The 115,343-nt window shown below is 39.2% G+C and carries 108 protein-coding genes and 2 riboswitches (1 of these 110 running past the window's edge); of the genes, 47 read left to right on the top strand and 61 right to left on the bottom strand.

Translation table 11 applies throughout. The annotated features are described in order from the left end of the window. On the bottom strand, positions 1-559 hold the 5' portion of the coding sequence (locus tag BANA01_RS05315; protein ID WP_063251980.1) for a copper homeostasis protein CutC. Its footprint begins 119 nt before the window's first position; the window shows 559 of its 678 coding nt (coding positions 1-559); its start codon is at positions 557-559; its stop codon lies beyond the left edge, outside the window. A gap of 202 nt (positions 560-761) precedes the next feature. Between BANA01_RS05315 and BANA01_RS05310 the strand changes: the two genes are divergently transcribed. Next, positions 762-1,814: a multicopper oxidase domain-containing protein gene (locus tag BANA01_RS05310; protein ID WP_063251979.1), complete on the top strand. Its 1,053-nt coding sequence runs from the start codon at positions 762-764 to the stop codon at positions 1,812-1,814. A gap of 485 nt (positions 1,815-2,299) precedes the next feature. Continuing rightward, positions 2,300-2,386, bottom strand: a riboswitch (cyclic di-GMP riboswitch). 217 nt (positions 2,387-2,603) lie between these two features. After that, entirely contained in the window at positions 2,604-3,461 is an 858-nt protein-coding gene (locus BANA01_RS05305; protein ID WP_235847068.1) for a M15 family metallopeptidase, read from the top strand. A gap of 43 nt (positions 3,462-3,504) precedes the next feature. Here the strand turns inward: BANA01_RS05305 and BANA01_RS05300 are convergent, their stop codons facing one another. Both BANA01_RS05300 and BANA01_RS05295 read right to left on the bottom strand, forming a co-directional pair. Further along, positions 3,505-4,692 carry a toxic anion resistance protein gene (locus BANA01_RS05300; RefSeq protein WP_063251978.1) on the bottom strand — a complete coding sequence of 396 codons (1,188 nt, stop codon included), beginning with the start codon at positions 4,690-4,692 and terminating at the stop codon, positions 3,505-3,507. Next, positions 4,689-5,348, bottom strand: coding sequence for a 5-bromo-4-chloroindolyl phosphate hydrolysis family protein (locus BANA01_RS05295; protein ID WP_326161102.1), 660 nt, complete (start codon positions 5,346-5,348; stop codon positions 4,689-4,691). Before BANA01_RS05295 ends, BANA01_RS05300 begins: the two co-directional genes overlap by 4 nt. Positions 5,349-5,719: 371 nt before the next feature. On the opposite strand from BANA01_RS05295, the gene BANA01_RS29440 reads away from it, so the two are divergent. The 6 genes from BANA01_RS29440 to BANA01_RS05265 all read left to right on the top strand — a co-directional run bounded on the left by BANA01_RS29440 (position 5,720) and on the right by BANA01_RS05265 (position 11,628). Beyond that, positions 5,720-6,262 (top strand): hypothetical protein, encoded by a 543-nt coding sequence (locus BANA01_RS29440; RefSeq protein WP_157411727.1) that lies wholly within the window; start codon positions 5,720-5,722, stop codon positions 6,260-6,262. A gap of 211 nt (positions 6,263-6,473) precedes the next feature. Then, entirely contained in the window at positions 6,474-7,286 is an 813-nt protein-coding gene (gene zupT / locus BANA01_RS05280) for a zinc transporter ZupT (protein ID WP_063251974.1), read from the top strand. A gap of 243 nt (positions 7,287-7,529) precedes the next feature. Then, on the top strand, positions 7,530-8,906 hold the full coding sequence (locus BANA01_RS05275) for a S1C family serine protease (RefSeq protein WP_169803649.1): 1,377 nt from the start codon (positions 7,530-7,532) through the stop codon (positions 8,904-8,906). 167 nt (positions 8,907-9,073) lie between these two features. Further along, complete coding sequence (locus BANA01_RS29820) at positions 9,074-9,292, top strand: hypothetical protein (protein ID WP_169803648.1); 219 nt, start codon at positions 9,074-9,076, stop codon at positions 9,290-9,292. A 130-nt stretch (positions 9,293-9,422) separates the two neighbouring features. Continuing rightward, positions 9,423-10,028, top strand: a complete 606-nt coding sequence (locus tag BANA01_RS05270; RefSeq protein ID WP_082799402.1) for a glycerol-3-phosphate acyltransferase — start codon at positions 9,423-9,425, stop codon at positions 10,026-10,028. Further along, positions 10,021-11,628, top strand: a complete 1,608-nt coding sequence (locus BANA01_RS05265; RefSeq protein WP_063251972.1) for an aminotransferase class V-fold PLP-dependent enzyme — start codon at positions 10,021-10,023, stop codon at positions 11,626-11,628. Before BANA01_RS05270 ends, BANA01_RS05265 begins: the two co-directional genes overlap by 8 nt. A 301-nt stretch (positions 11,629-11,929) precedes the next feature. Here the strand turns inward: BANA01_RS05265 and BANA01_RS05260 are convergent, their stop codons facing one another. Then, positions 11,930-12,160, bottom strand: coding sequence for a magnesium chelatase subunit ChlI family protein (locus BANA01_RS05260; RefSeq protein WP_063251971.1), 231 nt, complete (start codon positions 12,158-12,160; stop codon positions 11,930-11,932). Next, on the bottom strand, positions 12,145-12,756 hold the full coding sequence (locus BANA01_RS05255) for a transposase (RefSeq protein WP_063251970.1): 612 nt from the start codon (positions 12,754-12,756) through the stop codon (positions 12,145-12,147). Before BANA01_RS05255 ends, BANA01_RS05260 begins: the two co-directional genes overlap by 16 nt. Positions 12,757-13,002: 246 nt before the next feature. Here BANA01_RS05255 and BANA01_RS05250 point away from each other — a divergent pair, with 246 nt between their 5' ends. Next, entirely contained in the window at positions 13,003-13,368 is a 366-nt protein-coding gene (locus tag BANA01_RS05250; protein WP_218008381.1) for a helix-turn-helix domain-containing protein, read from the top strand. A gap of 213 nt (positions 13,369-13,581) precedes the next feature. After that, positions 13,582-14,028 carry a DUF6376 family protein gene (locus tag BANA01_RS05245; RefSeq protein WP_034674606.1) on the top strand — a complete coding sequence of 149 codons (447 nt, stop codon included), beginning with the start codon at positions 13,582-13,584 and terminating at the stop codon, positions 14,026-14,028. Between the two features lie 87 nt (positions 14,029-14,115). On the opposite strand, the gene BANA01_RS05240 is transcribed toward BANA01_RS05245, so the two are convergent. The 4 genes from BANA01_RS05240 to BANA01_RS05225 are packed head-to-tail and all read right to left on the bottom strand — an operon-like array spanning position 14,116 to position 17,669. Then, positions 14,116-14,895, bottom strand: coding sequence for an energy-coupling factor transporter transmembrane component T family protein (locus BANA01_RS05240; protein ID WP_034674605.1), 780 nt, complete (start codon positions 14,893-14,895; stop codon positions 14,116-14,118). Next, a complete protein-coding gene (locus BANA01_RS05235; protein ID WP_034674603.1) occupies positions 14,882-16,501 on the bottom strand; it encodes an ABC transporter ATP-binding protein in 1,620 nt (539 codons plus the stop codon). Before BANA01_RS05235 ends, BANA01_RS05240 begins: the two co-directional genes overlap by 14 nt. Beyond that, positions 16,488-17,069, bottom strand: a complete 582-nt coding sequence (locus BANA01_RS05230; protein ID WP_034674600.1) for an ECF transporter S component — start codon at positions 17,067-17,069, stop codon at positions 16,488-16,490. The genes BANA01_RS05235 and BANA01_RS05230 overlap by 14 nt, the downstream gene beginning before the upstream one ends. Next, positions 17,070-17,669, bottom strand: coding sequence for a YkoF family thiamine/hydroxymethylpyrimidine-binding protein (locus BANA01_RS05225; RefSeq protein WP_034674597.1), 600 nt, complete (start codon positions 17,667-17,669; stop codon positions 17,070-17,072). A gap of 86 nt (positions 17,670-17,755) precedes the next feature. Next, a riboswitch (TPP riboswitch) is annotated at positions 17,756-17,855 on the bottom strand. A gap of 573 nt (positions 17,856-18,428) precedes the next feature. Here BANA01_RS05225 and BANA01_RS05220 point away from each other — a divergent pair. Beyond that, positions 18,429-20,468, top strand: coding sequence for a molybdopterin-containing oxidoreductase family protein (locus tag BANA01_RS05220; RefSeq protein WP_034674595.1), 2,040 nt, complete (start codon positions 18,429-18,431; stop codon positions 20,466-20,468). A 108-nt stretch (positions 20,469-20,576) separates the two neighbouring features. On the opposite strand, the gene BANA01_RS05215 is transcribed toward BANA01_RS05220, so the two are convergent. The 21 genes from BANA01_RS05215 to BANA01_RS05115 all read right to left on the bottom strand — a co-directional run bounded on the left by BANA01_RS05215 (position 20,577) and on the right by BANA01_RS05115 (position 42,969). Then, entirely contained in the window at positions 20,577-21,491 is a 915-nt protein-coding gene (locus tag BANA01_RS05215; protein WP_034674619.1) for an ROK family protein, read from the bottom strand. Positions 21,492-21,523: 32 nt separating this feature from the next. Further along, on the bottom strand, positions 21,524-22,777 hold the full coding sequence (locus tag BANA01_RS05210; RefSeq protein ID WP_034674593.1) for a sugar efflux transporter: 1,254 nt from the start codon (positions 22,775-22,777) through the stop codon (positions 21,524-21,526). A 171-nt stretch (positions 22,778-22,948) separates the two neighbouring features. Beyond that, positions 22,949-24,328, bottom strand: coding sequence for a glycoside hydrolase family 1 protein (locus tag BANA01_RS05205; RefSeq protein WP_034674591.1), 1,380 nt, complete (start codon positions 24,326-24,328; stop codon positions 22,949-22,951). Positions 24,329-24,331: 3 nt separating this feature from the next. Next, entirely contained in the window at positions 24,332-25,294 is a 963-nt protein-coding gene (locus tag BANA01_RS05200) for a 2-hydroxyacid dehydrogenase (protein WP_034674589.1), read from the bottom strand. A 219-nt stretch (positions 25,295-25,513) separates the two neighbouring features. Then, positions 25,514-27,010, bottom strand: coding sequence for an aldehyde dehydrogenase family protein (locus BANA01_RS05195; RefSeq protein ID WP_052106347.1), 1,497 nt, complete (start codon positions 27,008-27,010; stop codon positions 25,514-25,516). Positions 27,011-27,027: 17 nt separating this feature from the next. After that, positions 27,028-28,227 carry an iron-containing alcohol dehydrogenase gene (locus tag BANA01_RS05190; RefSeq protein ID WP_052106346.1) on the bottom strand — a complete coding sequence of 400 codons (1,200 nt, stop codon included), beginning with the start codon at positions 28,225-28,227 and terminating at the stop codon, positions 27,028-27,030. Further along, entirely contained in the window at positions 28,227-29,327 is a 1,101-nt protein-coding gene (locus BANA01_RS05185; protein ID WP_034674586.1) for an Ldh family oxidoreductase, read from the bottom strand. Before BANA01_RS05185 ends, BANA01_RS05190 begins: the two co-directional genes overlap by 1 nt. Next, positions 29,305-30,000 (bottom strand): RraA family protein, encoded by a 696-nt coding sequence (locus BANA01_RS05180; protein WP_034674584.1) that lies wholly within the window; start codon positions 29,998-30,000, stop codon positions 29,305-29,307. The genes BANA01_RS05185 and BANA01_RS05180 overlap by 23 nt, the downstream gene beginning before the upstream one ends. Positions 30,001-30,034: 34 nt before the next feature. Continuing rightward, on the bottom strand, positions 30,035-31,093 hold the full coding sequence (locus BANA01_RS05175) for a LacI family DNA-binding transcriptional regulator (RefSeq protein WP_034674582.1): 1,059 nt from the start codon (positions 31,091-31,093) through the stop codon (positions 30,035-30,037). A 55-nt stretch (positions 31,094-31,148) separates the two neighbouring features. Then, positions 31,149-32,051: a carbohydrate ABC transporter permease gene (locus tag BANA01_RS05170; RefSeq protein ID WP_082799401.1), complete on the bottom strand. Its 903-nt coding sequence runs from the start codon at positions 32,049-32,051 to the stop codon at positions 31,149-31,151. A 10-nt stretch (positions 32,052-32,061) separates the two neighbouring features. Beyond that, positions 32,062-32,952: a carbohydrate ABC transporter permease gene (locus tag BANA01_RS05165; protein ID WP_052106345.1), complete on the bottom strand. Its 891-nt coding sequence runs from the start codon at positions 32,950-32,952 to the stop codon at positions 32,062-32,064. 77 nt (positions 32,953-33,029) lie between these two features. Further along, on the bottom strand, positions 33,030-34,331 hold the full coding sequence (locus BANA01_RS05160) for an ABC transporter substrate-binding protein (RefSeq protein ID WP_034674578.1): 1,302 nt from the start codon (positions 34,329-34,331) through the stop codon (positions 33,030-33,032). Between the two features lie 99 nt (positions 34,332-34,430). Beyond that, entirely contained in the window at positions 34,431-35,291 is an 861-nt protein-coding gene (locus BANA01_RS05155) for an NAD(P)-dependent oxidoreductase (protein ID WP_034674574.1), read from the bottom strand. A 121-nt stretch (positions 35,292-35,412) separates the two neighbouring features. After that, the gene (locus BANA01_RS05150) at positions 35,413-36,141 is read right to left on the bottom strand and encodes an RraA family protein (RefSeq protein WP_052106344.1); all 729 of its coding nucleotides are present in this window, start codon (positions 36,139-36,141) and stop codon (positions 35,413-35,415) included. A gap of 462 nt (positions 36,142-36,603) precedes the next feature. Then, complete coding sequence (locus tag BANA01_RS05145; protein WP_063251968.1) at positions 36,604-38,043, bottom strand: glycoside hydrolase family 1 protein; 1,440 nt, start codon at positions 38,041-38,043, stop codon at positions 36,604-36,606. A 207-nt stretch (positions 38,044-38,250) separates the two neighbouring features. Further along, positions 38,251-39,456, bottom strand: a complete 1,206-nt coding sequence (locus BANA01_RS05140; protein WP_063251967.1) for a hypothetical protein — start codon at positions 39,454-39,456, stop codon at positions 38,251-38,253. Next, positions 39,456-39,926 carry an RNA polymerase sigma factor gene (locus BANA01_RS05135; protein ID WP_063251966.1) on the bottom strand — a complete coding sequence of 157 codons (471 nt, stop codon included), beginning with the start codon at positions 39,924-39,926 and terminating at the stop codon, positions 39,456-39,458. The genes BANA01_RS05140 and BANA01_RS05135 overlap by 1 nt, the downstream gene beginning before the upstream one ends. A 234-nt stretch (positions 39,927-40,160) precedes the next feature. Beyond that, complete coding sequence (locus BANA01_RS05130; RefSeq protein WP_063251965.1) at positions 40,161-41,135, bottom strand: ring-cleaving dioxygenase; 975 nt, start codon at positions 41,133-41,135, stop codon at positions 40,161-40,163. A gap of 129 nt (positions 41,136-41,264) precedes the next feature. Next, the gene (locus BANA01_RS05125) at positions 41,265-41,735 is read right to left on the bottom strand and encodes a hypothetical protein (RefSeq protein ID WP_235847067.1); all 471 of its coding nucleotides are present in this window, start codon (positions 41,733-41,735) and stop codon (positions 41,265-41,267) included. Between the two features lie 148 nt (positions 41,736-41,883). Then, complete coding sequence (locus BANA01_RS05120; protein ID WP_063251964.1) at positions 41,884-42,405, bottom strand: DUF6241 domain-containing protein; 522 nt, start codon at positions 42,403-42,405, stop codon at positions 41,884-41,886. 267 nt (positions 42,406-42,672) lie between these two features. Further along, complete coding sequence (locus BANA01_RS05115) at positions 42,673-42,969, bottom strand: DUF5658 family protein (RefSeq protein WP_063251963.1); 297 nt, start codon at positions 42,967-42,969, stop codon at positions 42,673-42,675. Positions 42,970-43,213: 244 nt separating this feature from the next. Between BANA01_RS05115 and BANA01_RS05110 the strand changes: the two genes are divergently transcribed. Further along, positions 43,214-43,642 carry an ester cyclase gene (locus tag BANA01_RS05110; protein WP_063251962.1) on the top strand — a complete coding sequence of 143 codons (429 nt, stop codon included), beginning with the start codon at positions 43,214-43,216 and terminating at the stop codon, positions 43,640-43,642. A 66-nt stretch (positions 43,643-43,708) separates the two neighbouring features. Here the strand turns inward: BANA01_RS05110 and BANA01_RS05105 are convergent, their stop codons facing one another. The 3 genes from BANA01_RS05105 to BANA01_RS05095 form a co-directional block, all read right to left on the bottom strand. Continuing rightward, positions 43,709-44,002 carry a hypothetical protein gene (locus BANA01_RS05105; protein WP_063251961.1) on the bottom strand — a complete coding sequence of 98 codons (294 nt, stop codon included), beginning with the start codon at positions 44,000-44,002 and terminating at the stop codon, positions 43,709-43,711. 152 nt (positions 44,003-44,154) lie between these two features. Continuing rightward, entirely contained in the window at positions 44,155-45,051 is an 897-nt protein-coding gene (locus tag BANA01_RS05100; protein WP_063251960.1) for a GNAT family N-acetyltransferase, read from the bottom strand. A 31-nt stretch (positions 45,052-45,082) separates the two neighbouring features. Further along, positions 45,083-45,472: a VOC family protein gene (locus BANA01_RS05095; protein WP_063251959.1), complete on the bottom strand. Its 390-nt coding sequence runs from the start codon at positions 45,470-45,472 to the stop codon at positions 45,083-45,085. A gap of 198 nt (positions 45,473-45,670) precedes the next feature. Between BANA01_RS05095 and BANA01_RS05090 the strand changes: the two genes are divergently transcribed. The 8 genes from BANA01_RS05090 (at position 45,671) to BANA01_RS05055 (ending at position 52,686) form a co-directional block, all read left to right on the top strand. Further along, entirely contained in the window at positions 45,671-46,093 is a 423-nt protein-coding gene (locus BANA01_RS05090; protein WP_063251958.1) for a VanZ family protein, read from the top strand. Between the two features lie 81 nt (positions 46,094-46,174). Then, positions 46,175-46,705, top strand: coding sequence for an NUDIX hydrolase (locus tag BANA01_RS05085; protein ID WP_063251957.1), 531 nt, complete (start codon positions 46,175-46,177; stop codon positions 46,703-46,705). A 199-nt stretch (positions 46,706-46,904) separates the two neighbouring features. Then, positions 46,905-47,408, top strand: a complete 504-nt coding sequence (locus BANA01_RS05080; protein ID WP_063251956.1) for an Lrp/AsnC family transcriptional regulator — start codon at positions 46,905-46,907, stop codon at positions 47,406-47,408. Continuing rightward, the gene (locus BANA01_RS05075; protein WP_411834921.1) at positions 47,405-48,616 is read left to right on the top strand and encodes an aminotransferase; all 1,212 of its coding nucleotides are present in this window, start codon (positions 47,405-47,407) and stop codon (positions 48,614-48,616) included. Before BANA01_RS05080 ends, BANA01_RS05075 begins: the two co-directional genes overlap by 4 nt. A gap of 186 nt (positions 48,617-48,802) precedes the next feature. Then, positions 48,803-49,711, top strand: a complete 909-nt coding sequence (locus BANA01_RS05070) for a DMT family transporter (RefSeq protein WP_063251955.1) — start codon at positions 48,803-48,805, stop codon at positions 49,709-49,711. 107 nt (positions 49,712-49,818) lie between these two features. Next, positions 49,819-50,583, top strand: a complete 765-nt coding sequence (locus tag BANA01_RS05065) for an SPOR domain-containing protein (protein WP_063251954.1) — start codon at positions 49,819-49,821, stop codon at positions 50,581-50,583. A 160-nt stretch (positions 50,584-50,743) separates the two neighbouring features. Further along, positions 50,744-51,973 (top strand): ATP-binding protein, encoded by a 1,230-nt coding sequence (locus BANA01_RS05060; protein WP_063251953.1) that lies wholly within the window; start codon positions 50,744-50,746, stop codon positions 51,971-51,973. Positions 51,974-52,041: 68 nt separating this feature from the next. Then, entirely contained in the window at positions 52,042-52,686 is a 645-nt protein-coding gene (locus BANA01_RS05055; RefSeq protein ID WP_235847066.1) for an MOSC domain-containing protein, read from the top strand. 31 nt (positions 52,687-52,717) lie between these two features. Here the strand turns inward: BANA01_RS05055 and msrA are convergent, their stop codons facing one another. Beyond that, positions 52,718-53,665: a peptide-methionine (S)-S-oxide reductase MsrA gene (gene msrA / locus BANA01_RS05050; protein ID WP_063251951.1), complete on the bottom strand. Its 948-nt coding sequence runs from the start codon at positions 53,663-53,665 to the stop codon at positions 52,718-52,720. Positions 53,666-53,922: 257 nt separating this feature from the next. Between msrA and BANA01_RS05045 the strand changes: the two genes are divergently transcribed. The 6 genes from BANA01_RS05045 to BANA01_RS05020 all read left to right on the top strand — a co-directional run bounded on the left by BANA01_RS05045 (position 53,923) and on the right by BANA01_RS05020 (position 59,233). Beyond that, positions 53,923-54,219 (top strand): c-type cytochrome, encoded by a 297-nt coding sequence (locus tag BANA01_RS05045; protein ID WP_063251950.1) that lies wholly within the window; start codon positions 53,923-53,925, stop codon positions 54,217-54,219. A 327-nt stretch (positions 54,220-54,546) separates the two neighbouring features. Then, complete coding sequence (locus tag BANA01_RS05040; protein ID WP_063251949.1) at positions 54,547-56,898, top strand: putative bifunctional diguanylate cyclase/phosphodiesterase; 2,352 nt, start codon at positions 54,547-54,549, stop codon at positions 56,896-56,898. Positions 56,899-57,089: 191 nt separating this feature from the next. Beyond that, a complete protein-coding gene (locus tag BANA01_RS05035; RefSeq protein WP_034676666.1) occupies positions 57,090-57,350 on the top strand; it encodes a CGCGG family putative rSAM-modified RiPP protein in 261 nt (86 codons plus the stop codon). Beyond that, positions 57,305-57,613: a hypothetical protein gene (locus tag BANA01_RS05030; RefSeq protein WP_169803647.1), complete on the top strand. Its 309-nt coding sequence runs from the start codon at positions 57,305-57,307 to the stop codon at positions 57,611-57,613. The genes BANA01_RS05035 and BANA01_RS05030 overlap by 46 nt, the downstream gene beginning before the upstream one ends. 183 nt (positions 57,614-57,796) lie before the next feature. Further along, the gene (locus BANA01_RS05025; protein ID WP_034676670.1) at positions 57,797-58,021 is read left to right on the top strand and encodes a hypothetical protein; all 225 of its coding nucleotides are present in this window, start codon (positions 57,797-57,799) and stop codon (positions 58,019-58,021) included. Positions 58,022-58,252: 231 nt separating this feature from the next. Then, positions 58,253-59,233, top strand: a complete 981-nt coding sequence (locus BANA01_RS05020) for a glycerophosphodiester phosphodiesterase family protein (RefSeq protein WP_034676644.1) — start codon at positions 58,253-58,255, stop codon at positions 59,231-59,233. Between the two features lie 34 nt (positions 59,234-59,267). Here the strand turns inward: BANA01_RS05020 and BANA01_RS05015 are convergent, their stop codons facing one another. Continuing rightward, positions 59,268-60,320, bottom strand: a complete 1,053-nt coding sequence (locus BANA01_RS05015) for an NAD(P)/FAD-dependent oxidoreductase (RefSeq protein WP_034676646.1) — start codon at positions 60,318-60,320, stop codon at positions 59,268-59,270. 313 nt (positions 60,321-60,633) lie between these two features. Here BANA01_RS05015 and BANA01_RS05010 point away from each other — a divergent pair, with 313 nt between their 5' ends. The 4 genes from BANA01_RS05010 (at position 60,634) to BANA01_RS04995 (ending at position 64,437) form a co-directional block, all read left to right on the top strand. Beyond that, positions 60,634-61,479: an ABC transporter ATP-binding protein gene (locus tag BANA01_RS05010; RefSeq protein ID WP_034676648.1), complete on the top strand. Its 846-nt coding sequence runs from the start codon at positions 60,634-60,636 to the stop codon at positions 61,477-61,479. Next, the gene (locus BANA01_RS05005; protein ID WP_034676650.1) at positions 61,430-62,353 is read left to right on the top strand and encodes an iron-hydroxamate ABC transporter substrate-binding protein; all 924 of its coding nucleotides are present in this window, start codon (positions 61,430-61,432) and stop codon (positions 62,351-62,353) included. Before BANA01_RS05010 ends, BANA01_RS05005 begins: the two co-directional genes overlap by 50 nt. Before the next feature lie 69 nt (positions 62,354-62,422). After that, the gene (locus BANA01_RS05000) at positions 62,423-63,433 is read left to right on the top strand and encodes a FecCD family ABC transporter permease (RefSeq protein ID WP_034676652.1); all 1,011 of its coding nucleotides are present in this window, start codon (positions 62,423-62,425) and stop codon (positions 63,431-63,433) included. Further along, positions 63,430-64,437 (top strand): FecCD family ABC transporter permease, encoded by a 1,008-nt coding sequence (locus tag BANA01_RS04995; protein ID WP_034676654.1) that lies wholly within the window; start codon positions 63,430-63,432, stop codon positions 64,435-64,437. Before BANA01_RS05000 ends, BANA01_RS04995 begins: the two co-directional genes overlap by 4 nt. 385 nt (positions 64,438-64,822) lie before the next feature. On the opposite strand, the gene BANA01_RS04990 is transcribed toward BANA01_RS04995, so the two are convergent. Next, entirely contained in the window at positions 64,823-65,191 is a 369-nt protein-coding gene (locus BANA01_RS04990) for a winged helix-turn-helix transcriptional regulator (protein ID WP_034676656.1), read from the bottom strand. A 173-nt stretch (positions 65,192-65,364) separates the two neighbouring features. Between BANA01_RS04990 and BANA01_RS04985 the strand changes: the two genes are divergently transcribed. Further along, complete coding sequence (locus BANA01_RS04985; RefSeq protein WP_034676661.1) at positions 65,365-66,597, top strand: MFS transporter; 1,233 nt, start codon at positions 65,365-65,367, stop codon at positions 66,595-66,597. A 1-nt stretch (position 66,598) separates the two neighbouring features. Next, complete coding sequence (locus BANA01_RS04980; RefSeq protein WP_034676663.1) at positions 66,599-67,441, top strand: aldo/keto reductase; 843 nt, start codon at positions 66,599-66,601, stop codon at positions 67,439-67,441. 41 nt (positions 67,442-67,482) lie between these two features. On the opposite strand, the gene BANA01_RS04975 is transcribed toward BANA01_RS04980, so the two are convergent. Further along, complete coding sequence (locus tag BANA01_RS04975; protein ID WP_034676668.1) at positions 67,483-67,818, bottom strand: zinc ribbon domain-containing protein YjdM; 336 nt, start codon at positions 67,816-67,818, stop codon at positions 67,483-67,485. Positions 67,819-68,006: 188 nt separating this feature from the next. Between BANA01_RS04975 and BANA01_RS04970 the strand changes: the two genes are divergently transcribed. The 7 genes from BANA01_RS04970 to sleB all read left to right on the top strand — a co-directional run bounded on the left by BANA01_RS04970 (position 68,007) and on the right by sleB (position 75,808). Further along, positions 68,007-68,414 carry a hypothetical protein gene (locus BANA01_RS04970; protein WP_063251948.1) on the top strand — a complete coding sequence of 136 codons (408 nt, stop codon included), beginning with the start codon at positions 68,007-68,009 and terminating at the stop codon, positions 68,412-68,414. Positions 68,415-68,614: 200 nt separating this feature from the next. Further along, complete coding sequence (locus BANA01_RS04965) at positions 68,615-69,214, top strand: NADPH-dependent FMN reductase (RefSeq protein ID WP_063251947.1); 600 nt, start codon at positions 68,615-68,617, stop codon at positions 69,212-69,214. Between the two features lie 221 nt (positions 69,215-69,435). Beyond that, positions 69,436-70,764 carry a gluconate:H+ symporter gene (locus BANA01_RS04960; protein WP_063251946.1) on the top strand — a complete coding sequence of 443 codons (1,329 nt, stop codon included), beginning with the start codon at positions 69,436-69,438 and terminating at the stop codon, positions 70,762-70,764. A gap of 152 nt (positions 70,765-70,916) precedes the next feature. After that, positions 70,917-71,981, top strand: a complete 1,065-nt coding sequence (locus BANA01_RS04955) for a glycosyltransferase (RefSeq protein WP_063251945.1) — start codon at positions 70,917-70,919, stop codon at positions 71,979-71,981. Then, positions 71,978-73,447 (top strand): hypothetical protein, encoded by a 1,470-nt coding sequence (locus BANA01_RS04950; protein ID WP_174524401.1) that lies wholly within the window; start codon positions 71,978-71,980, stop codon positions 73,445-73,447. The genes BANA01_RS04955 and BANA01_RS04950 overlap by 4 nt, the downstream gene beginning before the upstream one ends. Then, complete coding sequence (locus tag BANA01_RS04945) at positions 73,444-74,436, top strand: NAD-dependent epimerase (protein ID WP_063251944.1); 993 nt, start codon at positions 73,444-73,446, stop codon at positions 74,434-74,436. Before BANA01_RS04950 ends, BANA01_RS04945 begins: the two co-directional genes overlap by 4 nt. A gap of 652 nt (positions 74,437-75,088) precedes the next feature. Next, the gene (sleB, locus tag BANA01_RS04940) at positions 75,089-75,808 is read left to right on the top strand and encodes a spore cortex-lytic enzyme (protein ID WP_063251943.1); all 720 of its coding nucleotides are present in this window, start codon (positions 75,089-75,091) and stop codon (positions 75,806-75,808) included. A 203-nt stretch (positions 75,809-76,011) separates the two neighbouring features. On the opposite strand, the gene BANA01_RS04935 is transcribed toward sleB, so the two are convergent. After that, a complete protein-coding gene (locus BANA01_RS04935) occupies positions 76,012-76,668 on the bottom strand; it encodes a response regulator transcription factor (protein ID WP_063251942.1) in 657 nt (218 codons plus the stop codon). Next, on the bottom strand, positions 76,643-77,854 hold the full coding sequence (locus BANA01_RS04930) for a sensor histidine kinase (RefSeq protein ID WP_063251941.1): 1,212 nt from the start codon (positions 77,852-77,854) through the stop codon (positions 76,643-76,645). The genes BANA01_RS04935 and BANA01_RS04930 overlap by 26 nt, the downstream gene beginning before the upstream one ends. A gap of 188 nt (positions 77,855-78,042) precedes the next feature. Between BANA01_RS04930 and BANA01_RS04925 the strand changes: the two genes are divergently transcribed. Further along, entirely contained in the window at positions 78,043-78,813 is a 771-nt protein-coding gene (locus BANA01_RS04925) for a CPBP family intramembrane glutamic endopeptidase (protein WP_157411724.1), read from the top strand. A gap of 88 nt (positions 78,814-78,901) precedes the next feature. Here BANA01_RS04925 and purU read toward each other — a convergent pair whose 3' ends face one another. Continuing rightward, the gene (gene purU / locus BANA01_RS04920; RefSeq protein WP_063251939.1) at positions 78,902-79,801 is read right to left on the bottom strand and encodes a formyltetrahydrofolate deformylase; all 900 of its coding nucleotides are present in this window, start codon (positions 79,799-79,801) and stop codon (positions 78,902-78,904) included. A 133-nt stretch (positions 79,802-79,934) separates the two neighbouring features. On the opposite strand from purU, the gene BANA01_RS04915 reads away from it, so the two are divergent. Continuing rightward, the gene (locus BANA01_RS04915; protein ID WP_063252125.1) at positions 79,935-80,654 is read left to right on the top strand and encodes a metallophosphoesterase family protein; all 720 of its coding nucleotides are present in this window, start codon (positions 79,935-79,937) and stop codon (positions 80,652-80,654) included. A 66-nt stretch (positions 80,655-80,720) separates the two neighbouring features. After that, the gene (locus BANA01_RS04910) at positions 80,721-81,194 is read left to right on the top strand and encodes a GNAT family N-acetyltransferase (protein ID WP_063251938.1); all 474 of its coding nucleotides are present in this window, start codon (positions 80,721-80,723) and stop codon (positions 81,192-81,194) included. A gap of 33 nt (positions 81,195-81,227) precedes the next feature. On the opposite strand, the gene BANA01_RS04905 is transcribed toward BANA01_RS04910, so the two are convergent. Together BANA01_RS04905 and galE are read right to left on the bottom strand one after the other, a co-directional pair. Next, entirely contained in the window at positions 81,228-83,024 is a 1,797-nt protein-coding gene (locus BANA01_RS04905) for a sensor domain-containing protein (RefSeq protein ID WP_235847071.1), read from the bottom strand. A gap of 631 nt (positions 83,025-83,655) precedes the next feature. Beyond that, a complete protein-coding gene (gene galE / locus BANA01_RS04900; protein ID WP_063251936.1) occupies positions 83,656-84,627 on the bottom strand; it encodes a UDP-glucose 4-epimerase GalE in 972 nt (323 codons plus the stop codon). A gap of 216 nt (positions 84,628-84,843) precedes the next feature. On the opposite strand from galE, the gene BANA01_RS04895 reads away from it, so the two are divergent. Then, a complete protein-coding gene (locus tag BANA01_RS04895) occupies positions 84,844-86,976 on the top strand; it encodes an ABC transporter permease subunit (RefSeq protein WP_235847065.1) in 2,133 nt (710 codons plus the stop codon). Positions 86,977-87,472: 496 nt separating this feature from the next. On the opposite strand, the gene BANA01_RS04890 is transcribed toward BANA01_RS04895, so the two are convergent. Further along, positions 87,473-88,699, bottom strand: coding sequence for a helix-turn-helix domain-containing protein (locus tag BANA01_RS04890; protein ID WP_063251935.1), 1,227 nt, complete (start codon positions 88,697-88,699; stop codon positions 87,473-87,475). A 199-nt stretch (positions 88,700-88,898) separates the two neighbouring features. Here BANA01_RS04890 and BANA01_RS04885 point away from each other — a divergent pair, with 199 nt between their 5' ends. After that, the gene (locus tag BANA01_RS04885) at positions 88,899-90,197 is read left to right on the top strand and encodes an MFS transporter (RefSeq protein ID WP_063251934.1); all 1,299 of its coding nucleotides are present in this window, start codon (positions 88,899-88,901) and stop codon (positions 90,195-90,197) included. Between the two features lie 47 nt (positions 90,198-90,244). Here BANA01_RS04885 and BANA01_RS30750 read toward each other — a convergent pair whose 3' ends face one another. Further along, positions 90,245-90,703, bottom strand: a complete 459-nt coding sequence (locus BANA01_RS30750; RefSeq protein WP_063251933.1) for a CBO0543 family protein — start codon at positions 90,701-90,703, stop codon at positions 90,245-90,247. 240 nt (positions 90,704-90,943) lie between these two features. Between BANA01_RS30750 and BANA01_RS29435 the strand changes: the two genes are divergently transcribed. After that, positions 90,944-91,138, top strand: coding sequence for a hypothetical protein (locus BANA01_RS29435; protein ID WP_157411723.1), 195 nt, complete (start codon positions 90,944-90,946; stop codon positions 91,136-91,138). A 72-nt stretch (positions 91,139-91,210) separates the two neighbouring features. Here the strand turns inward: BANA01_RS29435 and BANA01_RS04875 are convergent, their stop codons facing one another. The 17 genes from BANA01_RS04875 to BANA01_RS04795 all read right to left on the bottom strand — a co-directional run bounded on the left by BANA01_RS04875 (position 91,211) and on the right by BANA01_RS04795 (position 113,705). After that, positions 91,211-92,041, bottom strand: coding sequence for a carbohydrate ABC transporter permease (locus BANA01_RS04875; protein ID WP_063251932.1), 831 nt, complete (start codon positions 92,039-92,041; stop codon positions 91,211-91,213). Further along, the gene (locus BANA01_RS04870; RefSeq protein ID WP_082799397.1) at positions 92,038-92,958 is read right to left on the bottom strand and encodes a carbohydrate ABC transporter permease; all 921 of its coding nucleotides are present in this window, start codon (positions 92,956-92,958) and stop codon (positions 92,038-92,040) included. Before BANA01_RS04870 ends, BANA01_RS04875 begins: the two co-directional genes overlap by 4 nt. A gap of 88 nt (positions 92,959-93,046) precedes the next feature. Next, entirely contained in the window at positions 93,047-94,339 is a 1,293-nt protein-coding gene (locus BANA01_RS04865; protein WP_063251931.1) for an ABC transporter substrate-binding protein, read from the bottom strand. A 26-nt stretch (positions 94,340-94,365) separates the two neighbouring features. Next, positions 94,366-95,940, bottom strand: a complete 1,575-nt coding sequence (gene gcvPB / locus BANA01_RS04860) for an aminomethyl-transferring glycine dehydrogenase subunit GcvPB (protein ID WP_063251930.1) — start codon at positions 95,938-95,940, stop codon at positions 94,366-94,368. 28 nt (positions 95,941-95,968) lie between these two features. Continuing rightward, a complete protein-coding gene (gcvPA, locus tag BANA01_RS04855) occupies positions 95,969-97,354 on the bottom strand; it encodes an aminomethyl-transferring glycine dehydrogenase subunit GcvPA (RefSeq protein ID WP_063251929.1) in 1,386 nt (461 codons plus the stop codon). 58 nt (positions 97,355-97,412) lie between these two features. Next, a complete protein-coding gene (locus BANA01_RS04850; RefSeq protein WP_063251928.1) occupies positions 97,413-98,192 on the bottom strand; it encodes an SDR family NAD(P)-dependent oxidoreductase in 780 nt (259 codons plus the stop codon). A gap of 59 nt (positions 98,193-98,251) precedes the next feature. Next, complete coding sequence (locus BANA01_RS04845; protein WP_063251927.1) at positions 98,252-99,514, bottom strand: ABC transporter substrate-binding protein; 1,263 nt, start codon at positions 99,512-99,514, stop codon at positions 98,252-98,254. A gap of 142 nt (positions 99,515-99,656) precedes the next feature. Further along, positions 99,657-100,799, bottom strand: coding sequence for a response regulator transcription factor (locus tag BANA01_RS04840; protein WP_063251926.1), 1,143 nt, complete (start codon positions 100,797-100,799; stop codon positions 99,657-99,659). A 5-nt stretch (positions 100,800-100,804) separates the two neighbouring features. Next, positions 100,805-102,499, bottom strand: coding sequence for a sensor histidine kinase (locus tag BANA01_RS04835; protein ID WP_063251925.1), 1,695 nt, complete (start codon positions 102,497-102,499; stop codon positions 100,805-100,807). 72 nt (positions 102,500-102,571) lie between these two features. Beyond that, complete coding sequence (locus BANA01_RS04830) at positions 102,572-103,570, bottom strand: LacI family DNA-binding transcriptional regulator (RefSeq protein ID WP_063251924.1); 999 nt, start codon at positions 103,568-103,570, stop codon at positions 102,572-102,574. A gap of 24 nt (positions 103,571-103,594) precedes the next feature. Then, the gene (locus BANA01_RS04825) at positions 103,595-104,476 is read right to left on the bottom strand and encodes a DMT family transporter (protein WP_063251923.1); all 882 of its coding nucleotides are present in this window, start codon (positions 104,474-104,476) and stop codon (positions 103,595-103,597) included. After that, positions 104,477-106,159, bottom strand: coding sequence for an amylo-alpha-1,6-glucosidase (locus BANA01_RS04820; RefSeq protein WP_063251922.1), 1,683 nt, complete (start codon positions 106,157-106,159; stop codon positions 104,477-104,479). 113 nt (positions 106,160-106,272) lie between these two features. Then, entirely contained in the window at positions 106,273-109,332 is a 3,060-nt protein-coding gene (locus tag BANA01_RS04815) for a glycoside hydrolase family 2 TIM barrel-domain containing protein (protein ID WP_063251921.1), read from the bottom strand. A gap of 21 nt (positions 109,333-109,353) precedes the next feature. Then, a complete protein-coding gene (locus tag BANA01_RS04810) occupies positions 109,354-110,175 on the bottom strand; it encodes a carbohydrate ABC transporter permease (protein WP_063251920.1) in 822 nt (273 codons plus the stop codon). Further along, positions 110,172-111,110, bottom strand: a complete 939-nt coding sequence (locus BANA01_RS04805) for a carbohydrate ABC transporter permease (RefSeq protein ID WP_063251919.1) — start codon at positions 111,108-111,110, stop codon at positions 110,172-110,174. The genes BANA01_RS04810 and BANA01_RS04805 overlap by 4 nt, the downstream gene beginning before the upstream one ends. A gap of 90 nt (positions 111,111-111,200) precedes the next feature. Next, entirely contained in the window at positions 111,201-112,442 is a 1,242-nt protein-coding gene (locus tag BANA01_RS04800) for an ABC transporter substrate-binding protein (protein ID WP_063251918.1), read from the bottom strand. 396 nt (positions 112,443-112,838) lie between these two features. Further along, complete coding sequence (locus BANA01_RS04795; RefSeq protein WP_063251917.1) at positions 112,839-113,705, bottom strand: LysR family transcriptional regulator; 867 nt, start codon at positions 113,703-113,705, stop codon at positions 112,839-112,841. A gap of 123 nt (positions 113,706-113,828) precedes the next feature. On the opposite strand from BANA01_RS04795, the gene BANA01_RS04790 reads away from it, so the two are divergent. Further along, positions 113,829-114,530: a CoA transferase subunit A gene (locus tag BANA01_RS04790; RefSeq protein WP_063251916.1), complete on the top strand. Its 702-nt coding sequence runs from the start codon at positions 113,829-113,831 to the stop codon at positions 114,528-114,530. 24 nt (positions 114,531-114,554) lie between these two features. Next, positions 114,555-115,208 (top strand): CoA transferase subunit B, encoded by a 654-nt coding sequence (locus BANA01_RS04785; protein ID WP_063251915.1) that lies wholly within the window; start codon positions 114,555-114,557, stop codon positions 115,206-115,208. Positions 115,209-115,343: the final 135 nt, after the last annotated feature.

Below are 115,343 nucleotides of genomic sequence, written 5' to 3'. Positions count from 1 at the left end.
CTTGGCTGATATTTTCCTTTGTCAAGCCGCTGCCAATAAGGATGTCTGTACTTGTACAAGTTTCTTTCATTTTCTTTAGTGTTTCCAAGCGGGTTTCCCAGTCACCAAATCCCCCAGAGGTTAGAATGGTCGTTATCTCTTTGTATTGATCCAACTGTTGAGCAGCCTTAATTAAATTATTGGAACTATCTATCGCGCGGTGAAACGTAACCTCCATAGGACCAATATCCGTTAGTAACTCTTCAAGGCGTGGGAAATCAACATCCCCTTTCTTATCGAGTACTCCAAATACTACGCCATTTGCCCCTAACGATTGAATAATACGAATATCGTTTTTCATAATCGAGAAATCATCCTCAGTATAACAAAAAGATTGGCCATGCGGTCTCACCATTACATTGACAGGAATTGAAACACTATTAACCACTCTCTCGATTAATCCATAGCTTGGAGTAATGCCGCCTTCTGTTAATCCAGATACCAATTCAATTCTGTCTGCACCCGATTTTTCAATTAATTTTGCATCCTCTACCGTAACTGCAATAAATTCGATTAACATTATTTACTCTCCTTCCCTTTTCAATCTGATTTTACTATTAATTACTTATTTTACTTAATAAACTTATAAATATTATTAATTGCTCAATATTTCACAAAGTGTTCAAACAATTCTAAATAATGAGTGATTCTAATCACTAGGATATTATTTACAAAATTTACAATGAAAGTGTAATCATTTTATATAAAAGGGGTAAGAGCGAATGAAAAATTTTTCTAAGGTTGCAAGTGTTATTGTCACTTCTGTTATGTTTTTAACTGCCTGTAATTCTGCCAATTTCTCCAACGAAAAACAGACTGCCATAGTAGCAAAAGCTAATACAGCCTCACAAGTAATTGAACCTCATAAAAATCTCAATCAACAACCAATTCCAGTCAACATCGAACGTGTCGGTAAACACGAAGTTAATATTGAAATGACCGCACAAATAACCGATATCGAAATTACCAAAGGCAATTTGTACAAAGCATGGACATTTAACGGAGAGGCTCCAGGACCAGTGATTCTTGTGAATGAAGGCGACACCATTAACTTTACTTTGAAAAACATGGATCCTGCTATTCCGCACAGCATGGACATTCATGCCGTTCATGCATCCCCATCACAGGATTTTGTAGATATCATGCCAAATGAATCTGGTACCTTTACCTACCCAGCTAACAATCCAGGGGTCTTCATGTATCACTGCGGAACAAAGCCAGTTTTGACTCATATCGCAAACGGAATGCACGGAACCATTATTGTAAAACCCATAAACGGCTACCCGACTGATAGTGAAATCAACCGTGAATTTGTCATCGTTCAAAACGAATGGTATAAATACAACGACTTAGAAGATTTTACGAATGGAGTACCTAGTAACGTGGTCTTTTCTGCCAAGGCTTTAAAAGAAGGCGATCTCAATACAAACGGTACGGTTGGTGCCCTAGTCGACACCCCGTTACTTGCAAAGGTTGGCGAGAAAATCAGAATATACATTAATAATGTTGGACCCAATGAAGTCAGTAGTTTTCATGTGGTGGGTACCGTCTTTGATAATGTTTATATCGATGGTAATCCTTTTAACCTCATGAAAGGTTTGCAAACTGTTATGCTGCCAGCAAGCGGCGGGGCTGTTGTGGAGTTCACCGTTACAAAGGAAGGCAGTTATCCCATTGTGACACATCAGTTTAACCATGCTACTAAGGGAGCAGTTGGAATCTTGAAAGTAACAAAAGATGGACTTGACGATGGCAGCAAAGTCGTGTCACATTAACTTGGCGGAAAGCACCGGAATTCTCTGGTGCTTTTTCTTAGAATATACCAGTTTTTGTACACATTCTCAGGCAGAAGTTATCAAACATAAAAAGTCTAAGATAGTTATCCACTGCCAAAAGTGTTTTTATTCTCTATTTCTCACTTACCCACAAAACTTATGAACTTATCCACTAAATTAACATACTTATTCACATCTATTAATTACTTACCCACATTTCTGATTGAAATATCCACATATAAACACAAAAAGGTCTGGGAACCCCAGACCTTCTATATTCTAGCACCTAATTCTATTGCTTTACTATTATGGTACGAAGATTTCACCTTTAGTTCCCATTTAAGTTCTTCACATAAGCAATCATACTGCATCATTTCAATGTGACGGTACTGAAATAAATGATAATAGTATTTAGCTCTTAATAAGATATTTTTTAACAACACAAAAACCTCCCCAATTTATTTCATAAATCGCAGAGCATCGTGTTCGGTAACTGGCTGGCATCGTTCTAATAAACATTAGCCCCTTTAGTTTTGCGTCACCATTTTTCAATAGTTTTGCCATTTCGTACGATTTATGTGTTTAATAGAACTATATGATACAACTACATAATAATAAAGAGTCTTAGGTCCTGCTTTTCTTCCAAAACCTTTTATTACTATAGGCTGCTCCGCCTATTTATCCAATAATACGTTGTTGGATATCGAAAGATGTACCATAATGTACTATATTGACGTTTAATTTTGTTAGAATGTATTATTCTATTTTAAAAAGTAAGGGTGTTTTATTTTGAAAAATTGTTCTTCCATATTTGTAAGTTTAGTCATCATGACGTTATTAATAGCAGGCTGTTCAGAAAAAATTCTGAATGCCAAAGGTAATCTGTATCAGTCCGAGGATACCTCTGAGGAACAACTAGACACAAATAAGAATGAGGCGAATCCCACTGACGAAAAGCAGAAAGATGCGGAACACAAAGATCAGTCTGGGGAAAATAACGAAAGTTCAAAATTGCTGGAGCAAGACGTTTTAACACCGCCAGCAGATATGACTCGGGATGGTATCCAAGTTGTTTTTAATCCAGAAAGCATTCCGGTTCTCGTAAATAAACAAAATAAACTGCCAGACAATTATAATCCTACCGACCTTGTTTATACAGATATTCCTTTTGTTACTGGTGTAACAAACGAAAAGCGAAAAATGCGGCGTGTTGCGGCTGAAGCGGTTAATCAACTATTTGCTGACGCTAAAGCTGAAGGTATCTCCCTATTAGGAGTTTCAGCTTATCGATCACATGCAACACAAACAACGTTGTTTAACTACTATGTAAACCGTGATGGATATGAAAAGGCAAGAACGTATAGTGCATTGCCTGGGACTAGCGAACATGAGACCGGCCTTTCAATTGATGTAACGGGCAAAAATGGAAAGTGTGCCGCTGAAAATTGTTTTGGAGGTACTAAAGAGGCCATATGGCTGGAACAGAATGCAGCAGAATATGGGTTTATTATTAGATATCCAAAGGGAAAAGAAAGTATTACTGGATATCAATACGAACCTTGGCACCTTCGATTTGTTGGTAAGGAATTGGCACTTGAGATTACAAGCAAAGGTATCACGCTCGAGGAATTCTATAATGAAGTTTAAAAAGAAAAGCGTCAAGATCCGATATTGGAACTTGACGCTTTTCCTATTTCCCTTTGATTTCTAAGAGTTTGAGCCTTAAATCATTTTCCATATTCGCTAATTCCTGCTCAGCTAAACGGCGTTTATGGCGCCCTTCTTCCTGAATGCGCATGGTTTCTTCAAGCGTAGTAATTAAATTTTCCTGTGTCTTCTTAAGTGTATCGATATCGACGAGACCACGCTCATTTTCTTTAGCGGTCTCAATGGTATTGGTTTTTAGCATTTCAGCATTTTTTAATAGCAGCTCATTTGTGGTTTGTGATACCTTTTTCTGAGCTTCCACAGCATGTCGCTGACGAATGAGCGTCAGTGCAATTGCAACTTGATTTTTCCACAAAGGAATGGCTGTCATGATGGACGATTGTATTTTTTCAACAAGCGCTTGGTTTGTATTTTGGATGAGACGGATTTGCGGAGCACTCTGGATGGTTATCTCACGGCTCAATTTCAAATCGTATAAGCGTTTGTCCAAGCGGTCAGCAAACTGTATCATATCGTTTACTTCTTGGACCTTCATTTGATCATTCGTTGCCGCTGCAACTCTCTTCATTTCTGGAATTGTTTTTTGATGCAGCTCTTCTAGCTTAATTTCTCCTGCGGCAATATAAACATTTAACGCATGGAAATACTCTTTATTTGTTTCATAGAGCTGTTCCAGTAGTTTTATATCCGATAACAGCACGTTCTTGCTGCGGTCAAGTTTCACACTAATCCGGTCAATTTGTGCGCCTGTCTTTTGATATTTGGATAACACTTCTTGAAGTGAGTTAGAAATTTTCCCAAACATACGGCCGAAAAAGGACGGCTTCCCATCCTTCAGTTCATCCGGATTAACCTCATCCAGCCGCTTCATTAAATCACTAATGATTTCTCCGACTTCACCTATATCCTTTTTCTGCACATGTTCAAGCATGGTGTGAGAAAAACTTAACAGCTTCCCTTGTGCCTGCGTACCGTACGTAATCATCGCCTGGTGATTTCTCGGGTCAATTTGTTCAGCAAGCTGATAGGCTTTCGCCCGGTTCTCTTCAGGAATAACATCAATCAGCTTTGTAGGCTTGGCTTCCTGAAGCTGTGGTGTGGGCTGCGCTTCCGGTTGAGTTGTAAGCTCGTTGTCACCAAACGGATTGGCTAGAATATCATCTAACAAATTCCCAGTTTTTTTCAATTGAGGTGAGTTATTTTCGCTCATTTTAGCCTCCTGCTTTCGTCTATTGTTTTAGTATCATTAAGTTTCTTAATGGAATGTTTCGCTACATCAATTTCAAAATTCAATGTATCTAAATCGTCCGAGATTACATGGTAAAGATCCTCTTCCAACGCCTTTGTTAAGTCCGTAAGTGTCTGACGAGTCTCGTATAAAGAAACATCAATCTCGTGATTCTTCTTAGGCTGCTGCGATAAAAAGCGATATTTCTCTGTTAGCTCTACAACAGAATCTAAGTGAGAAAAATAAAATTTCTCAGCTTTATAAAAGCGCCTTGGTTCTGTTTGGGTCATGCTTTGAATCTTTCTAGTAATCCTCAGAACATCAAGTCGTTGCTTTATCGTAGGAAGATCGCGGATGGAAAATAATGATCTATTTAGTTTGTTAATTTTTTGTTTCGCTTCATCTAAATTCTTCTTTATATAACGATATTCTTTTCTCGTAAGCTGATGTTTTTTCAAAAAGCGGGATGTTATGACCGCGGATGTAATCTTGTAAACAATGACCCCGCCTGCTAAAGAAATGGCGGACGAAACCAAAAATGTTAGATCAAAGGCAAAATAGCTTAAAAACCAAACCGTGACCGCAGATGGAACAGTCACAACACTCTGGATTAGAAATGATAAAAATCGGTTCATCATAATCGACTCCTGACTAAAAATCCTTTATATTCATACGAATCAACAACAAAAATGTTTCACCAAACACAAAATACAAAAAAAGGAAAGTTCCTCTTACAACTTCAACAATACACCATAAAACTCCTGCTTTCCATAGACCACAAACGTAAACAAGACTAAGACCTAAGACGTATTTTTGGACGACATTTTTGGTGACATTTTTTGGTGACAGGCACCACCCGTGGACAGTGTCCATTCCAGATGGACAGTATTCCTTCTCTATCCTGTTGTTTAGTGTTTTCTAGGCTTTAGTCCAAGACGATTACCCAGTTAGACATAGGATATGAAAGTATCACTTTAAAATATTTCAAATAAATAGATAGAGGAGTGCGATGAAACGAATGTATCAATCATTTGGAATGCCCGTTGAGTATCGATTTGGACATCAAGGAGGTCAACATGGTGGCGGTCACCATGGCGGTGGCCATCATGGCGGCAGTCACCATGGCGGCGGTCATCATGGCGGCGGTCATCATGGCGGCGGTCATCATGGCGGCGGTCATCACGGCGGCGGCCATCACGGCGGCGGTCATCACGGCGGCGGTCATCACGGCGGCGGTCATCACGGCGGCGGTCATCATGGCGGCGGTCATCACGGCGGCGGTCATCACGGCGGCGGTCACTATGGCGGCGGATTTAATATAGGGAATGTTGGAGCTGGATTGCTGGGTCTAGGTTTAGGTTATTTAGGTTCTAGTCTTGGTGGCGGCTATGGTCCTGGTTACGGTTATGGTTCTGGTTATGGTGCTGGATATGGATATCCTGGTGGTTTTGCTGGAGCAGGACCTGGGTATGGGATGTACGGAACTGGTTTTGGTCCGGGAATGGGTGGATATGGACCAGGGTATGGCGGTGGATTTGGCCCAAGATATTAATCTTCTATAAGAATAAGCGTGAAGTTCTTGTGTGGAAAATCCCTGGACCTCACGCTTTTTATATTTTTCGAATTATTTTTACTGTTTTTTTGTTTCGAACGGTGTAAAATGTTTCTCAAAGGAAACATTCCTGTATTCACGCATATATAATATTATTCATAACTTTCAAACATAAAAACTAAAACATTTATAAATAAAGGGAGAAGAGACTATGACGGAGAATCTGCTATTAGCGTTTGGGCTGACATTATTTGCTGGCCTTGCAACAGGCATAGGAAGTCTGCTCGCATTTTTCACCTCACATACAAATACAAAATTTCTATCTGTCACCTTAGGATTTTCTGCTGGAGTGATGATTTATGTCTCAATGGTGGAAATTTTCGTGAAAGCTAAAGTAGCACTCGTGGATTCCTTGGGAGTGGTTCCTGGAAACTGGTTAACAGTAGGAGGATTTTTCGGAGGCATGCTTCTGATTGCCGCAATCGACAAATTTATTCCAAAGCAATCAAACCCGCATGAATTGAAAACTGTTGAGGATATGAATGAGCCAGGTATAAATGACGGGAAGAAGCCTGATCTTTTAAAAATGGGAACATTTACGGCACTTGCAATTGGTATTCATAACTTTCCGGAAGGAATTGCTACCTTCACCTCTGCTTTGCAAGACCCAGCACTTGGTATTGCCATCGCTGTCGCGATAGCAATTCATAATATTCCAGAAGGTATTGCTGTTTCTGTGCCTGTTTACTTTGCGACGGGTGATAAGAAAAAGGCTTTTAAACTATCATTCTTGTCTGGTTTATCTGAACCAATTGGTGCATTAGTTGCCTATTTATTCTTAATGCCTTTTTTAAATGATATTATGTTCGGAATTATCTTTGCCGCAGTGGCTGGGATTATGGTGTTTATCTCTCTTGATGAACTATTACCGGCGGCAAAAAGGTATGACGAAACACACCTATCAATTTACGGCCTAATTGCCGGAATGGCGGTCATGGCACTAAGCCTTTTACTATTCATCTAATCATAAAATCAAATACAAAAACTTGGAGCCAGCAAAAATGCTGGCTTTTCCCTTTTCGAGAATTTCCGGAAATCCTCTAACTGTCCGCCTGAGGGATGGAATTGTCCACCCTAGGTGGAAAGTGTCCACGAGTGGTGACAGGCACCAATGATAATTTATTTTCAGGTACAAAGTTTCATTAATTGAATAAGGGCATATATTAGATGGAATTTCCAATATTCATGGAAGCGAGTGGATTTATTGATGAAAAGGGCACTGTTTACAATTCCGCTTTGTTTGATACTTATTGGGGTTATGGTGACTTCTTTTGTTCTCATGGGTATCAAACCAAGCTCTACGAATATTTCTCAAGCTCAAAAGCTAGCGGAATACACAAAGCCAGCGGTTGTTCGGATTCTTGGCTACTCTGTAGTCGGATGGCAGTTTAACAATCCTTATGACCCAGAAGTGGAGGCAATACTGAATCAGTTAAACTACCAATCTGTTGTCGGTGGCTCTGGATCGGGGGCCATTATTAGTTCAGACGGGTATATTGTCACCAATGCCCATGTTGTAGAAGCCGCCCAGATGGAAGATGAGGATATTGCTAACGCTGCATTTGACCAACTTGTCACCATTATTGCAGATTATTTTCAGGTAGATTACGATACAGCATACGATTATATGTTGACCTATACGCAATACACTGGAATCCAAAAAGTAATTAAGGTTATTTTACCTGGCGGAGATATACTTGACGGCGAAGTTAAGAGCTATGGCGCTCCTGTCAATGAAGGTAAGGATGTAGCGGTACTCAAGATTGAAGGAAAAAACCTTCCTACATTAAAACTTGGAAACTCCGATAATATTCAAAATCAGGATAATATTTGGGTGAGCGGCTACCCAGCAGCAGCCGATTCTGATTTGTTGTCTCCTGATTCCTCTCTTGTATCTTCTATGAATGCAGGTCAAATTTCCGCTACAGATAAGAAAACGGAGCAAGGAAGCCCAGTCATTCAAATTAATGCAGCGGCGACACACGGTAACAGCGGCGGTCCTGTCATCAATGAAAAAGGTGAAATCATTGGTTTGCTCACCTTTAGAGGCGATACCGTAAATGGTCAAGAGGTTCAAGGTTTTAACTTCTCGGTTCCTGTAAATACAGTTAAGGAATTTACAAATCAGGCTGGAGCAAAGAACACTTCTAGCAACACAGATAAACTTTACAAGGAAGGCCTCGAGCTTTATTGGGGCGGTTATTACAATAATGCTCTTGAAAAATTTGAAGCGGTTCAGAGACTATATCCAAACCATTCCGAAATTAAGAAGTTTATTACTAACTCTGAGCAAAGAGCTGGGGACAGTAAAACACTATGGTCTGATTATAAAACGATTTTCTACATCGTTGACGGAGTTGCAGCATTACTGATCTTACTCCTTTTGGTATTCACCTTTGCAAGAAAGCGGAACCGGCCAGTAGCAGTACCTGCGGCAGCAGCACCTCAGGTACCACCATCGCAGCCAACCATACCAGAAAACACCATTCCGGACATAAACGGCGATGGAAAAATCGACGTTCAGGACATCCTACTCGCCCTCCAAGAACAGCAAAAGAAACAACAGAAAAAAGACGACGAATAAGTGACCCCACAGTGTATGCAAAATTAGATGTATAAATGAAGAAAAATGCATAAATGGTGACAGGCACCCCCTCAAATTAAAAAGTATAAAAAGTCATGGGAGATAATATCTATTTATAAATGTGATTTTTTGAGGGGGGATGTCTTCTGAGAGGCGTATTACGGTTGGTGGGTTTCCTCATTTTCATTTTTGGGGTTTATCTGATTTTTGCAGAACAAATATTTTTTGGAGTTCTATCCATTATATTAGCCTTTTTGATTTTCCCTAACCGAAAGAGTAGTGGCACCCATCACTCTAACTACGATTATAATAACTCTAGCAATGATCATGTTTACAGTTCAGACAGCGACTCTAGCGGCGGTGACTCTGGAGGCAGCAGTGACTAAAGAAAACATCCTCTTCTGGAGGATGTTTTTCATTTAAGGCAGTAATGTACAGCGTACTTTTTACAAGCATTTTCACAAAGTATATGTGAATAATCAAAGAATCATATTATAATGGAAATATATTCATATTATGAGTGAGTACCAAGAACACACAAAGGTTGTGTTGGACATGCTATGGTTGTATTTTATTATTTCCTATTTAATTGGAAGTATTATGTTTGGCTTTTTGATCACGAAAATCATCTATCATAAAGATATTCGGATTCAAGGAAGCGGTAATGTTGGTGCAAGAAATGCAGGCAGGCTCCATGGTAAAATGGCCTTTGTGCTCATTTTTCTCGGGGACGCACTAAAAGGTGGTCTGGTTATTTTAGCCGCACGCTACCTTCAATTCTCTGAATCTATTCAACTTCTAGGTTTAGCAATAGCCATTTTGGGTCACATCAAGCCCGTCACCTTAAAATTTAAAGGTGGAAAAGGGATTTCAACCTTCATTGGCGGAATGATTACCTTTGAACCCCTCATGATTCCTGTAATTATTCTGGGATTCGGTCTCCTATACCCTTTTTTAAAAAGCTTTACATTAGCAGGATTAGGAGCATTTCTTTTTATTCCAGTTGTCCTTTTTTTAAAAAATAATGATTGGCCAAGTTGCAGCATAGTATTAGGTATCATCGCAATGCTTTACGCAGCACATGCAGAAAATCTCAAGGAAAGGCTGAAACCTAATGAGTAAGCACGAATTCTTTTTCAAAATTGCCACCACAGCTGATGAATTTGAACAAATTCATTGCTTAAACTATCAAACCTTTTCAGAGGAAATCCCACAGCACGCAAAGAATAAGGAGCAAAAGTTAGTGGATCCCTTCCATGCTGAAAATACATATATCATTTGTGTAAAAGACAACGAAGTGATTGGGATGACAGCGATTCGTGATAACCGGCCATTTTCGCTTGATCGAAAAATTGGACCCGTTGAACAGTCACTCTCTTTTCCTGTCAGCTCTCCATGTGAAGTTAGACTATTATCTGTCAAAAAAGAATATCGAAATGGCCGGGTCTTTTTAGGGCTCGCACAGTTTTTAATAAAATATTGTTTAAAAAAAGGGTATGATATTGCCTTCATTTCTGGCACAGTCCGCCAATTAAAGCTCTATAGCCAGTTAGGCTTCCAGCCTTTTGCTCAATTAACCGGTACGGATGAAGCACTTTTTCAACCTATGTTTTTGACGAAGAAGACCTTTGATGAATCGATTGCTGGCAGAATACTACCACCAGCGATACCATTCTTGCCGGGACCAGTCCAGGTTTCTCAAAAAGTCATGAATGCCTTAAGTAAGACACCGATTTCTCACCGTTCCGATCAATATAAAGAAAAAATAGCAAAAGCAAAGGATATGCTCGCAAAATTAGTGAACAGTCAATATGTTCATATACTTTTAGGGTCTGGAACACTTGCCAATGATGTGGTGGCAGGGCAGCTTTCTTTAGAAACTGGCCGAGGACTCATTTTATCCAATGGAGAATTTGGCAGCCGTTTGATTGCACAAGCTAATCGATTTGGTCTCCAATTTGATGTACTTCAAAAAGACTGGGGGCAGGCTTTCACCCGTGATGAAATTGTTTCTAATATCTTGAATACGACAAGTTGGATCTGGGCGGTTCACAGTGAAACTTCCTCTGGCATGCTCAATGATCTTGGTTTATTGAAGGATATATCGGAACAGCATCAACTTAAGCTATGCCTGGATTGCATAAGCTCTTTGGGGGCAATCGAAACAGATTTGGATGGTGTATTTTTAGCAACAGGTGTAAGTGGAAAAGCGATTCGCGGACTAACAGGGCTTTCATTCGTTTTCCACCACCACGAGGTACAGCCTTCACTGACACTTCCGAAATATCTTGATTTGGGAACATACATGGCAAAAGGCAGCATTCCTTTTTCTCAGTCCTCTAATCTTTTAGAGGCACTTTTAGCTGCTTTAGAGGATGTTACTAGTGAGACTTTTAAGAAAGTGATGGAGACACATATTTTCTTAAAGAATCAGCTTAAACAATTTGGTTTTACCATCGTCAGTGAACAGCACAGCTCACCGATGATTCTTACAATAGAAATACCTCCTTCCATTTCTTCCGCTCTGATTGGAGAAATTCTTTACAATCACGGCTACCAGCTGCACTATGAAAGTGACTATCTGCAGCGAAGAAATTGGATTCAAATTGCCTGCATCGACGAATACGATAAAGCTGACCTCGAGAAAATGGTCCATCTCTTAAATAGAGTAATAACCTATGAGCAAACTGCCACACAACAAGCAATAGTGAACGGCAGCTAAGAAGCAAAAGTCACTCGCCACAATAGCCTGGCAGTGACTTTTTGGCATGCCAACTGTCCGCCTGAGGTGGACAGTGTCCACGAGTGGTGCCTGTCACCACATATTTGTCATCACATATTGTTGTAACCATCGTGTTGTCGACAACATTCATATTGGCCCATCGTATTGCCTTTTAACGAAATTTTACCGGTTGTACTGTGACAGATGTATCAACGACTAATTAAAGCCTCCCAAATGCTTTGGTTGGTAATGGAGGTTTTCCCGTCTAGGTTTGAGATGGTTCGAGCGAGTTTAATGATTTTTATTTGGGTACAGTTGTTCCAGTTTTTCTAGTCGCATGTTGGTGAATGATTTTCTGCTGCTCTTGAGTTAATAGGCTTGTTTTTTGTAAAACATCATAGCTAACGCTACTATTACATAGTTCCTTACCATAACGCTCATATTGCAGGTTTCTTGCTGCCTCCACCCTTCTTTGGTTCAGTCGATACCCCTCCATTCCTTTCAAACCAATACTCGTTACTTTTGCACACATGGATTTTCCTCTTTTCTTGGAATCATCACCACTTTACTATTTTCGAGTAAGTACATATCCACTTGGGGTGTTTTAATGTATTCTTCATAATGCTTGGACGCAGGGGCAGGAAAATAGGAAAGCAAATATTTGGTGTCTACGAATTCGGTTACTTCCCCATTAACATAAGCATTGTAACTGCTCCATGAATAGTCCTCTAATCGATCGACAAGACCAGCTTTCAATGGATTTCGGTGGATATACTTGCTGACATCAAATTCATAATCAAGAGAATCTAATAATTCAGCACCATAGCGTTTTTCAAATACATGGCCGGTGAACTCATATTTTTTATTAAAGTACTTGGCAAATTTGGTATTGAGGTGACTCATGATAACGGTTGGAGAAGTGTTTGAGGTTTTAATTTGGAGGTGAGTATGGTTGGTCATTAAACAGAAAGCGTGAAGCGTAAAAGGGAATCGAACCAGTGTTTCTTGTAAAACACTTAGATATTTCATGCGATCCTCATCATCATAAAAAAGAGTAGATTTGCGGTTCCCCCGACTTGTAATATGATACTTTGCACCTGGAAACCATGTACGGCGTTTTCGACCCACAGCGGTCACTCCTATTCAATTATTATATTTAGAGGTGTTAAAACAGAGGAAAACTGAAAGCAGAGATTCAAATTATAACATTCGACACCATTCCCTATACTCCTTCTATAACTTTATTGATAAATAATAAACATACTGTCCGCCTCAGGTGGAAAGTGTCCACGAGTGGTGACAGGCACCCTGCATTTAAGATATAATTATCAAAAAAAGGGAAGGAGAATTGTCATGTACTACGGGAAATACAAAATGGGAGAGGTAATTCGGAGATTGAGAATTGAAAAACAGTTAACAATTGAACAAGTTGCTGAACACTGTGGGGTAAAAAACAAATACATTATTCAACTTGAAGAAGACTTACATTCAGATATAGAATTTACTTTACTTTGGTACATTGCCTCTATATTTGATATGAAGCCTCATGAACTATTCAAGGAAATTGATAAAGGAAATGAAGATTTCTATAGAAGAATGCGGGAAGAACGAAAGAAACATCTCTTTACGATAACCGAACAACGGCGAAGACGCAAAAAGCTGGATTTGCAAAAGAAAATAACACATAACTTCAAAAATAAGCATAACACACATCAACTTAAAATAAAGAACCACTTCTAATAAACAAGAAGTGTTTTTTCATTTTCCACGAGTGTTGACAGGCACATTTAGGCTCTCTTACAAGCACCGTGGCATGGTAGCTGCTTTTATGATATCCTTAAATTACTCTAAATGCTTCTCTAAAAGACGTATTCATTTTTTATTGCCCCTTCAACCTAGCCCACATTTTTAGCCCTTAATACATTTTACCAAAACAAAGTCGGAGGTTTTAATTTGAAAAAATTATTCATTTTATTTTTTGCCAGTATGTTATTACTGCTAGGCGGTTGTTCGTTTCTCAATGACGCACAGGACACTATAACTTATGTTACTGAAGCAACAGACTATTTAGCGGTTGCAACTGATTTTGCCGGTAATGCCCCAGCTCTTGCGCAACAGGCTATTACGGATCTTCAAGCTGGTGAGGATTTTCAAAATATGCTTCAACAAATGCAGCAAACTGCGGAAGCTTTTAATGAACTTCAAGCACCAGAGATTGCAGCTGAGCTTCACCAGCAAATCATCGAACAAAACAGCGTAATTATCAGTGAAATAGAAACATTCATGAGTAATTTCCAAGACGGGCTGCTCGATCCTGCTATTCTTGAAAATACAGAGTTATTTCAGACCGTTCAAGATATTACCAGTATTATTGACCAGGTTCAACAGCTTGGTGAATAAATCCTATCCTTTACAAGGTACAGCTATAAGTATTGAAGTTATCAAAGAGAAAAAATGGGGCGTCCGTTGAGATACCCCATTTTTGTTTTAAAGTTCGCCATTATAAAATTGTAAGTAACCGAATTTCCAAGAGATACAAACACTGAGAACGACTGCACTAATCATAAGGATGAAAAAGAGCCAGTCAATATAGGAAAGCTTAATCTCGCGATAGAATATCCTATTTTTTTCTCCGGTAAAGCCTTTTGATTCCATTGCAAGTGCGGTTCGCTCTGCTTTACGAATCGCTCCTGCAAGGAGTGGAATTACGTATCGTTTCAACTGCTGCATTTTTTCTGAAATAGTTCGTGCTCGTGCTACGCCCCGTACTCGATGGGCATTTTGCAAGATTTGAAACTCTTCCTTGATTAACGGCAGGAATCGATATCCGGCCATGATTCCATAAGCAAGTTTTGGCGGCAGCTTGCATTGCTGCATTAAACTAAGGAGAAAATCCGTTGGCTTTGTCGTTAATGTAAACATAATGGATAACGTGGCAAAGCTTAACACCCTGAGACCCAGCGACACACCTCTTCGAAATCCTTCTGCTGTCATCGTCAAAAAACCCCATTGCCAAATAACGTGATCCCCCTCTTGTAGACGAGGAAACAGCAAAGTTGACCATACATAAATGACGGCAATAAATAAAAAGGGGGCTAATAATAGCAGCCATTTTTTTAAAGAAACCCTGCCAAAAACAAAGGTCAACGTTACAGTCCAGAGAATGATTAGAATCGGTGTAATTGGATCGAAAAACGCCGATAATATTAGGATAGAAATAACGATAGTAAAAGCTTTAATACTCGGATTCACCTCATGTAGCGACATGAATCTCTCTCCTTACCATTTCATTTTGCAGCTGTTTTCTAAAAGGCAGCTTCAGCCTTGCTCGTTCGATGACATCACGCTTTCCCCATAACCTTTCAGGTGTTCCGGAGAAAATTAATTCACCCTCGTTTAACACATAAACGGTATCTGCATATTGATCAACCAGCTCCATATCATGGGTAATCATGAAAACTGCCCCGTTCTTTTCGTTAAGCACACTCATAATTTCATGTGCGGTATTAGCGTCCTGACCAAATGTCGGCTCATCAAGGATAAGCAATTCCTGTTCATGAACGAGCATGGTCGCAACACTCAACCTCCGCTTCTGTCCTTGGCTCAGAGCAAACGGGTGGGCACCTGCGTGTTTTTGCAGATTCATAGTTTCAAGAACAGAGGAGACGATTGCCCTTTGACTTAAACCAAAGGCAATTTCCTCGTAAACACAATCCGTGATAAATTGATGTTCTGGATTTTGAAACACGTAGCCGAGAGACTGATACAAGTCTTTCTCCTTCCACTTTGAAAGTGGAACACCGAGAAACTGAATCTCCCCTTTCGTAAGTGGAAGAAATCCGGCTAAACATTTGGATAGAGTGGTCTTTCCAGAACCATTTTGTCCAACCAAAGCAATCTTTTCTCCTTTATGAATACGCAGCGTTATATTTTTCAAGTGCCCCCGGGCATAAAGACCATTCACTTCGAGAATCGGCTCCATTAGGGTCGTGTTTTTGCTTTCCTTTTTAAAAAAAGCGCTGGAATCCTCTAACCCTGACAGTAATTCAGCCGTACGAAGCGGAAGTCGCTCCCCTTTATAAAAGCCTTCATTCTTTGCAGAAATTCCAGCTTCTACTACTTTTGGCAGCCAAATACCTTCCTTTTTTAAAAAAGGAGCAAATTCTCCAAAGCATTGCAGAGTAATGCCATCAAAAAGAATGGCTCCGGTAGAATCTAAGACAAGACAGCGGTCAATCAGCTCTATCCAATCATCAAGCTTATGCTCAATGACAATTAGCGTAAACGGACGTGTTTTTCTTAATTTAGTGATCGTTTCTACTAGTTCTGTGCTGGATTGTGGATCAAGGTTAGCTGTCGGCTCATCTAGGATGATGACCTCCGGTTCAAGTGCCAAGACACAAGCTAATGCCAACTTCTGCTTTTGCCCTCCAGAAAGGGTGTGGATAACAGTCTTTTTTTCAGCCTGCAAGCCTACCCATTCTAGTGCTCTATCAATCTTTGCCTCCATCTCTGCCCGTGGTACATGGAAATTCTCCAAACCAAAAGCTACTTCTTCTTCCACGGTCAGCATGCAGAATTGGCTCTCTGGATCTTGAAAAACAATCCCTATTTTTTGATTGAGTTCACCTGGTTTAAAATCGTTCAGATTTTTGCCCTCAAACATGATTTTGCCCGTAATAACACCATCGACTGCCTCTGGATATAATTTGTTCAGACAATAAGCTAGTGTACTTTTTCCCGAACCACTTGGACCTAGTAGGAAAAGCGATTGATTTTTTAAAATGGAAAAAGAAAGGTCTTTGAAAATATAGCTATCTTCATAACTAAATCCCAGATCCTCTACTTTAATCTGAGGCTCAAACGGTAACATTTCGCTTGTGTTCCTTTCCTAATGGGAAACTGTTTAATGCTCCTGTTTTGGCGAGTCCTTCACTTAAATATTTCCCGAGTAACCCTGCCAGTAGTGCCCCGCTTACAAGACGAACAAAGAACATGGCCGTTACATAACTAGGCGAAAGGGCAGCAAATCCTGATACATAAAATCCCCAGGCAAAGCTAAACACCGATGAACCCATCCCTGCTGCCATCAAAACCCATGTTGAATAATTCTTCCACTTCGTGGCAGCAAAGACAGCTTCTGCACCTAATCCTTGAATCATGCCGGATATAATCAATTGCGGTCCAACGGCGTTACCAAGCATAACTTCCACTGTAGCAGCCACGGTTTCAGATAGAAAAGCGGCTCCTGGTTTACGGATAATATAAGCCGCAATAATCGAAACGATAAACCAAATTCCAAAAATGATATCATAACCAATCAACCCGAAAAGACCGAAAAGTACATTCCCGAGTTGTAGAAAAAGCAAATAGACAACAGCAAAAACAACAGCAAGTACCGATAAAACAATGACTTCACGAAGTTTCCATTTTGCCAGCATTTATTTCACCCTCTTTTTCGATGGGCTGTTGGCAGACATAACAACCGTCATGACAATATGTGTAGAATCGCTTTCGTGTGCTCCTTGGAAAGCATCCTCTAACGTCTTGAAAACCTTGTTTGCGTCACCATCAAGTCTTGAGGCATAGTGAACACCTTTTGTAAACGTTCCCTGATTTTGTGCAAGTTTACACTGATCCATAATTACATTCATATATGTAGGAGTTCCCATTGGGTATAGGGCAAATTGAACAGCCACTTCTTGTTTAATGTTCTGGGAACTTTCCTCATTTAGTCGGTCTGCATTTTCTGAAAGGTAGACATCACCTGCTGAATCCCCTGGACAGCCATTTGAAAACGTCGCCTGCAGCACAACATGATCACCGTTTTTTGACGACTCTAGAAAAATAGCTTTTACGACATCAAATACATGCTCCGATCTTCCTCTAACGCATGTGCTCACATCGTCGGTCTCCATCCAAACCTTTGAAGTATCGACTGCTTCTAATGCTGATAGAATAATATCTACAAACCTATCAGACATCGGATAAATCGAAAATCTCGCCCCAGTAATCTCACTCGTACCACAAAAATTAGACATTTCACATACCCCCATTGATATTTTGGCAACAAAAAAACTGCATCCCACGGGAATGCAGTCGAATCATATCAACGTTGAACGAACGATAATCTTCTCCTGCACTTCCCCACGCTAGTATTATCTAGATCGGGTCATAAGGGTCGGACAAACGTCCTCTCAGCCAAAAAAGCTCCCCTAGTGCAAAAACCGTATGCAATTTTTCGTTGCCCTAATAATATGATAAATTTTCCAATATGTAAAGTGATTCGTATTTTGTGCCTTTTGGTGCCGCCTTTTTGGTGCCTGTCACCGCTCGTGGACACTGTCCACCTCAGGCGGACAGTCTTTATCAAAAAAAGTGGAGAGAGTATCTCTACCCTTTGGCTCTCATTTTGAAACTACTTACCTCATACTTGGGTCAACTGTGGGGATCATTTTTGTTTCTGCCTCATGATAACTTGTGGAGAATCCATTTTTGAAATGATCTTTTGCTAGAACCATGATTATACAGACTCGAGGCATTTTAGGTGTCCAAGACACCGTGCTGTTTACTCCAAATTCCTTTACAGATTAGAAATCCGCCACCGTTGGGGTCTTACCTTGACTCCCTTGAATTTAAATAAATATCATTAGTCCTATTTACTTGAAAGAAAATTTTATGCACTTATACCACCTTCATAGCTGTCATATCATGAAAAAAAATATACAATGATGTATAAATGGTGCCTGTCACCATAGGTTGTCACCAAAGGTGGGTCACCACAGGGGAGGAGACTCTATATGGAGAAACAAGGGGTTTTTAAATCGGTTTGCCCGTTAGATTGTCCAGATCAATGCGGTTTGCTGATACATAAGGTTGATGGAAAAGTGGTGAAAGTGGATGGTGATCCGGATCATCCGGTCACGAAGGGGAATATTTGTAATAAGGTTCGGCATATGGCGGAACGGCTTTATGATGAGAACCGCTTGAAATATCCCATGAAAAGGGTTGGACCTAAAGGGGAAGGTAAATTTGAACGGATTAGCTGGGATGAGGCCATCACTACAATAACCTCCAAGTGGAATTCAATTATCGAAACAGATGGTCCAGAAAGTATTCTCCCATATAGCTTTTATGGGAACATGGGACATCTTAATGCCGAGGGGATGGACCGCCGTTTCTTTCACCGTTTAGGAGCATCACAATTGGACCGGAGTATTTGTTCCTCAGCCGGCTCTGTTGGCTATAGATACACGATGGGCGGCGGCCTCGGCATTGACCCAGAAGATACGATTCATTCCAAGCTCATTATTTTTTGGGGGATTAACGCTGCTAGTACCAATATGCACCAAGTGGCGCTTGCACAGAAAGCCCGCAAACAAAATGGGGCTAAAATCATTGTCATAGACGTCCATAAAAATCAGACCGGAAGATTAGCAGATTGGTTTATTCCGATTTTGCCAGGGACTGATACAGCACTGGCACTAGGAATCATGCATATTTTATTTGCTGAAAATAGGGTAGACGACTCCTTCTTACACCAATATACAGTTGGCTCTGAGGAACTGCGCGAGCATGTTTTGCAATATGACCCTATTACGGTATCAACAATCACGGGAGTTCCTGTTGAGGATATTTATAGGCTTGCTAGAATGTATGGCAGTACCTCGCCTTCCTTTATTCGGATTGGCAACGGTCCGCAGCATCATGACAATGGCGGAATGTTCGTCCGTACAGTTTCATGTCTTCCTGCTCTTACGGGTCAATGGCTCATTAAAGGCGGCGGTGCGATTAAAGGAAATTCAGGATATCTCGCACTGAACACAACAAAATTGCAGCTTCCGCGGTTATTGAAGAATAAACAGACAAGGGTCATTAACATGAATAAGATTGGTGAGGCTTTGCTGACCTTAGATCCTCCTGTGAAATCCTTATATGTTTATAGCAGTAACCCAGCGGTAGTAGCTCCAGATGGCAATAAGGTAAGGAAAGGGCTTGAGAGAGAGGAATTATTCGTGGTCGTTCATGATTTATTTTTAACGGAGACGGCCAAATATGCTGACATTGTATTGCCTGCAACATCGTCTTTTGAGAATACAGATGTCTATACATCCTACTGGCACCATTACATTCAAATTCAGCAGCCAGTAATAGATGTTTACGGGGAGTCAAAGTCCAATGTCGACGTGTTCCGGTTGCTTGCAAAAGGAATGGGCTTTGAAGAAGCTGCATTCGTTGACTCAGACGCTGAAATGATCAAGCAAGCCCTAGACCAACCTGCGAATCCCTATTTGGTTGGAATCAATTATGAAAGTTTAGTAGAGAGGCAGTTTCTAAAAGCGAAGGTAAAACCACTGTTTCCAGGAAAGTTGCGTACACCGAGCAGGAAAATTGAGTTGTACTCAAAAAGGATGAAAGCAAACGGATATCCTCCACTGCCAACTTACATTCCTTTAGAAAATGATGGGGATCATCCTTATCATTTTATTCCAGCACCAAATCATAATTTCTTAAACTCTACCTTTTCTAATAATCACAAGCACATCGACCTTGAAAAAGAACCTCGATTGCATATGAACAGTAAGGATGCCGAGGCTTCCGGGATTGAGGACGGGGATTTGGTTCGTGTCTGGAACCAGCGCGGGGAATGTGTATTAAAAGCGAAAGTAGGAGAAAATGTACTTCCAGGAGTGGTCGCTACCCAGGGACTCTGGTCAGATATTGAAGGCACTAAACAACTCGTCAACAACCTGACACCAGACCGAATCGCCGACATGGGCGGCGGTGCAACCTTCTTCTCCGGACGGGTCAGCGTGAACAAAATATACAGTCATGCATAAACGGTGACAGGCACCGCTTACTGCACCACTAACAACACCGTAAACCCCCAAACAGATTATCTGCTTGGGGGTTTCATATTAGGGTGATTTTCCTGTGACGGTGTTCATTTAGTTTCTTATTTTGCTTTCATTTCTCCTTTGCAGGAAGTGGTATAGCACTCCGATTAAGTTGGAGTCATTTCCAAATTGGCATTTTTCTACTTTGACATCCAGAGTGTGGGTTTTATTTTTCATTTGGCCTAGTGTTTCGTTGATTTTGTCAATGAGGTCCGCTCGTTCGCTGATGGCACCGCCAATTAATATTTTCTCTGGATCAATAGCATACTGCAGGTTAAATATTCCAACTGCCAGACGTTTGATAAATTTATTGATTTCATCTTGCACTTCTTCATCACCATCATCCGCGATTTGAAACACCTTTTTTCCATCCAGTGAGACTGGCTCCATCCCCTTCCGTTTCGCCACTCTCTTAATCAAAGCACCTGTAGCTCCTAATGCACTCCACGCCTCTCCAATAGGCTGCTCCAAATAGTCTTCCATAATCATAAAACCAAATTCCCCGCCATGCAGATTTTTACCTCGGCGAATCTTTTTATCTATCACTAATGCGCCGCCAATTCCAGTACCCACTACGATGCAGATATAATCCTTTACCATCTTTGCTGCACCGAGCCAGCCTTCTGCCAAACCTGCACAATTGGCGTCATTTTCAAGTTCCACTGGTAAATAAGTAACATCCTGAATAAGCCTTTTAATATTCGGTCCATGCAGATAAGGGATGGCACTAGCTCCTTCTATATGTCCTTTTTCAACATCGACTGCTCCTGGCACACTAAGTGCAATCCCTTTTATATCTGCCTTTTGCTCATAGCCTTTGACAATGCAATGAATGGTATCAACAAATGCCTCCAGACCCTCTTTTGGGGTTGGAATAGATGACTTTTCGATAAATAATCCTGTTTCATCCATTAGGGCATATTTAATAGCAGATCCTCCAACATCAAAAACTGCATAGTAATTCACCAATTATTACTACCCCCAGTCTCCCATATTTTTTATAACTCCTGAACTTTTGGTTTGCTCCTGGAACACTTAATTTTCTCATTTCCAAAGAAAGTAAAAATCAGAAAGCCAACTCCAGCAAAAAACGAATAAATATTGATCATATTTTCATAGCTTATAAACTCTGAAAACAGTCCGAACAACAGATAGCCAACAGTGGATCCAATTTTGGTTACATTCATATAGAGAGTGGTTGCCGTACCCGGTGCCTCAGGAATAAAATCCTGAAAATACGATATGGCTAGACCTGCAGTAATGGAAACGTGAGCTGCACTTATCAATTGAAGCGGATAAATTTGCCAAGGCTCTGTAACAAACCCAAGCAAAAGGAAATAAGTGAAAGCTAATCCATATCCAATTTTCACCAATAGGGCATTATCGGTTCGTGTTGCCCACACACCGACCGCGATCATCATTGGAACCTCAAAAATTGGTGGTACACTAAAAATTACCCCTACATCCATTTCCGACCCATTCAATACTTTCGTAACGAATTGGGGCATATTTAACATATGGATAGAGGTTGCTGCAGATAGCAATAATGCAGCGGCAAGATTTACAAAAATATGCGGCTTGACGATCCATCTAGTTACCTTAATCTTATCTTTATCAGTTAATACCTGCTTGGCAACATCCTTTAATAAAAGAACAATGGTTAACAGTGCTAGCAAATGGCTGGCTGCTACCATTAAGAACAGCCCCTTAAAGCCGATCGTTAAAAGCAGCCATGCTCCTAAGGCTGGTCCTACCGTCCAGGAAAGAGCAAAAAACATGCGGAAAACATTCATGATTAATGGAGTTTTGCTGCTTGGCATGTTATTTTCCCTCAGGATATCACGAGCATAGGCCCATAATTGGGGAACGGAAGCGGCCGTTGCCCCAAGCAGAAAAAAGGCCGTAAATGCCAGTGCAAAATAATTCCTCAAAAAAGCAAAGAATGTATATCCTAAAACTCCAGTCAGGGACGTTAGAATTAGTAGCCTTTTCCTACTAATACTCGTATCAGACCTTTTGGCGATCAAACTGCTAATCGATACGCCGCCTATGGCCAAAAGAGTCATAAAAATTCCAAAGGCTGTATTACTCATTCCGACCTCATCAATCCCAAATAACGAGGAAAAAGGTACAAAAAAGGATGTCGATAATCCAAAGATAAAATTTAATAAGAATAGGACTGGAAAAGAAGGAATTCTCCATACAAACAAAACGTTTTCTTTCAGGATGGAAAATACAGCTTTCTTCATCATTAATGATCAATCCTATCCATTTAGTTGCCCGGATTATTCATCCAAACAAGCTTTGTTTTTCTTATGAATCAACTACTACACTTCAAAATCACTCAATACTAATTGATTTAACATAGGCGGCTTCGTAATCCTCCAATTGAATTGCAACTAGACGTTATCAGCCAAAACAATTTACTTAAAATCTAATTCCGCTCCGTTTGTTGCAATTACTCGTTTATACCAATCAAAACTCTTTTTCTTATACCGCCTTAAATCTCGTAAATCTGTTTCGCCACGGTTAACATAAATGAAGCCATACCGTTTCTCAAATTGACCTCCAGAGCTAATAAGATCCGTGGAACCCCAAGTAAGATAGCCGAAAACGTCGACTCCCTCTTCTATTGCAAGCTTCATCTGCTTAATATGTTCACTTAAATACTGAATACGATAATCGTCGACTACAGTGTTAGTTTCATTTAATTCTTCGCGGACACCAATTCCATTTTCTGTTATAAAAATTGGCAGCCGATAACGAGCATGCATATCTTTTAAGGCTACTCTTAGTCCAATGGGGTCAATGGACCAGCCCCATTCATTTGCTTTTAAATGGGGATTTGGAGTAACCCCTTCAATAAGATGGCTGCCATCGATGATTTCCGCACTCACCGTTTGGCTTTGATAGTAGCTGATACTTAAATAATCAACGGTGTTTGCCTTTAATAACTCTGCATCACCATCTTCAAATACGGGCATAATTCCTTTTCTTTTCAAGTTACGTGTCACGTAAGCCGGATATTCTCCATGGCTAAAAACATCAAAATAAAAATCAATTAAAAGCTCTTTTGCTTTCATATTAGCAATGGCATCTTCAGGCTTACAGGTATTGGGATAGGTAGCCATATAGGTAACCATACCCGCCATTTGCCCTCCTGGTACAAGTTCATGAAGCGATTGAACCGCTTTGGCGTGGGCAATAAAAGCATTGTGGGTGACTTGATAGCGTAAAGCTTCTTCATTTTCTGCATCCTCTGTTTTTACACCCCAAAATTGAGGGTTTGTTAATACAAGGTTTTGCTCGTTAAAGGTTAGCCAATATTTTACCTTGTTCCTGTAGCGCGTAAACACCGTTCGTGCGTAAGTATGAAATAAATCCACCACTTTTCGTGAAGCGAAGCCGTTATATTTTTCTTCCAGCGCAAGCGGCAAATCAAAATGGTAAAGGGTCACAATCGGTTGAATTCCATTTGCAAGCAACTCATCAAACAAATCATCATAAAACTGCAGTCCCTTTTCATTTACTTCACCTTCACCGTCTGGAAAAATTCTTGACCAAGATATACTCGTCCGGTAAGCAGTAAAGCCTAATTCTTTAAACAAAGCAATATCTTCTTTATAACGATGATAGAAATCAACGGCAACCTTCCAGTCAGATTGTCCTTCCTTAATTGGACGAGCGTCGACAATGGAAGGCCCCTTTCCATCTTCATTCCAGGCACCTTCCGTCTGAAAGGAGGTCACTGCCCCTCCCCAAAAAAATCCATCTGGTATCACATTCCCATGTTTATTTTCCATATTTCACACCACCACGTGTTTAGGAGTTTGATTTTGAAGGGCTAAAAGCAGGTTATCTGCTGCTAAATCGGCCATTTTCATTCTTGTCTTTATACTGGCGCTGCCAATGTGAGGTAATGTGACTACATTCGGAAGAGAAAGCAATGGGTGATCAAGTGAAACGGGCTCTTGTTCAAAAACATCAAGTCCTGCAGCCCATATTTCTCCTTTTTTTAATGCATGAAAAAGGGCTTCCTCATTTACAATTCCACCACGTGCGGTATTAATTAAAATCGCAGTGTTTTTCATTAAGGATAATTCACGGGAACCAATAAGATTTTTTGTTTCTGGTGTGTAAGGCGTCATAATACATATAAAATCGGACTGCTTTAATAATGAGTCCATTTCTGTAAAGGTTAGGTTCAATTCTTCCTCTAAATCGTACTTGCGGCTTCGGTTATAATAAAGGATATTCATGTCAAATCCACGTGCTCTTTTAGCAAGTGATGCGCCAATTCTTCCCATCCCAATAATACCTAAAGTAGCCCCGTAAATATCCTGCCCGGTTAATTGCATAGGAGACCAAGTTTTCCAATTCCCGTTTCTTAAATAATCGGAGGACTCTACTAATCTCCTTGAAGCAGCCATCAGGAGTGCAAATGTTAAATCAGCAGTTGTCTCAGTTAAAACACCAGGTGTATTTGTGACGGTAATACCTTTTTCCTTTGCCGCTTCAATATCGACATTGTTGTAGCCAACCGCCATGCTGCTGATCACCTTCAGCTGTTCAGCTTTTTCTAGTAACTCCCTGTCAATATTCTCTGTAAGCAAGCAGAACAGTCCCTCTACATCTTTAATTTCTTCTTCTAACACCACGCGTGGTACAGGAATATCATCTTCGTCCCACATCCTGACTTGACAATAATCTTCTATCTTAGTCACAATCTCTGCAGGTACTTTTCTCGTAATATATACCTTTGGTTTCATCTCGTGGTCCTTCCTTTCCCATACTCTCTACTGGTTTTAACCCTCATTCTTATATGGCCTCACATATATCTTTTGCAGAAATAGACCCTTTAATCGGATCTGAAGCAATGACTACTTTCATCTCTATCCCTTCTTAACTTTTTCACAAAAAAAGGAACAGGAACAGTCAGCCATAAAATTCCGGATAACTGTGCCTGTATAGATGGTTACCTTAATAGATTAATATTCAAAGTAAATCACTTTTAAATCCGTAAAAAACTCCACATTCGAATTGCCGATTGAAAATGCTCCGGCACCCGATTGCTTTACTCCTCCAAATGGAGCATGAGCTGCACTAGCTGTACCATGATTAATATGAACCATCCCTGCTTCAACATCTTCAGCAAATTGATAAGCAGAGGAAACTTTATCAGTGAAAATAGAAGCCGCCAATCCATATTCCACATTATTCGCCACTTCTAGTGCTTCTGTCTTATTTTCCACCTCAATCACACAAAGAACGGGTCCAAAGATCTCTTCCTTTGCCACTCGCATTTCTGGAGTAACCAAATCTAAAAGGGCTGGTTTCATGAAGGCTCCTTCGGAGAATTCACCCTCGGTCAAAACTTCGCCTCCAAAACGAAGGCGGGCACCTTCTTCCAAACCAACTTTAATATATTCTTGAACAGAATCTAAATGTCTCTTATTAATAAGGGGACCCATCGTAGCATCTGATTCCCAGGCTGACCCTACTTTTATTTTCATAATTTCTTGAAGAAGCGCTTCTGTAAGCTCTTCCCTCTTCTCTTTGACCACAATAACACGGCTAATAGAAGTACAGCGCTGACCGCTAGCCGCAAATGCAGCGGAAACAATTTGTTTTGCAACAGCTGCAGGATCTGTATAATCTAGAACGACAGCCGGATTCTTACCGCCAAGCTCAAGCTGGGTTTTCGCTAATCGTCCTGCTGCCTTCTGGTTGATTTCTAGACCTAGGTTAGAGGAACCTGTGAAGCTAATTCCTTTTACAAGCGGATGATTCACGAGCGGGTCACCAACCTTTGAACCACTGCCGACAACTAGATTGACAACACCATTTGGTACACCTGCTTCTGCTAATAATTCCATCAGCTTTACCGATGTCCAAGGTGTTACCGAAGCTGGCTTATAGACAACGGTACAGCCATATGCCAGAGCGGGAGCAATTTTTCTAACAGGCGTGACAACCGGGAAGTTCCAAGGAGCAATGGCTGCAATAACACCTATTGGCTTGCGAATGGTAGAACTCCAAACATTGCTTCGTTCACCCGGAAGCGTACTTCCCTCAATGCGAAATGCTTCTCCTCCGCAAAACCGTGCTTCTTTTGCTGCACGGTATACCTCACCTTTAGACTCAGCCAGCGTTTTACCCTGTTCAGCAGAAAGCATGTAGGCTAATTCTTCCACATTTTTTTCAAGCAAATCTGCTAGACGGAATAAAATCGCTCCCCTGTCTGGTCCAGGAAGCTTGGACCAACTCTTAAAGGCTTCGTTCGCCGCTTCTACCGCTTGATTGACATCATTTTCTACTGAATCCTGAAACGTTCCTAACAGTTGATTATTTTTTGCTGAATTGTAAATCGGGAAGGTCTTCCCACTTGAACTCTTCACCCATTCACCATTAATAAAGTTACCGTATTCCTTTGTCTCACTCTCTCTTAACCAGTCAACCATACTCGAAGTCGCTGCTACAGTCATGGTAATCACTCCAAATTTTATAGATTATTGATCAATACTTTTTCTTTAACGTTAGGAACCATAAGTGCCCTGCAAATATTCTTCAAGTCTTCCTTAGTTGTTTTAACCGGATTAACTGGCACATTACCAGACAAAATGGCTTCATCGACAATCAAGTCAAGATGTTCTTCTGTGACACCATAATCTGATAAAGTTTGTGTAATACCAATATCTTTATTTAATTGGCGAATCGCAGATACTGATCGCTCAGCTGCTTCTCTTACTGACAACGAATCTGTGTTTTCACCAAAGATTCTCGCGATTTCTGCAAATTTATGTTGATTTCCAATAATATTAAACTTCATTACCTCAGGTAAAAGAATCGCGTTAACAACACCGTGTGGAATTTTAAAATAGGCTCCAAGCGGCATAGCAAGAGCGTGTGCCAATCCCAGCCTTGTGGTATTGAACGCCATCGCAGCAATTGTGCTTGCCAAAAGCATATCATGGCGAGCCTCAATATTTTCACCTTGAACAACTGCCAATCTAAGGCTTTTTGCGATAAGAGTCATAGCTTGAATGGACAGCGCTTCTGAGATCGGCTGGGTAGCTTTATTTACATACGATTCTAGTGCATGTGTTAAAGCATCCATTCCAGTGGAAGCGGTGAGATGAGGTGGTAATGTAATCGTCAATTCTGGATCACAAAGAGCCAGAGCCGGACAATTATACATGCTGCCAACACTTAATTTTGCTTGTGCAGTTTTATCGGATAATACAGAAAATCTTGTCATTTCACTCCCTGTCCCTGCAGTAGTCGGAATCGCAATAACAGGAGCACCAGGTCCTGGTACCAAATCAATTCCAATATAATCACGAATATTGCCAGGATTTTTTAACATTAGCCCAATGGCTTTTGCCGTATCAAGAGCACTTCCGCCGCCAACACCGACAACAAGATCACATCCGTTTTCTTTAGCAAGTTCAGTACCGCTATCCACCGACTCAATCGTTGCCTCCATGCCGACTTCTGTAAAGATGGTATATGGAATTCCAGCAGTCTCAAGCGGAGCTTCCAATCTTTGAACAATCCCCGCATGCAATACACCTGGGTCGCCGACAATTAGGACCTTTGTTCCGCCTAGCTTCAATACATGCTCATTCAATTTATTTACATAGCCCCTGCCAAATTCTATTGCTGTCGGAACCTCATAACGAAAATTAGTTAATGTCATCATTAGTTAATTACCTCCTTGTGCTCTAGAACATTTTTTTCTATAAATGCAGCTTTTGATAGATCGACCGCATATCTTTTTCCAATTTCATCAAGTTCTTTCACTACTTTATCGGGGAGTTCAATACCATTTTGCTGACGCTCTAACGTCTTTCGTAATTCAAGTTCTCCAGGGATGAGAATTTCTTCAACACCATCTGCTTTAGGTTCCGCCTTAATTTCAGATATGTAGCGATCCATACGTTCCTTGAACAATTCAATTGGGATAAAACGGTTAATATCAATAGCAATAAAAATATGGCCTACGTTTTGGGGCTCCTCCCAATTCTCATACATATTGTTCACGTACTTACCGAAGCCCGCACCTGTTAAGACACCAGCTAAAATATCTATAAACATTGAAATGGCGTAACCTTTAGGGCCACCTACTGGAAGAACAGCCCCGTCTAGCGCTGCCTCGGCATTTGTCGTTGGAATTCCGTCCTTATCCACTGCCCATCCTAGTGGAATCTCTTCGCCTTTTTGAGAAGCAACAATAATTTTTCCTCGTGCGACAACACTTGTAGCCATATCTAACAAAAATGGGGGCTCATTTCCCGCAGGTACACCAATCGCCAATGGATTTGTTCCGATGAACGGTCGTTTCCCTCCCGTTGGTGGCATGGTTTGTGAGGCATTAGACATCACCAATAAAATCATGTCTTTCTCTATGGCCTTTAATGCATAGTAAGCACCAGTCCCAAAGTGATTCGAGCCTTTTACCCCTACGATAGCAGCTCCCCGTTCTTTTGCTTTTTCCAAAGCAATCTCAACCGCCTTTTTCCCGACTACCGCTCCGATATTGTTGTTTCCATTTACTAACACTGTTGCAAAATCCTCTGACTCCACTGTAGGGACAGCAAAAGGATTCATCATGTTTTTTTCAATTCTTTCTATATATATAGCTGTTCGGACAACACCATGGGAATCGACACCGCGCAGATCTGCTTGAATTAAGGATTCAGCTACAGTTTCAGCATTTTCTTTCGAAACCCCTGCGTTTTTAAACACCTGGAAACAAAATTGCTGTAGTTTTTCCCAATCAAACCTGTTTGGCAAGGTCATTCAGCTCACAGCCTCTCTGCTTTAGTGTTTCATCTACCCAGCTTCTATCTACTGTACCGTTTTCAATAGAATCTAAGATTTCCTTTTCACGAATCTCCTGAGCTTTGACCTTGTGAAGAACCTCTTCTGCGAATTCATATGGAACCACTGCCAAGCCATCCTCGTCACCGACAATTAAATCCCCTGGATGAACAAGCATGCCATCAACTACAATCGGGACGTTAACTTCACCTGGACCATCCTTATAAGGCCCGCGATGAGTCACACCTTTAGCATATACGGGGAAATTGTCTCTTTCGAACGCACCCAAGTCTCTAATGGCGCCATCAATAACAAAGCCGGTAATCCCTTTTTTTCTAGCAATCTGCATCATAATTTCTCCAACAATGGAGTTGGTAGTATCCCCGCCTGCATCTACAACAATAACATCACCCGGCTCTGCCATATCAATCGCTTTGTGAACCAGCAGATTATCACCAGGTCTAGTTCTCACTGTCAAGGCAGTTCCTAACAATCTGCCTTCTTTATGGTAAGGGCGTAGATTACTGCCTATAGCATAGACCCTATTTAAATTATCACTAATGTGAGGAGTTACAACATTTCGATATTGCTCGACAACTGACCTTTCTACTTTCCTTTTCATAGGTAAAATTCTAAACCCGATATTAGCCATGTATTACTCCTCCTTTTTTGATCACAATCCAGTTTTAAAGATCCGTGTACTTCGCTGAATGGGCTCTACCGCTCTTTGTTGCTCCACATGAATCTCGAATAATTAGTGATGGAGCTAAGGAAACAATTTCTGATGCTATCTTCTTTCTATCTTTCTTTGATTCAATCATTTGAATCAATTTTCTAGCTGCCATTTCTCCCATTTCATAAGCAGGCTGCTTGACGGTGGTTAGGGATGGATTTAGGTACTTCGACCAAACTGTTTCATCATAACCAACCAAAGCAATATCGTCCGGAATCTTCCTGTTAATCTTATTAATTCCCTCTAGGACTTCCAGTGTCATGAGTGAATTTGTAGAAAAAATTGCATCGGGTGGGTTACTCCTGGTCAGCAGTTTTCGAACCGCTTCCTCCACTTCCCCTTTTTTCTCATTTATAACCTCGATTAATGAAGGATCAATTTCTATTCCGTTCTCTGTAAGTGCTTGCTTGTAACCTTCTAATCTTTCAATTCTTGGACTCACCCCATCAGGTGGATAGAGAAAAATCGCGATTTTCTTTCTAGCCGATGTAATTAAATGATTAACAGCTAATTTTGCACCTTCAATATTATTAACGGTGATGGTGTTTACATCCATTCCATAGATTTTCCGATTTATGGCAACAAAGGGAAATCCATTATTCGTAAACTTTTGATATAGTTCAATGTTTTGGAGTGTAGGATTCACCAGCATTCCATCCAATTGACGACTTTCAAAAGATCGAAAATGCTCTTCTTCCAATGCTGCATTATCATTTGAATTGAAGATCATTAGATGATAACCAAGGTGATGACAAGTGTCTTCAACCCCTTCAAGTACATTTGCCCAAAAAGGATTTTGCAAATTGGATAAAATTATCCCAATAATATTTGTTTTGGTAAGTTTTAAACTCCTAGCCAATGCATTGGGTTTATAATCCAGTTCTTCAATTACTTTTAACACTCTTTTTACCGTTTCTTCGGTGTTCTGTTCATAGTTACCATTAATAATCCGTGATACCGTTGATTTGGAGACTTTAGCCATTTTAGCAACATCTGCAATCGTTAGTTTCATATAATAACCCCATTAGTAGAGTAATTTGGTGGAAAAATTTACTATCACTATAATTTTACCCCTTAACTCCACCAGCTGTAATACCTTCAATCAAATATTTCTGGAAGAAGATAAATACTGCAAACAAGGGAATTAATGATACTGTAGACATTGCGAATAATGATCCCCAAGAGCTTTCCCCCATAGAGTCTACAAACATCCTTAGTCCCACTGCTACTGTGTGTAATTTGATATCGCTTAAATAAAGAAGCTGTGAGAAGAAGTCATTCCATGTCCAAATAAAGGTAAAGATCATCGTTGTAATTAATGCAGGTAAAGATAGCGGCAAAATCAGTTTCCAGTAGATTCTGATTGGTCCGCACCCATCCATTTTCGCTGCTTCTTCTAATTCAAGCGGAATAGTACGCATAAACTGGACCATTAAGAAAATAAAGAACCCTTCTGTTGCTAAAAATTTAGGTAAGGTCAGTGGCAGAAACGTATTGATCCACTCCAATTTATTAAACATAATGTATTGGGGGATAACCGTAACATGGAATGGCAGCATCAAGGTTATCAGCATGATGGCAAATAACACCTTTTTGAACGCAAAGTCTAGTCTTGAGAATGCATAGGCTGCCATGGAACAAGAAATAACATTTCCAATAATCGCCATAGTGCAGATGAAAAGGGAATTTTTAAAAAAGGTTGCAAACGTATATCCTGATATACCATTCCAGCCTTTTATATAGTTGTCAAAGATGATTTCTTTTGGAAAAAAGGACGTGCCTTTGAAAATATCTAGATTATCTTTAAAAGAACTGCTTACCATCCAAAGAAGGGGATAGAGCATGATGATTCCAACTGCGATGATGATGATATGCGTAAGGATTATCGACAGTTTCACCTTACTTTTCTTCACTTCTGTTTTTACAATATCAATATTGTTGGTTTGAATAACTGCTTTACTTGTTTCCATTTTCTCCCCCCTATTCTTGGTAAAACACCCATTTTTTCGATGTACCAAAAATGATTGCCGTAATGATGGCAATAGCGATAAGTAAAATCCAGGCCATTGCGGCTGCATAGCCCATATCGAAATGCGTAAATGCCTTTTGGTAGAGGTATAAGGTGTAGAATAAGGTTGAGTCTAATGGACCCCCTTCACCACCACTGACAATATAGGCTGGAGTAAATGCCTGAAAGGCATGAATGATTTGCATAATGAGATTAAAGAGAACAATCGGTGAGATCATTGGGAGCGTAATCTTGAAAAATTGTTTAAATTTGCCCGCTCCATCAATTCTAGCTGCTTCGTATAACTCCAATGGCACCTGTTTTAAACCTGCTAAAAAGATAACCATCGGTGCACCGAACTGCCATACAGCTAAAATGACAAGCGTATAAAGAGCGGTGTCAGGTGAGGAGATCCAATTGGTGCCTTCAATTCCAAATAAAGCAAGCCCGCGATTAATTAATCCTTCGCCGCCAAACAGCTGACGCCATAATAATGCAACCGCAACACTGCCGCCAAATAAAGAAGGAACATAATAGACTGCCCGGTAAAATTTTAGTCCTCTTAAACCACGATTTAGAAGAAGAGCAACTCCTAGGGCAAACATAAGCTGCAGCGGTACACTCAACATCACGTAGATAGTTGTTACTTTGATACTCGCTAGATACTTAGAGTCTTCGAACATTTGTGTATAATTTTCCATACCAGTCCATACCGGAGAAGTAAACATGTCATAATTAGTAAATGATAGATAGAGAGATGTTACCATTGGAATTAAACTGAGACCCAATAAGCCAATAAGCCATGGACTAAGAAACATATAAGCCACCGCATTTCTTCTCCAAGCTTTCTTAAACGTTTGCATAACCCAACTCCCCCTTCGTATGTAATTTAATGGAAAGGAGGAATTTGCATCCCTCCATCCCCAAATCCTTCTATTTCTTATTTAAGAATACTTTCAGCTTGCTTCATAAATTTATCGGCAGCTTCTTCAACAGACATTTTTCCAAAGGAAATTGCTGACGCACTATCCTTAAATGCTGCTTCTAACTCTGTAACACCTGCAGGGGAATATGGTGCAGGTGATGCATTCTTGACCGCTGATTGAATAAATTCAACCGCTTTTGTTTGTGCTGGCTCAAGCAGCGGCTTTACAAAGTCAGCCATTTTAGTAGAACCAGGTGACCCTTGTTCAACCTTAAATAATTCCAATGCCTTTTCTTCATTTACGAAAAAGTTAATGAATAGCGCTGCTTCTTTTGGATGTTTAGATTTTTGTGTGATACTTAAGTAAGCACCCTCGATATACTCACCTTGTTCGCCGCCATCTACAGTTGGCATTGTAACCATTGCCAATTCACCATCAGGGAACTGCTGCTGATAAAGGTAAAGCTGGTTTGCTGGAATTTGGTGTATCGCAGTCTTTCCTGTTACGAATAAGTTCTGCTCTAATGGAGCTGATTCATATTCAGTTCCAGTAGCCGCATCTGGAATCGCCTCCGCTTTGCGAAGCTCGTCCCACATAGTCCACCATTTAACAAGCGTTTCTTTTTTAAATCCTAGCTTTCCTTCTTTGGTGAATAAATCTTGGCCATTTGATCTTGCAAAATAACGGAAGTTTGGCTGAAGCTGTCCACCGCTAAAGTCCTGAACTCCCCAAATACCTTTTGACTTTAACTCTTTAACTTTTGCCGTAAAGTCGTCATAGGTCCAACCTTGCTTTGGATATTCTACTCCTAGTTCATCAAATAGCTTTTTGTTGTAAACCAATCCTGGCATTGTAACACCTTGAGCAATCATGTAAAGCTTGTCGTCTACCTTACCGCTGTTCACAACAGATTCAGGAAATTCACCCTGATTAATCGTATTTTCTTTTACATAGTCACTAAGCTCTAAAAGTGCATTTCTACGTGCATAATCGGCCACATAGAATTGGTGCATGCTGACTACGTCTGGAGCATTCCCACCAGCGATTTGAGTGGTTAACTTCTCCCAGTATTCTGGCCAGCCGCCAAATTCTCTTTTTACTTTAATATTTGGATATTTCTCTTCGAATCGATCGACAATGGCGTTATACAATTCGTGACGTTTTGTATCTCCCCACCAAGTAAAGCGAATTTCTACTTTTTCGTCCTTGCCGTCGCCCGAAGCCTCTTTGCTGCTATCACCACTGCTGCACCCAACTACCCCAACTAAAAGAAACACAGAAATCAATGAAAATATAAGTGCTCTCAATTTTTTCATTAATGATTCTCCTTTAAATTAAGTTTTTATAATTTTTTGTGCTCTTTTTGAATTTTTAAAATATTGGTAGTGCTTACATTATTAGTGTAAAAAATTTTATTATGATAAGAGCTTCTTCCCTATTACTGCAAAATCGAGTTCGCCATTTTCTTGTGATTCCTTTTCAAAGAGTTCAAGTACATAGGAGGCAAGAGGCAGCACTTTTTCGGCACCTTCATTTACAGCAATTTGAATGTCTTTCTTCATTAAGTTCAGCTTAAAACCCGGTGCATAATTTCGCTCTGAAAGCGTATCAAACTTATTTTGAAGCATCCAGGAAGCGCCGGAGCTTTTTCCAACTACTTGTTTAACTACCTCTTTATCAATCTCCAGTTTTTCAGCAAGAGCAACAGCCTCCGCTGCAGCCGCCATATGAATACCAGCAAGCATTTGGTTAATTGCCTTAATAGCTTTCCCGGCACCGATTGCACCGACTAAGTATATATTTTCAGCCATTGCATTAAGTAAGTGACGACAATCTTCTAAGAGTTCAGTATTCCCGCCTGCCATTACCGTTAAAGTACCATTTTCTGCTCCAATGGTTCCTCCGCTCACAGGGGCATCTAACACGCGCGCTCCCTTTTCATGGTAAGCGTTATTCACCTTTTTCATCATTTCAGGTGAACCAGAAGTCATTTCTATCAAAATATGGTCTGGTGTAATACGTCCTAGCATGTCTTCAGATAATAGAACGGCTTCCATCTCATGGTCAGCTGGCAAAATACTAATTAAAACTTGACAGTTTGAAACAATCTCATCAACTGATCCGTGTTCAATCGCGCCAAATTTCGTTAATTCCTCAACCGGTCCCCGATTTCGGTGAGCCGACACATGTAATTCAAAGCCATTCTTAATCAGGTTTTTTGCCATTGGAAGTCCCATCGCACCAAGCCCAATAAAACCTACACTTCTAATTTCCATGTAGTAGTTCCTCCTATAATATAAGGGCTAATAGAATGATAGAGAAACTTTCATTCTATTAGCCTTCTTTACTAACCAATTGTCATATTAAATCGTAGTTTTTGAGTAGGGGCATTTGCTTTTATAGAACGGTTTCGTCTAAGTCCCAGCCTAACGCTTCATAATGCTTCTTACGGCCTGCTTTGTCGCCTTTTAGCTCTTGGTGCGCATATTTGGCAACCTCATATGCTAATTTTCTTGGAACAACGACAACTCCATCACCGTCAGCGACGATAATGTCACCAGGGTAAATGGCAACGCCGCCGATTGCAACAGGGATATCTTTTGAATCATAGCGGATACGAGCTTGGTCCATTCCTTGTGAAACGAATTTTGACCAGACAGGAATTTTTTGTAAAATAACTTCATCGGTATCGCGGATACCGCCGCCATTTGTTAAGTAACCCACGCAGCCTTTCTTCTTAAAAGCTAGGGTATTATTAGATCCAAGAATACCTACATCGACACCGCTTACATCCATAACCATAAAGTCGCCTTCTAAAATCTCTTCTCCCCAAGGATCATTACATACTTCACGGTAGTACCAATTAACCCACTCCGTATACTCATCGCCTGTTAACCTTGGAGCTGGCCCTTCATATGGCATGTAGCGAGCTGTTCTAGCAATCCCAACAACTTTTGTACGGTATAAAGGTTTAATGCTGTGATGAACAGTTCCATATCCATGCATTCCAACCCAATCCATTCCGTCACGAACATCTGTTACACGTAAATCTTTGTACAGTTCAAGTATTTCTTTGCGATCATCTTTCGTAGTTACTAGAGTTGAGCTTTGTACTTTTTCAGACATTGTTCATCTTCCCCTTTATTTTAGATTTATTAAAATAATTGCTGCTTCAAAAACGATGATTTAATTGACAACCCTCCCTATTATGTAAGCGTTTGAAAAACTTTAGAAACAGAGTTCCTATAGCCAAACTATTTGTCCTGACAAGATGAAAGTGCTTTAGGAAATCGATTTTGGAAATCGGTTTTGGAAATCGGTTTCCTTGATTTAGAATTTATCATCCGAGCTAAATTTAGTCAATTTTAAATTTTCGACCAATTCTGACAAGGGTTATGGAATTTATTGTATTTAAATAATAAAATTAGGAACTTCTACCTAGGTTATTTTTTCTTAAAGAGGTTAACTGTGTATATTTTATTTTGTGAATCGTGAAACATAGAGTTATGGAAAAATAGCAAAATCATTTCAAAAAAAAATAAAAAAATCCCTCACAAAAAATGTTGAGGGTGACTGCAAAGATAAAATTTATCGTTTTTCTCCATTTGATTCTATGACTTCTTTGTACCAATAAAAGCTTTTCTTTTTGATCCGGCGAAGATCGTGGTTACCTTCTTCATGCTGATTGATATACACAAATCCATAGCGCTTTTGGAACCCGTTTAACCAACTTAATAAATCAGTGAAAGACCAGACACAATAACCTAACATCTCCACTCCATCAGTGATTGCCTCTTGGATGGCATTAATATGGGTACGGATAAAATCGATTCGATAATCGTCATTGATAACATCACCATCCTCCACTTTATCAAAAGCCCCAAGCCCATTTTCACTAATTAATATTGGCAACTGATAACGATTTGCAATTCTACGTAGTGCAATTCTTAGACCATTGGGATCAATATTCCAATCCCAATCGGTTTTTTCAAGATTAGGGTTCTCAACTGTTTTATACACTCCCGGAATTCCAGTATCCTTAGAAGTTCCTTTTTTTCCAGTAGTATTCATTTCTCCAGCACCGACGCCGCCTTCTATTGAGTTTTCTTCAAAAGTTGTCGTCTGATAATAATTTAGTCCCATAAAATCAGGTTTTCCATGTTTTAAAAGTTCAAAATCTCCCTCTTCAACAATAGGCGCAAGCCCCTTATTTTCAAGGTAAGTCCATGCAGACTTAGGATATTGACCCCTGGCATAAATGTCCATCCACCAATGGCTCCTTAATTCCTCTGCATTTTCAGCGGCGAGTATATCTTTTGGATGGGAAGTGAAAGGATACGCTGGTGAATAGGCGAAACTTGGACCGATTTTGCCATCAGGAACATACTTACGAAACTCCTTAATTACACTGGCATTAGCAAGATTTGCATGGTGATTAACCTGATAGAACAATTTGTCATCCTTTACGCCTGGCGGATGTGCCGCCATTTGGTATCCGAGCATTGTAAAAATATTTTGTTCGTTTAAGCTAACCCAATATTTCACACGATCCCCAAACCGTTTAAACAGTTCTACACTGTAGTTCGTAAAGTCTTCGACTATTTTACGAGACTCCCAGCCGCCATACTCATCCTGTAGAGTCTGTGGTAAATCCCAGTGATATAATGTCAGAACAGGTTCTATATTATTTTCCTTTAGTTCATTGATTAAATTGCTGTAGAACTCGATTCCCTTTTCATTTAAAACACCTTTACCGTTTGGAAAAATCCGTGTCCAGGCAACTGAAAAGCGATAAGCCTTCATTCCCATCTCTGCCATCAGCTGGACATCCTCTTTATAGCGATGATAGTGATCGACTGCTACATCACCTGTTGTACCTTTAAACGTTTTACCAGGAATTCGGACAAACTGGTCCCAGTTGGAAACACCCTTGCCATCAGCATCCCACGCTCCCTCTACTTGATATGCAGCGGAAGCAGCTCCCCATAAAAAAGACTTAGGAAATGGCTTTAACTCTTTATGTAACATGATCCGTCCCCCTTATTCTGATAATTCTATTTATTCTAATATTATAAATATTTTTTTTAAAATGTATAGACATTTAAGTATAAAAGGAAAATGGCAAACTCTACCTTTTGTAGATATTCAGAATGGTAACACAGATTAGTGACAGGCACCGGCCCAGTTAAAAACCCCAAGCGAAGCAAGCGCTTGGGGTTTGGTGTTACCGTGTGTTTATAATGTAAGCTCTCCCACGTTTTGAAGTGCTACTCCTGTTTCATGCTTACTTCTTTCTTCTTCTATTGTTCCTGTATTGAGTCGGATGATATTTTGAAGGACACCTTTTAGTTTTTTCTCGCGTACCAGGACTTCTCCTAAGATATCTAATGTGGATACTTTGGATCGAAGCGCATCTTCGCTAACATCATTATCAAGGATTAGCTGGCCGTTAACGATGAAATTAGCTGCCTGGTCTAAGGCTTGGAATTGATCGTTTGACCATATTTCTTTCCCTTCAATTAAAATAAATTTACTTTCGTAGGATAATACTTCTGTTTCCATCAAACTTAATAATTCATAAACAAGATCTTCGACTTCCTCGCAGCAAACGATGATTGAAGTGGAATGAATTTTTTCAATGGCTTTCGTCAGCATTTCTCTTGAAACATCGCTTTCAATAATGATCGGTTTATGGGTGTACCATTTTTTTTGTTGGAATCTGCGAATCGAACGGGCATTTAAGCGCAGAGGTTTTTCAAGCACTTCATACCCCGCAGGAAATACCTCCACCTTACAGGTTGCTAAGGAAGCTGCTTTTTTATATAAATAGGTTTCTTGGTTTTCATAGAGTGAAATTTTCCCGTTTACCTCTAACTTATTAATTTTTTCATTAAATTGATCAAGATTAAGGTCCTCTGCAAATGTGAGCAGCCCATTGACCACTAAATATAGAGACTCATCAATCGACTGTAAAAAGGAATTAGTTAATGTGAACTTACCATCCTCCAACCGAGGAGGTGCACCATCATAGGTTTCAACTTCACCAGTGCCTTTGGAAAGCATATTAACGACAAGACCTGTGAGGTGTGAAGGACAATACACTTTTCCGTTTACCATCAAATTTAACTGCCCTGCCTGAACTTGGTCTGGCTGCACATCTTGATCAATAATCACTATGCCGTTTACAAGGAGAAAAACGGGGTCTGCAATAGAAGAAAGATAGTTTTGATTGAGATGAAAAACCCCATTAAATAGGCGGAAACCAGCTGGAATCTCTAAGCTTGCTCCTATATTTCCAATATTTAACTTTGTTAATAAATGTGCATTTTCTTTTCCATAAAGTACAAGTCCTGCGTTTTCAATCCGTTCGATCTCCTTAATGCTTTCTTCCGTAGCATTCACCAAGTTTAACAATCCCACATTTCCAATTCGTTGACTCATTATTTTTCCTCCTCTAAAATGGTTCGTAGTCGTTTGATGGCGAGATGAAGCTTATAGCGTACCGTTGAGGCAGGAAGCCCTAACTGACCGCCAATTTCCTGACTCGAAAGCCCTAACCAATATCTTTTAAAAATTAAATCACTTAAATCCTGTGGCAAATGTCCAAGTAACTCCGTTATTTCTAAGTGGCTGACACCGGCCTCCCGTATCGAAAAATCAAAATCATCTTCCCAAGCAGTCAATCGCTGTTCTTTTCGACGATCATCAATCAGCCTATTTTTCATGACCCGGAAAAACCATGCACGCTGCTTATAATCCGCCAGGCTAAGGAGTTCGGGTTCATTGAGCGATTTTATCATGGCATCCTGAACTAAGTCATTCGCCTCCTGCTCATGCCTTGCAATAGAGCGGGCAAAACGGAACAGATCATCTTTTAACTTTTCATATAAATCACTCACGTCGACTTTCACATTGACCACTCACTTTTATTCATTTTTATTATTTAGTGAAAATCTTTGCCTTGTGTTGAAGAATTAGGTTGTTTTTTACCGCATTCAGTAAGATAACGGTTGAGAGGAGAAAAGTGTTGGAGATTTTTTAAAAAATTTTTAAAAAGAGGATTTTTCTATAGATTAATATAGCGAGAAGATTGTGCCAAGAAAAAAAGACAAGTTCCATATTATATGGTCCCTGTCTTGATGGATTTACTTACTTTCTAAATCTAATGGCCGCAGCCCCGTTTCAATCTCTGCCCGGCGTGGTTCCAAGAATGGCGGCAGTGCAAGCTTTTCCCCTAACGTTTCAATGGGTTCGTCCACGTCGAAACCAGGTGTATCCGTTGATAATTCAAAAAGGATATGATTTGGTTCTCGGAAATAGAGGGCCTTGAAGTAATACCGTTCCACTTTACCTGAATTCATTAGTCCTGATGCAGCAATTCTCTGAGCCCAATAGTCATATTCCTCCTCATTAGGAATGCGAAATGCTACGTGATGGACACTTCCCCGCCCGGGCCGCGCCCTTGATAAATCTGGCCTCGTTTCCATGTGCACCTCAGCCCCTGAGCCGCCTTCTCCTGTTGAAAAAACTTGAATAGCTGGGAAGTCCCCATCAAGCGATGGATAAGTGCCAGTCTGTGTAAACCCCATAACTTCGGTTAATACTTTAATTGTTTTATCGGGAACACCAACTGTTAAGGTAACAGGACCCAAACCAATGATAGCATGTTCTATCGGTACTTCACTTTTGTCCCAAGGAACACCAGCACGAACTCCTTCTTCACCGTTATCTGCGACTAAAACTAAACGAGTTCCCTCAAAATCTTGAAACGCAAGCGAGTCACGATTATTCCGCTTCTCTATTCGCCCATGCCGAATTCCGAACTGCTCAAAACGAGCTTCCCAGTAGTGGAGTGCCTTCGTGTCCTTCACTCGAAGTGATGTAGAGGAAATACTGCCAATACCAGGATATGTATGCCCCAACCCTGGAATATCAAAGAAGGTAACCTCAGTGCCAGGACTGCCCTTTGCGTCACCATAAAATAAATGATAAGATTCTGTGTTATCTTGGTTAACGGTTTTCTTGATCAATCTCAACCCTAAAATCTTTGTATAAAATTGAAAGTTCCTCTCGGCCTTACCCGTTAAGATCGAAACATGATGTAAACCTAACAGCTGCATACAATAGCCTCCTAAACGAACTTGGTGAGTATGTGATTATCTTGAATTCAAGATAATCATAACCAAAAAAACACCCCTCCGTCAACATCCGTCAATGAAACAGATCTCAACAGAGGGTGCCTGTCACCGTTATTGGTTGTAATCCCAAAGAATTGTCCACTCATCTTTTTCTTGAACAACAAAAACCTCTTGTTTCAGATCAAAGTTGCCGTATTTTCCTTTGTAGGTTTGGGTGACGAGTATTTTGTAGACGTTTTTCATGGCTGGTCCTGTTTTAGACATTTTCCAATGATCAATTTTATCAGGCTCACTCAATATAAAGTCAAATGTTTCGACGCCAAAGTGATTCATAAATACGTGAGCTCGGTCTTGTATATAATGCCCTTTACCGAACCTTTCTTTCATAGTTGAATGGAAAAGCTTCCAGGATGAAGCAAATTCCCCCTCCTGTTCATACAAATAAAACTCCTCCACTACACCCACTGCCTCTTTATCAGGTGAAAACCAAGATTTCCCTATTAGCATAAAAACAATAACGATACAGACTAGCAACACGATTCCTACCATAAAACCCTTAAGCGACGCGGACTTTCTAACCATGGACCTCTCCTTCACTACAGACTTCCATAATTAAGACTATGTCCATCCACGTCCAAATATTAATGAAGTTAACCTTTTACAACTGTCCGCCTGAGGTGGACAGTGTCCACGAGCGGTGACAGGCACCATCAACTGGTCTACTGCACCATCAGCGAAACTTGTCCTCAATGTATTCAAGTTCCTCTTGTGGAGTGAGAAGCCGGGTGGCTTTGCCGATGTTTCCATTTTGGGAGGACCAAATGCGATTATGGGCGCTTACGGCATTAGAGAAGTCTTTTTCCAGCCATGGTTCTAGGATTTCTAGGAGCATTTGTTTCGTGCTGCCATTTTTGAAATTATTATTTCTTATTACATCATATAATTTCTGAACTTTATCCGCGGTGATTTCGGAGGAGCCCCATTTTTTGTCTGCCTCCACCTTTTGATGGGTCATATTGTGTACTTCTTGAATTAGTTTCCCTTCACTCATCGTTTCATACTCTTCCATTACTTTGCTAGATACAGGGGTCTCAAAGCTTTTATCGATTTTTGTTTGCGCCTCTTTTGCAGCGACAGGATCATTTTTCATTACGTTTATTTTCATTCCGTTATCTTCAATTAAATAAAAATAGACTCCCACAATAATAGCTAGAATCCCAACCAAAGGACCCCACACCTTTAATTTTTTCATTGTGCTTTCCCCCTTAACTCTAAATCTATGTTTTTTCGGCAAAAGCCCAATTTCTATTAATTATACAAAATTATCCCAGAGACTTGAACAATATTATTAAAAGCAAGAAAATCATTACTTGAAAAATACAAGTTTTACTGGGAAGGAGTGAGGTTGACTATCATTGCAGTAGTGTGTGTTCCAGAGGGATTGCCTTTGTGTCCCTCTTAAGCAAAAGGACATCTTTCAAACTTAATAGGTGCCCGCCAAAAGTTTGGATAGGCACCTTTAAAGGAGAACAACGAGCCAATAGCAATGAAGGAAAAATAGCAAGGTATAGAAACTTGAGGCAAAGACCGTGAGTCCCTTTGTAAGGGAGGATGTTGGTACCTTCTTAAATAGAATAAACAAATATAGAAACAGTGAAAATGCCATCTTGGTAATCAAAAACAAAGCCGGATCTGCTTCATATAGTTTATTCATAAGCGGGTTCATTTCCTGTATTAGTGAGTTTTCCAAACCAAAGTAAGTAATGAAAGCATCAAATATATTCAAAAGAGATAAATAATGAAATAGCAAAACCATCGTACTCTAACCTCCTGGTTGTTCCTAATAACGAACTTCCCTTTTGATTACAGGATATCCTTCTTAAGAGGTAGATAATCGTTAGACAATTTTCCCTATAAACTCCGTAATATCAGCGTTATAAATATAGATAAGTTCTTAAAATTGACATTATTGGTCGAGATTTAAAAAGAAAACTCGACTGAAAGCGTTCTACTCCTAATCATGATAAAATGAAAAAAGACAGATAGTGGAGGGGAAAAAAATGGTTAGTACGGAAAAAAAGGTAATCGCAGAGAGATGGTTTAACGAGTACTTTACTAAGGGTAATCTGGATGTTTTAGATGAACTAACAACACAGGACTTTATATATCATTCTAGAAATGGTGACAACTCAAAAGTAAAGATGAAAGAGTTTATGAAATGGTATCGTGCTGTTTTTCATGACGATGAATGGGTTTTGGAGGATTTAATTGAGCAAGGGAATAAATTAGTTGTTCGTTATACAGGATGGATGACGTATAAGGGTGGATGGTACAATATCCCTTCCGAGAACCAGCGGGTAAAGGAAACGGGTATCATGATCTTTATTTTTCATGAGGGCAAAGTAAAAGAGCTTTGGTGTGAAAATAGTGATGCTGCCATTCTTTATGAATTGGGGGCTTTAACCAAAAATGCTCATACAGTTTTTTAAAATGAAAAGGCTCAGAGTTTTCCAACTCTGAGCCTTTTTACGAGGTTCCATGTTAGAAACTATAATTTACAGTTTCCATTCAGGAAAGTCTTTTATCTTTTGTTTTTCATACTCTGTCATTCTTGAGTACGAGTGTGACAGTTTGGAGAGGATGTATCCCTGAGGGCTGGCAGTTTCTTCGTGATCGTTAACCTCTTGAAGTTTAATATTGGTAAACATAATAGCAATTTGGGCTAAGCTCTCGATTGTGTCCATCAATTCAGGGTTGTCATTGTAATTTTTCTTGGCAATTGAATAAACAGTATCCAGTCTGCTCCTTATGTGCTTTAGTGTTTCTGCGTCAAATTGTTCTTTTTTCATTACATCTCACCCCTTATTACTATAAGCATATGGGATTTCAAGGGATGTGGAACTACAAAAATAAATAAATATTTCCGAGAATAAATCGGTTTTAATAGAAAAAGGCATTCTCTCTTTGGCAAATGAGAAAACACCTTTTTTGTACCTTTTGCTTATTTTAAAAAATATTGATAACAAACAACCGCCTCTACCTGTTTAAATCCCTCTTTAATATATAGTGCCTGTGCGCGCTCATTCTCTCCGTTTACACTTAGGATGGTTCGTTTATAGCCTTTTTCCTTTGCAAACCTTAGCGAAGCCCTAAGCAAGCTTTGACCTAATCCTCGACCTTGATAATCAGGCAAAATAGCAACAGGGCCTATGTTCATAATAGGAGCAGCATTATATTCATCATCTGCTCCTCTAATCACACCTACCGGTTTCTCTTGATCGAATAAGACCAACATGCCGCCCTCAAGATAATCATCATCGGTTAATAACTTTTTTACACCCTCAATCGTAATGGGGGTTTCACTCCCTTTCAGTGTTGAAAAAGCAGCATTTCTTACCGTTAACCAATTTTCCTCATCTTGACCTGGACGAAAAGATTTCAGTTCGTACCCCTCTGGCAAATGGATCTCAGGAACGTCCAAATCCTCTCTTACAAGCAGGAAAGCGTATCTTTCTACAGAAAACTTCAAGCCTTCGATCATCTTTATTAAATTTTTATTGGCTACTGGGATAAACAGAAAAACCTTATCCAAGTTAGTCGCATGTTTTAAAACTTCTTTAAAAAGTAACTGATAGACTTGAGGGTCTTCCGTTTCCGTATGAAATATCCGAAACCGAGCCCTTCTTCCACGATTATGATAATCATCGATGACAAGTGAAACTGCTCCGACTATCTCATCTTGTTGATTTATCGCTAGATAAGTAGGGTTTTCATCTCCTATTTCAAACTTTAATAACTCGAAATCATACAAGTAGGAGTCATCAATTTGATTTCTATGTTTCTTACAATAAGCAACAAAGTCGAGAATTCTGCCTTTTTCTAAGCCCTTCACTCTCATCTTTGATCCCCTCCCATTCAGTCATTCTATTCTATTTAGATTGAGGCTGAAATAACTCCAGAGTTTCCCCATCTGGACCTTTAAAGAAAATATACTTGCTTCCATTTGCCAAGGTAGAAATTTCTTCATTTGCGAAATATACCTTCAACTTTCTAAGACGTTCCATTTCTTCCTCGATATGGTCCACCGTAAAGGCAATATGATGAACCTTGCCTTCATCAGGAAATAGATTGTCCTTCCCATTAATAAGTTCAACAATAACCTGTCCACTTTCACGATTACCTAAAAAAGCCAACCCCGTCGTTTCATTCGCTGCAAACCTATCCAGCAAATCCAAACCCAAAACATTCTGATAAAAATCAATAGAAACCTCCATATCACTCACCATCACACCAACATGCTCTAATTTCTTCACTGCCATAAAAATTCCTCCTTATTATGGTGCCAGTCACCAAGGTGAAAACGATGTTTTTTTTCACCAAGGGGAAAATGTCGTTTTTTTCACCAAGTTGAAAACGATGTTTTCACCATTTATGCAAATTGTACCATTTATACTTTCATTTATGTATGAAACCTCTTGTAACCGTTTAAACTGTGGTTGAAAAAAGGGGGACTCAATATGCGAGGTTTGTTTATTTTTGTTTGGTGTGCAGTTATTTTGGTTTTTACTTGTGTTTCCAGCTTTCAAGATTTCATTCACTTTGGTGTGCTGAGGTTTCACTGGGACAGTCATCCAACATTTTCTCATTTCCTGTCACCACTTCCCTATAAACTTAGCAGAGGTTTCCTTTTGCAAAAATTAGGTCATATCGTTGTTTTTCAAGTTCTTACATATCTATTGTTAATGAAATATAGATCTAGATGTATGATTTTAATTGTAGCTGCAGCCTTTGCCGCTTTAACGGAAATACTACAATTATTTTTCACTCGAGGTGGACGTGCTTTCGATGTTGGATTTGATTTAATAGGTATCTTGCTTGCATTGGCACTGGCTGGATTTTTTAGGATGAATCATTCCCAACAAATCAATCTAAAAAATTAAGGAATTCACTTCCTGCTCTTGATTCCCCTCCCTTTATAGGCAAAAATAAATAGAATATTTATATAAAAGAGGTGTTGTTTAGTGGAGTGGAAAATTAACAACGTTCAAAAAGAACAAGTTGATCGATTTGAGATTGTTCAGGAAGATGTAACCCTGCCAAACCAGACAGATATGCATTTCTCCTATGTGAATTTCTCTAAGGGGGTTTGTATCTTGCCAATAACAGAAGACGGCAAGGTCATTTGTATTCAGCAATATCGTCATGCAATAAAGGAATGGCAATGGGAGTTACCTGCAGGAGCCATTGACCCTGAGGACAAAGAACCCCTATCCGCAGCCAAAAGAGAGCTTGAGGAAGAAACAGGCTTTCAGGCCAAAAACTGGATAGACCTAGGAAGTGTGTACCCCTCACCTGGGTCAACGAGCGAACAAATCTTCCTTTTTGCTGCAACCAACCTGATTAAAAAAGAACAGCAGCTAGAAGCCACCGAACAAATAGACTTACATATTATTGAGATGAACGAGTTAAACCAGCTAATACAAAACGGGGAATTCAAACATGGAGCAGGACTCGCAGCCATCCTTCGTTACCGCCTCAATATCGAACAATAAAAAACGGGGGTTTCGTACAACACGTGCCAAAACCCTTTTTTGTTTATTCAAAACAAATACACGCCTTACACTGTCCGCCTCAGGTGGACAGTGTCCACGGGTGGTGACAGGCACCGCCTCACCACAGAAAATATTTTATTTATTCTAACATTGATGTATTATAGTAATATTAAATTTGAACGTATGAGGGGGATTTAGGATGAGGTTGTCTAGTGAGGAGTTAGAGGTGCTTTCGATTCTGGAGGAGAATCATAGGATTCCTGTGGAAGATATTGCGTTGATGGTGAATTCGAGTGTGGAGGATGTTACAGCGATTATTAAGAAGCTGGAGGACGAAAAGATAATTGTTAGTTATCCTGCTTTGATTGATTGGAGCAAGGTGGTTGGCAAGGAAAACATCGTGGCGATGATTGATGTAAAGGTGACTCCAAAACGCGGGGTTGGCTTTGATGATGTAGCGGAAAGAATTTATCGTTTTCCTGAGGTTACATCTCTTTATCTCATGTCTGGTGCATATGATTTATCGATTACCATTGAGGGGAAAACAATGAGTGAAATCGCAAGATTCGTTTCGGAAAAACTGTCGACGATCGATAATGTTATTTCCACAACCACTCATTTCATGTTAAAAAAATACAAGCATGATGGCGTCATCTTTGGCGAAAACAATGATCGCGATCGTCGAATGGTGGTTTCACCATGATGAAGGAACACCAACAGTATTTATCTGAAATGGTAAAAGAACTAAAACCATCTGGGATTAGAAAGTTTTTTGATCTGGCTGCCTCTATTAAGGGAGTCATTTCCCTAGGTGTGGGGGAGCCAGACTTTATCACACCGTGGAGCATTCGGGAAGCAGCCATTTTATCTTTAGAAGAAGGCTACACTTCTTATACGGCGAATCCAGGTTTGCTTGAATTAAGACAGGAAATCACCGCCTACTTACAGAAGCGATTCGGGGTACAGTATAATCCGGTCGACCAAGTAATTGTAACGGCAGGTGCCAGCCAAGCCATTGACCTGTCCTTCCGCGCTATCCTCAACCCTGGGGACGAAGTGCTGATTATTGAGCCGGCGTTCGTTTCATATGCACCGTTAGTTACCTTGGCAGGTGGTAAGCCGATTCCTGTTTCAACCCATCATAGTAACGGGTTCAAGCTGACACCGGAACAAATCGAAAATGCGATTACGAGTAAAACGAAAGCCATTTTACTCTGTTCACCAAATAACCCGACGGGCACCTATTTAAACAAAGAGGAACTGACAAAAATTGCAGCGGTCGTAGAAAAACATGACTTACTTGTCGTCTCCGATGAAATCTATGCAGAATTAACCTATGATGATGAATATACCAGCTTTTCATCGATTGAAGGCATGTACGACCGTACCATCTTAATTAACGGCTTCTCCAAAGGTTTTGCGATGACAGGCTGGCGTCTAGGCTTCTTAGCCGCCCCTAAACCATTTACCGAGCAAATGGTGAAAATTTTGCAATATACAACCATGTGTGCACCACATATGCTTCAGCACGGTGCCATCGAGGCTTTACGTAATACGTATCACGAAGTGGAAAGCATGAGAAGAAGTTACCGTAGAAGACGGAATTACATCGTTCAATCGCTAAACTTGGTCGGGTTGGACTGTCACACACCAGGCGGGGCTTTCTATGTCTTCCCTTCTATTAAAAAAACGGGCATGACCTCAGAACAGTTTGCAGAAGAGCTGTTACTAGCTGAAAAAGTAGCCGTTGTACCCGGCAGTGCTTTTGGCGAAAGCGGCGAAGGTTATATCAGATGCTCCTATGCCACTTCTATGGAACAACTCCAAGAAGCGATGCAGCGAATCAAACGGTTCATGGAATCATTGGAATCGAAAGAAAGCCGTGTCCAAAAACTATCTGCAAAAAATTAATTGCTTCTAAAAAAACGTCAACCCTCTTATCTAGGGCTTGACGTTTTTATCTTGGGTTCATAACGCTCTGAATGGTCAACACAATCCGATTCCATTCTTTTGATATACGGCTGGTGAGTATTGCTAGTATCTGAAGAACCACATTTATGATAGAATTCATTTATATTTCATGAAAAGAGGATAGAAATGAACCATCAAGAAAACTCCAGATCGATTGTCTTACCGCTCACAATTTCTATTATTGCGATATCGTTTTCAGCGATCTTTGTAAAATGGTCTGACGCACCTGCTTCAGTTTTAAGTATGTATCGCATGTTGCTTGCAAGTCTGCTAATGATTCCAATCGTCTTTAAAAACCGTGAAGAATTTAAAAAAATCACAAAAAATGATTGGGTCTTTTTATTTTTTTCTGGCCTGTTTTTGGCCTTGCATTTTGTCCTTTGGTTCGGTTCGTTAAAATTAACCACCGTCGCAAGCTCGACCATTATACTTGCCCTGCAGCCAATTATCTCTTTAATTGGCGGTTACTTCCTATTTAAAGAACGAACAACCACATCTGCGTTGATGACAATGGGAATTGCCATTTTCGGTGCGATGATGATTGGCTGGGGTGACTTTGCTTTAAGTCCCGAGGCAATCCTTGGAGACATCCTTTCCTTTTTAAGCGTGATTGCTGTCGTTGGTTACTTGATGATTGGCCAAAGCATTGTGAAAAAAGTATCTCACTGGATTTACAGCTTTTGTGTATTTTTCATTGCTGCCATCATTCTATCAATCTATAACTTTAGTACAAGTGTTGCATTTAGCGGGTATCCAGCCAAGGAATGGGGAATTTTCCTTTTACTTGCAACCGTTCCGACGATTAGTCATATCATCAATAACTGGCTCTTAAACTATGTCAATGCGACCACCATATCAATGAGTATTTTAGGTGAACCTGTGGGTGCCACGATATTGGCAGTCATTTTATTAAATGAACATCTTGCCAACTGGCAAATTGCCGGCGGTATGCTCGTGCTTCTTGGTGTCTTTTTCTTTTTAACACAACAGCAAAAAAAGGTTCATATTAAAGCAACTATAAAGAGCAGTACTTAATAGAAACCTCCATCAGGGGGTTTTTCTACTTTTACAGGCTATTGTCCGTCGACATCCCAGTCTCTTTCTCATAAAATATAAAGAAACTTTAATTTGGAGGAGATGAAATGTACAAAGTATTTGCTGGATCTTTCAAGTCAAGGGAAAATGCACAGGAACGAGTAGCCTTCCTTCGTTCAAAAGGCATCCAATCCTTTATTGTATCCACGGTCATTTCGGGCGAAACTTGGTTCCGGGTACAAGCAGGCGCCTTTTCAACCAGAGAAAACGCGGACAAACGAGTAAATGAAATCAAGGCAAAGACGGGAATAAATGCTTTCGTTCTAAGCGAAAACGTTGGTTCCGGCACGACTTCAACTACAGTTTCAAGTTCCCGTGCAATTGACCTCAATCCATCCTCTATTTTAGGACCTACCCAGCTCTCCGCTGAACAAATGAATGCGTTTGTTAGAACGATAAACCCTGCTGCACCTTTGTTAGGGGAATATTATAAACAATTCGGAGAGTATTATGGGATTAGAGGCGATGTTGCTTTTGCACAAGCCATGCAGGAAACAGGCTATTTTCGGTTTACAGGGGATGTAAGGAGCAGTCAAAACAACTTTGCAGGAATAGGAGCAACAGGCGGTGCCGTCAGGGGTGCCAGTTTCAGCACTCCAGAAGAAGGTGTACTTGCACATCTTCAGCACTTGTATGCCTATGCAACACCAGCAGCCTTACCAAACCGGTATCCACTAGTTGACCCCCGCTTCCATCTAGTCAATAGGGGATCTGCCACAACATGGATCGCCTTAAACGGAAAATGGGCTGTACCAGGTACTACCTACGGCCAGTCAATTTTAAACATCTATCAAAAAATGGCCCAAGCGTAAATAATGACACTGATAACGTTAAAAGCTTAGCCTTTTGGCTAGGCTTTTACTTTTCACTCCCTAAACGTTAATAACCAGACTTTTATACTAATTATCTATTAAAATTTTAGCCTTTCATGATATGATAATAGCAAATCCAGATAATTTAGAGGAACCTTATATGAATCATTTTGGGCAAATTACTTTAGTGCTAATATCGGTGCTATTTTCAAGTTTCCAAACCATTATGAACCATGATCGTATTTTTACGGTAGACTTTGCTATTTTCACAGCCATCTCCTGGCTGGTAGGCTGGCAATATGACCGTACGCGTTTTTTAGGAAAAAAAGCACGGGCTAGTGAAGAAAGCTATAGAAAATTAATTGATTCCTTGCCAAGGGCTGTTATTATTCACCAAGATAATAAGGTTATCTATGTCAACAAGGAAGCCGTCACGATGATAGGCGCAAATCGTAAAGAAGACGTGATGGGAACCTCTATTTACAATTATCTCTTTCCAGATTATCGAAACAGGCTTGACGAACGTTTGAAACAAGTAAAAAAAGAACTACACCCATTAAACAACATTGAATACAAGTTTAAAAAATTAGATGGTTCTGTATTTATCTTTGAAGGCTCTTCCATGTACATTACATTTGGCGGAAAAGAAGCTGTATTGTCAATTGGAAATGATATAACAAAAAGAAAAGAACAAACGGAACAACTCCTGCAAAAATCCGAGAAATTGGCACTGCTCGGTCAAATGGCTGCAGGCATAGCCCATGAGATCCGAAATCCACTTACCTCAATAAGAGGCTTCATACAATTATTCAAAACCAATACACAAAAGGAAGAATACTATGATATTGTGTTATCCGAGCTTGATCGAATCAATGACATCGTTGGAGAATTCCTAGTTCTCGCTAAACCAACCGCTGCTGTTTTTGCGGAAAAAGATGTGAAGGAATTAATTAAAGATGTTGTCACCTTAATTAATACGCAATCTATATTAAACAATGTCCAAATCTTCGTAGAATTAGAATGCGACCTGCCAAGGATAAGCTGTGAGGAAAACCAATTAAAACAGGTCTTCTTAAACCTGCTAAAGAACGCCATAGAAGCCATGCCAAGCGGTGGGAACATTGATGTTAGAGTGAAACTAAAGGAAGAAGATAAAATCTCTATTCAAATTATCGATCAGGGGATTGGAATTCCAAAGGACCGAATTTCGACACTCGGTGAACCCTTTTATACGACCAAAGAAAAGGGAACAGGTCTCGGACTTATGACGTGTTATAAAATTATTGAAAGCCATAATGGTCAAATAATCATTGATAGTACAGTAAATGAAGGAACAACAATTGAAATTACTTTACCGACCATCACTCAGCGCGTTTTTAGCCTTACATAAGAAACTCTCAATTATATGAGAGTTTCTTTATTTTTATAGTAAAATAAATGACAAGGAGGCGAGTAGCTTTGCACGATAGAGAAATCATTTATTTAAGCAAGGGATTGCCAAAAGATATGGTTTATAAGAATGAGACGTACAAGTCTGGAATCTGGAAAGAACAATTTGAAGAGCTGTTTGTGGGCTTTGATCAAATAAATGGAGATCAGGTGGCGAACCCTGAGTATCATGGCGGTTCAGAGCGAGTAGTCTGCGTATATCCCTTCGAACATTATGCACATTGGGAAAATGTCTTTGGTAAAACATTGGAACCATCTGCATTCGGTGAAAATATAACACCGATAGGCATGAAGGAAGATCAGGTATGTATTGGAGATGTTTTTCAGATTGGAGAGGCAGTTTTACAAGTATCTCAAGGTCGTTATCCCTGCTCCACCATTAATAAACGCAATAACAACAACCTTCTGTTAAAAAGAATTGTTAAAACAGGATATACCGGATATTTTTTCAGAGTGCTGGAGGAAGGAAAAATAACAGCAGATTCTCAAATTAAAAAGCTGGTTTCACATCCTGAGCAAATCACCGTCTCTTCCATCCATCATCTCTACTTCCATGACCCATCACCTTCCATGGAAGTGATTGAAAAAATACTCGGTATAGAAGAGCTGGCAGGTCAATGGAAAGAATATCTCACTGAATTAAAAGAAAGATGACAAAACTCCCAGGCTTATCCCTGGGAGTTTATTAGGTAAACAGCTTTAAAAACTGACCATATCCTTCTTCTTCCAATTGATCTTTTGGGACAAATCGAAGTGCCGCCGAGTTAATACAATACCTAGCACGGTCAGGTCCAGGTCCATCATCAAACACATGCCCTAGATGGGAATCGGATGTTTTGCTTCGCACCTCAATCCGCCTCATTCCATGCGAAGTATCAAACCTTTCCTCCAATTCATATCGCCTTAGCGGCTTCGTAAAGCTTGGCCAACCGCAGCCGGCATCATATTGGACCAATGAACTAAAAAGCGGCTCACCTGAAACGATATCTACATAAATACCTTCCTCTTTGTTATCCCAATAATCATTTTTGAACGGCGGTTCTGTTGCATTTTTCCTAGTGACTTCATATTGAATCGGGGTCAATTCTTTTTTGAGCTCCTCATCACTTTTCCGCTTTTTCCAGTTTTCACGAATGAATTTGGCACGCCCTGAACCTTCTCGATAGTGGTTATAATGAAAAGGCATTTTCTTGTAATATTCCTGGTGTTTTTCCTCTGCCGGATAAAAGGGACCAGCGGGCAGGATCTGAGTAACAATTGGCTTTTGAAAACGTCCGCTTGCAACGAGCTCTGCCTTTGAGTCCTCCGCCATCACCCTTTGTTCTTCATTATGATAAAAAATTGCCGTCCGGTACGATAGACCTCGATCATTAAATTGCCCGCCCTCATCTGTCGGATCAATTTGCTGCCAAAATATCTCCAGCAATTTTTTATAGGGGTAAATCTCAGGGTCAAATGTAATTTGAACTGCTTCGTAATGCCCCGTCGTATCTGAGCAAACCTCCTGATATGTCGGGTTTTCCTTATGCCCACCCGTATAACCTGAAAGCACTTCTTTAATTCCAGGCTGTTCATCAAACGGCGATACCATACACCAAAAACAGCCACCTGCAAACGTTGCTAATTCAGTCATTGTGCAAACCCCCTTATATTATTTTTCCCCTCAGAGAGTAGACTTCGCTATCCGAGAGTATTTTTTCCATTTTAAAGTAGTTTGTGTTATCCGCCAAGTTTATCTCGCTATCCTCATCTAATACCGACTATCCGCCAGTATTTCCATCACTAAGATGAATACGCATTTAAGAAAATTTTAATCTTTCGTTTAGAAAATATTTAGTTTTATACAGTAATCTTGGATTAACCATTACACGACCATTAGGAGGTAACATGATGAAGCAACTATGGATTGTTCTTGCACTCTTATTACTATTATTAGCAGGATGTTCATCAAATACTGCTGACGCAAAGAGACCTACAGACGGAGAAGGTCTATATATATTCGGGTGCCTGTCCTGCCATGGTGAAAACTTAGAAGGATTAGCAGGGCCGCCAATAACCAATATGAAAGCAAAGTATTCGGAAGAGGAAATGCTCAAATTACTAAACGATGGTGCCGGTATGATGCCAGGCGGACTCCTAACCGAAGAAGAAGCTCAAACAGTTACCATGTGGCTATTAGAAAAATAAAGCGAAAGGTTAGGAGGCTCCTAACCTTTTTCTTTTTCAAGGATTTCTCTAGAAACTGGTTCCTCTTCCTTTCCTCACATTTTCACTTCACAAACCTCTGCTAATCTGGGAACAATGGGATCTGGTCACTGTTAGGTAGAATTTTGGTTTTAACCGGTATACACTCCCTAAAATTTCATATTAGCGGCAAATGATATCCAATTTTTTGTTAATTATTACAACTACTTACATTTTTCGACAACTTCCCACTCTGCTAAATGGTAAAATAGTCTTGTTTTTATTTGACGAAAATAGAAATATATCTGGTTTCTCATAGGAGTGTCACGGATGGATAGACTCGTTAGAAATAGGCTATATATTTACTATACCCTTTTTTATACTCTTGGTTATTATATCTGGCTTTACTTCTCGAAAAATAACATCACATCTAAAACAACTGGGGAAAATCTATTTTTATTAGCTGCCCCCCTTACTTCATCTATTATTCTATTTTTCATTTATCGAAGACTGAAAACGAAAGAAAATTGCATTTGGCTATTTTACTCACTAGGATGTTTTTTTAACTTTTTGGCTGTACTGGCAAACGGTTATTTTTATCAAAAAGAGGTTCTTTCCCTTGGATGGAATCATCTCTTCTATATACTTCAGATTCTATGTTTTCTTTTCGTCTTTATTTACATAATCCGTATGAAAGAAGAGAACGTTCACCTTACGAAATTCATCTTTGATACATGTATTATTATGACTGCAGCTATTACGTTTAGCTGGTATTTTATTATCCGTAATCACCAAATTCACAATATTTTTATAGGACTTCCACTAGGGGATTTAGTCCTCGTTTTTGGGGCTTTGGTATTCTATTTAGGGTCTGAAAAATTATCCCCCTTTAAAGTCTTAATCCTATCAAGCTTATTGATTCATGTGATTGCTGATTCTTCTTATTTCATTATTTCTATAATGAATATCCCTTTTTCAGAAAGGCTACTTTACCCATTATGGTCACTTTGGCCTTTATTATTGGGAATTGCAGGAACATTTGCGATACAAAACGACGATGAATCTTTCGAAAAAAATAATAAGATCCTGTCTTTGAAAGATTCTATCACTCTACGATTACTACTGCCTTATATTAGTGTAATCCTTTTATTTATGACCATGATTTTTCAACATCAAGATTCAAATAGTTTAATCATCGGCTCTGCAGCAGCCATCCTTTTGCTAATATTACGGCACATATTTGCCTCCTTAGAAAACCAAACATTGTTAGCCAAGTACCATGAACTTACAGAAGAATTAGAGCTGAAAATCGGGGAAAGGACAGAGGAACTAAGCTCGATAAACCAACAGCTTCTTTCAGCTGCCCGGAAAATGAAACATATGGCCTACCATGATGTACTAAGCGGGCTGCCTAATCGAAGGATGTTTTTAGAGCGGCTGACGACAGCCATGGATGAGGCGAAACGAAATCAATATAAACTAGCGGTTATTTTTATTGATTTAGACCGTTTTAAAAATATTAATGATACACTGGGTCATGAATTTGGTGACTTACTATTAAAGCATGTTACCAAAGAAATGGCTAAAAACGTCCGCAAAATTGATACAATTTCCCGTCAAGGTGGGGATGAATTTACAGTTTTATTTAACCGGATTCGGGCGGAAGAAGATGTGATTCCTTTAGTAGAACGAATAAGAGCGATTGTGGCAAAACCGATTAACATTCAAGGTCAAGAATTACACGTCTCCATGAGTATTGGGATTGCTTTCTATCCAAGTGATGGACAAAATACCAAAGAACTAATGAAGAACGCCGACATGGCCATGTATCGTGCCAAAGAAGAGGGCAGAAATAATTACAAGTTCTATTCAAAGGATATGAACAAAACAATTTCTAGAAAAATGGCACTTGAGAGTGGGCTCCGAAAAGCACTTAAAAACAATGAATTTGTTTTAAACTATCAACCACAGGTGAGTTTACAGACAGGGGAACTTGTCGGAGTTGAAGCATTACTTCGGTGGAATACAATGGAAGCTGGCATGGTTTATCCCAGCCAATTTATACCGGTTGCGGAAGAGTCCGGACTAATTATTCCTATAGGTGAATGGGTCCTGAATCATGCCTGTATACAGGGAAAGGCTTGGCATGATAGCGGGAAAAGCGATTTAATCATTGCTGTAAACCTCTCTCCTGTCCAATTTCTTCACGAAAATTTAGTAGAGATGGTCATCAAAGCTTTAAAAACTACTAGGTTAAATCCAAATTGTTTAGAGTTAGAAATTACAGAAGGCGTTGCTTTTACAAATGCAGAAGCAGCGATTAAAAATATGCAGAAACTGCGGGATTTGGGCGTGAGAATATCTATTGACGACTTCGGTACAGGATTTTCCTCCTTAATGTATCTTAAAAGATTTCCAATTAACACCTTAAAAATTCCTAAGCCCTTTACCCAAGATATTATGGGCAGCCAAAAAGACAAAGCACTAGTAGAAACAATTATTTACTTAGGTCACAGCCTTGGTTTAACCGTTATTGCGGAAGGAATAGAGAATAAAGAGCAGCTGCTGTTTCTAAAAGAACACCATTGTGACGTTGTCCAAGGTGACCTCTATAGCAAACCATTAACCGTTATGCAAGTAAGTGCCTTGATCGAGAATAAAAAGGCTGAAACGGTCTCTTAATATGAGTATTTATGAGAAAAGGAACCATGATTAGCTATGGTTCCTTTCGCTTTGTGATTCCTATCACCACTTTCCAATCAACCTCGTTTTAAAATAAGGATATGTTAAAGCTAATGTTAAATTAGTAGATTGAACAGAAATGAACAGGAAAATTTAAGTACAGCATAAAAGAATGTAAGAGGTGATCGAAATTGGATAAGAATTGGTCCATTTCGCTGGAACACGAAGAGTATATAAAGGATGTGAGATTGGTTATTAAGGAGTCCATAGAGGCAGTCGAGCAGACAGGGAAAGGTTACTATGTAAACATCGTTACTCCCGCTTCTTTCGGACATCCAGATGACTATTTGACAGGAGTTTTATCAGAAGGTTTCGGAAGTACCATAGAAATGAAGTTTATCGACCAATGCGGTTGTGGAGGGTATGTGCTGCGCGTATGGAAAAACAATTAAACGACTATTCAATACTAACAAACCATCAAAATCGACAGGTGATACTTAACTATTACAGTGAAGACGAAATGCTCTACCAACGAGATGGCTTCCATTTTCAAACCATCCAGATAACAAAAACGGCCCTGGTCTTTACTAAAAAAGACGGAACCAACTACAGCATTGAGAAACAACACTATCCACTTGCCTACATAAAAACAGACTTTCAAAACTACTACACCCTAAAAAATAATCAAGGATGGCTAGACGTATACTTTCCTTAATAAATTTTTGGTAATAAATTGGGTGACAATTTTGGGTGACAGGCACCGCTCGTGGACACTGTCCACCCCAGGTGGACAGTGTCTGTTAAAATAATGGAGCATGCTGCAGATAATGGTTTTGTATAAACGTCGGTTTTTAGTTAAGACTATTTTTATTGTTTGTTAAAAGGAGACTGTATTGTGATGGCGTATGAAATAACAAATATGATTATTGATGATGATTTTGATAGTGAGGAATATGTAACGGCAGAGTTTATCTATGATCAACAGAATTACAGCATTACTTTTAAAAAAGCAGATCTTGAGATTATTAATGCTTGGGTCTTTAAGGATGGTACCTCACTGCCAGCTAATTTATCGGATAGTATGGTCGAATCCATTAGAGACGATATAAAAGAGAGAATGTAACACATTGCTGGTTGGAAACTCCAATCAGCTTTTTTATTGTAGATGTCCTTTCGCTGATATAGCTCATTTATCGCCGATAAATTCAATTTAACGCTGATATTTCTATCTATGATATAAAATTGGATCTCTTAATCTTGTATTACTTATTAAAATCCGCTAACTTTGACTTGAATGATAAAAAACTGAATCATTTATCCGACGAATTACGTCTATTATCATGAACATGAACTAATGGAGGAATCGAAACTGAAGAAAATAGTAAAAAGAGCTTTCATATTTCTACTCTTTCTATCTTTATTTATTTTCCTAAACAATAGCTCTCTACTAGCAAAGGATCGTGAGGGTGACCCTTTACTTCTCGCACACCGCGGGCTAGGACAAACCTTTAGCATGGAAGGTATCCAAGGCGATACCTGTACAGCGGAGCGAATTTTCCAACCTGAACATCCCTATATAGAGAATACTATCCCTTCGATGGAAGCAGCCTTTGAAAACGGTGCAGATGTCGTCGAGCTAGACATTAAGCCTACAAAAGACGGGCAATTTGCTGTTTTTCATGACTGGACGTTGGAATGCCGGACAAATGCTGAGGGAACCACGAAGGAATACACAATGGAAGAATTAAAACAGTTAGATATCGGTTATGGCTACACGGCGGATAATGGAAAAACTTATCCTTTTCGCGGGAAAGGCGCTGGCCTCATGCCCTCTTTGAACGAAGTATTAGACCATTTTCCAGAGAGTTCCTTTTTGATCCATATTAAAAGCGATGACCCCGAAGAAGGCATACAACTGGCTGAATTGCTATCAAAGCTGCCTTTAAAACGCTTAGCCCAAATGACCGTTTACGGCGGGGATCAGCCCATTGCAACGATAAAAGATAAAATCCCTGAACTTCGTGTCATGTCAAAAGCGACCTTAAAAAGCTGTCTTCTTCCTTATATCGCAGTCGGATGGTCCGGTTATATTCCTTCAGCATGTGAGAAAACACAATTGCATATACCAGAGAAAATTGCTCCATGGTTATGGGGATGGTCGGAAAAGTTCTTAAACCGGATGGACAGTGTCGATACGCGGGTCATTGTGGTTGCCGGTGATGGCGGCTGGTCGGAGGGCTTTGATACTCCAGAGGATTTAAAAAGACTTCCTGCAAATTATAGCGGCGGAATCTGGACAAATCGGATTGATCGAATTGCCCCACATACCAAATAAAGGTGGACCGCAGTAGTCCACCTTCTTTACTATATTATATCATTTGCTTAATTAATTCCTTATTACGCTTTTTAAAAGCCTCATGATGAGAAGATACCATCGCGACTTTAGCGGCGTCCGGCTGGATAAACTTCTTCGCTTTGTTTACAGCATTGGCTGCATCTTGAAAAGCACCGGCAATTAGATTGATTTTCCCCTCGTACATGAGAATATCTCCAGCAGCATAAAGACCCTCTATGGAAGATTCGCTTGTTGCGTTTCCCGCAATATAATAATTATCTACTCTAGTAATATCCATCTCACTATTTTCCAGTAAGGTTGCGTCCTGTTCATAGCCATGACTAATAACCACTTCATCTACTGCCAAATTAGATACCTCACCTGTCTCGTGGTTCGTTAATTCCACGGTGGCGATTTCATCACGGTCGCCATTGGCGATTAATTTGGTGATCGAAGATTGAAAGAAACATTCTACAGAGCTTTCAAGTAGCTTTGTTGCCTGCGCTTCTTGTCCATGCCCTCCCAATTCTTCTTTTCTATAGGTTAAATAGACTTTTTTCGCAATAGACTCTAATTCATTTGCCCAGTCAACAGCAGAATTTCCGCCGCCTGATATGATTACGGTTTTATCCTTGAATTGTGCAAAGGATTTAACGGTGTAATGTAAATTAGATACTTCAAATCTTTCTGCGCCCTCTATGTTCAGCTTTTGCGGATTTAAAATGCCGCTGCCAATAGCAACAATCACTGTTTTTGAAAAATGCTCTTGTCCAGAAGATCCCTTTAAGACAAAGATTCCTTCTTCATTGCGCGCGATCGACTCTACTTTTTCATTCAAAACAACGGTTGGACTAAAGGTTAACGCCTGTTCAACAAGCTGTTCCATTAATTTTGCTCCCGTAATGGGTGTTAAACCGCCGACATCCCAGATCATTTTTTCTGGATAGAAATGAATCTTTCCGCCTAATTCCGGTTGGTATTCAATGACCTTAGTCTTCATTTCTCGAAGTCCGCTATAAAAAGTAGAATAAAGTCCTGCAGGTCCCCCGCCAATTACCGTCACATCAAACAATTCTTGTTGTTCCATTCCGTCCACTCCCTAACCAATTGTAATTGATTATCATTATCAATAAGATTAATGGATTTCCCCAACGATTTCAATACATATTTTTTTGAAAATTCTGCGGCGCTCATATTTGTCGATATCTTGACAGACCTTAAATTAAACACAAACCTTTATTTAACAGGAAAAAGAGACTTTATTTGGTAAACACTATTAGTTGATAAAAAAATATTCACAAAATTGTAATTGACAATCATTATCACTCACCTTTATAGTTAGGTCATAACGACACTGATAATCATTATCAATTATTTCCAGAAACAAAAGGAGGATTACAATGGTTCGCCTTTCTACTGATGATTTAAGCATTGGCTATGGTGAACGCTTAATTGTCAAAAGTCTAAGTATTGAAATTCCAGATAGACAGATAACAACCATTATCGGACCGAATGGGTGTGGAAAATCGACATTATTGAAAGCAATTACACGTATTATTTCCCACCAATCAGGGTCCATCCTTTTAGATGGTAAAGATATTTCAAAAGTAAACACAAAGATTCTGGCAAAACAAATGGCCATTCTTCCACAAACACCAGAAAGTGCAAGTGGATTAACCGTTGGTGAGCTGGTATCCTATGGGCGTTTCCCCTATCAAAAAGGCTTTGGCCGCCTAACAAAGAAGGATTATGAAGTAATTGACTGGGCCCTAGATGTAACAGGAACCATTGATTATAAATTCCGTCCAGTTGATGCCCTGTCAGGCGGACAACGTCAACGCGTATGGATTGCGATGGCACTGGCGCAGGAAACGGAAATTATTTTCCTTGATGAACCAACTACCTATTTAGATATGGCTCATCAATTAGAGGTTTTAGAGCTTCTGCAAAAATTAAATCACGAGCAACAGCGGACGATTGTCATGGTTCTACATGATTTAAACCAAGCTGCGCGCTTTGCCGATCATATTATCGCTTTAAAAGACGGTGAAATTGTCAAGGCAGGAAGTTGTGAAGAAGTAATCAGCCAAAAAGTGTTGAGGAAGGTATTCAATATTGACGCTGTTATCGGCAATGACCCCCGCACAAAAAAACCAATGTGCGTAACGTACAATTTACTAAAAGGAGAAACTAAACATGAAAAAACTACTACTGCCCTTTATCCTGCTCGCAGCGTTAATTATTAGTGCCTGCGGTACAGATACTTCTAAAGAAGAAGAAAATACAGCACCAAATGAGAAAAAATCTGAAACGATTACATACCAATCAGAAAATGGACCGATTGAAGTACCTGCTGACCCACAGCGCGTTATTCTATTATCCGGATTCACTGGTAATGTCCTTGATTTAGGTGTGAATGTTGTCGGTGTAGACACATGGTCTAAGAATAACCCGACATTCGAAAAAGAAATGAAAGATGTTGCAGAAGTATCCGATGAAGACTTAGAAAAAATTATTGAACTAGAACCAGACTTAATCATTGGTTTATCTAATATTAAAAACGTTGATAAGTTAAGTGAAATTGCCCCTACCGTTACCTATACTTGGGGAAAGGTTGATTATTTAACACAGCACATTGAAATTGGAAAACTATTAAATAAAGAAAAAGAGGCCCAAGCTTGGGTGGACAACTTCAAGAAAGAAGCTGAAAGTGCGGGAGAAGAAATCCGCGCCAAGATCGGTGAAGATGCAACCGTATCGGTTATGGAAAGCTACGGAAAAGATCTTTATGTTTTCGGAAGCAACTGGGCACGTGGAACAGAAATCCTATATCAAGCAATGAAACTAAAAATGCCTGAAAAAGTGAAAGAAGTGGCAGAGTCATCTGGATACTTTACTCTTTCGGCCGAAGTCATTCCTGAGTATGCAGGAGATTATATGATTTTAAGTAAATACTCAGACGCTGATACTTCCTTCCAAGAAACGGAAACGTACAAAAACATTCCTGCGGTTAAGAACAATCGCGTCTTTGAAATGAATGGACAAGGTGCTTCTTTCAGTGATCCAATAACACTAGAAAAGCAGTTAGAATTTATTAAGAAATCATTTTTAGGTAATTAATATTAGAAGAGGAATTCTTATAAAGGATTCCTCTTCACCCTATTCTACGAAAGAAAAGATGAGAGAGTTATGACAAGAGAAAACCAACGTTCCATTCCTTTTGGCTTAAAATTGATAATCGGACTTCTTATATTTGCCGCAATGTTTATCCTTTCCTTGATTATGGGAGCAGCAGATATTTCGCTCCAAGATGTATCACAGGCACTTTTCTCTAATGCGCAGGGTGAAAAAATTTCCATCATTCGTGAAATACGACTGCCGCGTGAAATCGCTGCTATCGTGGTTGGAGCTGCCCTTTCCGTTGCTGGAGCTATTATGCAGGGGATCACGAGGAATCCCCTCGCTGATCCAGGCTTACTTGGTTTAACAGCGGGGGCAAATGCAGCACTAGCATTCATTATCGCGTTTATCCCTTCAGCTAATTATTTCAGTATTACCATTGCCTGCTTTATTGGAGCAGCGGTGGGAACCACCATGGTATTCGGCATAGGTGCGATGAGAAAAGGCGGCTTTTCTCCTCTAAAGATTGTACTAGCTGGAGCAGCTGTTTCTGCTTTCCTTTATGCCATTGCAGAAGGAATTGGGATTTATTTTAAAATATCAAAAAATGTCTCAATGTGGACGGCAGGAGGAATGGTTGGCACTACATGGGAGCAGCTCCAGATTATTATCCCCTTCATCCTAGTTGGGTTACTAGTGTCTTTCTTTTTATCAAGGCAGCTTACAATTCTTAGTTTAAGTGAAGAAGTAGCAGTTGGACTAGGTCAAAAAACAACACAAATAAAGGTCATTCTTTTTATATCCATTATTCTATTAGCAGGGGCTTCTGTTGCCCTTGTGGGAAACATGGCTTTCATCGGCTTAATGGTCCCTCATGTCGTACGCGCAATGGTTGGGACGGATTATCGTTTTATTCTTCCTATGACGGCTATTTCTGGAGCCACCTTTATGCTTTTCGCTGATACACTTGGACGGACCATTAATGCTCCCTTTGAAACACCTGTGGCTGCGATTGTGGCCACCTTGGGATTACCTTTCTTTCTTGTGATTGTCCGTAAAGGAGGTAAGGCATTCTCATGATCCAACCTTCACTAATAAGAAAACAACGTATCATTTTCATCAGTTTACTTGCATTAATTATCCTTACGCTCGTAGTTGGAATGGGGTTAGGTCCTGCCTCTCTATCTTATGACCGGCTGATTCCTACTCTTTTTGGCCAAGGTACGTTCAAAGAGGAATTTGTATTATTTTCGGTTCGATTACCGCGAATCATCATTACCCTTTTAGCTGGTATGGCACTCGCTTTATCAGGGGCTATTTTACAGGGAATCACCCGAAATGATTTAGCTGACCCTGGGATTATTGGGATTAACTCCGGAGCGGGGGTTGCTGTCACGGTTTTCTTTTTGTTTTTCCCGATCGAGGCAGGTTCGTTTGTCTACATGCTCCCGCTAGCGGCTTTTCTCGGAGCATTGCTGACTGCCGTTCTCATCTATCTATTCGCGTACAGCAAAACGGAAGGAATGCAGCCAGTACGATTGGTGTTAATCGGGGTTGGTTTTTCGATGGCGCTTTCCGGAGCGATGATTGTCCTGATTTCTTCTGCCGAACGGGCAAAGGTCGACTTTATTGCAAAATGGTTAGCAGGAAATATTTGGGGAACCGATTGGCCATTTATTTGGGCGCTCCTCCCTTGGCTGGTTGTACTGCTTCCTTTTACCTTATATAAGGCAAATCGGTTGAATCTGCTTAGTCTAAGTGAACCAGTCGCCATCGGCGTCGGTGTATCAATTGAAAAAGAACGAATTGTTTTACTGATAACCGCTGTTGCCCTTGCTGCATCTGCTGTGTCAGTTACGGGAGGAATTACCTTTATCGGCTTAATGGCGCCGCATATGGCAAAAGCGTTAGTAGGACCGCGAAATCAGTTATTTATTCCCATCGCCATTCTAATTGGCGGCTGGCTGCTCGTTTTTGCAGATACTGTAGGACGGAATATCATGGAATCTGCAGGAATCCCTGCCGGTATTATGGTAGCACTAATTGGTGCACCCTACTTTGTTTACCTTTTATTGAAAAAATAAGGCGTTATCCTTGAAAAAGGATACGCCTGTTTTTTTGCTTAGTTAAAGGCTGATGTTGATTTCGGCCACGAAAAACCTTATGAAGGACTAAACTCATCGTGGAATCTCTCGATTTGTCTTTCATCACCCTTATGAAGGACTAAACTCACTGTGGAATCTCCTGATTTGTCTTTCATCACCCTTATGAAGGACTAATCTTACAGTGGAATCTCTCGATTTGTCCTTCATCAACCTTATGAAGGACAAATCTCACTGTGGAATCTCTTGATTTGTCTTTCATCAACCTTATGAAGGACTAATCTCATCTGAAGTTCTACTGATTTGTCCTTCATCTACCTTTTATACCGCTGCACAAAAAATCAGCAATGAAAATTTAACAGTGTTTTTATTTTAAATGTTCATTTAGTACGTTCTCTTCTAAGACATCTAAACTTCCATAAACTTTGGTAATATGTTTTTCTCCCCATGTGCAAAGTGAATTTAAAATCCCTTCTAAACTCCTGCCATACTCACTTAACTCATACTCCACTTTCGGCGGAACTTGATTATAAACGATTCGGTTTATCACACCATCTTCCTCTAATTCACGCAATTGCTGCGTCAACATTTTCTGAGTTATATCCGGCATTAAGCGTTTCAATTCACTTGTTCGTTTCTTGCCGTGGGTTAAATGGCAGAGAATCACACACTTCCACTTGCCGCCAATTACTTCTAACGTTGCTTCTACTGATATATTATATTTCTTTTGTTTCATATGTCGATTGCCTCCTCACTAATAGGAACCAAAAAGTACCTATATTACTTCTAAGTATCTATATCACTTTAAAGTGCGTACTTCACTAATGTTTCACTATATCTCATAATAACATTTATCGATTGAGCCGTAAAAAGCAAATCGTTCAAAAATTCATAAGGAGGAGACAACATATGTCTTTCAATCATAAACAAAGTTTGTTTGCGCTGTTGGCATTAGCCATAAGTGCCTTTGCAATTGGAACCACTGAATTTATCAGTGTCGGACTTTTACCGTTAATTGCAAATGATTTAGAAATTCCCGTTACAACTGCCGGTTTAACGGTTTCCTTATATGCACTAGGAGTTACCTTCGGGGCACCTATTCTGACATCTGTTACTTCTAGTATGTCACGGAAATCTTTATTGTTATGGATCATGGTGATTTTTATTATCGGGAATGGTCTGGCGGCAAGTGCAACAAGCATCGGCGTACTCTTGGTAGCACGCGTTATATCTGCCCTCTCCCATGGTATTTTCATGTCAATCGGCTCTACGATCGCAGCTGATTTAGTACCGGAAAATAAGAGAGCCAGCGCAATCTCCATTATGTTTTCAGGACTAACCGTAGCCACGGTAACCGGTGTTCCGCTTGGTACCTTTATTGGTCAACAATTTGGCTGGCGAATGGCGTTTATTCTGATTATTGTTGTGGGAGTCATCGCATTACTTGCGAATAGTATTCTGATACCATCGTCTTTACGAAAAGGTAGTGTTTCATCTTTTCGTGATCAACTAAAAATCGTCAAAAATGGCCGGCTTTTACTTGTCTTTATCATTACCGCCTTAGGGTACGGAGGAACATTTGTAGTCTTTACTTATCTATCTCCAATCCTTCAAGATATCACAGGCTTTAAAGAAGGAACGGTGGCTGCGATTCTACTTGGCTATGGGATTGCAATCGCCATCGGAAATATGATTGGAGGAAAGGTATCCAATCAAAATCCAATTAAGGCACTGTTGTATATGTTTATTGTCCAAGCTTTGGTTCTATTTATATTAATGTTTACCGCACCATTTAAAATAGCGGGATTAATTACGATTTTCTTTATGGGCCTGCTTGCATTTATGAACGTTCCTGGATTACAAGTGTATGTGGTCATGCTGGCTGAGCGTTATGTACCAAGCGCTGTAGACGTAGCTTCGGCCCTTAATATTGCTGCGTTCAATGCAGGAATTGCGATTGGTTCCTATTTAGGCGGAATCATAACCGATTCAATTGGACTCATCCATACCACTTGGATTGGTGCCCTGATGGTTCTTGGCGCCGTCTTCCTGACAGGCTGGAGCCGAAAGCTAGAAGAAAAAGACAAAACCGTTACTGATAACCAGTGTTTATTTTCTAATCAAAAATTGGAGGTTCAATAAAATGACAAACAACTTACAAGCAACAACTACTTTATCGAATGGAGTAAAAATGCCTTGGTTCGGTCTAGGGGTATTCAAAGTCGAAGAAGGTCCAGAATTAGTGAATGCAGTTAAATTTGCGATTAAACAAGGTTACCGCAGTATCGATACAGCCGCTATATATGGGAATGAAGAAGGCGTTGGGCAAGCCATTCGCGAAGCAATCAATGAATTCGGCATTACAAGAGAAGAATTATTTATTACCTCAAAGGTTTGGAACTCTGACTTAGGGTACGAATCAACACTGAAAGCCTATGAGAATAGTTTAGCGAAACTGGGTCTTGATTATTTAGATTTATTCCTGATTCACTGGCCAGTGGAGGGGAAATATAAAGATGCATGGCGTGCGCTAGAAACTCTTTATAAAGCAGGAAGAGTAAAAGCAATTGGAGTAAGTAACTTCCAAGTCCATCATTTAGAAGATGTACTAAAAGATGCCGAGATAAAACCAATGGTCAATCAAGTGGAATATCACCCACGTCTAACTCAGGCAGAAGTCAAAGCCTTCTGTGATAACAACGGCATTCAATTTGAAGCCTGGTCCCCTTTAATGCAGGGTCAATTATTTGATCATCCTTTACTAAAGGACCTAGCCAATAAATATAACAAATCAGTCGCTCAAGTCATTTTACGCTGGGATTTACAAAATGGGGTTGTTACCATACCTAAATCAACAAAGGAACAAAGAATCATAGAGAACTCATCTATATTTGATTTTGAACTAAAAGCAGAAGATTTGGACCAAATAAGTAGTCTTAATGAAAATCATAGAGTCGGTCCAAACCCTGACAACATTGATTTTTAAAATGAATCAAAGGCGCTCCTTAAGTAGGGAGCGCCAATTTTTTATATCTTTTTAACAAATTCTGATTTCAAACTCATCGCGCCAAAACCATCGATTTTACAATCGATATTATGGTCCCCATCAACTAAACGAATATTTTTCACCTTTGTCCCCTGTTTTAGGGTAGATGAACTTCCTTTTACTTTAAGGTCCTTGATAACCGTTACCGTATCACCATCACTTAAAACATTTCCATTTACATCCTTAATAACACGTTCTTCCTCCACAGACGCTGCTTCTAAACTCCACTCATGTCCACACTCTGGACAAATCAATAAACTTCCATCTTCATATGTATATTCTGAATTGCATTTTGGGCAATTTGGCAAACTTGACATCATTACTCCCTCTCCAATCTCTTAATAAAATATCTCTACCAAGTATAGTCCAAAAGGAACAAGCATTCCACTTATTGCAGTATGATAAAAAAAACAAGGGAATGTTGATTTTTCCTAGGACTCATGACTTGTCCAAAATCATACAACCTTCATATCATATCGTATTGCTATGAAAGGAGGTAATGAACTTGGGACTACAACAATGCGATTGTGGTGCAACTGCCATTGGTACTGGCACAAAAACGATTCAAATGGGATCATTCATAGTTTCCTTAAACCTTGAAGTGGATATTAATATCTGCCCCAACTGTACCTTAGCGGGAAGCTTTGTCAATGTTACCTTTTCCGCGGTTTTCCCACCCGGTCCAACAGTAACAGTAACATTTACTGGGACAGCGGCAGGCCTGCCAATTTGTACAGAGGAAAACGGAGTTCAAACTCTAGTAGTGGAAGTGGAAGGCAATTTATCCTTTAACAACACGGCTCCTCTAGCGATAAATTTCCCCTTGAAACTTATATCTACGAATAAAGTATGTATTGAATTCTTCGGATTCGCTTTACCATGCTTAACAGTACCAGTGGTTTTTACTTGTTAACCTTTGAAAAAGGAAAGCCTATTACTTTATTTTTTGAGTAATGGCTTTTTTTTATTTTAAAACCAATCTCTTGACATCGAGATAAATCTGTATTATATTTATCTCGAATTAAAAATATTTTACCTGAGTATACTTTAATTCAAAACAAACGTTAACAAAAAACCTAAATAGATTAAAAATAACAGCAAGGGGTGCACACAATGGGTTTTTTCAACAAATTATTTGGTACAACAACTAAGGAGGAAGAAACAATGACAAATCCAAAATTGAAAATCGGTATCATCTTAGGAAGCACACGTCAAGGACGTGTTAGCCCGCAAGTAGGAGAATGGGTAAAAGGAATTGCTGATCAACGTGGAGACGCAGACTACGAAATCGTAGATATCGCAGATTTTAACCTTCCCTTCCTAGGCACTACTGATGGAACAGAGCCAGGAATTGCTGCTTGGAATGAAAAGCTTGCAAGTTTAGATGGATTTGTATTCGTTGTTCAAGAATACAACCACAGTATTACAGGTGCTTTAAAAAATGCAATTGACTTTGCACGTGAAGCTTGGTACAACAAAGCGGCTGGTATCGTAAGTTACGGTTCAACAGGCGGAGCACGTGCTGCAGAACATTTACGTGGAATCCTTGGCGAAGTTAAGGTAGCTGACGTTCGTACACACCCAACATTATCTTTATTCACAGATTTTGAAAACGGCTCAGAATTCAAACCTCAAGATTTACACCAAACAAACATGACTGCAATGTTGGACGAAGTAATCGCTTGGAGCGGAGCTTTAAAAACATTACGTTAATTCTTAATACGAGTAACCCCGAAATATGGGGTTACTTTTTTTATATAAAAATCTACATTTTGTAATAACCGCTTTCAAAAAAGATTTGACGAACTCGCTATTGAAATGATATCCTTCTAAAGGTTAATTTGTTTATTAAACTAATTAATTATTAGTTACGTTGCTCTATGGAGTAAGCGTCATCAATACTGCTAATGCATCTAGAACTTGGAGGAAATATCATGGAGAATTATTTACCAATTATTTGGGTAGCTCTCGGGGTTGCTTTGCTTCTTTTCTTAAATATGAAAGTAAAGCTTAACAGTGTTTTAGCCCTTTTAATCTCAGCAATTTTTGTAGGCATTGCAAACGGTCTCAGTTTGCCAGATGTCATTGCGTCGGTGAAAGCCGGCTTTGGTGGCACGCTTGGAAGTCTCGCCATTATTATCGGGTTTGGTGCTGTCCTTGGTAAGTTGATGGTTGATTCAGGTGCGGCTCAACGTGTTGCAACCACACTCTTAAATAAATTTGGAGTGAAATATGTTCAATGGGCCATTTTACTTGTTGGCTCCATCTTCGGTATCTCCGTATTTTACGAAGTGGCATTTATTATTTTGGCACCACTTGTTGTAAGTATCGCAATAGAAGCGAAAACACCATTTTTACGTCTTGGTATGACAATGGTTGCTGCGGCAACGATGGCTCACAGTATCTTCCCGCCACAGCCTGGTCCGGTAGCACTTGTTGATGCTTATGGCGCAGATATGGGTATGGTTTATATATTAGGGCTAGTGGTCGTCATTCCTGCTATCATTTGTGCAGGTATTATTCTTCCACGCTTATTGAAAAACTTAGACCGTCCAGTACCGAATTTGTTAAAAAAAGAAAAAGAATTTACAGAAGCGGAAATGCCAAATTTTGCAGTAAGCTTACTTGTTCCTTTAACACCTGCAATCATTATTACGGCAGCAACCCTTCTTAATTACTTTATCGAAAAAGGTTCCACTGCATATCAAATCGTTAACTTCTTCGGAAGTGCAGAAATCAGTATGATTCTAGCCGTTTTAGTTGCCATTTATGTATTTGGTATTCGCGTTGGCCGTTCCATGTCAGACGTCATGAAATCATTTTCAGGAGCGATTGAAGGAATTGCGATGATCGTTTTCATCGTTGGTTCTGGCGGTGCTTTTAAACAAATTATCTTAGACTCTGGTGTGGGTGACGCAATTGCAAGCTTAATGCAAAATTCAAGTGTATCACCGTTAATCATGGCTTGGTTTATCACTGCCTTAATTCGGATTGCAACCGGTACGGGTGTAGTATCCGCGATTACAGCTGCAGGGATCGTTGGTCCGCTTATGCATACCTTTGATGTAAACCCTGTCTTAATGGTATTAGCAACAGCTGCAGGCAGTAACACCATTACACACGTGAACGATGCTTCCTTCTGGTTATTCAAAGAGTATTTTGGATTATCTATTAAAGAAACGTTTAAAACTTGGGGCCTTCTCTTATTCGTCAACTCCATTGTTGGTCTTGGAATCGTTTTACTACTAAGCTTATTTATCTAAAAAAAAACGCGCTACAGTCTGTTAAGGACTGTAGCGCATTTTTTTTGCCTTGGTGTTTTTACCAATTTGTCCAAGCCTTCCATTTCAAAAAGCATACCTTATTTTTATAGGATTATAAATTTAGATATTATGTTTGAAAGGAGAATGAACAATTGCCTAAAGTTATCCATTTAAACCTGCGGGTGGACCCGACTCAATACATTCCCCAGATTCGGGAAGTTCCTGGTTATGATTACATTCATTTGGTCAGACAGCCTAAGTATATGGTTAATTTACCGCTTCTTAATGATAAGGTTCACTACCTTAGTGAAATATTCTCTCCAGTAGATTATGTCGAAAAAAACAAACTATCGCTGATTCATGCCCACCATGGTCAATTAGGTTTATTAATGCTTCCATTTAAGGAAGAAACCAACCTGCCGCTTGTCACCAGTTTCCGCGGCAGAGATGCAACTCTTGCCAATCAGCCGGTTGGCTATTTAGATGGCATGAAAATGCTGTTTGAACAAGGAGAGCGTTTTTTCCCTGTTTGTCAGCATCTAGCACATCGAATTAATTTATGGGGATGTCCCGCAGATAAAATCAGAGTGCTTTATGGAGGGGTAGACCTTAACCTTTTTCCTTATAAGGGACCAAATTTACAAGGTACACAGAACATTGTCTCACTTGGGAGACTAGTAGAAAAGAAAGGTCACCATGTCTTAATGCAGGCTTTTAAAAAGATTAAAGCAAAATTCCCAAGAGCTACCCTTACCATCATTGGCGGCGGTGAGCTGGAAAGCTATATTAAATCCCTAGCAGCCCAGCTTAATTTAGGTACATCCTTCCGATTATTAAATCGTGTGCCCAAGAGTCAAGTTCCAGAATTAATGGGACAAGCAGACATTTTCTGTGCCCCAAGTTTAACAGCTAGCAATGGGGATGTAGAAGGAATTCCAAATACGATTAAAGAAGCGATGGCGACAGGTATACCTGTTGTCGCCACAAACCATGCGGGTATTCCAGAAATTATTACGAATAACCAAGATGGAATTTTAGTACGAGAAAATGATGTGGACCATCTTGCCCAAGCATTAGAATTTATGTTACTCAATCGACAACTATGGGAAGGCTATGCTCTTGCAGCTCGTCAGAATGTAGAACAAAACTTTGACCAAACTAAGCAGCTTCTCTTGCAGGCTAAATATTATGATGAATTGTTAGGGGGATCACGATGACAGACTTCAAATCAATTAAAGTAACGAAAGGACCAAAAACTCTATTAATCGATAACCCCACTAACTTCCCTTTAATCGGAATGGGTGCTCAAGGCGCTGTTTTTAAATTATCCGAAAAGCGGTGCGTAAAAATTTATTCCAATACCCTGCAAGCTCAAATGGAATTAGAAGCACTCAAAGCAGGGCAGCACTTAGCGTTCTTTCCACGATTATATGAATATGGTGAAAACTATATAGTTATGGAATTCTTTAATGCCCCTACATTAAAAGAATATCTACGGAATTGCACCTATATTCCTGAATCGATTACAAGAAAACTTCTGTATGTTTTAGGTGAAATGAGAAATGCACAGTTCACAATGGTTGACGCCCCGTTACGGCATATTTTCGTCCTTGAAAATGAAGAACTGAAGGTCATTGACCATGTGAATGCCTTCAAACGTGTACACCCTGTGCCGCTTAAATTATTAAGAGATTTAAACATGATGTTATTAAAAGAATCCTTCTTATCTCAAGTTAGAAAATTTGAACCAGCCACCTATGAAACATGGCAGCGATACTTTGCAGAGAACACGATCGATTACCGGAATATACCCGTCTTTTCAGGAGGAAATGGTGAAGGAGTAAAAGTGGATAGCGCCATCTCGCAGACATTAATTGGAGCAGGCCACCAAGGTGCGGTCTTTCGAATTGAAGAGGATCAATGCGTAAAAATCTATGGAAAACCGGAACATTGTCATATGGAAAAAACCATTTTATTGGCTAATCAGGACCTTTCCTTTATTCCAAAGGTTCATGAAAGCGGAGAAAACTACGTTGTAATGGAATATTTATCAGGGCCAGACTTAAACACCTTTTTAAAGAAACAAACCACCCTTCCACCCGTCGTGACAAAACTACTTTTAGACATTCTAACTTCTCAAAAACAGGCTGGATTTAAACAAATTGACGCCCCCTTACGACATGTTTTTGTCACCAATAAAGGTTTTAAAATGGTCGACCATGTTTATTCCTTCTCTCGTCTGCAAGAACGACCATTAGAACTTTTTCAAAACCTTCATGAAAGAGGCTTCCTGGCTGATTTCTTAGAGCAAATAAAGGTTTTAGATCCTGCTACACACGCGGAATGGACGAAAACTCCTATTCCACTTACCGAGGAAGAAGTTCAAATGGAAATCAGGGACATTCCTACTGTTCTGCCAGAAATTAAAAAGCATAGCGGTAAAAAACAGCATGGGCATAAAAAGGGCAAGGGCCACGATAGGGATCGTGACCATAAAAAAGGCAAGGAACATGGTAAAGACCACGGCCATAAAAAGGAAAGAGACCATGGTAAAGACCGTGACCATAAAAAAGGGCATGATCGTGATAAGGACCACAGTCAAAAAAGAGAGCACGGCGGTAAGAGAGATAACAAGGATAAAAAGAAGGGAAATGATCGTAAAAAAGGATCGGATAAAAGATGAACATTTTAGTGACAGGTGCGGCAGGTTTTATTGGCTTCCATCTTTCTAAACGTTTGTTAGCTGAGAATTATCATGTAATCGGCGTGGACAACCTTAATGACTATTACGATGTACGTTTAAAAAATGAGCGGTTAAAACAGCTGGAGACTAACGATAAGTTTACATTTTATAAAGTAGATTTAGCTGATTCAGCATGCTTAAACGAAATTTTTGAAAGTCATTCCATCCCCATTGTGATTAATTTAGCTGCACAGGCTGGGGTCCGATATAGTCTTACCCATCCACACTCCTATGTCCATTCCAACTTAGTAGGATTTGTAAATATTTTAGAGGCATGCAGGCATTATCAAGTGGAGCACTTACTTTACGCGTCGTCCAGTTCTGTCTATGGAGCCAATACCAAAACCCCCTTCTCCACCACTGACTCTGTCGACCATCCAGTAAGTATATACGCAGCCACGAAAAAGGCAAATGAATTAATGGCACACACATACAGTCATTTATTTAATATCCCGACTACTGGTCTTCGTTTCTTTACGGTGTATGGACCTTGGGGCAGACCGGATATGGCTTATTATTCCTTTACAAAGGATATAATCGAAGGGAATTCGATTAAAGTGTATAATAATGGAGATATGCGCAGGGATTTCACTTATATCGATGATATTGTAGAAGGAATCGTCAAATTATTAGACCAGCCACCTGAGCCAGATCCAAACAGAGATCTCGACCCAAGTACAAGTCATGCCCCCTACAAAATCTATAATATTGGCAACAATCGTCCCGTCAGATTAATGGACTTCATTCACACGCTAGAATATCTAATCGGTAATAAGGCCAAAATTGAATTCCTCCCGATGCAGCCCGGAGACGTAAAAGAGACCTATGCAGATATTACCGACCTGCAGAAGACAGCCGGATTCTCCCCTGCTACACCATTAGAAACAGGGTTGGGTCATTTCGTAGAATGGTATAAACAATTTCATTAATAAGAGCAGCACAAATCCCCTCAACCTTATTGAGGGGATTATTTACTATATTGGGATACGTACTTCGCGGTCTTTATGAAGGACAAATCTTCTGCTTCTTTATCGAGTTTTGTCCTTCATCCCTCTTATGAATTTGTCCTTCATCCCCTTATCAAAGACAAATCTTTTGCTTCTTTATTGAGTTTTGTCCTTCATCCCTCTTATGAAAGACAAATCTTTTGCTTCTTTATCGAAATTTGTCCTTCATGCCCCTTATGAAAGACAAATCTTTTGCTTCCTTATCGAGTTTTGTCCTTCATGCCCCTTATGAAAGACAAACCTTTTGCTTTTTTATTGAGTTTTGTCCTTCATCCCTCTTATGAAAGACAAATCTTTTGCCTCTTTATCAAGATTTGTCCTTCATGCCTCTTATGAAAGAAAAGTCTTCTGCTTCTTTATCGAGTTTTGTCCCTCATGCCCCTTATGAAAGACAAATGCTCCTTTATCAAGATTTGTCCTTCATCCATTTTATTGAAGAACGGTCTAAGAATTCTATCCTAAGAAACTTATTTTAGCAGAAAAACCTTTACCCCTTTCATTTGTTACATAGAAATGTAAAAAATATGAAAGGATAGTAATATACGTCTTTTTAAATCGTTAGGAGGTTGAACCTGTGCAGAGGAAAGCAATCTTTAAGATTTTGCTGATAATGATTTTTCTAACTGTAACATCTTTAGCCAATAGCGACCAAAGTAAAGATATCCAGGCGTTTTCAAACCAGGTACTTCAACAAGGCTCTTCTGGTGAAGATGTGATTGAGCTGCAATCACGCCTTTCGTATAATGGCTTTTATAAAGGTAAAATTGACGGTGTGTTTGGCTGGAATACATACTGGGCAGTACGGAATTTCCAATATGAATTTGGGTTGCCTGTCGATGGGGTTGTCGGGGCAGATACGAAGGCAATGCTAGTAAAAGCAACAAGATATGAAAAGAATGGAAATACCGGTTCAACAGGTGCTAATGTTCCGAACGGTTATAGTGCCAATGATATTCGTTTGATGGCAAATGCCGTGTACGGGGAAGCACGCGGGGAACCCTATACCGGTCAGGTCGCTGTGGCAGCTGTCATTATCAATAGGGTTCAAAGTGCTTCTTTTCCAAATACAGCAGCCGGGGTCATCTATGAACCTGGAGCCTTCACGGCAGTTGCGGATGGACAGATTAATTTGACACCGAATGAAACAGCAAAAAAGGCTGTCCAGGATGCGTTAAATGGATGGGATCCAACCGGAAATGCCCTATATTACTTTAATCCCGATACAGCGACAAGCAGCTGGATTTGGAGCCGCCCACAAATCAAGAAAATTGGTAAACATATATTTTGTAAATAAAACAGTCACATAGAGGATTCTATGTGACTAAATTTGTTTCAGCGTTCTGATTTGGGTCAAGTGACTGACTTCCACTTGACCTATATTTTTTCTGCCATCGGATTTCGGGCAAGTGGCGTGCTTTCACTTGACCCAGATTGTTTCTGTAAAAAAAATTTCGGGCAAACAGAGTGTGCCCGTACCTGTTTATGCAAAAAGGCATTTTAAGGCTTTATTATTCCTTGCTCCTTTGCCTTAAAAACCGCTTTATGCCTTCCTGTCACTTCTAATTTAGAGTAGATAGTTGAAATATAATTCTTTACTGTTCCCTCCGTTAAGAAAAATTTCCGTGCGATTTCACGGTTGGTTAAACCATTAGAAAGCTCGTTTAATACCTCCATTTCTCTTTCCGTAAGTCCAAAATGGTTTTTAGTTGTTTTTTCGTCTTTTTCTTGGCTCGGTGTTTGAATCCATTGTGTGATTAATTTTTTTGCAATTTCCTGTGTAATCAGTGTTCCACCATGATGGACAAGTCTAATTCCCGCTGCAAGATCGTTGGGATGTATGGCTTTTAATAAATATCCTTCTGCTCCGGCTGCCAACGCATCTCGTACATACCCTAATTCCTCAAAAGTTGTTAAAATCATCACCCTTACAGAAGGGAATTGGCTTTTAATATGGGCTGTGGCGTCCACCCCATTCATTTCGGGCATATGAATGTCCATCAGGACAACATCAGGAGACAGCTGTTTCGTTAACTCTAATGCCTTTTTTCCATTTTCAGCAGTACCAACTATTTTTAAGTCTGCTTCCCCTCCGAGCACAATCGCGAGGCTTGCCGTAATCAGCTCCTGGTCATCCACTAATAACACTTTTATCATCCTGCTTAAACTCCTCTCTAAAACGACTTGCTATTATTGGTATATAACAAGTAACGTTTGTCCCCTCATTCACCTTCGATTCAATACTTAATCGACCCTGAAGTGATTCCAACCGCTCCTTCATTCCATTAAGACCAAAACCATAACTTACTTTACGATTACCAATGCCATTATCTTCTATCAAAAGGACCACATGAGAGGAATCTGCCTTTAGCGTAATCATAATCTCCTTGGCATGCCCATGGCGGATGGCATTTGTTAGTGATTCTTGAAGGCACCGAATGAGAGTGATGGTTGCTTGAGAGGAAATATTAATTTCTTGATGGCCTATATGTTCAAAATGGATAATGGTTTTCGTATGTAAGGCAAATTCATCGGCAATTTTTTTTAACTGGGAAAGTACCTCTTCCTTTTCTTCATTTGGAGAAATTTGATGAATTTGGAACCGGATATCCCCTAAGGATTTTCTCAACACATCACTTAATACTTCAACTTGTTCCCGTGCTTTCTCAGGAGATGTTTTCATTAGAAACGAAGCCGCATCAAGTCCCATTATGACAGAGGTAAAGGTATGTCCGACGGTATCATGGAGATCTCTTGCCAGCCGATTTCTCTCCTCCAATAAAGTTACTTTTTCAATCTGTTTTGCATATTCTTCCAAAAGTTGATTCTGCCTGCGGTTTTCAACAAGCAGCAAATGCGTTTTCTTCTCGGCTTCAATAACTTTTGCCACAGAAATACCAATGCCATAGAGAAAAAAACCATCAATTACGCCAAGACCCAAATGCTCCCATCCAACAGCAAGTACTGCTAGAAATGGAATAAGTGAAAATCCTGCCCATAGCCACCATCTAGCCTTCCCAGGCCGGCTATAAATACCAGCACAGAGTGCAGGATAGGCCAAGAAGGAAGAATACTCCCCTAACAAAAAACAACCCACAATTAAGAACAGCCCGCTAAAAGTCATTTCAAGTAAAGGATAGTTTTTCACACTGAAACTATTAATCGTAACCCCAGACCATTGTGGAATCAGGAATGCGGCAAAAAACAACGGCAGGATTAGCCAGAAGAAAGGCATAGAGGATAGAAAGATAGCCAGAAATAATAAATGAAAGACAAACCAGCCTATTCTTGTTATTTGCGCAGTTTTATAAATCCAATGAGGTTCATGGCGAATTGGCAGCATAATGAGCACCTTCCATTCTCTAATTTAATCATTACTATATTCCACACCATTGCATAATTCCCTTTTTTCATAAAAGTCCGGAGGTCACAAAAAGTCATATGACCCCCTTATGACCAAGTTCACTTTTAGGAATGACCGTTTCTCGATGATAATGAGGATACAAATTGAAGAAAAAAGGAGAAATTGAAATGAAAAACTTTTTATATCGCCATGGTTTGGTTTTATTTCTAGTAGTGATGATTGGCAGGGGCTTAATAGGCATGCTCGCAGTAAAGGGAATCCAGTCATTTAACCCTTCACTTACGGTTGAAAAGGATTTAGGTTGGTTAATCATGCTAATCTATGCAACCACTGTTATCATCGCGGTTAAATGGTTAAAAATTGACAAAGAGATTGGATTAAAAATGCCGTCCTCAACAAAAGAATGGTATGTTTGGGTACCAACACTGGGCATCCCATTAACATTAGCATTCTACCTCGGTTTTAATTCAACATTGGGGCATATTCCACTATTGCTAATTGCAGCTGTAGGCGTTGCAGTGAATGAGGAGATATTATTTAGAGGAATTCTTCTTCACGCAATTTTACCATTTGGGAAAGCGGTAGCGGTAATTATTCCTTCCCTTTTATTTGGTGCGGCTCATCTCGGTAATATTTTTGTTGGCGGAGATGTAACATATGCTCTTTTTCAATTTGGATGGGCGTCTTTCGCTGGTATGGCACTTACCACTATGGTTTTAGCGAATAAAAGCTTACTTCCAGCTATTGTCTTCCATTTTGTTCTAGACGCTGTAGAGTATGGAGCAACAGGAGCATATGGCGTTCATAGTACAGAGTATTCACTAAAATGGTTAAGTATATTTTTACTACTAAACTTTGCATTTTTAATATACTCACTATTTATTTTAAAAAAATCAACGAGCCATCAGCAAGTTAAACATACAGTCACACCTTCGTAACAATAAATAAGGCTGACCTTAAAGGAGGAATATTTCCATCTTTTTGGTCAGCCTCTTTATCTTTATTTTAGCAACTTTGGAGCGAAGTTTAAAAAACAATCGTCTTGTTTTGATGGACAATAATCCGGTCTTCAATATGCCATTTTACCGCTCGAGCCAAAACACTTCTTTCCACTCTACGTCCTATTTTTTTCAAATCATTCACATCATCACGGTGATCAACACGGGCAATATCCTGTTCAATAATCGGCCCTTCATCAAGATCATTGGTTACATAATGAGATGTTGCTCCGATTAACTTTACACCGCGGGCATGTGCCCTCTCATATGGTCTTGCCCCAATAAACGCTGGTAAAAAGGAATGATGAATATTAATAATTTTCTTTGGATTGGCAGCGACAAACTTTGGAGTCAGGATTTGCATATAACGTGCTAATATCACTAAATCAATTTCATATTCTTTTAATAACTCAAGCTGTTTTTCTTCCACCTGTTCACGAATATCCTTATTCGCAGGAATATAATAAAACGGTATATTCAAAGATTCTACCGCATCTCTAGCTTCCTCATGGTTACTGATTACAAGTGCAATATCCGCCATTAAGTCACCACTTTGCCATTCCCACAGCAGTTCAAGCAAACAGTGAAGTTCCTTAGACACAAAGATTGCCGCTTTTTTCACCTGATAGACATGGGTTAATTTCCAATCCATCGAAAACTTCTCAGCAACTGCTAAAAACTGCCCTTCCATATCCTTTGCCTTTTCCTTTAGATTTGGGCATTCAAACTCGATTCGGATAAAAAATACACCGTCTTCAGGATTGGTAGAATATTGACTAGATTCGATGATATTTGCTTGATACGAAAATAAAAACTGCGAGATAGCTGAAACAATCCCTGGCTGGTCTGGGCAGCTGACAAGCAAACGTCCACGGTTTCTGTTCTCTTGTTGGAATGTTTCTAGTTGATCCTTTATAAATGAATTCATGGTCATAACTCCTCTTTTATTATTAGAAAAGATTATACAGCAGACAGCCAGTAGAAGCGAAGCTTTTATTGAAAATTCTAATTTTATTTTACAAGCAAAAAATGGTACTATTTTTAAAGGAGGTTGGATAGATATGAAAATTGCCTTTATATCGGATATTCATGGGAATGCCATCGCACTGGACGCCGTTCTCCAGGATATTGAGCAACAAGGAATTGATCAAATTTATGTATTAGGTGATATATGTTATCGTGGACCTGAGCCTAAGCGTTCTCTTGACCTAGTCCGCTCTTTACATACGGAAGTGATAAAAGGAAATGCCGATGAATGGGTGGTACGCGGTGTTCAAAAAGGGGAAGTGGCAGATAAGGTTCTAGAGTTAATGAATCTAGAACGCCAATGGACTGTAAAGCAATTGGAACCAACCGATATTGAATATTTAGAAAGCCTTCCAACTACTTTAAATCTTACCATCGAAGATGTTCAATTATCAGCGTTTCATGCCACACCAACTAGTCTATTTGATGTTATACTCCCTAACGCTGATGACAACCAAATCGAAACGAGTTTAATGCAGGCGCAGGGTTCACAAGTTTTTATTTATGCACATATCCACAAGCCCTATATTAGATATATAAATGGTAAGGTTATCATGAATATCGGAAGCGTTGGTTTACCGTTCGATGGTCTGACAAAGGCCTCTTATGGACTTGTTGAAGTCGAGGACGGACATATAAAAACTTCTATTCGAAGAGTAAACTATGATTTTGAAAGGATCGTAGCACTCTATCATGAAGTCAATTATCCAAATGCAGAAATGATGAGTAAGGTTATTCGGACTGCAAAAATTTAAAGATAAACTCACTGTTCACTTTATGGCAGCGGTTTTGTTTTGATTACAGAAAAAAGGGGTTATAAAATGCAGTTACTTGTAAGGGATATGACGGAGGAATACGCAAAGCAGATCCTAACTTGGAAATACGAAGCACCCTATGATTTTTATAACAATGAAGAAAGTGCTGAATCTCTTACCGAATTACTAGAAAATCCTTATTATGCGGTTTTGAATCAAGACCATGAGCTCCTTGGTTTCTTTTGTATTGGGAGCGCTGCCCAAGTTCCATTTGGTTCTACAGTTGGCGCCTATAATGAAGATTTGCAAGATATAGGTATTGGCATGGATCCCGCCATAACTGGTCAGGGGTTTGGAACACCATTCTTTACGTTTATCCTTTCGTATATTCAAGAAACCTATCAGCTCGATTCTATCCGATTAACCGTCGTAAAATTTAATCAAAGAGCCATTCATCTATATACAAAACTAGGATTTGTTAAAAAAGTAGAGTTTAGTAGAAATACAACTGAATTTTTGACAATGGTGAAGCATTTTTAATAGGGAAGGACCGAAGACGATACGTCTCGGCCCTTATTTAAATTTACCCTGTAAGCCTTTTTGTTCAGAAGTAAAGAACGCCTCTATCAATTCAACACGAGTTGGCCTGCTAAAATAGTAGCCCTGCATATTATGGCAGCCAATACTGCATAAGAATTGGAATTGTTCTAATTCTTCCACCCCCTCTGCAACAACATTCATTCCGAGATTCCTGCCCATTGACACTAATGTTCGACAAACAGACCGCTGATTTTTATTCTCTAACCCTTCAATGAAGGATTTATCTATTTTAATCGTATTAAAGGGATATTGTACCAGGTAGCTAATGGACGAATAACCAACCCCAAAATCATCGAGTATGATATCAACTCCATTATCCTGTAATTCTTTTATCGTATTTAACGTTTGCTGGACATTGGTCATCGCAGTTCTTTCTGTAATTTCAATTTTCAATAAATTAGCTGATAGCTGATAGCGTTCTAATGTGTCCTTAACGGTTTCAAGGAAGGATTCCAAATTAATTTGTCTCGCCGGTACATTAATAGACACATAAAATGGCGGCAGGTTCATATCCACCCATGTTTTACGCTGTCTGCAGGCTGTTTCCAATACCCAATTACTTAATTTTATAATTAAATCCGACTCCTCGGCAATTTGGATAAACTCTCCGGGTGGTATCGGCCCTATAACTGGGTGCTGCCAACGAAGAAGTGCTTCTAACCCCATCACTTGTTTTCTGTACACATCAACGATGGGCTGATACTCCAGATATAATTCATTCTTTTCAATGGCTTTATGAAGGTATTGCTCGAGCAGTAATTTTCGTGATAGACTTTTCGACATTCCCGTTTCGTAAGGCTGAATCCCTACTCCGCTTTCCTTTGCAAGGTACATCGCTTGGTCTGCCTTTTGAATTAACACTTCTGCTTCGAACCCATGATCAGGGAAAATACTCATCCCAATACTGGCACTAAGAACATATTCATGACCATGCAGTCGTATTGGTTCTGCGATAATCCGATTTACTCTAGCTGCCGCTTCATAAAGATCCTCTTTAGCGGACACATTTTTAAGCAAGATGACAAACTCATCCCCTCCTTGCCGGGATACCATATCATCACTTCTCAAACTGCCCTTTAAGCGATCCGCAATGACTTGTAAAACCTTATCTCCCACTTTATGACCGAGAGAATCATTGATATATTTAAATCGGTCGAGGTCCAAGTATATAACCCCGACCAACATATTCTTTTCTTTTGCTTCCATAATCGATTTATGCAGTTGATGGTCCAACTTTCGTCTGTTCGGCAAACCTGTTAAAGGATCGTGATAAGCTAAATAAGTTAACTGTTCCTCTGCCTTTTTCCGCTTTGTACTATCCATAACGATTCTGTCAATTGTCTTAATACCAGTAAAGATATTATTCCAGTTCCCAGGAATAGAATTCGAAAAAATTCTCTCATTCGATGCACTAATCATATAGCCGCAAATACCAAGAATTTCACCTTCTACTATCACCGGAATGGATAGGATGTTTACATCTATTACATGACCGCTCCGATTTCTAATCTTTGTTTGAAGACTCTTTCTTTCTCCTTTTAGGACAGTATTTATATGCTCTATCGTCTTACCAATCTCCTCTTCTTCTAAAACTGAGAAAAAATTCCGCTGATAATCACGATTTCTTTCATAACCTGTTAATTCTTGAACGGCTTTATTTGAAAAAACAATACTGCCCTCCAGATCCATTACATAACAAGGATATGGTGCCCCAGAAAGTAAAGGCTCACAGAACTCAACAAAAGAATCTAAATCTGACTTTTTGATCACATTTCTCAAGAAGAAGCTCCTTTCCATGGTCACCAGAAATCAAACACTGCTTATAGTGAACATAAACTAAATTCATAAAAATTGCTGTGATAGATATCAACAAACTCAGACATTTTTTTTGCCTTTTACTACTAATCAAATGATTGATGTACACTGCCTCAATCCTATATAAATAACAAGTCTATATTAATTTCCCAGAAAATATCCTGTCGAATAAAGGCTGGCTATTTTAGAGAATATGCTCGAAAACAAAACCAATTAGTTTGACAAGCTTTACGGTTTTTCCCCTTTCCTTTTTGTTAAACTAAATTAACGATAAGTGCTTAGTGCTATTGTCTCTATTTTTCAAGTTAAACACAGTGAAATAAATCATTTGAATCATTGTGAATGTAAGCGTTCTCTATTATAATCAGTATAATAATCGGAAAAACTAAAAAATAATCTACAACTACTTATAGGGAGTGGATTTTATGGATGAGCATGGAAATTTCGCTTATGGGCTGGTTTGGGGGACTTCATTAAGTGTTCCATTATGGATTGCGTTTTTCGGTTGGATAAAAATAATCATTCGATTACTATTTTAATTCAGATAAAAATGCCCTTGCCCGCACCCACGAGCAAGGGCTTTCTATTAATATTGCTGATTCTTATGCCACTTCCAGGCATCTGCAATAATCTGTTCTAGATTCCGCTCGGCTTTCCAGCCTAATTCATTATAAATCTTTTTTGATGATGCGACGAGTCTAGCCGGATCCCCTGCACGACGGTCAGCCATTTCAACATTTGCCTTTTCCCCGGTTACTCTCTCACATGTCTCAATGACCTCTTTTACCGAATAGCCAAGACCATTTCCTAAATTATAAATCTCCGCACTTTTCTTTTCACTTAATAAAGCCTCTAACGCAAGAATATGTGCTTTCGCTAAATCGGTAACATGGATATAATCACGAATACATGTACCGTCAGCAGTATCGTAATCGGAGCCGAAAACAGCGACCTTTTCACGCTGACCTAATAGCTGTTGAAGAATAATGGGAATTAAATGCGTTTCTGGGTTATGACTTTCACCTATCTTAGAGGATTCATGTGCCCCAGCTGCATTAAAATAACGAAGAATGACATAGTTTAAGCCATAGGCGTTGGAAAGATCAGCGAGCATTTGTTCTATCATCAATTTAGAATGTCCATAAGGATTGATTGGTGATGTAATGGTTTGTTCATCAATGATCTCAACATTTGGAATACCATATGTAGCTGCAGTTGAAGAAAAGATAAAGTTCTTTACATTGTTTTTCATCATTACTTTTAAAAGCGTTAACGTAGATGCAACATTATTTTCATAATATTTGAGAGGATCAACCACGGACTCTCCTACTAAACTATAAGCCGCAAAATGCATAACTGCCTTAATCGGATAACTTGAGAATATCATCTGTAAATCTTCTTCATTCCCAAGGTCCCCTTGTACAAAAATGGCTCTTGTATCAATCGCTTCACGATGACCTGTAGACAAGTTATCTAAAATGATTACCTCTTCTGTTTCTACTAATTCCCTTACAAGATGACTTCCGATATAACCCGCACCGCCAACCACTAGAATCATAATCATTTCTCCTCTTAAAAAGATTTAAATAAATATTCCTTATTAATTGTAACAAATACAACCCCAATTACGTCTAAATTTCAGCTATGGAAATTATTAGGGGATAAACCATATTGAAAGGAGTGAAAATTTAGAATATAATTTCTTTTACGTGACTACTTCTATTATACGAATCTAGTGATTTAGAGGGAGAAATTGGGGTGAGATATTTTGAAGATGGTTAGATTAATTACATACTACCTACTTGGAATTGTATCTATATTTTGTGTGAGTATTTTTCCACAATATTTTTCCACAAGGGGGACTCCGGATTCAACAGGTTATTTTGAACAATTAATTGCTTTTGGCAAGGACTTGTTTAAATCAGAATCATGGATTTATAAGTTCGAACGTTCTCAAACTGGCGGTGCACCCATGATGGAGATTATGGGGCCGGCATTTATATATTCCATGCAAATATTGTTAGGTGCTCTTTTGGCAGGATTTAGTATCGCGCTTATTCTCGCATTATGGTCCGCCTTTTTACCTAAGTTCTTACTGAGTCCGATAAAGAGATTACTTGATGTGTTGGAGTCAGTTCCTGACTTAATACTGGCTACTTTATTACAAGTATTATCCATTGTTATCTTTAAGTCGTTTGGCGTTGATTTATTTAAGGTTGCCAGTTTTACAGAAAAGGCCTATTTTGCACCTATTGTCACATTGGCAATCTTACCGTTAGTTTCCATGTTCAAGATTCTGCTCCTTATGATTGAGGAAGAGTTTTTGAAAGTGTATGTTACCTTTGTAAAAAGTAAAGGGATAGACAAATTGAATATCCTGCTTAGACATGTATTAAAAAATATCATGCCCCTTTCGTTTCATCATATTAAGATTATTATTTGGGGCACACTCTCCAGCCAATTTATTATTGAACGGGTGTTTAACGTCCACGGATTAACATTCTATTTACTAGATAACTTTCAGCCTATAACCATCTTTGTTACGCTGGGTCTTATTTTCACACCATTTTACTTCCTATTCCAATTAGTAGATTTATGGCTAAAAGAAGATCAGCCACTAGCGTACGAAACGAGACGGAATTCATTGTGGCGCATTGGTAATATTGCGGAGGGAACCAAGAGATTCTTTGAAAACATTCTATATTCTTTTCAAATGATTAACCTGCGAAAAGTATCGCCGTTCCGTCCATTTCTCAATATGCTCTTCACATTTGGCAGGCATATGAAAAATTGGAAGTTTGCACTTGGAGCTCTATTTTTTATTGTAACCATCAGTTACAGCATTATTTATTCAGTCACAACCGATAACCATGTCGATCAAGTCAGACTTTATTACGCCGAGGATGGTGCGACGCTGCTTGGTGCCGCACCACATGCACCTACTAAGCCCTTTTTCTTTGGCTCAGACAAATTAGGGTTCAGCCTTTTTGACCAATTAGTCATTGGCGCGAAATATACATTGATTTTTGCGTTGTTAATTGCCTTATTGCGCGTTCTTGGAGGGCTTTTATTTGGGGTCATTTATGCTTTCCATTTAGGTCCCCGCACACAGCAATGGCTTGCAAAGTTAATCGATTCGATTCATTTCCTGCCTTTGAGCTTGGTTGCCTACATCTTGCTAGCACCGATCTTACTTCCGACGTTGATCGGTTATGGATATGAATTTACTTATACCTTTACACAACGAATTTTATTAGAGATGTTTATCTTAACCATCCTTGTCGTTCCGTTAACAACCGTTTTATTAGGAAAAGAAATCAAGAGAGTTCTAGATTATGAATTTATTGCCAGTGCGCGCGTCTTAGGCGGAAGCAGATTTCATCTCTTCTGGAAGCACATCATCCCACATATTGGTCCGCGTCTAACGATATTATTGGGAACTCAATTTATTCAGGTACTACTCATCTTTATTCATTTAGGGATATTTAAATTTTTCTTTGGCGGGACAAAGCTAGACTTTGACCCAATGGGTTCAGATCCGCCAATGTCGATAACCAATGAATGGTCCGGGCTAATTGGTGAAATTGGAAGAACCACAATCGCCTCAGGACGCTACTGGTACCTGTGGATTTTAGCTGCCTTTATGCTAGCGATCTTCGCCATGCAACTCATTATCCAGGGTGTAAAAGAAGTACAGCAAATAAAAGTCGGAGTGTTACATAAACTTCCTAAGGCAGAGAAGAAAAAAGCTAAAAACACAAGTGAAGCTTCTTCCTACCAAATAACAAAGGATAGTTTAAAAGTAATCGGAAATGAAGCAGGACAAACGGGAGACCGTGAAGAGGGTAAAAAGTTAGAACGAAAATTAAAACCTAGGTTTAAACGAGGCTTTGAACGAGGAGTGTAAAAACAAAAGAGAAACCCCGTACGCATTATTGTAACGGGGTTTATTTGTGAGGTACAAAAACGGTAAATCACAAACCAAATCACATAAACTTCACAGTATATTTCACAGTCAAGAAGGCTTAGAGTTGTAAATATCTCTAAGCCTTTTTAAGATTTCCTTTTTTACCAAATAAGTTGAACCAGTTCATTAGACGCTGAAGTGAGTTTGATAAATAAGCGGAGAAATTTCTTTTAAGTAGGAAATAGCACTAAAAATTGCTTAAATAGACGGAAAGATTCCGGCTATTGACTCAAAAAACGTGTAAATGCGTAATTTTTCTTTGCTTAATGGGAAAACCTCCGCTTATTTCCCTAGAACCTAGCTCTATTCATTAGTCTAACCGGAAAGTCTCCGCTAATTTAATTATCACTTGTTACTCAATTATTATATTGTGGATTCATGTGCGTTTTTCTATGTGTTTTACAATGTTTGCACCTCTAAAGTAACCCCGTACATTTTATTGCACTGGGTTTACTTTTGCGAGAATGGTATGGTACGTCTCAACCGCAAACTCTTTAAAAGGCGTATCGGGTAACGCTTCAAATTTCTCCACAGCATTCTGTGCAGCCTGAAGAGCTTCTTCAATCTCTCCAAGTCCCTGATGGCATAATGCTTTATACGAATATCGTACATAATAGAGCGATAAATCAAACGGATGATGCGTCGTAGTAGAGGTCTCTACCTCATTGAAATAAGAAATGGCTTCCGGAAATTCACCTAGCCCATAAAGCGCCTTACCTTTTTCTATTTGATAGAGATCCTTTACTACTTCCTCCATTGTTGGTTCTGCTAAATAAGTATCAATGATTTCAAGTGCATGGGTATACTGCTTTTTCACTGTATTTAGAGACATCACGATAATTAAATCATGAACGAGGATAGAGAGTAAATCATCCGCAAACTCCCCGTATTGTTTTAACTTTCGCAAATACAACTCTAGCTTTTCTTCATCCTTAAACATGAGTGCTTGGCCTGCACCAAGTCTATATAAATCATTAATCCGATAAAAAATTCTCTGCTCTTTTGAAAACTGAATCGCCTTTTCCATCACAGCACTTGCTGACTCATTGTCACCAATAGCAAAATGTAAAATGGCTTCATGATAATCAAAATCCATGCGTGTCATATGATCCATGTAGACATGCGTCGAATGAATCTCTTTCCGTTCACTTACCAAAATATCTAACGAACTTGCATAATCATGTTGGATAAATTTGACCATAGCACGAAAAATCGCAATTTGTGCACGGTTTGCTGTTAAATTGATGTCGTCATAGATAATTGCGGCCCGGTCAGCATACTCCTCCCAGCCAGCTAACTTTTCTTTGTAAAGACTACGGGAAAGGATATCCAGCAACCTGGCAGATTCATATCCTTGTGTAAGTTTTTCTATGTAAGGTTCAATCAGCGTTAGTAATTCCTTGTATTGGCCATCCGACTTTTCATTATATAACTTTTCTGCTTTTTCAAGAATTGCCCTTAACTCTTGTGTGCTAATTTCACCTAATAAATCAGTTACATCTACCCCTAGCCCTTCAGCAATATGTGCCAAGCTTTCCATCGAAGGCTTGGCTTTATTATTCTCAATTAAGCTGAGCATACCTTTGGTAAGCCCTTGACCAGCAAGTGCTTCAAGCGTTAACTTTTTCTGTTTTCTTAATTTTCGTATTCGGTCTCCTAACATGTTAGGGCACCTCCTTAAACGGTTTACTTGTTTAATTATATTAAACTTTATCTCAATTTGAAAGAGATATTCTTTAAGAAACAAATTTTGTTTAATTAAATTAAACTTTTTGGTTGATTTGGCAAAAACTTCATGTTATTATTTGTTTAATTAAATTAAACTTTCTTCAAAAATATTCCTAAGAGAAGAGGAGATTATTATGAATAACAGTGTCATGTTGAAAAAAGCCACTTATCATCTCTGGACGTTTACCATAAGCAAACTGATTGCCTCCTTTGGTTCACAAGTATATTCATTTGCCATTAGTTTTTATATTCTGCAGGCTACAGGATCCGCAAAAAGTTTTGCATTGAACTTGATTTGCAATGTATTGCCTCGTACCCTTGCTGCACCCTTTGCCGGTTATATCATTGATAAATATCCAAGAAAAAGGATTGCAATCATTTCACAAATAGCGACAACCTTGGCCATCGGGGGATTATTGCTCGTCAGTGTTACGTATGGGCTATCGCTTACGGCAATTTATATCACAACCTGTATTTTATCGCTTACATCTATGTTTTCCAGTGTAGCTTTCACTTCATCTATAACAGGTCTGGTAGATGAAGCAAGAATTCAAAAAGCAATGTCATTAAATCAAATGTCCGTTTCTTTTGCGGCCATTGCCTCTCCCGCAGTTGGGGGACTATTGTATGGAGTCATTTCTATGCCGCTATTCCTCGTTCTCTATATGACTGCTTCAACGATTGCCATTATTCTCGAAGCTACAATGAAATTCACTTTGTTCTCCAACTCAAAGGCAGAAACAGAAGAGAAGCCGAAAGAATCAATGTGGCAAGCAATGTCAGCGGGTGTATCTTATTTAAAACTACAGCCGATGTTAATGACTATTATCTGGATTGCCTTATTAGTTAATTTCCTTTTTAGTGCATACCAAGTTGGATATTCCTTCATTCTCATTGAAAAATTAAAAATGCTTTCCACCCATTTTGGTTTTACAGAAGGTGCCTTTGCTGTTGGAATGCTGCTGTTATCCATTTATCTCTCCATCCGAAAAGAGATCAGATTTCCGTTACTAATATCAAAAAGGGGTATTATCCTCATGGGGGTTATTATGGGGGGTGCCACCTTACCTTTACTTTTCTCCTTATCTTATAACGTGATGTTTGGCTACTTCATCATACTTCAACTTGGTTTAGGAGCATGTATAGTTTTCATCAATACGCCAACCCAAGTCATGATGCAAAAGCAAATTGCTGATGAATTTAAGGGGCGTGTATTCTCTCTCGTTGAAACAGTTGCCATGGCTTTATCGCCATTAGGTATGGTACTGTACGGATTTCTGTACGATGTTTTCCCTGCCGAGTGGGTGCTGCTCCTGTCATCTGGAGTATTCTTAGGTGTAGTCCTTACGCTTTTAAGACCAGCCGTTATTCGGAAGGTTCATCCGGAGCTTGCAGTGGAACAAACAACGAAGAAACGTGCAGAAGCCTTTTGATTGGTAAATTTCATAAAAAAACGGTTGGGCTCATATCCAACCGTTTTTCATGAATCTAGTTTAATCAGTCTCCGAACGATCCTTAAATGAGTCACTAAGATTAGGAACACAAAGGGATACACGCAGATGGAATACCATAGTTTCCACCCTGTATAGTTAAAAAAATGTGTCCTCTCAACAATAAATTCAATTATGGAAGATCCTGCGGTCCATGCAAGGATATAAAAGAGTTTTGTTTGATTAGTCCCTTTATAGGGATAATAATTTAAAAACAAAATACTAACAGGGATAAAATAAAGAAATTCCCCTATAAACCCGTGCCATTGAAAACCTTTTTCAAAATATCCGTACAAATGATATTTAAAGTTAAGAATCATATCCACATTGATCCCAAAAACTAGCGCAAATAGATTCGTTGTATATAATTCAATTTTAGTTAATCTTTTTGGGACTAGATAAGCAATGATGACAAGGATAAAAAAGAATATAAATACCAGCTTCCACATGGGCAGATGAGCTCCTTCAAAGGCGGCTAATTAAACGTTATACTATCCAATTCCTTGCTTATATAGTCACATATCAATCCTGATTAAAATAAAATGCCAAAAGCACTACTCCTCCCGCCTTCAGCAAGGATTAAATTTCCAAAAGAATAGTTATTTAGAACTGATTTATTATTCTGGTAAATAAATTTCTCCTTTTATGAATACTTATGAATTAACCCCAAGAAAAGGAGTGAGTAAGCAATGAGTGTATTAGACCGCAGTCCTTTTTTGTACTTATGCTGCATTATAGCTGGTTTTGCCTTATTAAGAGTGGAGCTGACCGGATTCTTCGCACCGCTTAGTCCGTTAGTTCTCCTAATTGGTGTAATAGCTGTCCTTTTATTCTCACTTGTGGTAATCATCCAAGGGGTACTTTGTTTGGTAAAAAGACGATAGTCGTTTAAAGATCAAGAAAGAGAGCGGACTGACCGCTCTCTTTTGCTTTTCTTTACTGCAGTTGGCTTATATTTATTCTTTTACAGCTCCGCCTAAAATCCCAGAAATAAAATGCTTTTGCAGCAAAAGGAAAAAGATCATAATGGGAACCGTAGATAAGGTGGTTCCTAACATTAACTGACCATAATCAATGCGTGCCATTCCAATTAAACTAGACAAAGCAACCGGCAGAGTAAACATTTCTTTCGAATTTAACGTAATAAGCGGCCAGAGTAAGCTATTCCATTGAGACATAAAGAGAAAAATAGCAACGGCAGCCATTGCAGGTCTTGTTACTGGCAAAATAACCGTGAAGAATATTTTTAATTCCCCTGCCCCATCCACTCGGGAAGCCTCAATAATCGAATCTGGAACCGACTTCATATTCTGCCTCATTAAATAAATCGCAAAAGGAGAAGCAAGTGTCGGTAAAATAATCGCTTGATACGTATTTAACCAATTAAAGGTAACCATCATTTCAAATAGAGGAATCAATGTCACCTGAGAAGGAATCATTAATGTACATAATATAATGAAAAAGAAAAAGTTCTTACCCTTAAAAGTAAATTTTGCAAATGCATACCCAGCCATTGAACTAATAAGCGTGCTAACCAATGTATAAACAAGGGCAATAAATAATGAATTCCAAAAGATTTTAGCAAACCCTAATGACTCATTTAGTGATTGTAAGTTTTGTGCTAAGTAATCGCCTGGCAGAAGTTTAGGAGGCAGACGAAAAATCTCTCCTGAAGGCAGGGTAGAACCGACTAGCATCCAATAAAATGGTGCAATAGATATGACTACACCTGCAATTAATAAACAATACACCCCAACCTTCGAGGATAATTTTTTAGAATGTATCATGATTCATCACCTGCCAGTTTCATTTGTATCCATGAGATGATTGCCGTGATGATGACAAGAACATAAGCAATCGCGGATGCATATCCAAAGTCAAAGAATTTAAAGCCTGCTTCATATAAATAAAGTGTGATGGTCATTGTGGCATTATTTGGTCCGCCTTGTGTTAAAATAAACGGCTCATCAAATAGCTGAAGCGTGCCAATGGTTGACATGACTACAGTAAAAATAAATACAGGTTTTAACTGAGGAATCGTGATCATGAAAAATTGCTTTACTTTACTGGCTCCATCAATACTTGCTGCTTCATATAATTCAGATGGAATATTCTGTAGTCCAGCCAAAAAAATCACCATATTATATCCTGTCCATCTCCAAGTCATAACAAGGATGACGGAGACCTTTGCCCAAAATGGAGTTGTTAACCACGGTATGGCTTCAATACCGACAAAAGACAATAAATAGTTAACAAGACCAAAATGCTCATCTAATAAAATCATGAAAACGATCGATGCAGCAACGAGCGCTGTGATGGCGGGCATAAAGTAAGAGATCCGAAAAAACGCCTTCCCTTTTAACATAGAAGAGTGGAGACCCACTGCAATCAGTAAAGAGAGAAAGAGCATGATGGGAACCTGGACAATCAAAATTTGAAACGTATTTAAAAGAGATTTATAGAAAACTGGGTCTTGAAATAATCGTGTATAATTGGCAAAACCCACAAATGATTTCTCTACACCACGTACCTCTTGAAAGCTTAAGATAAATGAAAAAATCACGGGATAAACGGTAAATATCAAAATTAACAGCACTGCTGGTGCGATGAAAACATATGGAACATTTTTAGGAGTTAATAAACTTTTTCTCGATTTGACTCGAAAGTTTGGTTTCGTATTTACAACTTTTTCTGTTTGCTCCAACCGAGCCACCTTCCTGCCTTTTAGATTTTAGAATAAGAGAGAGCTGAGGATATTGGGAACACTCAGCTCTATAACTCTTTAAAATCTACTATTTTATTTCATTTTCCAATTGTTGTTGAGCTTCTTTTAATCCAGATTCAACCGATTTGTTTTCAAGTAAAATGGCTGCTTGTGCATGACTCGTAAGACTGGTTGCTTTTGCAAAGTTTTCGTTTACGTTAATTTGTGGCACTTGATCAACAATATCAGCAAACTTTTTGAAAATTGGACTGTTATTAAAGTACTCGCTATTAGCTGTAAAGATTGGATTGCTATACGTTTCCTTTAAGGAAGGAAAAAGCCCATATTTTTCAAAGCCTAACAATTGGGATTCTTGATCTGTTGTAAAGAATTCAACAAAGGCATAGGCAGCAGATTGATTTTTACTTGATGAAGGGATCAACACAGATGATCCTCCTACGTTTGCATATCTAGTTCCGCCTTCCTCAAAGCTTGGCAGATAAAATACATCCCATTTCCCTTTTAGATCAGGTGCTTGGTCCATGATCGTACCTGCATACCAGACACCATAAGGTACGGTGGCAACACTTCCGTTTACCGTTGCGGTTACAATTCCATCCCATCCTTTATTGTTTAGGATTAGATCCTCGTCATGAAGCTTTTTGATTACTTCCATAGCTTGGATTGCTTCCTTTGATTGCAAGGAAATTTTCCCGTCCTTATCGAAATAAGAAAGTCCTTGCTGCTGCATCATCATTTGAAAGACACCATCATAGTTCGGTATATCAATTGGTAATAACTGTGCACCAGTAGCTTCTTTAATTTTCTTCCCTGCTTCAATGTAGTCATCCCATGTTTGGATAGAATTTGGATCAATATTTGCTTTTTCAAAGAAATCTACTCGGTAGAACATTCCTGCTGGACCGATGTCCCATGGAGCTGCGATAATGTCTCCGTCTTTATTCTGAACGGCTGCAATCTTAGCCGGATTGAATGAATCTTTATATTGGTCATATCCAAGCTTTCCTAAATTTACGAATCCTTCAGGAAATTGGTGCAGGTACCCTGGAATTCGTTCATCCTCCATTAACACAACATCCGGTAATCCCGAACCTCGTGCTGCCAGACCTACTGTTACCTTATCGTATAAATCGGAGCTATTAAAATCCTCTACTTTAACGACTACATCAGGATATTTTTTCTGAAATCCCTTAACTGCTGCTTCCATAGTGGCGGCGGCAACATCCCAGCCCCATACAGTGATAGTCCCTGCAGGATTTTTTGAATCTCCCGTTTTTTCATCATTCCCCGCTGTTTTATTGGAACAGGCAGATAGTATTAACAGAATCATTACCAGCATAATCGACATGTACTTTTTCATTTTTTTGCCCCCTTTTTTTGTAAAGACTATTTAACTAGTTTAAATGCTTCTGTTTTCTTCAAATAAGTTCTCCATGTGATACACCATTTCTCTGGATGATCCAAATAATCTTGCTCGTCAATTTTGTGAATGGTGCTAGTATGCGGGGCACTTTTGACGATTTCTGGGTTTTCATATGCTTCATTTGAGATTTGCTCTAGTGCGTTGATATACTCGTCTAAATCCTCTTTTGAATAAGACTCTGTTGGCTCAAGGGTAAACGGTTGTTTCACGATATAAGGATGGTGGCTAGTCCAGTAATGAAGACCGAAATCAGTCATTCTTAACTGAATATCTTCTGTTGTTACCCCGGTTTCTTTTGTTAGCTGCTCCCAACTGTAACGGACTTGTTCAAGTCGATGTCCCTTGACATACGGTGCACTCGCCCCGCGAATCGCTAAAACCTTGTGATACATATAGTTATTATTTAACACAGCCGTTTTTGCTACTTCCTTAATGCCGTCAGCTCCAAGTGCACGAATCCAGGCATAGGCACGCAATACCGTTTGAGCTACACCATGGAAAGAGCGAACCTTTCCAATGGAATGCTCTAAATCGTTCTGGAGCAGATATTTACCCTCCTGATAATGAACAATTGGTGCCGGTAAGTACTCTTTTAATTCTGCCGTCACACCAAGCGCACCAGTGGCAGGTCCGCCGCACATATGCGGTGCAGCAAAGGTTTTGTGTAGATTAAAGAAACACATATCAAAACCTGCTTCTTTTGCTCTTGTGATTCCTAAAAGGCCATTCGCATTTGCCTGATCGTAAAAGCAAAGGCCGCCTGCCTGGTGGACAATATCAGTAAATTCTTTTATTTTTGGATTAAAAATACCTGTATCCTCAGGGTTTGCCACAACAAAACCTGCTGTTCGCTCTGACACCGCAGCTTTTAATTTTTCAATATCAGGGAAGCCGTTTTCATCAGGATGCAAGGTAATAATTTTATAGCCTTTTACGGCTGCTGTTGCTGCCTGGGAAGGGTGAGAGAAAATTGTCGTGATGATTTCATCCCGCTGGTCCCCTTCCCCTTTTTGGTCATGATATTTTCTGACGATGGAAGCCATCGCAAACAGTGCCTGCGTTCCACTGCTTGGCTGGAAGGTGAAATAATCCATTCCTGAAATTTCTCTCATACATAAGTCCAGCTTATAATAAATCTCAAGGATTCCTTGAACGGTTTCTTCATTCTGTAAGGGATGAAGCTCCATCATTTTCGGGTCACGAATTAATAATTCGTTAATTTTTGGAATGTACTTCATCGTGCAGGTTCCTTGACCAATTTCTACATTAAAGTCCGAACCGAGGGTTTCTTGAGATAGTCTTAAATAATGTCTTAACACCCGAGCCTGACCAATTTCAGGGAGATTAGGCTTACTCTGCCTCTGCATCGCTGCTGGAATGGAAGATGTTCCATCTCCTACTGCTAATGCAATATCCTCGTTTACCGGTGGCAGCTCCACGCCCTTTTCCCCTGGCTGATGAAGTTCAAAAATAATCGGTTCATTCCATTTTGCTTGGTGAAAATCCCGGGTCTTACTTGTACGTTGAATTTTTTTCATCTCGATTGCTCCTCTCTTCTTTCAATCATTACGCTAAAATTTCTTTAATGGCTTGAACCAAATAATCGATATCCTCTTTTGTATGAACCTCGGTTACACAAAATAATGCTGATTGACCAAACTCAGGAAACTCTTGTGAGAGGTCCTTTCCACCAAAAATCTTCTTTTCTAACAATCTTTGATTAATTTGTTCAACTGAAAGGCCGGTTTGATTAAAATCGACGATAAATTCTTTGAAGTAGGCTGTATTTAAACGTGAGCCTGTTACACCGGCGATTTGATTCAATTCTTGAGCTGCATATTGGCTATTTTGCATAATGGTTTTGCCTACTTCCTGCATACCATTTGGTCCAAGTAAAGCTAAATAGACTCCGGCTGTAATGCCCCATAGTGCTGTCTGTGTTCCAACGGATTCTTTTCCATTTTCCCTTTGAGCAAATGAGGTTCGTTCATAGGCTACATCTCCAAAGCCGTATTCACCTTCTTTCACCGTAGGGACAATACCAAACAATCGGGATGGATATTCACTGACAACTTTCACATCATTATGTGATGCAATGAAGCCAGCTTGACCGCCGCTGTAATTCATATGCATGCCAAGCGGCTGAAGGTCACCACAAACGATATCAGCTCCATAATGACTTGGTGGTGCCAGAACTCCAAGAGAGATCGGATCGACCCCTACTACCATCAGTGTTCCGTTTGCCTTTAATAGATTCGAAATCTCTGTTCCCTGCGCCTCAATAAATCCAAGGTAGGATGGATTTTCAAAGTATAGAGCAGCAACCTCTTGTGTTAATTTTTCTTGTAAGTCTTCTAAAACCATTGCCCCCGATTTCGTATCAAATTGTACAAACTCAAATTCTAATTCAGGTGTTCCATAGTTGATGATAATTTTGCTTCGCTCAGGTGCAACAGTCTTTGCTAATAAGACTTTTTTTCTCCCGGTGATTCGGGCTGCCATTCTAATTGAAGTAGCCGCTGCCTGCCCCCAATCAAAGGTTGGAACGTTCACCACATCCATATCTACTAGTTCAGCTAGTAAACTTTGATACTCAAACAGCGCCTGAAAACGTCCATGGTCCTCATATGGTTCTCCCGCATAGGCTGTTAAAAACTCTGAACGCTGATTAATTTCATCACACACAGCGGGAACAAAGTGCTGCCAGCAGCCAGCTCCTAAAAAATTTAGATATTCCTTTGTACTTGTATTCTTATTTAGAATTCCTTCAATATGGCGTCTTAGATCATACTCCGTTAAAGCTGGCGGGAGCTTTAAATCTTCCTTAAGCTGCAGCTCTTCCGGGATGCCTGAATAGAGTTCCATGAGCGATTCAGCGCCAATCACCTTTAGCATCTCATTTCTTACTTCTGGCACCATATTTGGAATATAAGGGTGTACCTTTTGTGACATAAAAATTGCCTCCTTGTAGTTCAAATAGTAAGTGTTAAATTCTAAATTTCACAAAAAATTAAGCTAAACCGCCGCCATCAACAATTAAATCTGTACCTGTTACCCACTCTGATAAGTCACTTGCAAGGAATAAAACTCCCTTGGCAATATCCCTAGGTGTTCCAAGTCTTTCTAACGGCCGGCCTTTTGCAGAGGATACTAAAAATTCATCCTCTTTCACCTGTAATTGCTTCGCTTCATCCCGTAATAATGGAGTATCGGTATCGCCCGGACAAATACAGTTCACACGAATATTTTGCGGGCCATGGTCAATTGCCATCGCCTTCGTTAAATTCACGACTCCAGCTTTTGCAGCACAATAAGCCGCTGCCTGGTCTCCACCTTTTATTCCCCAGCCAGAGCCGGTATTAATGATACTTCCACCGCCTCCTCTAGCCATAAGAGGAATTAAATATTTAGAAAGGAGATAAATTCCTTTTAAGGAGACATTAATGACCAAATCCCAATCCGACTCTTCTAAATCAACAACTGTTTTTCTTCTGATAACACCAGCATTGTTAAAAAGGACATCGATGGTACCGTATTTGGTTTCGATATGGTCTCTTACGGCAATACAATCGTTTCCATTGCTTACATCACATTGTAAAAATTCCACCCGATAATCTTTCCTCTGTAATTCAGCTGCGGCCTTTTGACCGTTTTCTTGATGAATATCTACCATAATCACCTTAGCGCCCACTTCAGCTAAAAGTGTTGCAGCAGCTAATCCAATCCCTGATGCTCCACCAGTTACAACACACACCTTGTCTTCTAAACCGAAATAATCTTGAGTTATCATTTTAATACCTCCTGGTAAAAATTGATTTAATCTATAGTAGAAAATCTTTAAATCCTTTTTTACTGCCCTATAAATTTCTCTGAATCTATGACAGCATTGTTTAATAATTCTTCCGCATCCTGTTCTAGCATGATGGCATTTATTGCGGAAGATAAATTTCGATTAATTTCATCCCAATTCTTGGTCAGAAGATATGCTGGTGTAGCATTTGCTCTTTCTAGCATTTTGTAGAATGGGCCCATTAATGGGTCTTGATCTGTTTGCAGCTCTTTCACCATGCTGATACGGACAGGTAAATCTGCTGTTCTCATTTTTATCGCTTCCGGAGAGGAGAAAAACTTCACAAATTCCCAGGCTACATCTTTATTTTTTGAGTCCTTTGCAATCGAAATCGCTGAAGAAGAAATAATACCTCTTACAGGTTTTCCATTAAATGCAGGCATTTCAACTGTTCCAAAGTTTACCTTTGCTTTTTTGAACTTTTCCAATGGCCAAATGCCGCTTTCCCACATGGCAATCTTGCCTTTTTTAAAAAACTCTTCACCACTTTGTTGATTTTTACCTCCAACAAGTACAGCACTTTTTTCCTTTACCATGTCTGCAAACATTTTGATAGATTCAATGGTTTCTGGGCTATTCATGTAGCTGTCGATTTTCTTTCCATCCTCACTAATGAAGCTTGAACCATTACTCCAAACAATCCCTTGAAGATCAAATGTATCGGGTTCTGGTCTTACCCCAAATCCAAACTGCCGGGTAGCAGGATTCGTTAATTTCTTTGCCACACTCCTAAAGTCATCCCATGTCCATCCGTCTTTTGGATATGGAATACCTGCTGCATCGAATAAATCCTTGTTATAATAGATTACCCTTGTGGTAAAACCGGCTGGCATCCCATACAGTTCTCGATACATAGTAGAATAGTTAAAAAGACCTTGATAAAAATCATTCAAGTCGATAGCAGGGTCTCTTCTAATAAAATTTTCAAGCGGTTCAAGTGATTGAAAATAGGCTGGAAAGTTCCACATATACATAACATCCGGAGGATTTTTAGCACCGAATGCTGCAGCCAGTTTTTGATCAAACTCATCACCATATGCCTCCAGCTGCACCTTGATAAATGGATGTTTTTCTTCAAATTTTTTAGCAATGGCCTCTTGAATTTCTAGTGCCTCTCCTGAATCCCAAGTTGCAAAACGAAGAACGATTATTTCATTGGTTTCCTTCCTAATTTGTTCAGCCCTGCTGTTAGATTGTTGGTCTGAACAGGCAGCCATAACAACTAAAATCAGTGCCAGAACAGTTATCCTGAATTTACTCATCACTAGTTCCTCTTTTTCCTTCAGATATCAGAAACCGCTTTCATTATAACTTGAATGAAAGCGGCCTAGAACTTACTATCATCTTCTTCTTTTTGTACTATTGTTTGAATTTTCTCGAAATAAGGTATAAAGGGGAATTTTGTTATCTTACATTCTCCTTTTTGTTTTGTCGGTAATCCGAAGGTGTTCTACCCATACATTTTTTAAACCATTTACTAAAATACTTTCCATCCTGAATGCCTATTTTTTCACCAATATCTTGTAAAGGAAGTGAAGTATTTTCAAGAAGTTCACACGCAGCTTTGACTTTCAGCTTTTCTATAAAGGTAATAAAACTTTCTCCAACTGTTTTTTTAAACATAGTGCTAAAATGACTCCGGCTTAAGCCCACTTCCCTTGCAATATAGCTTGATGAAAAAGATTGATCTAACTCTTGAATCATGATTTGAACAGCCTTTTGAATGGGAAGCGGCCAATCCTCCATTGAAACCTTAAATTGTTTTTCAAATTTAAACCTATGAAAAAGATTTGTCACTCCATCCATCCATTCCTTCATTCCTCGATTTGGGCCATGAACCATCCAGCGCGTGGAGGGATCTTTACTTCTAGCTTCAACTAAAAGATGTTCAAAATCTGCTTTTGACTTTTCCAAAATAAAAATAAAGGCTTGTTCATGCCCGCAAGGTATTATAGTAAATGGTTTTTCTCCACGATACATTTTCTTTTGAATCGTATCGATGCTATTTAGTCCGTTTATTAAATAAATATAATAAGGATTCACCATCCATTTCCACTCGTTTGAAAACAGTTCCTCCACTAGCTTGGGAAAGGAATTATCAAAATCACATAACCATTCATAGAATTCCTTTGCTAGATAGGATGAATCATAGGAATGCTGAATATTGGTATGATTAATTTCATTCCCAATGCGTCCAAGGTATTCTTCAAATTGTTGGTCACTAAAGGCCGTTTTCAGGATATAGCCTGAAGCACCAATATTTATCCCCTCCTGTGCAAAAGAGAAGTCTCGATGGCAGCTTAATAATAATATTTTAGTAGTGGGGGAATATTGTTTTATGTTTCTGGCAAGTTCAATTCCAGTCATAACAGGCATGACAATATCTGTTATGACGAGTTCAGGGGAATACTGCTGAAAGAGCTCCCAGGCTTTTTGGCCGTTAGGCGCTTCTGCAATTACTTCCATACCAAATTTTTTCCAGTCGACCGTTGCCATTAATCCCTTTCGAACAATGAGTTCATCATCTGCAATTAATACCTTTATCATCAACATTAACTCCTTTTCGGCCATTTAATGCGAAAGCTTGATTTCATACCCGCAACTGATTCAATTGATAGTCCATACTCATTTCCAAAGTGAAGCCTTATCCGTTGATCGACATTATAAACACCGATTCCTCTCCCATTTACACCCTGATGGTTCGGATCGAGAAGCTTATCCATGGTTTCTTTATTCATTCCTTTGCCGTTATCGGTTAAGGTAAGTTCTAGATACCCAGGTTGTGCGGTGACCTCTAGTTCAATTCTACCTCGGCCATCTTCAAAAGCATGGAAAAAGATATTTTCAAACAGTGGCTGGAGTGACATCCTAGGGATTAAATAGTCCAGACATTCGGGATGAATCGTCTCTATATATTCAAATGTTTGACCATATCGTATCTCTTGGACCTTCAAGTAATGTTGGATTGTCTTGAGTTCTTTTTTTAATGGAATTAATTCATCTGCAAAATTTAAATTTTCATGTAAAACCTCTGTTAAATGGTAGATCATCCCTTGGACTTCCTTTGCTCCTGATAACCTTGCCTTCCATTGGATTGAGTTTAAGGTGTTAAATAATAAATGAGGGTTAATTTGATAATGAAAAGCCTTTAATTCTGCCTGCCTTTTTAGACGTTCTGTCATGCTGATTTTCTCGATTAATTCCTTGATTTGATTGACCATAACATTAAAGTTTTGAGATAAAATTCCTAATTCATCATTAGATCTTATGGGTATCTGTGTATCTAAATTGCCCTCACTGACTCGCTTCATCGAGGAATTTAGACTTTTAATTCCTCTCGTCAGCGGAACTGAGAAAACGACGGCAAGCACGGATACAAGGATGATGGAAAATAAAATGGCCGCTATCGTATAACGTAAAATCACGGTTGATGATTGATAATAATATTCTTTAGGGATACGAATATGGATATCCCATCCGTAGGCTTCAAAGTGGTTATTCCAGATAATGTCTGTAGTCAATTCCTTCTGAGTATTTTTTGTCTTGTAGACAACTTGATTCTTACCATTTTTAAGCGTGATAGAAGCGTGAAGATCATTTTCCAGAAAACCAATGTAAGAGAACAGCTCCTCCGCATTTGTTTCAACTAAAAGTTTACTTCCTTTCAATACCCCAAAATCACTTTCAATTGGAAAAACAAGCCCGATAATCTTTTCATCCTTTTTACCAGTGAAATAATGATCAGTATTATAAAACCCTATCCAGAGATCTCCATCTTTTAAGCTATTAATCTCTTTCCAAAATGGCTTTTTGAAGAGTTTATGTATATCCAATCGACTATTTCCATAATAATAACCTGTATTCGTAATCAAATAGATTCCCTTTGTGTCATAGGTTTTATGTGCTTCTAGATATCTTTCAAAGTTTTTGATTTCAATAAACCCAGTATATGTTCTAGGGATTTCCTCCTGTAATATGACTAAGGTGGGATCTGATAAATACTGATTTATATCTTTTGATACAACATACATTTGCTCAAAAATATTTTCAATTTGTTCGTTGAGTTGAGAAACAGCAAATTGCTCATAATCATTAAATTGTTTATTCACAATCTCAGAGGACTTTCCATAGGATAACAAACCGAATAATAGTAATGGAAACAGGGCAACTATGAGGAAAAAAAGGACCATTTTTGTACGAATGCTTCGAAATGAATAGTTTTTAATTTTTTTTGTAAAATTCTTCAATAATTTTCTCCACCTTGTGAAACAAAATGGGTTAAAGAAAAAAAGAGGAGTGCACAGCACCCCAATCTAACTTTATTTCTTCTGAGGTACAGAAGCACTTTCTCTTATAATTAATTTCGTATTAATCGTGATTTTTTTACTAACTTCCCTTTTCGAGGAAAGCCGTTCGATTAGTAAGTCTACAGCCGTTTCCCCCATGATTTCCGTGTAGAGTTTGACCGTCGTAAGAGGAGGAACCATATATTTTGCTGTAGCTACATCATTAAAACCAACAATGCTTAGTTCCTCGGGTATTTTAACTCCTAGTTCATAGGCAGCTTTATAACAACCCACTGCAATGGTATCATTCGCAACAAATACGGCTGTTGGTTTAGGATCGGCTTGTAACATTTCTCTTAAATTGGTATAACCATCCTTTGGATCATATCCGCCGATTCTTACCAATTCCTCTTTAAAAATATTTTTTCCTTTTAAATAATTTTCAAAAACGTCCTGCCTTAAATCTTTAAATCGATTTCCATACATATCCGTTTCTACTCCGCCGATAAAGCCAATATTCTCATGACCTAGCTCAGTTAAGTAGTTAAGAGCATTTCTGGTGGCAGAGTTAAAGTCAATTACAACGGAATCAAAATAATATTCGTCCGGATTCGAGTCAACAAAGACACAGGGTTTATTAAAACCTCTAATTTTTTCAATATCCTTGCTTTTGAAGGTTCCAAGACATAGGATTCCATCAATTTTATTGAGATTTGATTCGTTTCCTTCCTTGTCGATTCTGAAAAAATCGATGCTTTTACTTTTTAACTTTTTTTCTAAAGCAACCCTTATCGACAAGTAATAAGTATCTACTAACTCCTCTTCGAGAGAGAAGGAATCGTATAGCCCTATTTTCCATTTACTCTTTGGCTTTTTCTTCGGAGCCACCACATAGGCTAACTCCTCCGCCGCTTCAAAAACCCGCTTTCTAGTTTCCGGCGAAACATTTAATGTTTCATCATAATTTAATACTCTTGAAACAGTAGTGATTGAAACATTAGCTAAATTGGCTATATCTTTTATCGTGGCCATTATTTCTCCCTACCTACTTGTTATTTAAGTAATTTCTTTTAATTTATTCTTTTTTAAAAAAGGTAATTTGGTTTCTGATATGATGATCGCAATCAGAATAAGGATAGCACCCAGCACCATTTTTATCGTCATCGCTTCATCTAAGATCGCCACAGAAAATACCATACCCCAGAAAGATTCTGTTGAAAGAATAATGGCAGCTTTTGTTTCTGTTATCATTTTCTGAGCAACAGTTTGTAATAAATACGCAATCGTAGTTGAAAAAACACCGAGATATAAAATTGAGAATACACCTTCTTTTTGGAAAGCAAAAGAGGTTTCTCCCTTGAAAAGAACAACTATTATACCGATAACCGCAGCGGTCATCATTTGGATTAGTGTTAATAACACAGGGTCTGAATCCTTCACATATTTTGCGGTATAGAAGATATGAAAAGCAAAACCAAATGCACATCCCAGTGTCAGCAAATCTCCGATATTGACTTCAGCAGAAAGCTTAAGTGACAATATCCCTACGCCTATCATCGCTAAAACAGCGCCCGTTAGTTCATACATATCGATTTTTCGCTTATACATCACAAAGGCTATAAATGGAACAATCACGACATTCACAGCCGTTAAGAAGGCATTTTTGGATGGTGTCGTATATTGCAAGCCCACGGTTTGAAGCGCAAAGGCCAAATATAAAAAGACACCAATAATACCACCTTGGATAATAGTGGCTTTATTAATACTTTTCAGTCGTTTATGAAAAATAACACTTAAAATGATGGCCCCAATTAAAAATCTTATTGCTAAAATTTGATAGGGTGTAAAATGTTCCAGGGCGATTGCACTGGCAACAAATCCACTTCCCCATATGATTGCGGTAATCGTAAGGGCTAGTTCTCCAAAATATTTTTGCATCTAATCACCCCTAAGATTATCTTCTAATAACAATAGAAATACGCTCGAAGTCCAAGTGAAGGATGTATCGACGAGCCCTTTTCCAGTGAGTGGATCAAAGTTTTCAGCCATTCCGCCAACAAGAGTAAGATTAAGAAATTTATCCCTTAGACGATTGGCAGCCTGTTCGTATCCATAACGTTTCAAGGAATCTATAAACAGATACGTAACTGGCGCCCAAATTGGTCCAAGCCAATATCCATTTTCTTTGTAATAGTTACTCGTGATACTTTCAGTAGCCAAGCCATATCTAGTCTCAAAGTTCTCTTCAAGGTCTAGCACTAACCGATCCATTATCTCTTTATCCAAACGATAGCCAATGATTACCGGCAGCCTGAGGATTAAACTTGTTCGAATCGTGATTTTCTCAGCATTTTTACCAACACGTCCATAAAAGCCGTCCTCATCATACAGTCTTTCCAGTAAAAGAGTAAACAAAGAATCTGCTTTTTCTTTAAATCTTTCTGCTTCCGCTTTTTCACCTAAAACTTCCGCGAAAGAGGAGAGAATATCATAGGTTCGAATTAAAAAACTAGCAAGGTCCGGGGCTTCGACAGGCATTCCCACATGAAATAAAGAGGCATTATCCCAGCCGGAATCATTTCCATGTTTATAGTGTGGCAGCCTTTCTGAGTATGTCCGGTAAGTATCAAAGTAGCTCATTACTTTTTTAGTAGACTCGTAAACCGCTCTCAGTCGGTGTGCTTCTTTAAAATAATCATTTCTTTCCATTAACTGCTCATAGACATAAGCAAAAATCGGCGGCTTAATACAATTATAAGAGATAAATTTATCATTGACAAAATCTGGGTAAGCACCAGATTGATCTTGGGTGTCCATGAATATCTTTAATTGGGCAAAGGCTAATTCAGGGTAAGCTTCCCCTAAATTTAATGCGTTAAAGCAATTGTCCCATGACCAAATATTATACATCCACAGCTTAGACATATACATCGCATAATCCATCAACAGTCCATCCGGATGAACGACGCTCGACCATGTAATATAGGAAGCTCTTTCCACTGAAGGCAGATAATGCGTTTCTTCATATCCTTTTTTCATCTTGTTAAACCATTCCTGATAGAGCCGCTCAACCTGGTCTCTTCCTTTATTAAAAGGAAGGTAATTCTTTTTTTGATAAACCGTTCGATAGCTTTCAATGACGAATTGTCCATTTCTTAATCGCATGTCGATAAAATCGTTTCCAATGATATTCCATGGGGCCTCGACAGACATCCTGCCATTCAGGTTTACAATCATTAATTTTAATTCCTTCGGGTAGATGTGGTATTCGTACATCCCATCTTCTAATTCCATTAATGTATCATATTTTCCTTTTGTTGCTCTTAACCGAAGTTCTGCATCCTGCACTTCAATATGGAGTTCATCTTCTTCAGGCAGAATCATTTCTGCAACACGTGTAGAAGTCCCTTTTAAATAGAAGGACAGGGAAATCTCCGAAGCACGTACTTCGTATTCTCTTTCAACTCCATCTACTACGATATCGACTTGAAAAAGTTGGGACGGGGCATCATCGCCGCCGTGAACATCTCTGATATAAACATTTCCAGAATCCTTTTCTTGAGAGATGCAAAAATAGGATCCAAATCTGGAGTATGGTATTTCTGTAATATCTAATTTCATCCCATTTCACCTCATAAATAGCTATAATTCCAAATAAGCAGGGTGGTTTCCCTGCTTTTTGAAATGGCTCTTTTCTTAAACTTTGTTACTTTTTAGAAAAATTAAGAGATATTTTATCGAGCTCTAAAATATTTACTCTCTTCCACCAGATTATTTCGTTGAATACTTCTGATTTCCAGCTGGATTTCAAAGTCTTCAACACCAACCCGATAAGCTGGAAGCTGCTCCTCACCACAGCTGTTACTGCCAAGTCCACTCTGTCGATAATCAATCGTCAACACGTTGAACGGAGACTTTTTTATTTTCCCACGGTGCGTCGCTTCTTCTAATGCACTTGTTTCATAATCATGAATCGTAAAATCTCTCATTTCTTTGAAATTAAAAAGAATAGACTGATTTCCTTTCGTTAGGGCTAAGAAAGAGGTATCACATCTTGAACCATTCTCCTGCGGATAGACATAATCGGTATGCATTTCCTCCACATGCTTTTGATAAAGTCCAATGCTTTGACTTCTCTTGCTATCCTGGTAACTTTCTGAATCTCCCCTGCCATACCATGTAACATCATTATACTCTTTGTTTACATGCATCGTAATTCCGATTCTAGGAAGTAATTCAGGAACCTCTAGCCCTCTAATAATTTTTGTGCCTTTTAATTGAAGATTTAACACACCCTCCTGGGTAATTCGATAATGATAAGTCAAATGAAAGCCCCATGCTTGATTGACACTCGATAGGTATTTATTGATTTCAATATCTGCATATTCTTCTGTCATTTGATAATTAAAGGAGACCAATTGTTCCTTTGCATTTTTTAGGAAGTATTTATTGATCCAAGCATCCTTCTTATACATGTCATTATCAATAACTGCTCGCCAAAGTGTAAGTTCAGGTCCTTTTTCGATAATTTCTTCGCCATTTAATCTATGGGATACGAGGACGCCATGAATCTTTGAAAAAACAGTTTTAAAATGCTCATTTTCTAATCGCAGCTGTCCAAAATTTTCCTCAATCGAAATCGTTGTTCCACCCTCACGCTTACTTACCACCATTTTTTTCACCTTTGTCGCTTCGAGTAAAAAACTTTCACTAGTGATGAGATGACCTTCATTTGCAAATAAAGTATTCTCTGGTTCTAAATAACTTAATTTTATCCGGACATCATCATATTTTAAGGCTTCCTCAAGATTTAATGGCAGCACCATTTCCATCTCTTCTTGTGCAGGAATATTTGGAAGTATCATATTCTTTTCATCTATTAATTGATCAAATGATTCTACCTTAATATGCAGCTTGATACCTTCCAGATTTCTAAAATCAAATCTGTTTTTCAACCGAATCTTAAGCTGATTAAGGTTTACTGCTTCCGTAACAATCGGTTCGATCACCTTTTTGTATTCAATTAGACCTGGGGATGGCGTCCGGTCGGGGAATACCAGTCCATCGATGCAGAAGTTTCCGTTCGTAGGAAAATCTCCGTAATTTCCACCATAGAGATAATAGATATTTCCATCCTCATCCACACTTTCAATTCCATGGTCATACCATTCCCATACAAATCCACCCTGTAAGCGCGGGTATTTTCTCATGACTTCTTGGTATTCTGTCAGGCCTCCAGGTCCATTACCCATTGCGTGACCATATTCACATAAGATATGCGGTTTTTTCCCTTCAGCATCCTGCCCGATTTCTTCAAGAGCCTTTAATCTAGTGTACATCGTCGTATACATGTCACTGTAAGCTGCATGACGATCTCCCTCGTAATGTACCAATCTAGTAGAGTCAATTTCCTTGATTGCTTGATACATAGCAGTGAAATTTCTACCTTGACCAGATTCATTGCCTAAGGACCAAATAATTACACTCGGGTGGTTTCGGTCCCTTTTTACCATTCGGACTGCCCGGTCCACGTACTGCTTCTCCCATAATTCATTGTCACTAATCCAATTATAATTCCCCGTGTTTTCAAAGCCATGGCACTCTAAATCAGTTTCATCAATTACATAGAGTCCATATTCATCACAAAGGTCATAGAAAATATCATTGTTTGGATAATGAGCCGTTCTGACTGCATTGATATTATGCTTCTTCATTAAGAGTACATCCTGAAGCATATCCTCGTAGGTAACCGTCCTGCCCATCCTTGGATTAAAGTCATGACGATTGACGCCATTAAAGAAAATCCTTTTTCCGTTTAGTCTAATTTCATTATTCGTAATATCAATCGATCTGACTCCAAATCTTAGTGGAATAAACTCTACTTCGCCACTTGGTAACCGATACTCGAGGACAGCCATGTATAGATTCGGTTCTTCGGCATTCCATAATAACGGGTCAATCATTTCCCTTACTGCCTGAAATTCACCATTCACAATTTCAACAGGGAAACAATCAATCTCTGTATCTTGTTGCAGCAGCTTCACGTTCAAGCTAGTAACATCTGCCGTTAAAAACCTGCCCTTTAATTTGAATGTAAAATCTTTGAAATCCTCATCAGGCAAGGTTTCAATATAGACATCCTGCAGCGTGTTTTCATTCAGTCGATATAATTCTACACTTCTAAAAATACCAGAAAGCCACCACATATCCTGATCTTCTAGATAGGTTCCATCAGAAAACTGGTACACTCTAACAGTCAATCGATTCGATCCCTCTCGAAGATACGGGGTTAAGTCAAATTCTGACGGCATCCGTGAACCCTTACTAAAGCCAACATGATGACCGTTCGCATAGAGATCAAAGGCAGAATCAACACCATTAAATTTCACGATGATTTTTTCGTCTAGCTTTATATCTTCCAAAGTTATATCCTTGAAATAGATTCCTGTTGGATTTTCCTGCGGTACAAATGGCGGATTAATCGGAAACGGATATAACACATCGGTATAATGCATATTTCCATAACCCTTTAACTGCCAGCAAGACGGTACTTCGATATCATCTAAGTGATTGATTTCGAAGTTCTCCGCTTCAAAGTCTTCTGGTGAAAATTCAGGTGCCTCTAGGAATAAAAATTTCCAGTTCCCGTCTAGTGACATATATCCTTTACTCTGTTCTTTATTTAATTGGATTGCTTCAGTAAGCTCACGATATCTGTAAAAATCAGTATGTGCCGGAAGCCTATTTAGTGCCGTTAGATGGATATTTTCCCATCTTTTCATTTCACGTTGCATTACATCTTCCTCCGAACTTTTTTACTTGATGGAACCGCTTATACCCTCAACAATATATTTCTGTGCAAAGGCAAAAACGATTACTGGCGGGATAATCATCACAAGTGTCATCGCCATAATAGGGATAATTTGAAGCTCATGAACACCTTGGAATGATGCTAAACCAAGTGCCATTGTATATTTAGATTGGTCATTTAAATAAATGAGCGGACCTAAGTAGTCATTCCAAACCAAAATGATATTTAATACAGCAATTAACGTTAAAGGTGCCTTCATGATAGGCAGGAAAATTTTATAAAAAATTTGAAATTCGTTTGCTCCATCAATTCTCGCTGCATTTTCTAAATCTTTCGGAATGTTCATTAAGAACTGCCTGAGCAAAAAGATATTATAGGCAGACCCAAAAAATGCCGGGATAATTAATGGCTTCAATGTATTGATCCAGCCAAATAAGTTAAATTCCATATAAAGTGGAATCATCGTTACATCCCACGGAATCATCATCGTGGACAAAAGCAAAATAAACAGAAAGTTCTTGTATTTAAAATCGTACCTGGCAAAGCCATATGCCACTAATGAACAGGATATAAGCTGCCCAATGGTCGTTAACACCGTAACAATCATGGAGTTCTTAAAATAAATTCCAAACGGCTGGCTATTCCAAGCATCCATAAAGTTACTAAATAGTGGTACATCAGGGATAAACTTTGGTGGAAAACTAAATACTTCCCCTTCTGTTTTAAGCGCAGTAATCAATGCCCAGATAAAAGGAAATAGGAAATAAAGGGAAAACAGAACAAGAATGCTATACATGATGAATTTATATTTTCGCGTCAGCTTCATTTTCCTTTACCTCCCTTTTTTTCCTTTTTAACTTCAGCTTCATAGAATACCCAAGCAGACGAAGACTTAAAGATTAACATCGTCAATAGAAGAATGATAATAAACATAAACCAAGCGTTTGCACTCGCATAGCCGAGTTCATGATGTTTAAAGGCATTATTATAGACAAATAATCCATAGAAATAAGTAGATTTTAATGGTCCCCCGCCCGTTAAAAGGAGTACCAATGTTAATTGCTGTAATGCCGCAATAACAGAAGTAATGACATTAAAAAGAATAGTTGGTGTAATAGTAGGAATCGTAATACTAATGAATTGCCTAATTGGACCTGCCCCATCGATTGAAGCAGCCTCATACATTTCATGAGGAATTCCTTTAATATCTGTGTAGAAGATTAACATCATCGAACCAACACCCCAAGCACTTGCAATCACAATGGTTACGATCGCCCACTTTGGATCAATCAGCCAGTTTGGTCCTTCGATACCTAGTAAAGACAATATATAATTTAAAACTCCATATTCTGAGTTAAACATCCAACCCCATATAATCGAAACAGCTACACCGGATACTACAGCCGGTAAATAGAAGATGGTCCTGAATACCTTAATCCCTTTGATAGGCTGAGTGATTAGCAGTGCTAGCACTAAAGCAACCAAGAGGTTTAATGGAACAAAGATGAGTGCAAATTTCAAGGTAATCCAAAGAGAATCATAGAACTGGGGATCAGCAGTAAACATAGTACTGAAGTTATCGAAGCCAATAAATTTGGCTTCACCCGCAATGGGCCAATCAAACAAACTCATAATCAATGAAAAAACTAAAGGTCCTAATGTAAAAACGATAAAGCCAATAATCCACGGTAGTATAAATAGAAAGGGCACTCTTTTACGAACTAATGTAAATTTCTTTTGTTTGTTTTTTTTAGTAAACATATTTCCCTCTTAAATGGTTTTGACCTATTGAAATCAGATTTAAATGAGAGTATATCAGGTTGTTCACCTGATATACTCCAAATTATATTTTTACTTAATTACACTATTTAAAGCTTCTTTAGGGTCGACACGTGTACTTGGATTAAAGATTTCTTCAAAGACTAAGCTTAGATCATCAGACAACTTACTCCAGTCATCCGTTACAAATGATGTAGGGTTATAGCCTTCACTTTGTTCAAGCATAGAATAAAAGACACTTTTGATCGGATCCTCTTGGAGTTTTTCTGATTCAACAACACTTTTTAATACCGGAAGTTCGAAAGAAAGTCTTTCTTTATTTGCTTGTTCCCCTGTCCAAAACTCCATAAATTTAAATGCAGCTTCTTTGTGCTTAGAATCCTTTGACATTGCAATACCAGAGGAGCTGACAATACTTGCACTCGGTTTATCACCAAACGATGGGATTTCAACAACACCATAGTTAATTCCAGCCTCTTTAAACGCTTCAAGATACCATGCACCATTAATAAACATACCTACTCGGTTGGTCTTGAATTCTGTATCACCCCAGCCTTCTGTGGTGATAGCAATTTCATCTTTCAACATGTTTTGGAACATAGTAAAAGTTTCAATTGCTTTTTTAGAATTTATGTTGCCGTCTAAATTACCTTTACTATCGACATAAGAAGCACCATTGCCCCATAAATACATTTCAAAATCATATGGATCCGGTTTTCCTGGGAATGCAAAACCAGTAATCTTCTTATCCTTATCTGTCAGCTTCTTAGCTGTTTCCTGAAGGTCTTTCCATGTCCAGCCAGCCTTTGGATACTCAATACCTTTTTCATCAAATAAATCCTTATTGTAGTAAACAACATGTGTTGTATAACCTACAGGTAGTCCGTAGACATCACCATCAACCGCATTATAGTTCCATAACGCTTCATAAAAATTTCCTTTGTACTCTTCACCTTTATCTTCTATATAAGAATCAAGCGGTTCAAGTGCATCTTTATATTGAGGATAATTCCACATATACATGATGTCTGGGGCGTCCTTCGCACCAATACCTGCAGTAATTTTTGTATCATAATCACCGCCGTAAGCTTCTAAAACTACCTCAATATCGCTATTTTCCGCATTAAATTGATCAATTAATTTTTGCTGCAGATCTACGTCATCTCCAACATCCCAAGTCGCAAACCTTAACTTAACCTTTCCATCTTCAGCTTTCTCTCCGTTCGTATCAGATGATGAACTGCAAGCTGATAAAAGCAGTGTGGCTATAATAGTAAAAAGGAAAAACAATTTCATTTTCTTTTGAACCTTCATTCTATCCCTCCTAGTAGTTTATAGGGTTATTATAATATCAGTTTTACTAAAAGTAAATGCTTTCATATATAATTTTACTAAAAATATTTTCGTATATTTGTAATTATCAATTTTTATATAATGATAAAATTATACTTTCATATATATTGAATTCTCAGTTAATCCCTTGGAATTCTGGTAATAAAGCTTGTTTTATAGGATACCTAACCTCAAGTCATATATTTTTATGGCAAGGTAATATATATAGGAATTATGAAGATCATTTTAGTAAAATCGTTTAAAAGTTGAGGAAATTTTTACCTATAGGGTGACATGCTAAATAAAAAAGGCGATTCAGTCACGAACTGAAATCGCCTTTTACAAATTTTTTTGCAAAATAAATATGGCCTCTCCATTCTAGAACATCTTTAAAACTTCCTTCAAGGCATAAGAGTGATATGCCTCCTTCTTTGTAATAATGCCCAGTCTCCAGTGTAATGTTGGCTCTGCTAATGGAACGATTTGAACATTGGGGTTATTTTGTTTCGAGTAAATAGACTTTGGCAGCAGTGTAATGCCAAACTCTGAGGAAACAAGTTCGACGATTAAATCCCACTGCGAACTTTGATAGGAAACTTTAGGTATAAACCCTGCCTCTAAACAAACATTTTTAATATAGTCATGCAATGTAAATTCATCTGAAAAAAGAATAAACTTCTCGTCTTTTAACTCGCTAATCCCAACGATGCTTCTTTTTGCCAGCGGGTGCTTTTTATGTACATAGAGGACAAATTCATCTGTGATAAACGGATGCACATTAAACTTTGATGTGTCGGCTGGAAGAACGACAATTCCGAGGTCAACCTGTCCGTTTTCAACGAGCTGACCGATTAATTTTGCACCACGTTCTACTAAATGCAGGGAGAGGTTAGGGTACGTTTCTTGTATCTGTCTTGCGATATTTGGAAAAAACAATGTACCAATCAGCGGCGGAATACCTATTTTGATTTCACCTGATACCACGTTTTTTAAATCGTCAAGCAGGATGGTGATCTCATTCAAGGACTCCAATGCTTTTTGTGCTTGCTCATACACAATTTGGCCTGCATCGGTTAACCGTAAGTGGCGGGTTGATCGGTCGAACAATTCTACCTCTAATTCTTCTTCTAGTTTTTTCACTGCCTTACTGAAAGAAGGCTGTGAAAGATAGGAATGAGCAGCCGCTTTTGTAAAACTTTGATGTATGACCACTTCAATAAATGATTTCAAATCACGAAGTTCCAAGTTAGTTCCTCCATTTATTCTAGATATTCATACTATTTATTCCTTTTATGTATTTTACTTATAAATAAACAGCCTGTAAACTTTTAGGTAATAGAATATTCAGAATAAGTGGAGGCGATAGTTGTGAAAAAAGGTAAATTGTTTTCTTCTTTTTCGGAAGCGGTTTCAGATATTCAGGATGGTGCTACGTTAATTGTCGGCGGCTTTGGTTTATGCGGCATTCCAGAGCATGCAATTCATGCTTTGGTTGAAAAAGGAACAAAGGATTTAACAGTAGTCAGTAACAATTGTGGAGTCGATGACTGGGGTTTAGGGCTCCTCCTAGCAAACAAGCAAATTAAGAAAATGGTGTCATCGTATGTTGGCGAAAACAAAATTTTTGAAAAGCAATTTTTAAGTGGTGAACTTGAAGTGGAATTGACTCCACAAGGCACCTTAGCTGAGCGTATACGAGCTGGCGGTGCAGGGATCCCAGGTTTCTATACAGCAACAGGTATTGGAACCCCGATTGCTGAAGGGAAAGAAGTGAAGGAATTTGATGGAAGAACCTATCTGCTTGAACGCGGAATTGTTGGGGACTTCGCTCTTGTGAAAGCCTGGAAAGCAGATACGCTAGGTAACCTCGTTTACCGGAAAACATCACGCAATTTCAATCCACTCGCAGCGATGGCAGGTAAAATTACAATTGCTGAAGTCGAAGAAATCGTCGAAGCGGGCGAGTTAGATCCAGATGAAATTCATACACCAGGTATTTATGTACAGCGTATTTTACTTGGTACCAACTATCAAAAGCGGATTGAACGTCGGACAGTTGTTCAGGCATAATTCGATAAAAAGGAGCGGATGAAAATGAGAGACACTCGTTTAACCATTGTGAAAAGAGCGGTTCAGGAAATTAAAGATGGAATGAATGTGAACCTTGGAATCGGAATGCCGACACTTGTGGCGAATGAGATTCCACAGGATTTCAACGTATTATTACAGTCGGAAAACGGACTGCTCGGTATCGGTCCCTACCCGGTTGATGGTCAGGAAGATCCTGATTTGATTAATGCAGGAAAAGAAACGATTACGACCGTTGCTGGATCTTCCTTTTTTGATAGCGCTGAATCCTTTGCGATGATTCGTGGCGGTCATATCGATTTAGCAATCCTTGGCGGCATGGAAGTATCTGAAAATGGTGATTTGGCGAATTGGATGATTCCAGGAAAGATGGTCAAAGGAATGGGCGGGGCGATGGACCTTGTGAATGGCGCGAAACGGGTTGTCGTGATTATGGAACACGTCAACAAACATGGTGAATCGAAAATTAAGAAAGAATGTACTCTTCCACTGACTGGTAAGCAAGTGGTACATCGTCTCATTACCGATCTTGCCGTCTTTGATTTTACACCAGATGGAATGGTGCTCATTGAAACAGCTAGCGGCATAACAGTCGAGGAAGTGAAACAAAAAACTGAAGCTGCATTTGCAGTGTCCCAACAACTTTTAGAGGTACGATAGAGATAAAAAGAACCTTCGAGCTAAGAGTGATAAACACGTGACGAATCCTTCTGGCGGCTTAAGGAGATTTGACCTCATGACTTTGAATTGAGGTCAAATCCTTCTGGTAGCTCGAGGGTTTTGTCCTCAAGACAC

The sequence above is a fragment of the Neobacillus niacini NBRC 15566 genome, from assembly GCF_001591505.1.
In the GTDB taxonomy this organism is placed as follows: domain Bacteria; phylum Bacillota; class Bacilli; order Bacillales; family Cytobacillaceae; genus Neobacillus; species Neobacillus niacini.
Note: the sequence above shows the minus strand (reverse complement) of the source record. Positions and strands in the feature narration are given on the sequence as shown.

What these genes read in the sequence shown, in the direction of transcription:
- BANA01_RS05310 (WP_063251979.1), top strand. Translation starts at nt 762, where the DNA reads ATGAAAAATTTTTCTAAGGTTGCAAGTGTTATTGTCACTTCTGTTATG.
- BANA01_RS05300 (WP_063251978.1), bottom strand. Translation starts at nt 4,692, where the DNA reads ATGAGCGAAAATAACTCACCTCAATTGAAAAAAACTGGGAATTTGTTA.
- BANA01_RS05295 (WP_326161102.1), bottom strand. Translation starts at nt 5,348, where the DNA reads ATGATGAACCGATTTTTATCATTTCTAATCCAGAGTGTTGTGACTGTT.
- BANA01_RS29440 (WP_157411727.1), top strand. Translation starts at nt 5,720, where the DNA reads ATGAAACGAATGTATCAATCATTTGGAATGCCCGTTGAGTATCGATTT.
- zupT (WP_063251974.1), top strand. Translation starts at nt 6,474, where the DNA reads ATGACGGAGAATCTGCTATTAGCGTTTGGGCTGACATTATTTGCTGGC.
- BANA01_RS05275 (WP_169803649.1), top strand. Translation starts at nt 7,530, where the DNA reads ATGAAAAGGGCACTGTTTACAATTCCGCTTTGTTTGATACTTATTGGG.
- BANA01_RS05270 (WP_082799402.1), top strand. Translation starts at nt 9,423, where the DNA reads ATGAGTGAGTACCAAGAACACACAAAGGTTGTGTTGGACATGCTATGG.
- BANA01_RS05265 (WP_063251972.1), top strand. Translation starts at nt 10,021, where the DNA reads ATGAGTAAGCACGAATTCTTTTTCAAAATTGCCACCACAGCTGATGAA.
- BANA01_RS05260 (WP_063251971.1), bottom strand. Translation starts at nt 12,160, where the DNA reads ATGTGTGCAAAAGTAACGAGTATTGGTTTGAAAGGAATGGAGGGGTAT.
- BANA01_RS05250 (WP_218008381.1), top strand. Translation starts at nt 13,003, where the DNA reads ATGGGAGAGGTAATTCGGAGATTGAGAATTGAAAAACAGTTAACAATT.
- BANA01_RS05240 (WP_034674605.1), bottom strand. Translation starts at nt 14,895, where the DNA reads ATGTCGCTACATGAGGTGAATCCGAGTATTAAAGCTTTTACTATCGTT.
- BANA01_RS05235 (WP_034674603.1), bottom strand. Translation starts at nt 16,501, where the DNA reads ATGTTACCGTTTGAGCCTCAGATTAAAGTAGAGGATCTGGGATTTAGT.
- BANA01_RS05230 (WP_034674600.1), bottom strand. Translation starts at nt 17,069, where the DNA reads ATGCTGGCAAAATGGAAACTTCGTGAAGTCATTGTTTTATCGGTACTT.
- BANA01_RS05225 (WP_034674597.1), bottom strand. Translation starts at nt 17,669, where the DNA reads ATGTCTAATTTTTGTGGTACGAGTGAGATTACTGGGGCGAGATTTTCG.
- BANA01_RS05220 (WP_034674595.1), top strand. Translation starts at nt 18,429, where the DNA reads ATGGAGAAACAAGGGGTTTTTAAATCGGTTTGCCCGTTAGATTGTCCA.
- BANA01_RS05210 (WP_034674593.1), bottom strand. Translation starts at nt 22,777, where the DNA reads ATGATGAAGAAAGCTGTATTTTCCATCCTGAAAGAAAACGTTTTGTTT.
- BANA01_RS05205 (WP_034674591.1), bottom strand. Translation starts at nt 24,328, where the DNA reads ATGGAAAATAAACATGGGAATGTGATACCAGATGGATTTTTTTGGGGA.
- BANA01_RS05200 (WP_034674589.1), bottom strand. Translation starts at nt 25,294, where the DNA reads ATGAAACCAAAGGTATATATTACGAGAAAAGTACCTGCAGAGATTGTG.
- BANA01_RS05195 (WP_052106347.1), bottom strand. Translation starts at nt 27,010, where the DNA reads ATGACTGTAGCAGCGACTTCGAGTATGGTTGACTGGTTAAGAGAGAGT.
- BANA01_RS05190 (WP_052106346.1), bottom strand. Translation starts at nt 28,227, where the DNA reads ATGATGACATTAACTAATTTTCGTTATGAGGTTCCGACAGCAATAGAA.
- BANA01_RS05185 (WP_034674586.1), bottom strand. Translation starts at nt 29,327, where the DNA reads ATGACCTTGCCAAACAGGTTTGATTGGGAAAAACTACAGCAATTTTGT.
- BANA01_RS05180 (WP_034674584.1), bottom strand. Translation starts at nt 30,000, where the DNA reads ATGGCTAATATCGGGTTTAGAATTTTACCTATGAAAAGGAAAGTAGAA.
- BANA01_RS05175 (WP_034674582.1), bottom strand. Translation starts at nt 31,093, where the DNA reads ATGAAACTAACGATTGCAGATGTTGCTAAAATGGCTAAAGTCTCCAAA.
- BANA01_RS05170 (WP_082799401.1), bottom strand. Translation starts at nt 32,051, where the DNA reads ATGGAAACAAGTAAAGCAGTTATTCAAACCAACAATATTGATATTGTA.
- BANA01_RS05165 (WP_052106345.1), bottom strand. Translation starts at nt 32,952, where the DNA reads ATGCAAACGTTTAAGAAAGCTTGGAGAAGAAATGCGGTGGCTTATATG.
- BANA01_RS05160 (WP_034674578.1), bottom strand. Translation starts at nt 34,331, where the DNA reads ATGAAAAAATTGAGAGCACTTATATTTTCATTGATTTCTGTGTTTCTT.
- BANA01_RS05155 (WP_034674574.1), bottom strand. Translation starts at nt 35,291, where the DNA reads ATGGAAATTAGAAGTGTAGGTTTTATTGGGCTTGGTGCGATGGGACTT.
- BANA01_RS05150 (WP_052106344.1), bottom strand. Translation starts at nt 36,141, where the DNA reads ATGTCTGAAAAAGTACAAAGCTCAACTCTAGTAACTACGAAAGATGAT.
- BANA01_RS05145 (WP_063251968.1), bottom strand. Translation starts at nt 38,043, where the DNA reads ATGTTACATAAAGAGTTAAAGCCATTTCCTAAGTCTTTTTTATGGGGA.
- BANA01_RS05140 (WP_063251967.1), bottom strand. Translation starts at nt 39,456, where the DNA reads ATGAGTCAACGAATTGGAAATGTGGGATTGTTAAACTTGGTGAATGCT.
- BANA01_RS05130 (WP_063251965.1), bottom strand. Translation starts at nt 41,135, where the DNA reads ATGCAGCTGTTAGGTTTACATCATGTTTCGATCTTAACGGGTAAGGCC.
- BANA01_RS05125 (WP_235847067.1), bottom strand. Translation starts at nt 41,735, where the DNA reads ATGGTTAGAAAGTCCGCGTCGCTTAAGGGTTTTATGGTAGGAATCGTG.
- BANA01_RS05120 (WP_063251964.1), bottom strand. Translation starts at nt 42,405, where the DNA reads ATGAAAAAATTAAAGGTGTGGGGTCCTTTGGTTGGGATTCTAGCTATT.
- BANA01_RS05115 (WP_063251963.1), bottom strand. Translation starts at nt 42,969, where the DNA reads ATGGTTTTGCTATTTCATTATTTATCTCTTTTGAATATATTTGATGCT.
- BANA01_RS05110 (WP_063251962.1), top strand. Translation starts at nt 43,214, where the DNA reads ATGGTTAGTACGGAAAAAAAGGTAATCGCAGAGAGATGGTTTAACGAG.
- BANA01_RS05105 (WP_063251961.1), bottom strand. Translation starts at nt 44,002, where the DNA reads ATGAAAAAAGAACAATTTGACGCAGAAACACTAAAGCACATAAGGAGC.
- BANA01_RS05100 (WP_063251960.1), bottom strand. Translation starts at nt 45,051, where the DNA reads ATGAGAGTGAAGGGCTTAGAAAAAGGCAGAATTCTCGACTTTGTTGCT.
- BANA01_RS05095 (WP_063251959.1), bottom strand. Translation starts at nt 45,472, where the DNA reads ATGGCAGTGAAGAAATTAGAGCATGTTGGTGTGATGGTGAGTGATATG.
- BANA01_RS05090 (WP_063251958.1), top strand. Translation starts at nt 45,671, where the DNA reads ATGCGAGGTTTGTTTATTTTTGTTTGGTGTGCAGTTATTTTGGTTTTT.
- BANA01_RS05080 (WP_063251956.1), top strand. Translation starts at nt 46,905, where the DNA reads ATGAGGTTGTCTAGTGAGGAGTTAGAGGTGCTTTCGATTCTGGAGGAG.
- BANA01_RS05075 (WP_411834921.1), top strand. Translation starts at nt 47,405, where the DNA reads ATGATGAAGGAACACCAACAGTATTTATCTGAAATGGTAAAAGAACTA.
- BANA01_RS05070 (WP_063251955.1), top strand. Translation starts at nt 48,803, where the DNA reads ATGAACCATCAAGAAAACTCCAGATCGATTGTCTTACCGCTCACAATT.
- BANA01_RS05065 (WP_063251954.1), top strand. Translation starts at nt 49,819, where the DNA reads ATGTACAAAGTATTTGCTGGATCTTTCAAGTCAAGGGAAAATGCACAG.
- BANA01_RS05060 (WP_063251953.1), top strand. Translation starts at nt 50,744, where the DNA reads ATGAATCATTTTGGGCAAATTACTTTAGTGCTAATATCGGTGCTATTT.
- msrA (WP_063251951.1), bottom strand. Translation starts at nt 53,665, where the DNA reads ATGACTGAATTAGCAACGTTTGCAGGTGGCTGTTTTTGGTGTATGGTA.
- BANA01_RS05045 (WP_063251950.1), top strand. Translation starts at nt 53,923, where the DNA reads ATGAAGCAACTATGGATTGTTCTTGCACTCTTATTACTATTATTAGCA.
- BANA01_RS05040 (WP_063251949.1), top strand. Translation starts at nt 54,547, where the DNA reads ATGGATAGACTCGTTAGAAATAGGCTATATATTTACTATACCCTTTTT.
- BANA01_RS05030 (WP_169803647.1), top strand. Translation starts at nt 57,305, where the DNA reads ATGCGGTTGTGGAGGGTATGTGCTGCGCGTATGGAAAAACAATTAAAC.
- BANA01_RS05025 (WP_034676670.1), top strand. Translation starts at nt 57,797, where the DNA reads ATGGCGTATGAAATAACAAATATGATTATTGATGATGATTTTGATAGT.
- BANA01_RS05020 (WP_034676644.1), top strand. Translation starts at nt 58,253, where the DNA reads ATGGAGGAATCGAAACTGAAGAAAATAGTAAAAAGAGCTTTCATATTT.
- BANA01_RS05015 (WP_034676646.1), bottom strand. Translation starts at nt 60,320, where the DNA reads ATGGAACAACAAGAATTGTTTGATGTGACGGTAATTGGCGGGGGACCT.
- BANA01_RS05010 (WP_034676648.1), top strand. Translation starts at nt 60,634, where the DNA reads ATGGTTCGCCTTTCTACTGATGATTTAAGCATTGGCTATGGTGAACGC.
- BANA01_RS05005 (WP_034676650.1), top strand. Translation starts at nt 61,430, where the DNA reads ATGAAAAAACTACTACTGCCCTTTATCCTGCTCGCAGCGTTAATTATT.
- BANA01_RS05000 (WP_034676652.1), top strand. Translation starts at nt 62,423, where the DNA reads ATGACAAGAGAAAACCAACGTTCCATTCCTTTTGGCTTAAAATTGATA.
- BANA01_RS04995 (WP_034676654.1), top strand. Translation starts at nt 63,430, where the DNA reads ATGATCCAACCTTCACTAATAAGAAAACAACGTATCATTTTCATCAGT.
- BANA01_RS04990 (WP_034676656.1), bottom strand. Translation starts at nt 65,191, where the DNA reads ATGAAACAAAAGAAATATAATATATCAGTAGAAGCAACGTTAGAAGTA.
- BANA01_RS04985 (WP_034676661.1), top strand. Translation starts at nt 65,365, where the DNA reads ATGTCTTTCAATCATAAACAAAGTTTGTTTGCGCTGTTGGCATTAGCC.
- BANA01_RS04980 (WP_034676663.1), top strand. Translation starts at nt 66,599, where the DNA reads ATGACAAACAACTTACAAGCAACAACTACTTTATCGAATGGAGTAAAA.
- BANA01_RS04975 (WP_034676668.1), bottom strand. Translation starts at nt 67,818, where the DNA reads ATGTCAAGTTTGCCAAATTGCCCAAAATGCAATTCAGAATATACATAT.
- BANA01_RS04965 (WP_063251947.1), top strand. Translation starts at nt 68,615, where the DNA reads ATGGGTTTTTTCAACAAATTATTTGGTACAACAACTAAGGAGGAAGAA.
- BANA01_RS04960 (WP_063251946.1), top strand. Translation starts at nt 69,436, where the DNA reads ATGGAGAATTATTTACCAATTATTTGGGTAGCTCTCGGGGTTGCTTTG.
- BANA01_RS04950 (WP_174524401.1), top strand. Translation starts at nt 71,978, where the DNA reads ATGACAGACTTCAAATCAATTAAAGTAACGAAAGGACCAAAAACTCTA.
- BANA01_RS04945 (WP_063251944.1), top strand. Translation starts at nt 73,444, where the DNA reads ATGAACATTTTAGTGACAGGTGCGGCAGGTTTTATTGGCTTCCATCTT.
- BANA01_RS04935 (WP_063251942.1), bottom strand. Translation starts at nt 76,668, where the DNA reads ATGATAAAAGTGTTATTAGTGGATGACCAGGAGCTGATTACGGCAAGC.
- BANA01_RS04930 (WP_063251941.1), bottom strand. Translation starts at nt 77,854, where the DNA reads ATGCTGCCAATTCGCCATGAACCTCATTGGATTTATAAAACTGCGCAA.
- BANA01_RS04925 (WP_157411724.1), top strand. Translation starts at nt 78,043, where the DNA reads ATGAAAAACTTTTTATATCGCCATGGTTTGGTTTTATTTCTAGTAGTG.
- purU (WP_063251939.1), bottom strand. Translation starts at nt 79,801, where the DNA reads ATGAATTCATTTATAAAGGATCAACTAGAAACATTCCAACAAGAGAAC.
- BANA01_RS04915 (WP_063252125.1), top strand. Translation starts at nt 79,935, where the DNA reads ATGAAAATTGCCTTTATATCGGATATTCATGGGAATGCCATCGCACTG.
- BANA01_RS04910 (WP_063251938.1), top strand. Translation starts at nt 80,721, where the DNA reads ATGCAGTTACTTGTAAGGGATATGACGGAGGAATACGCAAAGCAGATC.
- galE (WP_063251936.1), bottom strand. Translation starts at nt 84,627, where the DNA reads ATGATTCTAGTGGTTGGCGGTGCGGGTTATATCGGAAGTCATCTTGTA.
- BANA01_RS04895 (WP_235847065.1), top strand. Translation starts at nt 84,844, where the DNA reads ATGGTTAGATTAATTACATACTACCTACTTGGAATTGTATCTATATTT.
- BANA01_RS04890 (WP_063251935.1), bottom strand. Translation starts at nt 88,699, where the DNA reads ATGTTAGGAGACCGAATACGAAAATTAAGAAAACAGAAAAAGTTAACG.
- BANA01_RS04885 (WP_063251934.1), top strand. Translation starts at nt 88,899, where the DNA reads ATGAATAACAGTGTCATGTTGAAAAAAGCCACTTATCATCTCTGGACG.
- BANA01_RS30750 (WP_063251933.1), bottom strand. Translation starts at nt 90,703, where the DNA reads ATGTGGAAGCTGGTATTTATATTCTTTTTTATCCTTGTCATCATTGCT.
- BANA01_RS29435 (WP_157411723.1), top strand. Translation starts at nt 90,944, where the DNA reads ATGAGTGTATTAGACCGCAGTCCTTTTTTGTACTTATGCTGCATTATA.
- BANA01_RS04875 (WP_063251932.1), bottom strand. Translation starts at nt 92,041, where the DNA reads ATGATACATTCTAAAAAATTATCCTCGAAGGTTGGGGTGTATTGTTTA.
- BANA01_RS04865 (WP_063251931.1), bottom strand. Translation starts at nt 94,339, where the DNA reads ATGAAAAAGTACATGTCGATTATGCTGGTAATGATTCTGTTAATACTA.
- gcvPB (WP_063251930.1), bottom strand. Translation starts at nt 95,940, where the DNA reads ATGAAAAAAATTCAACGTACAAGTAAGACCCGGGATTTTCACCAAGCA.
- gcvPA (WP_063251929.1), bottom strand. Translation starts at nt 97,354, where the DNA reads ATGTCACAAAAGGTACACCCTTATATTCCAAATATGGTGCCAGAAGTA.
- BANA01_RS04850 (WP_063251928.1), bottom strand. Translation starts at nt 98,192, where the DNA reads ATGATAACTCAAGATTATTTCGGTTTAGAAGACAAGGTGTGTGTTGTA.
- BANA01_RS04845 (WP_063251927.1), bottom strand. Translation starts at nt 99,514, where the DNA reads ATGAGTAAATTCAGGATAACTGTTCTGGCACTGATTTTAGTTGTTATG.
- BANA01_RS04840 (WP_063251926.1), bottom strand. Translation starts at nt 100,799, where the DNA reads ATGATAAAGGTATTAATTGCAGATGATGAACTCATTGTTCGAAAGGGA.
- BANA01_RS04830 (WP_063251924.1), bottom strand. Translation starts at nt 103,570, where the DNA reads ATGGCCACGATAAAAGATATAGCCAATTTAGCTAATGTTTCAATCACT.
- BANA01_RS04825 (WP_063251923.1), bottom strand. Translation starts at nt 104,476, where the DNA reads ATGCAAAAATATTTTGGAGAACTAGCCCTTACGATTACCGCAATCATA.
- BANA01_RS04820 (WP_063251922.1), bottom strand. Translation starts at nt 106,159, where the DNA reads ATGAAATTAGATATTACAGAAATACCATACTCCAGATTTGGATCCTAT.
- BANA01_RS04815 (WP_063251921.1), bottom strand. Translation starts at nt 109,332, where the DNA reads ATGCAACGTGAAATGAAAAGATGGGAAAATATCCATCTAACGGCACTA.
- BANA01_RS04810 (WP_063251920.1), bottom strand. Translation starts at nt 110,175, where the DNA reads ATGAAGCTGACGCGAAAATATAAATTCATCATGTATAGCATTCTTGTT.
- BANA01_RS04805 (WP_063251919.1), bottom strand. Translation starts at nt 111,110, where the DNA reads ATGTTTACTAAAAAAAACAAACAAAAGAAATTTACATTAGTTCGTAAA.
- BANA01_RS04800 (WP_063251918.1), bottom strand. Translation starts at nt 112,442, where the DNA reads ATGAAGGTTCAAAAGAAAATGAAATTGTTTTTCCTTTTTACTATTATA.
- BANA01_RS04785 (WP_063251915.1), top strand. Translation starts at nt 114,555, where the DNA reads ATGAGAGACACTCGTTTAACCATTGTGAAAAGAGCGGTTCAGGAAATT.